The sequence below is a fragment of the Orenia marismortui DSM 5156 genome, assembly GCF_000379025.1.
Classification (GTDB): domain Bacteria; phylum Bacillota; class Halanaerobiia; order Halobacteroidales; family Halobacteroidaceae; genus Orenia; species Orenia marismortui.
Genome location: NZ_KB900617.1, coordinates 1,215,367 through 1,317,364 on the forward strand (window position 1 = coordinate 1,215,367; position 101,998 = coordinate 1,317,364).

At 32.0% G+C, this 101,998-nt stretch carries 89 protein-coding genes, 8 tRNA genes, 3 rRNA genes, 1 other RNA gene, 2 riboswitches and 3 other annotated features (1 of these 106 cut by a window edge); of the genes, 6 read left to right on the plus strand and 95 right to left on the minus strand.

Annotated features, from left to right (window positions below; translation table 11 throughout):
• The 13 genes from mfd to OREMA_RS0105515 form a co-directional block, all read right to left on the minus strand.
• On the minus strand, positions 1 to 2,205 hold the 5' portion of the coding sequence (mfd, locus tag OREMA_RS0105455) for a transcription-repair coupling factor (RefSeq protein ID WP_018248273.1). Its footprint begins 1,281 nt before the window's first position; 2,205 of the gene's 3,486 nt are visible here — the first part of the coding sequence; its start codon is at positions 2,203 to 2,205; the stop codon falls past the left edge of the window.
• Between the two features lie 150 nt (positions 2,206 to 2,355).
• On the minus strand, positions 2,356 to 2,577 hold the full coding sequence (locus OREMA_RS17210) for an anti-sigma-F factor Fin (RefSeq protein WP_018248274.1): 222 nt from the start codon (positions 2,575 to 2,577) through the stop codon (positions 2,356 to 2,358).
• Entirely contained in the window at positions 2,574 to 2,945 is a 372-nt protein-coding gene (locus OREMA_RS0105465) for a hypothetical protein (RefSeq protein WP_018248275.1), read from the minus strand. Before OREMA_RS0105465 ends, OREMA_RS17210 begins: the two co-directional genes overlap by 4 nt.
• 148 nt (positions 2,946 to 3,093) lie before the next feature.
• Complete coding sequence (pth, locus tag OREMA_RS0105470) at positions 3,094 to 3,648, minus strand: aminoacyl-tRNA hydrolase (RefSeq protein WP_018248276.1); 555 nt, start codon at positions 3,646 to 3,648, stop codon at positions 3,094 to 3,096.
• A 136-nt stretch (positions 3,649 to 3,784) separates the two neighbouring features.
• Positions 3,785 to 4,414, minus strand: coding sequence for a 50S ribosomal protein L25 (locus OREMA_RS0105475; RefSeq protein ID WP_018248277.1), 630 nt, complete (start codon positions 4,412 to 4,414; stop codon positions 3,785 to 3,787).
• 129 nt (positions 4,415 to 4,543) lie between these two features.
• Positions 4,544 to 5,488 (minus strand): ribose-phosphate diphosphokinase, encoded by a 945-nt coding sequence (locus OREMA_RS0105480; RefSeq protein ID WP_018248278.1) that lies wholly within the window; start codon positions 5,486 to 5,488, stop codon positions 4,544 to 4,546.
• Positions 5,489 to 5,543: 55 nt separating this feature from the next.
• The gene (glmU, locus tag OREMA_RS0105485) at positions 5,544 to 6,884 is read right to left on the minus strand and encodes a bifunctional UDP-N-acetylglucosamine diphosphorylase/glucosamine-1-phosphate N-acetyltransferase GlmU (RefSeq protein ID WP_018248279.1); all 1,341 of its coding nucleotides are present in this window, start codon (positions 6,882 to 6,884) and stop codon (positions 5,544 to 5,546) included.
• The gene (locus tag OREMA_RS0105490) at positions 6,877 to 7,737 is read right to left on the minus strand and encodes a hypothetical protein (protein WP_018248280.1); all 861 of its coding nucleotides are present in this window, start codon (positions 7,735 to 7,737) and stop codon (positions 6,877 to 6,879) included. The genes glmU and OREMA_RS0105490 overlap by 8 nt, the downstream gene beginning before the upstream one ends.
• A gap of 390 nt (positions 7,738 to 8,127) precedes the next feature.
• Positions 8,128 to 8,532, minus strand: coding sequence for a MerR family transcriptional regulator (locus OREMA_RS0105495; protein WP_018248281.1), 405 nt, complete (start codon positions 8,530 to 8,532; stop codon positions 8,128 to 8,130).
• 27 nt (positions 8,533 to 8,559) lie between these two features.
• Complete coding sequence (gene purR / locus OREMA_RS0105500) at positions 8,560 to 9,384, minus strand: pur operon repressor (protein WP_018248282.1); 825 nt, start codon at positions 9,382 to 9,384, stop codon at positions 8,560 to 8,562.
• 98 nt (positions 9,385 to 9,482) lie between these two features.
• Positions 9,483 to 10,241: an NTP transferase domain-containing protein gene (locus OREMA_RS0105505; protein ID WP_018248283.1), complete on the minus strand. Its 759-nt coding sequence runs from the start codon at positions 10,239 to 10,241 to the stop codon at positions 9,483 to 9,485.
• A 20-nt stretch (positions 10,242 to 10,261) separates the two neighbouring features.
• Positions 10,262 to 11,143: a 4-(cytidine 5'-diphospho)-2-C-methyl-D-erythritol kinase gene (ispE, locus tag OREMA_RS0105510; protein WP_018248284.1), complete on the minus strand. Its 882-nt coding sequence runs from the start codon at positions 11,141 to 11,143 to the stop codon at positions 10,262 to 10,264.
• An 83-nt stretch (positions 11,144 to 11,226) separates the two neighbouring features.
• Positions 11,227 to 12,459 (minus strand): hypothetical protein, encoded by a 1,233-nt coding sequence (locus OREMA_RS0105515; RefSeq protein ID WP_018248285.1) that lies wholly within the window; start codon positions 12,457 to 12,459, stop codon positions 11,227 to 11,229.
• 357 nt (positions 12,460 to 12,816) lie between these two features.
• Here OREMA_RS0105515 and OREMA_RS0105520 point away from each other — a divergent pair, with 357 nt between their 5' ends.
• Together OREMA_RS0105520 and OREMA_RS0105525 are read left to right on the plus strand one after the other, a co-directional pair.
• A complete protein-coding gene (locus OREMA_RS0105520; protein ID WP_018248286.1) occupies positions 12,817 to 13,320 on the plus strand; it encodes a L,D-transpeptidase family protein in 504 nt (167 codons plus the stop codon).
• 63 nt (positions 13,321 to 13,383) lie between these two features.
• Positions 13,384 to 15,060: a ribonuclease J gene (locus OREMA_RS0105525; RefSeq protein ID WP_026188920.1), complete on the plus strand. Its 1,677-nt coding sequence runs from the start codon at positions 13,384 to 13,386 to the stop codon at positions 15,058 to 15,060.
• A gap of 34 nt (positions 15,061 to 15,094) precedes the next feature.
• Here the strand turns inward: OREMA_RS0105525 and OREMA_RS0105530 are convergent, their stop codons facing one another.
• Complete coding sequence (locus tag OREMA_RS0105530) at positions 15,095 to 16,744, minus strand: DUF3794 and LysM peptidoglycan-binding domain-containing protein (RefSeq protein WP_018248288.1); 1,650 nt, start codon at positions 16,742 to 16,744, stop codon at positions 15,095 to 15,097.
• A gap of 143 nt (positions 16,745 to 16,887) precedes the next feature.
• On the opposite strand from OREMA_RS0105530, the gene OREMA_RS0105535 reads away from it, so the two are divergent.
• On the plus strand, positions 16,888 to 17,292 hold the full coding sequence (locus OREMA_RS0105535) for a hypothetical protein (RefSeq protein WP_018248289.1): 405 nt from the start codon (positions 16,888 to 16,890) through the stop codon (positions 17,290 to 17,292).
• A gap of 67 nt (positions 17,293 to 17,359) precedes the next feature.
• Here OREMA_RS0105535 and OREMA_RS0105540 read toward each other — a convergent pair whose 3' ends face one another.
• The 33 genes from OREMA_RS0105540 to guaB all read right to left on the minus strand — a co-directional run bounded on the left by OREMA_RS0105540 (position 17,360) and on the right by guaB (position 49,312).
• Positions 17,360 to 17,749 carry a hypothetical protein gene (locus OREMA_RS0105540; protein WP_018248290.1) on the minus strand — a complete coding sequence of 130 codons (390 nt, stop codon included), beginning with the start codon at positions 17,747 to 17,749 and terminating at the stop codon, positions 17,360 to 17,362.
• Between the two features lie 308 nt (positions 17,750 to 18,057).
• Positions 18,058 to 19,254 (minus strand): IS256 family transposase, encoded by a 1,197-nt coding sequence (locus OREMA_RS0105545; protein WP_018248291.1) that lies wholly within the window; start codon positions 19,252 to 19,254, stop codon positions 18,058 to 18,060.
• 238 nt (positions 19,255 to 19,492) lie between these two features.
• Positions 19,493 to 20,098 carry a hypothetical protein gene (locus OREMA_RS0105550; RefSeq protein WP_018248292.1) on the minus strand — a complete coding sequence of 202 codons (606 nt, stop codon included), beginning with the start codon at positions 20,096 to 20,098 and terminating at the stop codon, positions 19,493 to 19,495.
• 205 nt (positions 20,099 to 20,303) lie between these two features.
• The gene (locus OREMA_RS18235; RefSeq protein ID WP_018248293.1) at positions 20,304 to 21,140 is read right to left on the minus strand and encodes a hypothetical protein; all 837 of its coding nucleotides are present in this window, start codon (positions 21,138 to 21,140) and stop codon (positions 20,304 to 20,306) included.
• Positions 21,141 to 21,389: 249 nt separating this feature from the next.
• Positions 21,390 to 22,553, minus strand: coding sequence for a group II intron reverse transcriptase/maturase (ltrA, locus tag OREMA_RS0105560; RefSeq protein WP_018247545.1), 1,164 nt, complete (start codon positions 22,551 to 22,553; stop codon positions 21,390 to 21,392).
• A gap of 807 nt (positions 22,554 to 23,360) precedes the next feature.
• Positions 23,361 to 23,765, minus strand: coding sequence for a hypothetical protein (locus OREMA_RS19180; RefSeq protein ID WP_018248294.1), 405 nt, complete (start codon positions 23,763 to 23,765; stop codon positions 23,361 to 23,363).
• Between the two features lie 122 nt (positions 23,766 to 23,887).
• A complete protein-coding gene (locus tag OREMA_RS0105570) occupies positions 23,888 to 24,175 on the minus strand; it encodes a hypothetical protein (RefSeq protein WP_018248295.1) in 288 nt (95 codons plus the stop codon).
• 101 nt (positions 24,176 to 24,276) lie between these two features.
• Entirely contained in the window at positions 24,277 to 24,519 is a 243-nt protein-coding gene (locus tag OREMA_RS0105575; RefSeq protein ID WP_018248296.1) for a hypothetical protein, read from the minus strand.
• A gap of 104 nt (positions 24,520 to 24,623) precedes the next feature.
• Positions 24,624 to 24,899, minus strand: a complete 276-nt coding sequence (locus OREMA_RS17225; protein WP_018248297.1) for a hypothetical protein — start codon at positions 24,897 to 24,899, stop codon at positions 24,624 to 24,626.
• Between the two features lie 420 nt (positions 24,900 to 25,319).
• Positions 25,320 to 26,024 carry a CAP domain-containing protein gene (locus tag OREMA_RS19110; protein WP_018248299.1) on the minus strand — a complete coding sequence of 235 codons (705 nt, stop codon included), beginning with the start codon at positions 26,022 to 26,024 and terminating at the stop codon, positions 25,320 to 25,322.
• Between the two features lie 157 nt (positions 26,025 to 26,181).
• Positions 26,182 to 27,189: a chymotrypsin family serine protease gene (locus tag OREMA_RS0105595; RefSeq protein WP_018248300.1), complete on the minus strand. Its 1,008-nt coding sequence runs from the start codon at positions 27,187 to 27,189 to the stop codon at positions 26,182 to 26,184.
• A gap of 153 nt (positions 27,190 to 27,342) precedes the next feature.
• On the minus strand, positions 27,343 to 27,609 hold the full coding sequence (locus tag OREMA_RS0105600) for a Veg family protein (protein ID WP_018248301.1): 267 nt from the start codon (positions 27,607 to 27,609) through the stop codon (positions 27,343 to 27,345).
• Between the two features lie 179 nt (positions 27,610 to 27,788).
• Positions 27,789 to 28,649, minus strand: a complete 861-nt coding sequence (gene rsmA, locus OREMA_RS0105605) for a 16S rRNA (adenine(1518)-N(6)/adenine(1519)-N(6))-dimethyltransferase RsmA (RefSeq protein ID WP_018248302.1) — start codon at positions 28,647 to 28,649, stop codon at positions 27,789 to 27,791.
• A 10-nt stretch (positions 28,650 to 28,659) separates the two neighbouring features.
• Positions 28,660 to 29,193, minus strand: a complete 534-nt coding sequence (rnmV, locus tag OREMA_RS0105610; RefSeq protein ID WP_018248303.1) for a ribonuclease M5 — start codon at positions 29,191 to 29,193, stop codon at positions 28,660 to 28,662.
• 60 nt (positions 29,194 to 29,253) lie between these two features.
• A complete protein-coding gene (locus OREMA_RS0105615; protein ID WP_018248304.1) occupies positions 29,254 to 30,270 on the minus strand; it encodes a LacI family DNA-binding transcriptional regulator in 1,017 nt (338 codons plus the stop codon).
• A gap of 87 nt (positions 30,271 to 30,357) precedes the next feature.
• The gene (locus OREMA_RS0105620) at positions 30,358 to 31,233 is read right to left on the minus strand and encodes a sugar ABC transporter permease (RefSeq protein WP_018248305.1); all 876 of its coding nucleotides are present in this window, start codon (positions 31,231 to 31,233) and stop codon (positions 30,358 to 30,360) included.
• 3 nt (positions 31,234 to 31,236) lie between these two features.
• A complete protein-coding gene (locus tag OREMA_RS0105625) occupies positions 31,237 to 32,178 on the minus strand; it encodes a carbohydrate ABC transporter permease (RefSeq protein WP_018248306.1) in 942 nt (313 codons plus the stop codon).
• Between the two features lie 72 nt (positions 32,179 to 32,250).
• Positions 32,251 to 33,579 (minus strand): extracellular solute-binding protein, encoded by a 1,329-nt coding sequence (locus tag OREMA_RS0105630; protein WP_018248307.1) that lies wholly within the window; start codon positions 33,577 to 33,579, stop codon positions 32,251 to 32,253.
• Positions 33,580 to 33,885: 306 nt separating this feature from the next.
• Positions 33,886 to 34,467, minus strand: coding sequence for a TatD family nuclease-associated radical SAM protein (locus OREMA_RS0105635; protein ID WP_018248308.1), 582 nt, complete (start codon positions 34,465 to 34,467; stop codon positions 33,886 to 33,888).
• Positions 34,468 to 34,582: 115 nt separating this feature from the next.
• Positions 34,583 to 35,347 (minus strand): TatD family hydrolase, encoded by a 765-nt coding sequence (locus OREMA_RS0105640; protein WP_018248309.1) that lies wholly within the window; start codon positions 35,345 to 35,347, stop codon positions 34,583 to 34,585.
• 89 nt (positions 35,348 to 35,436) lie between these two features.
• Positions 35,437 to 37,380, minus strand: coding sequence for a methionine--tRNA ligase (gene metG, locus OREMA_RS0105645; RefSeq protein WP_018248310.1), 1,944 nt, complete (start codon positions 37,378 to 37,380; stop codon positions 35,437 to 35,439).
• Between the two features lie 113 nt (positions 37,381 to 37,493).
• Positions 37,494 to 37,717 (minus strand) — a binding site (T-box leader).
• Between the two features lie 189 nt (positions 37,718 to 37,906).
• A complete protein-coding gene (locus OREMA_RS0105650; protein WP_157280002.1) occupies positions 37,907 to 39,148 on the minus strand; it encodes a methyl-accepting chemotaxis protein in 1,242 nt (413 codons plus the stop codon).
• 167 nt (positions 39,149 to 39,315) lie between these two features.
• Complete coding sequence (locus OREMA_RS0105655) at positions 39,316 to 41,160, minus strand: ATP-binding protein (protein WP_018248312.1); 1,845 nt, start codon at positions 41,158 to 41,160, stop codon at positions 39,316 to 39,318.
• A 79-nt stretch (positions 41,161 to 41,239) separates the two neighbouring features.
• On the minus strand, positions 41,240 to 42,262 hold the full coding sequence (locus OREMA_RS0105660; protein WP_018248313.1) for a DNA double-strand break repair nuclease NurA: 1,023 nt from the start codon (positions 42,260 to 42,262) through the stop codon (positions 41,240 to 41,242).
• Positions 42,263 to 42,417: 155 nt separating this feature from the next.
• Positions 42,418 to 43,263: a 16S rRNA (cytidine(1402)-2'-O)-methyltransferase gene (gene rsmI, locus OREMA_RS0105665; RefSeq protein WP_018248314.1), complete on the minus strand. Its 846-nt coding sequence runs from the start codon at positions 43,261 to 43,263 to the stop codon at positions 42,418 to 42,420.
• Positions 43,256 to 43,510, minus strand: coding sequence for a GIY-YIG nuclease family protein (locus OREMA_RS0105670; protein ID WP_018248315.1), 255 nt, complete (start codon positions 43,508 to 43,510; stop codon positions 43,256 to 43,258). The genes rsmI and OREMA_RS0105670 overlap by 8 nt, the downstream gene beginning before the upstream one ends.
• Before the next feature lie 48 nt (positions 43,511 to 43,558).
• Entirely contained in the window at positions 43,559 to 44,311 is a 753-nt protein-coding gene (locus tag OREMA_RS0105675) for a tRNA1(Val) (adenine(37)-N6)-methyltransferase (protein WP_018248316.1), read from the minus strand.
• Positions 44,292 to 44,633, minus strand: a complete 342-nt coding sequence (locus OREMA_RS0105680) for an initiation-control protein YabA (protein WP_018248317.1) — start codon at positions 44,631 to 44,633, stop codon at positions 44,292 to 44,294. The genes OREMA_RS0105675 and OREMA_RS0105680 overlap by 20 nt, the downstream gene beginning before the upstream one ends.
• A gap of 56 nt (positions 44,634 to 44,689) precedes the next feature.
• Positions 44,690 to 45,490 (minus strand): PSP1 domain-containing protein, encoded by an 801-nt coding sequence (locus OREMA_RS0105685; protein WP_018248318.1) that lies wholly within the window; start codon positions 45,488 to 45,490, stop codon positions 44,690 to 44,692.
• The gene (gene holB / locus OREMA_RS0105690; RefSeq protein ID WP_018248319.1) at positions 45,465 to 46,484 is read right to left on the minus strand and encodes a DNA polymerase III subunit delta'; all 1,020 of its coding nucleotides are present in this window, start codon (positions 46,482 to 46,484) and stop codon (positions 45,465 to 45,467) included. The genes OREMA_RS0105685 and holB overlap by 26 nt, the downstream gene beginning before the upstream one ends.
• Positions 46,485 to 46,499: 15 nt before the next feature.
• Positions 46,500 to 46,940: a YaaR family protein gene (locus OREMA_RS0105695; protein ID WP_018248320.1), complete on the minus strand. Its 441-nt coding sequence runs from the start codon at positions 46,938 to 46,940 to the stop codon at positions 46,500 to 46,502.
• Positions 46,937 to 47,572 (minus strand): dTMP kinase, encoded by a 636-nt coding sequence (gene tmk / locus OREMA_RS0105700; RefSeq protein ID WP_018248321.1) that lies wholly within the window; start codon positions 47,570 to 47,572, stop codon positions 46,937 to 46,939. Before tmk ends, OREMA_RS0105695 begins: the two co-directional genes overlap by 4 nt.
• Positions 47,573 to 47,854: 282 nt before the next feature.
• Entirely contained in the window at positions 47,855 to 49,312 is a 1,458-nt protein-coding gene (gene guaB / locus OREMA_RS0105705; protein ID WP_018248322.1) for an IMP dehydrogenase, read from the minus strand.
• Positions 49,313 to 49,406: 94 nt separating this feature from the next.
• Positions 49,407 to 49,507, minus strand: a riboswitch (purine riboswitch).
• Between the two features lie 398 nt (positions 49,508 to 49,905).
• On the opposite strand from guaB, the gene OREMA_RS0105710 reads away from it, so the two are divergent.
• Together OREMA_RS0105710 and OREMA_RS0105715 are read left to right on the plus strand one after the other, a co-directional pair.
• Complete coding sequence (locus tag OREMA_RS0105710) at positions 49,906 to 50,955, plus strand: IS30 family transposase (RefSeq protein WP_018248323.1); 1,050 nt, start codon at positions 49,906 to 49,908, stop codon at positions 50,953 to 50,955.
• A gap of 64 nt (positions 50,956 to 51,019) precedes the next feature.
• Positions 51,020 to 52,969, plus strand: a complete 1,950-nt coding sequence (locus OREMA_RS0105715; protein ID WP_018248324.1) for a tetratricopeptide repeat protein — start codon at positions 51,020 to 51,022, stop codon at positions 52,967 to 52,969.
• Between the two features lie 38 nt (positions 52,970 to 53,007).
• Here OREMA_RS0105715 and OREMA_RS0105720 read toward each other — a convergent pair whose 3' ends face one another.
• The 25 genes from OREMA_RS0105720 to OREMA_RS0105835 form a co-directional block, all read right to left on the minus strand.
• A complete protein-coding gene (locus OREMA_RS0105720; protein ID WP_018248325.1) occupies positions 53,008 to 53,928 on the minus strand; it encodes a thiamine pyrophosphate-dependent enzyme in 921 nt (306 codons plus the stop codon).
• Positions 53,929 to 53,940: 12 nt separating this feature from the next.
• The gene (locus tag OREMA_RS0105725) at positions 53,941 to 55,122 is read right to left on the minus strand and encodes a transketolase C-terminal domain-containing protein (protein ID WP_018248326.1); all 1,182 of its coding nucleotides are present in this window, start codon (positions 55,120 to 55,122) and stop codon (positions 53,941 to 53,943) included.
• A gap of 26 nt (positions 55,123 to 55,148) precedes the next feature.
• On the minus strand, positions 55,149 to 55,433 hold the full coding sequence (locus tag OREMA_RS0105730) for a 4Fe-4S binding protein (RefSeq protein ID WP_018248327.1): 285 nt from the start codon (positions 55,431 to 55,433) through the stop codon (positions 55,149 to 55,151).
• The gene (locus OREMA_RS0105735; protein WP_018248328.1) at positions 55,433 to 56,005 is read right to left on the minus strand and encodes a 2-oxoacid:acceptor oxidoreductase family protein; all 573 of its coding nucleotides are present in this window, start codon (positions 56,003 to 56,005) and stop codon (positions 55,433 to 55,435) included. The genes OREMA_RS0105730 and OREMA_RS0105735 overlap by 1 nt, the downstream gene beginning before the upstream one ends.
• A gap of 151 nt (positions 56,006 to 56,156) precedes the next feature.
• Positions 56,157 to 56,390 carry a DUF2508 family protein gene (locus tag OREMA_RS0105740; protein WP_018248329.1) on the minus strand — a complete coding sequence of 78 codons (234 nt, stop codon included), beginning with the start codon at positions 56,388 to 56,390 and terminating at the stop codon, positions 56,157 to 56,159.
• 123 nt (positions 56,391 to 56,513) lie between these two features.
• A complete protein-coding gene (gene recR / locus OREMA_RS0105745) occupies positions 56,514 to 57,110 on the minus strand; it encodes a recombination mediator RecR (protein WP_018248330.1) in 597 nt (198 codons plus the stop codon).
• Between the two features lie 12 nt (positions 57,111 to 57,122).
• Positions 57,123 to 57,431, minus strand: coding sequence for a YbaB/EbfC family nucleoid-associated protein (locus OREMA_RS0105750; RefSeq protein WP_018248331.1), 309 nt, complete (start codon positions 57,429 to 57,431; stop codon positions 57,123 to 57,125).
• Between the two features lie 40 nt (positions 57,432 to 57,471).
• Positions 57,472 to 59,130, minus strand: a complete 1,659-nt coding sequence (dnaX, locus tag OREMA_RS0105755; RefSeq protein WP_018248332.1) for a DNA polymerase III subunit gamma/tau — start codon at positions 59,128 to 59,130, stop codon at positions 57,472 to 57,474.
• A 43-nt stretch (positions 59,131 to 59,173) separates the two neighbouring features.
• Positions 59,174 to 59,438, minus strand: an RNA gene (gene ffs / locus OREMA_RS18630) — signal recognition particle sRNA large type.
• A 145-nt stretch (positions 59,439 to 59,583) separates the two neighbouring features.
• A tRNA-Ser gene (locus tag OREMA_RS0105760) sits at positions 59,584 to 59,675 on the minus strand.
• Positions 59,676 to 59,694: 19 nt separating this feature from the next.
• On the minus strand, positions 59,695 to 60,150 hold the full coding sequence (gene tadA / locus OREMA_RS0105765) for a tRNA adenosine(34) deaminase TadA (RefSeq protein ID WP_018248333.1): 456 nt from the start codon (positions 60,148 to 60,150) through the stop codon (positions 59,695 to 59,697).
• A 20-nt stretch (positions 60,151 to 60,170) separates the two neighbouring features.
• A tRNA-Arg gene (locus OREMA_RS0105770) sits at positions 60,171 to 60,247 on the minus strand.
• A 124-nt stretch (positions 60,248 to 60,371) separates the two neighbouring features.
• Positions 60,372 to 60,465, minus strand: a tRNA-Ser gene (locus tag OREMA_RS0105775).
• Between the two features lie 120 nt (positions 60,466 to 60,585).
• Positions 60,586 to 60,677: transfer RNA gene (locus OREMA_RS0105780), tRNA-Ser, on the minus strand.
• Between the two features lie 230 nt (positions 60,678 to 60,907).
• Positions 60,908 to 61,981, minus strand: a complete 1,074-nt coding sequence (locus OREMA_RS0105785; RefSeq protein ID WP_018248334.1) for an IS30 family transposase — start codon at positions 61,979 to 61,981, stop codon at positions 60,908 to 60,910.
• A 178-nt stretch (positions 61,982 to 62,159) separates the two neighbouring features.
• Complete coding sequence (gene nifJ, locus OREMA_RS0105790) at positions 62,160 to 65,753, minus strand: pyruvate:ferredoxin (flavodoxin) oxidoreductase (protein WP_018248335.1); 3,594 nt, start codon at positions 65,751 to 65,753, stop codon at positions 62,160 to 62,162.
• A 194-nt stretch (positions 65,754 to 65,947) separates the two neighbouring features.
• A complete protein-coding gene (locus tag OREMA_RS0105795; RefSeq protein ID WP_018248336.1) occupies positions 65,948 to 66,595 on the minus strand; it encodes a redox-sensing transcriptional repressor Rex in 648 nt (215 codons plus the stop codon).
• 18 nt (positions 66,596 to 66,613) lie between these two features.
• Positions 66,614 to 68,119, minus strand: a complete 1,506-nt coding sequence (locus OREMA_RS0105800) for a 4Fe-4S dicluster domain-containing protein (RefSeq protein WP_018248337.1) — start codon at positions 68,117 to 68,119, stop codon at positions 66,614 to 66,616.
• A gap of 23 nt (positions 68,120 to 68,142) precedes the next feature.
• Positions 68,143 to 68,373, minus strand: a complete 231-nt coding sequence (locus OREMA_RS0105805) for an NAD(P)H-dependent oxidoreductase subunit E (protein ID WP_018248338.1) — start codon at positions 68,371 to 68,373, stop codon at positions 68,143 to 68,145.
• Positions 68,374 to 68,394: 21 nt separating this feature from the next.
• Positions 68,395 to 69,543 (minus strand): SpoIIE family protein phosphatase, encoded by a 1,149-nt coding sequence (locus tag OREMA_RS0105810; protein ID WP_018248339.1) that lies wholly within the window; start codon positions 69,541 to 69,543, stop codon positions 68,395 to 68,397.
• A 1-nt stretch (position 69,544) separates the two neighbouring features.
• Positions 69,545 to 71,242 carry a [Fe-Fe] hydrogenase large subunit C-terminal domain-containing protein gene (locus tag OREMA_RS0105815; protein WP_018248340.1) on the minus strand — a complete coding sequence of 566 codons (1,698 nt, stop codon included), beginning with the start codon at positions 71,240 to 71,242 and terminating at the stop codon, positions 69,545 to 69,547.
• Positions 71,239 to 71,490, minus strand: coding sequence for a (2Fe-2S) ferredoxin domain-containing protein (locus tag OREMA_RS0105820; RefSeq protein ID WP_018248341.1), 252 nt, complete (start codon positions 71,488 to 71,490; stop codon positions 71,239 to 71,241). Before OREMA_RS0105820 ends, OREMA_RS0105815 begins: the two co-directional genes overlap by 4 nt.
• Positions 71,491 to 71,656: 166 nt before the next feature.
• A tRNA-Ser gene (locus tag OREMA_RS0105825) sits at positions 71,657 to 71,750 on the minus strand.
• A gap of 120 nt (positions 71,751 to 71,870) precedes the next feature.
• Positions 71,871 to 71,962 (minus strand) — tRNA-Ser (locus OREMA_RS0105830).
• Between the two features lie 152 nt (positions 71,963 to 72,114).
• On the minus strand, positions 72,115 to 73,188 hold the full coding sequence (locus tag OREMA_RS0105835) for an IS30 family transposase (protein WP_018248342.1): 1,074 nt from the start codon (positions 73,186 to 73,188) through the stop codon (positions 72,115 to 72,117).
• A 242-nt stretch (positions 73,189 to 73,430) separates the two neighbouring features.
• On the opposite strand from OREMA_RS0105835, the gene OREMA_RS0105840 reads away from it, so the two are divergent.
• Positions 73,431 to 74,480 (plus strand): IS30 family transposase, encoded by a 1,050-nt coding sequence (locus tag OREMA_RS0105840; protein ID WP_018247410.1) that lies wholly within the window; start codon positions 73,431 to 73,433, stop codon positions 74,478 to 74,480.
• Positions 74,481 to 74,607: 127 nt separating this feature from the next.
• Here the strand turns inward: OREMA_RS0105840 and serS are convergent, their stop codons facing one another.
• The 23 genes from serS to ltrA (OREMA_RS0105955) form a co-directional block, all read right to left on the minus strand.
• Positions 74,608 to 75,891, minus strand: a complete 1,284-nt coding sequence (gene serS / locus OREMA_RS0105845) for a serine--tRNA ligase (RefSeq protein ID WP_018248343.1) — start codon at positions 75,889 to 75,891, stop codon at positions 74,608 to 74,610.
• Between the two features lie 31 nt (positions 75,892 to 75,922).
• Positions 75,923 to 77,506 carry a phosphoglycerate dehydrogenase gene (gene serA, locus OREMA_RS0105850; protein WP_018248344.1) on the minus strand — a complete coding sequence of 528 codons (1,584 nt, stop codon included), beginning with the start codon at positions 77,504 to 77,506 and terminating at the stop codon, positions 75,923 to 75,925.
• Positions 77,506 to 78,663: a pyridoxal-phosphate-dependent aminotransferase family protein gene (locus OREMA_RS0105855; protein WP_018248345.1), complete on the minus strand. Its 1,158-nt coding sequence runs from the start codon at positions 78,661 to 78,663 to the stop codon at positions 77,506 to 77,508. Before OREMA_RS0105855 ends, serA begins: the two co-directional genes overlap by 1 nt.
• A 131-nt stretch (positions 78,664 to 78,794) precedes the next feature.
• Positions 78,795 to 79,010 (minus strand) — a binding site (T-box leader).
• 94 nt (positions 79,011 to 79,104) lie between these two features.
• Complete coding sequence (gene sppA / locus OREMA_RS0105860) at positions 79,105 to 80,052, minus strand: signal peptide peptidase SppA (RefSeq protein WP_018248346.1); 948 nt, start codon at positions 80,050 to 80,052, stop codon at positions 79,105 to 79,107.
• A 159-nt stretch (positions 80,053 to 80,211) separates the two neighbouring features.
• Positions 80,212 to 80,328 (minus strand): 5S ribosomal RNA (gene rrf / locus OREMA_RS0105865).
• A gap of 130 nt (positions 80,329 to 80,458) precedes the next feature.
• Positions 80,459 to 83,422, minus strand: a 23S ribosomal RNA gene (locus OREMA_RS0105870).
• A 51-nt stretch (positions 83,423 to 83,473) separates the two neighbouring features.
• Positions 83,474 to 83,549 (minus strand) — tRNA-Ala (locus OREMA_RS0105875).
• Position 83,550: 1 nt separating this feature from the next.
• Positions 83,551 to 83,627 (minus strand) — tRNA-Ile (locus tag OREMA_RS0105880).
• An 82-nt stretch (positions 83,628 to 83,709) separates the two neighbouring features.
• Positions 83,710 to 85,250: ribosomal RNA gene (locus OREMA_RS0105885) — 16S ribosomal RNA — on the minus strand.
• Together the 16S, 23S and 5S rRNA genes with 2 tRNA genes alongside form the textbook arrangement of a ribosomal RNA operon.
• Before the next feature lie 418 nt (positions 85,251 to 85,668).
• Positions 85,669 to 88,071 (minus strand): phenylalanine--tRNA ligase subunit beta, encoded by a 2,403-nt coding sequence (gene pheT, locus OREMA_RS0105890; protein ID WP_018248347.1) that lies wholly within the window; start codon positions 88,069 to 88,071, stop codon positions 85,669 to 85,671.
• Positions 88,072 to 88,196: 125 nt separating this feature from the next.
• The gene (gene pheS, locus OREMA_RS0105895; protein WP_018248348.1) at positions 88,197 to 89,216 is read right to left on the minus strand and encodes a phenylalanine--tRNA ligase subunit alpha; all 1,020 of its coding nucleotides are present in this window, start codon (positions 89,214 to 89,216) and stop codon (positions 88,197 to 88,199) included.
• Between the two features lie 81 nt (positions 89,217 to 89,297).
• Positions 89,298 to 89,574, minus strand: a binding site (T-box leader).
• A 91-nt stretch (positions 89,575 to 89,665) separates the two neighbouring features.
• Positions 89,666 to 90,469: a TrmH family RNA methyltransferase gene (locus OREMA_RS0105900; RefSeq protein ID WP_018248349.1), complete on the minus strand. Its 804-nt coding sequence runs from the start codon at positions 90,467 to 90,469 to the stop codon at positions 89,666 to 89,668.
• 180 nt (positions 90,470 to 90,649) lie between these two features.
• Entirely contained in the window at positions 90,650 to 91,297 is a 648-nt protein-coding gene (locus OREMA_RS0105905) for a potassium channel family protein (protein WP_018248350.1), read from the minus strand.
• A 15-nt stretch (positions 91,298 to 91,312) separates the two neighbouring features.
• Positions 91,313 to 92,650: a TrkH family potassium uptake protein gene (locus tag OREMA_RS0105910; protein WP_018248351.1), complete on the minus strand. Its 1,338-nt coding sequence runs from the start codon at positions 92,648 to 92,650 to the stop codon at positions 91,313 to 91,315.
• Between the two features lie 295 nt (positions 92,651 to 92,945).
• The gene (locus OREMA_RS0105915) at positions 92,946 to 93,593 is read right to left on the minus strand and encodes a potassium channel family protein (protein ID WP_018248352.1); all 648 of its coding nucleotides are present in this window, start codon (positions 93,591 to 93,593) and stop codon (positions 92,946 to 92,948) included.
• A gap of 15 nt (positions 93,594 to 93,608) precedes the next feature.
• Positions 93,609 to 94,943: a TrkH family potassium uptake protein gene (locus OREMA_RS0105920; protein ID WP_018248353.1), complete on the minus strand. Its 1,335-nt coding sequence runs from the start codon at positions 94,941 to 94,943 to the stop codon at positions 93,609 to 93,611.
• 54 nt (positions 94,944 to 94,997) lie between these two features.
• Positions 94,998 to 95,140, minus strand: a riboswitch (cyclic di-AMP (ydaO/yuaA leader).
• A 192-nt stretch (positions 95,141 to 95,332) separates the two neighbouring features.
• On the minus strand, positions 95,333 to 96,820 hold the full coding sequence (locus OREMA_RS0105925) for a TrkH family potassium uptake protein (protein ID WP_018248354.1): 1,488 nt from the start codon (positions 96,818 to 96,820) through the stop codon (positions 95,333 to 95,335).
• A gap of 18 nt (positions 96,821 to 96,838) precedes the next feature.
• Entirely contained in the window at positions 96,839 to 97,498 is a 660-nt protein-coding gene (locus tag OREMA_RS0105930) for a potassium channel family protein (RefSeq protein ID WP_018248355.1), read from the minus strand.
• Positions 97,499 to 97,512: 14 nt separating this feature from the next.
• On the minus strand, positions 97,513 to 97,911 hold the full coding sequence (locus OREMA_RS0105935) for a potassium channel family protein (RefSeq protein ID WP_018248356.1): 399 nt from the start codon (positions 97,909 to 97,911) through the stop codon (positions 97,513 to 97,515).
• A gap of 3 nt (positions 97,912 to 97,914) precedes the next feature.
• The gene (locus OREMA_RS0105940; protein ID WP_018248357.1) at positions 97,915 to 98,604 is read right to left on the minus strand and encodes a sigma-54-dependent transcriptional regulator; all 690 of its coding nucleotides are present in this window, start codon (positions 98,602 to 98,604) and stop codon (positions 97,915 to 97,917) included.
• Positions 98,605 to 98,630: 26 nt separating this feature from the next.
• The gene (locus OREMA_RS0105945) at positions 98,631 to 98,990 is read right to left on the minus strand and encodes a response regulator transcription factor (protein ID WP_018248358.1); all 360 of its coding nucleotides are present in this window, start codon (positions 98,988 to 98,990) and stop codon (positions 98,631 to 98,633) included.
• A 9-nt stretch (positions 98,991 to 98,999) separates the two neighbouring features.
• Positions 99,000 to 100,844, minus strand: a complete 1,845-nt coding sequence (locus OREMA_RS0105950) for an ATP-binding protein (protein WP_018248359.1) — start codon at positions 100,842 to 100,844, stop codon at positions 99,000 to 99,002.
• A 297-nt stretch (positions 100,845 to 101,141) separates the two neighbouring features.
• Positions 101,142 to 101,998, minus strand: an 857-nt coding sequence (ltrA, locus tag OREMA_RS0105955; protein ID WP_018248360.1) for a group II intron reverse transcriptase/maturase, incomplete at its 5' end; no start/stop codon positions are given.

The window sequence follows — 101,998 nt, forward strand, 5'->3', positions numbered from 1 at the left end:
TAACAACCTATGGGTACCAATAACTAAATCAACTGTACCATTCCTCAAACCTTCAATGGTTTCTTTCTGCTCATTAGCTATCCTAAATCGACTTAATACTTCAACATTAATTGGATAATCAGAGAAACGATCTGTGAAATTATTCCAATGCTGTTGTGCTAATATAGTAGTAGGAACTAAAAATACAGCTTGCTTCCCATCCATTATTGCTTTAAAAATAGCTCTAATAGCTACTTCAGTCTTTCCGTAACCAACATCACCACACAATAGTCTATCCATAGGCTGCTTAGATTCCATATCATTTTTAACAGCTTCGATTGCTTTTAGCTGATCAGGTGTCTCTTCATATAGAAAAGCTTCTTCAAATTCCTGTTGCCAGACAGTATCTTCACCAAAAGAATAGCCTCTCTTTAACTCCCGTTTTGCATATAATTCTAATAATTCTTCTGCCATCTCTTCAACAGATTTCTTAACTCTTGCTTTAGCCTTATTCCAACTATCTCCATCCAATTTATGTAACTTAGGTTCTTTATCCTGTAACCCTACATATTTTTGAATTAAATCCACTTGATCGGTAGGAATATATAACTTATCATCATTGGCATAAAGTAGAACCAAATAATCTTTACTTTTACCTTGGACCGTTAGAGTTTTTATACCTAAATATTTTCCAATCCCATGATTTTCGTGAACTATATAGTCACCTTCATTTAAATCGGTAAAAGAGGATAGCTTAACTCCTTGATCAAAAGCTTTAGACCTTCTTCTTTTTCTTTTAGTCCTCTTTAAGATTTCATTTTCAGTATAAAAGACAAAATTAATTTCAGGTAAAATAAAGCCATTAGATAAATTAGATTTAGTTAAAAGAATATTACCTACCTTTAATTCATCTTTAATTTCAGAAATAACAACAGAAGGTAATTTCTCCTCTTTTAATCTCTCTTTTAGTTTTTCAGCTTTACTAAGATCAGATAAAGCAATAACTATTCTATACTCAGCTTTAAAGTATTCCTTTAGTTTATTTATAAATAGATTTACCTTCCCAGCGTAAGACTCTAACCTTTTACTATTAAATTCTAAATTAAATTTAAAATCTACAAAATCTATCTTTTTACTTATTGGAGACATATAAAATTTATAATTTTTGATATCATAAAAAAATTCGTTAAAATCTAAAAATAACTTATTATAACTCGATAATACTCTACCTTGTTCTAATAGATTTGAATAATTTTCACTCATACTAGATAAAAAATTAATAGCTGCTTCTTTAACCTTAGCTGGATTATCAAAGATAATGGCCCCTTTAAAATAATCTACTAATGTAGCAGAATTATAAAAGTAGCCTAAATATTGTCGGATTTCAGGAAAAATAATCCCTTCTTCCAACCTTTCTAGATCATACTTAATTTTTTCTTTTAACTTTTGAGCGCTGTCTTCAGAATGATTTTTTAGTTCTTCTTCTAGATCAGCTTTAATCTTTTCTATATTTTTATTAATAATGCTTTCCGACAATATAAATTCTGATGCTGGCCCAAATTCTATTTTTGATAATTCTTTATTAGATAACTGTGTTGCTAATTCAAACTCTCGAATAGATTCAATTTCATCACCAAAAAGTTCAAACCTAATTGGATTATCATAAGTATAAGGGAATATATCAACCACTCCACCCCTGATACTAAATTGACCTTTAGCCTCTATCATCTCTAACCTTTCATAACCTATCTCCCTTAGTTTTTGACTAAAAGCTTCCACTTCTAGTTCATCGCCTATCGAAAATTCTACTAAGAATTCCTTATAAATATCTGGAGGAATAATAGCTTCTAATAAAGTTTGTATTGATGATATGATTACTTTCTTTTCTCCACTTACTAATTTATTAAGTACATTCAACCTCTCAGTCTTAATAGTATCTTCAATTTCTAAAGATTCATAAGGTAAAATTTCTATTCCTGGAAAAATAAAAACATCATCTTCTGGCAGCAACCTAATTAAATCCTCATAAATATTATCTGCTTTCTGCATAGAAGAGGTGATAATTAACAAACCATCTTCTAATTGAGACTTTAAATTACTAATAAAGAAATTTTTACTGCTATCAGCTAATCCTAGAATCTCCCCTTCAATTTTGGAATCATAATAATTTAATAATTGCTTTAATTTTTCTGAATGATCAAAAAGAGTTAATAAGTTATCTCCCATCTAGATCTACTCCTTTAAAACACAATTACATAGCTAGTCAATATTATATTGACTAGCTATGTATAAAACTATGTGATTATTATTTATAAAAAGCCATATACAATAACACAAAAGGGTCTTAGGATTACCTAAGACCCTTTATATTAGATCTCAATGTATCTGCTGGCTATGTATTAATTGTAACCAATCATATTCCTGATTGCATTCTTCACAGGTTAAGTCAATATACATGACATTATCTTCTATTTTAATTATATCCCCTTTCTCTTCCTCAGTCAAGACATTTAGCCCTAAGCTCTCTTCATTAATACTTATATCTTCTAAAGTTTCAATTATCTTTTGGCATTTGTGACATTTATAAATTATCTTCATACTATTATCCTCCCTATCAAGTAATTCCAGATACTATGAACTAGAGCCGAGACTAAAATAGCCAATAATAACTTATCTGTTATAGTCCAAATAAACAAAGTTATATAAGCAAAGAGAAGGTGACTTAAAATTGCTGCAAATGCAGCAATTTTATTATCAACAAAATCAAATATTCCTTCTATAAACCCAAAAATCAAATGAACAGTTATTAATTTTCCGCCTAATAAATAGTAAAATCCCGTTTTTAAAAATTCCTCTAATATAGGAATAATATATACTATAACCCCGTTCCCAAACCTAGAAACTAAGTAGTGATTAAAAACAAAGGCAAAGTAAGAAGCTAAAAGTCCCGTAAATAATGTTCTCATAATCTAACTCCAAACTTAAATAATATCTTAATTAATCTTTAATAAAAGATATGCTTAATGGTTAATGTAGTAAATAACTTCTTTGATTAGTATGACCCCAAATATATCTAAATATACAAAAGCCTGAGATTAAATCTCAGGCTTTAACTCAATTATATTTATTCATTACATCATTTAAATCACTTTCTAAATAAAGTTTGATAGCTTCTACAGCTTCTTCTAAAGTTTTATTAACCTTTTTTGATTCTTCTCTACTAAATTTCCCTAAAACATAATCTGTAACAGTACCATATTCAGGGCGACCTATACCAACTCTTAATCTAGCAAATTTTTTCTGCCCAAGATGGTCTATGATAGATTTAATTCCATTATGACCTCCATGTCCACCTTTAGGTCTTACTCGAATCCTTCCTACCTCTAAGTCTAAATCATCATAGATAACCATTATATCTTGAGTATCAATATTATAATAATCAGCTAAAGCTCTTACTGATTGTCCACTATTATTCATAAAGGTTTGTGGCTTTGCTAATATGACTTTTTCCCTTCCAATATGTAACTTAGCAACTAAAGCTTGTTTTTCCTTACTATTTACATTAACTACATATTCTTTAGCCAGGCTATCTATTACCATAAATCCTGCATTATGGCGAGTTAAATTATATTTAGCTCCCGGATTACCTAAACCTACTATCAGCTTCATCTTCTCACCTCTATTAATCAAATATTATAAATTTCTACAGATCGAACTACTTATAAGAAATAATTATTTTAATTAATATATATAAAAGAAGGCGTAATCAAAATTGATTACGCCTAGAATAAGTAATGTAAATTAATTACTCTTCATCTGCCTCTTCTTCTTCTGGTTCTTCACCAATTACTTCTGGTTCAGTAACTTCTTCTTCTTCTTCTGGTTCAATAACTGCTTCTGGAGCAACTACTGTAGCAACTGTTTCACTTTCATCAGTTAAGATAGTAATATCTCCAGCATCAATCTCACTAACATTTAAAGATTGTCCTATATTTAGTTCAGTAACATCAACTTGAATGTTTTGTGGAATATTTGTAGGTAAACATTCAATTTCAATTTCTCTAAGGATTTGTTCTAAAATACCGCCTTCTCTTGTACCCATAGCAGTTCCAACTAATTCAACTGGAACTTCAATAGTAATCTTTTCATCCATATTAATTCTATATAGATCAACGTGGAATAAATCACCTTTTACTGGGTGACGTTGTACATCTTTAACCATTACAGTTTCAGTATCACCATTATCTAAAACTAAATCGATAATAGCATTTCCACCGATTACCTTACCAGTTTCTTTAGCATTTAATTTTAAATTAACCGGCTGACGGTCAAGTCCATAAACAACACCCGGAACTAAACCTTCTCTTCTTAACTGACGAGCAACACCTTTTCCTTTCTGCTCTCTAATATCAGCCTTAAGTTGTAAACGTTCCATTACTACCCTCTCCTTTTTTAAAGTTTCTCATAAATGTTATTATACCATTTTTATTTTTAACTATCAATACTATTAGTTATTTGTGATTAATCATTATTTAATCCTCTATTTATAAGTAATTAATAGCTATTAGAACAATACACTAACTGGTAAATCTTTGTGAATTCTTTCAATCCCTTCAGCTAATAATGGAGCTACTGATAATACTGTTAATTTATCCATTACTTTATCATCAACTAAAGGTATTGTATTAGTAACCACTAATTCTGTAATTGGTGAATTTGATAATCTTTCTACTGCAGGACCAGAAAATAATGGGTGACTACAAGTTGCATATATCTCTTTAGCACCTCTATCTTTTAATGCTTGAGCAGCATTAGTAATTGTCCCTGCTGTATCAATCATATCATCTACTAGAATCACAGTCTTGTCTTTAACATCACCAATTATATTCATAACTTCTGATACATTAGCCTTAGGCCTTCTTTTATCTATAATAGCAATAGAAGTATCTAATTTATCAGCAAAATCACGTGCTCTTTTAACTCCGCCAATATCAGGAGCAACTACAATTACATCCTCCAGCTTCTTTTCTAAAAAGTAATCAGCTAACCTTGGAGCACCAAAAAGATTATCTACTGGAATATCAAAAAAACCTTGAATTTGACGAGCATGCAAATCAATTGCTAACATACGATCTGCTCCAGCCTCAGTTAATAAGTTAGCAACCAACTTAGCTGTAATTGGATCTCTTGGTTTAGCCTTTCTATCTTGACGCGCATAGCCATAATAAGGAACTACTGCAGTAATTTCTTTGGCAGATGCTCTTTTTAAAGCATCAATCATAACCAATAATTCCATCAAATTGTCATTAACTGGTGGGCAAGTTGGTTGAATTACAAACACATGGTCTCCTCTAACACTATCTTCAATTTGAACACCAATTTCTCCATCGCTAAAACGACTAACTTTAGCATTTACTAATTCTGTACCTAAACAATCACAAACTTCTTTTGCTATTTGGGGATTAGCATTACCTGTAATAACTTTCAATTCATTGGTATTTGACGGCATTTAATATAGACCTCCTATTAATATTATATACTTTATATTAATTATAAATTAATAACTATTCAATTGACTTAGCCGGTACTCCAACAACAACATCTCCATCTTTTACATCTTTTGTAACTACCGCTCCAGCACCAGTAGTTGCATTATCACCTACTCTAATTGGAGCAATCAGAGTAGAATCACTTCCAATAAATGAATTATCTCCAATAACAGTACGATGCTTTTCTTTTCCATCATAATTAGCGGTAATTGTTCCAGCACCTATATTAGTATCTGTCCCAATAGTAGTATCACCAATATAACTCAAATGAGGGATCTTACTTTTAGACCCAATTTCTGAATTTTTAACTTCAACGAAATCACCTATCTTAACTTCTTTACCAACTTTACTACCTGGACGCACATATGCGTAAGGACCAACTATACTACTATCACCTATCTCACTTTCAATTATAGTCGATGATTCGATATTAACCCTTCTTCCGACATAAGAATCTACAATTCTACATTGAGGGCCAATAGTTACTTCTTCATCAATACTACTTTCTCCTTCTATAAAAACAAAAGGATATATAATTGTATCTTGACCAATCTTAACTTGACTATCTATATATGTATTTTCAGGATCAACAATTGTTACACCCTGTTCCATATGCTTTCTACAAATTCTATTTCTTAAAACTTTTTCTGCTTTAGCCAAATGATTTCTTGTATTAACACCTATAGTCTCTTGGTAATTATCTATAGATAAAGCTGTAACTAAATTACCTTCTTCAGCTAAAATACCAGCAACATCTGTTAGATAATACTCACCTTGAGAATTATCTGTATCTAGCTTATCTAAAGCATCTAGTAATAATTTATTATCAAAGCAACAAATACCTGTGTTAATTTCATTAATTTTAGCTTCAATGTCAGTAGTATCTTTATCTTCAACTATTTTCTCGACAAAACCTTCTTGATCTCGAACAATTCTACCATAACCACTTGGATCATCTAATTTAGTAGTTAAAATAGTAACTGCAGCCTCTTCTTCTTGATGATAAGTAATTAAATTTTCTAGTGTCTTCTCAGTTAATAAAGGTGTATCGCCATATAAGACTAAAACAGTGCCCGAAAAATCAACTAATTCATCTCTAGCCTGCATTACTGCATGCCCTGTACCTAGCTGCTTATCTTGTTTAATGAATTTCATCTTACCCTCTGTTTGCTTCTTAACCAATTCAGATTTATATCCTACTATTACAATATTATTGGTAGGCTCTAATGTATCAGCTGTATCTACTACATGTTGTACCATACTCTTTCCTGCTACTTTATGTAATACTTTAGGCAACTTAGATTTCATCCTTGTTCCTTTTCCTGCAGCCAGAGTAATTGTTACAAGATTATTCATTAATCTTCCTCCTTAAAGAAATAGAATCAAATTGTATTAAATCCCAGGTCTCTGGTCGAACAATATTATTTAACTTTATCTTATCCTTTACCTCTGGCACACTGCCAGTCATAAAATACTCACGAGCATAAATAGGATAAATCGCATCCTTTAATCCATACTTAATAAAAAGATCTAAGTTTTGATAAGCATTAAAGAGTCCAATTGTATTATCTGCAAATATACTTTCGATAATATTATCTAAACTTGCACCACCAATAATATTAGCCACATTACTTTTTCTTATCATATGCATTGTATCATCATAATTATGTAAAGGTTTTAATTTAGCACCATAAGCCTTTTCTAAAACAGTTATATCACAATTAAAATTATGACCTACAAAGATATCAGGCTGAACCAAAGTAATTATATCCATCAAAATATTTATACCCTCTTTTATATCAACCGATGGGGCTATCTCATCATTAGTGAAAATAATACCCGTCTTCCATCCTTTTTTACTCTTAATAGCATACTGAATTGAATCCAAGTCACTCCATAAATATTCAGTATCAATACACATTATAACTTCTGACTTAGGTTTCTTGCTTAAATTAATATCAAACTTAGGTTTGGTTAAGCGCTGATAAGTTTTATCTAACTCTTTTAATTGTGCTAAAATTTTAGAATCTTTATTCTCAATATTGATTACCTTAGCTATCCTGCTTAAAGAAGCTTTCTTAAAATCATATTCTGTAGGAAAAGTTTGTAACATCTTTTTTAACCTTTTTCCTCTACCTAAAATTACAGCTAATTTATGTTCATAAAGTTCATCTTGATATAGCTCATCTGTATCGAGATAAATCTTCATAATAACTCCTTCCCTAGATACAGGATATAAATAATAAGATAATCCCATAAAATTTACTGATATTAACTGCCGAATTTAAATATATTTGTTGAATATTAATAGCAATTAAGTCTGCTTCAAAAACATATTATATGTTAATAAAATAAACAATGGAGTACTTACCCCATTGTTATAAGCAAAATCATAAAATATATTAAGTAGATTTATTGCTAATTAATCACAGGTATTATAACAAAGAGAAATTATACTGTCAAGCTTATTATATGTATTTTAAATCTAAGTTATCCTATATATAAAAGATGCTTCTTCTAATCTAAACTATAGAAATTAATTTCTAAATTTATAATATTTAAATCTATATAATAAACCCCCTTGCCAAAAACAAGAGGTTTAATCTTTTTTATTTTCCTTTTTATCTAAAATTTGTAATAGTTGTGCACGATCAGAAACTGGATATAAAGAAGTTAATCCTTTTTTTCCTCTATTAAATTTATTTAAAGGACGACCATCATAAACTGCTTTAGCTTTTTTCTTTTTATTCTTTTTCCTGTTTTGACTAACAGTACCTAGTTTTTCTTTAATACCTGCTATATTTAAGCCCTTAGCTAACATTTCTTTAATCTCTTTTAGCTTTTCAATATCATTTTGAGAATAAATTCTTTGGTTTCCTTTCGTTCTAGCAGGCTTTATTAACTCAGACTCTTCATAATATCTAATCTGTCTTCCTGTTAATCCAGTCATTTCTTTTACTACACCAATAGAATACAAAGGTGTTTCAGCATCTAATTCAGACATCATCATTCCTCCTTCAGTATAGAAAATTTATTCTAAGTTAGTAACCCAATCACTAGGCTTTACAATAATTTTTTGATTTATTTGATCAACCTCGTCTAATACTACTAAAGAAGTATAATCTTCAACTAATTTATCTTGAGGGGTAGAAGTTTCAACTAGTACTCCTAAATCTAATACTTCTGCTTTAAACTCAGCCATTAAGTCTAACATCCCTTTAGCAGTTCCTCCAGCTTTCATAAAATCATCAATGATAATTACTTTTGAACCTTCTGGTAAAGCTCGACGAGATAATGACATAGTCTCAATTTTCTTTGAAGAACCAGTTACATAATTAATACTTACCACTGAACCTTCTGTAACACGACTGCTTTTTCTAATACTTACCAAGGGTAAATTTAAGGCTCTAGCAGCCATAAATGCAATAGGTATCCCTTTAGTCTCCATAGTAATTATATATTCAGCACCTAAATCAGAGAATTTAGTTGCAAATACTTCTCCTATCTTATCCATTAATCCAGGATTGAATATTAAATCTGTCATATATATATATCCCCCAGGCAAAATACGCTCTGGGTCAGATAAGTAAGAAGATAATTCATTAATAACATCTTTAATATCTTTAACTCCTTTATCTGGAATAAATCTAACTCCACCTGCTGCTCCAGATATAGTTTCTACTTTTCCCATTTTCTCTAATGAAAAGACCCTTTTTATTATTGATAAGTCCTCACTAATAGTAGATTTAGCTGCATCAAAACGTTCAGTAAAATAATTTAAAGAGATCAATTTATAAGGTTGATCTGTTAAGATTTTAGTGACTGCAACTATTCTTTCACTGCGTCTCATTTTCATATTAAATATCCGACACTCCTTCCGAACATTATAGCCGAATTTGATATTAAACTTTACAACATAACATATTATCATTAATTACTAGCTTTGTAAATAGGTTAATTACTTTTTATATCCGAACTTAAGTATAATTCTTCTATTAAGTTAAAATGTTCTGGCTTATCTATATCAAATCCAACTTCTGGGTAATCCAAAATAATAGCTTTGCCAGTATATCCAGTTAATTTATAGATCTCTTCTTCAATTAAGTTAATAGATAGATTCCCAGACAATAACTTAATTATAAATTTAAAACCTAATAAATATGCTAGTTTCCATGGTTTTTTACGCCAATTTAATATCTTACTTAATATATCCTCTTGTCTTAAAAGAACTTCATTATTAACTAAGAAGATATTACCACCTGTAAAGACTCCTTCCTCAAGTGTAAAATATGTTCTCTTGCTATTTGGAAAACTAATTTCCATAAACTCTTTTCTAATAACTGGATAATAAAAGGCTGCTTTATCACCATCACATTTTGCTAAAAATTGGTGAATTGCTTCAACAGTAATAAGAGGAATATCGGCAGTAAAAATTAAACTATAAGGACTTTTTGCTGTCTGCAACCCTAATTTAATATTCTCTAATAATGAGTTTTGACAAGGAATAAACTTATCAATTTTCTCTTTACTCATCTCTTCTGGACCTACTACTATAATATTATCTATTAAATCTGTATCATCTAGAGTATCTAATAAATATTTTATCATTTCTTTGCCATTAATTTCAATTAAAGCCTCATATTTTTCTTTACTAATTTTCGATAAATCACCATTATTTTTGGCCCCTGCTAAAACAATAGCGTCTATACCCATTGATATGCCTCCCTATTAGTTTAAATTTCTTCTATTCCTTTATTGTTAGTCTTGGTAACAACTATATGATGTTTATTATCTAGCTCTTGTTCTAATATATTTTTGACTTTATTTGCTTCTTTTATCCCTCTGACAAATCCTAATACTGTAGGACCACTCCCAGACATTAATGCTTTTGAAGTTAAACTATCTACCTTCTCTTTTAACCTCTTCACATCAGGATAACGTTTTAATGTTACATTTTCTAAAAGATTAGAACTCCATTTTATAATAAGATCGCTTCTTTTATCTTTTAATCCCTCTAAAACTTTATCTTTGTTTGGATAAATATTAATTTTATGCAAATCTAGATTCCCATATACTTCAGCTGTTGATACTTCAAATGGAGGATTAACAAGAACTAAATATATTTCTGGTGCTTGATCTAATATCTTAAGTTCAGTTCCTATTCCTGTTGCAAGTTGAGTTCCCCCATTAATACAAAAAGGAATATCTGCTCCCAAATCAGCTGCTCTAGTAGCCAATTCTTCTTTGCTTAAATTTAAACCCCATAATTGATTAATAGCTACTAAAGTAGCAGCGGCATTACTGCTACCACCTGCTAAACCTGCTGCAACTGGTATTCTTTTAGTTAGATTGACCCTAATTCCCTCGCATATACTAAATTCACCAAATAACATCTTAGCTGCTTTATAGATCAAATTAGAGTTATCAGTTGGAACATCAGGATGATCTGTTATGATTTCTATTCCTTTTTTTATTTTACTAAAAGAAAGTTTATCTGATAAGTCAATAGTCTGCATAATCATTTCCACTTCATGGTATCCATCTTTTCTTTTAGCTAATACATCTAATGTTAAATTTATTTTTGCATATGATTTTAAATCTATATTATCTACCATTATATTCACCTCTTAATTTATACTACATATATAGGTAGTTAGTCATTTTAATTTAAATTCCTCCTTAAATAAGAATATAGCCTTTAAGATTCAAAAATATAACTTATATTTTGAGGAATATTTTTAATTTTAGTTAAAATAGACCTAATTATATAGACAGGAATACCATAAACATAAGCTACTGCTATTGCTAAAAGAATACTCTTTAAATCTTCCTTCTTTTTAATTAATCTATAAACTGCTATAATTGGAAGTTCATCTGATCCATCAAATAAAATTATATTACCATCATTAATGTAAACTGCCTCTTGACATCTTTTAATTTGTCTTTGAATTAATGTGTTATCTTTAGAAAAACTACAATATATAGATCTTTTAATTTTAGGTTCTCTTATCAAACTACTTGCTTTAAGCTTATCTATATCTAATATTAAACACCCATCTTTTTTTAACAGCTCAAATATCTTTATTTCCATTATATTAGAAATTATATTACTCAAATCGGAAATTACCAAAATATTATTCCAATTGACCATAAATTCTTTTGACTTAATTGCCCCCTTTTGAATATTAAAAATGGCAGTTTCAATTTTTTTATCCTTCAGAATAGAACTCTCACCTAGATGCTGGTTTGGCATATCTTCTAATCCTATCCCAACACCTGACTCTGCTAAAATTTTGGCTATTATCTTAGTTGTAATATCACCCTGATCTATAATTGAAATAATTGGTATTGCTTTTGGAGTAAGTTCTTCTAAAATTTTTTGAGAAATATTCTTTATAATTTCCGAATCCAAACTATGATATCTTCTAAAATCAGGGATTGCTCTTATATCTATAATACCTTCTCCTTCTGCTAGAGGAGCAGAAATATTAAAAGATTTTAATTTTACCTCAGCAATATTTAGATCAACCATCCTCACTGCCTTAATAACAATTTTCTTAATGCTATCATTGACCTTATCAATAGATACCTTTTGATTTGAAATATTATTTTTCTCTTGATAATACTTATTAACAGTAATTAAATCATTATTTAGAACTAAAAAATTATACTCTATTCCTGTCCCCATCAAATTAAGATCACTTGCTAGAGGTAGTCCAAATTTTAATAAGATTTTCTTTAATAAAGATTTATTAGAAATAATATTAAGGGCTACAGGCGAAGTATTATCATTAATAACTCCATCACTTATCAATTTGCTATGCTTACCATAACCTAATTGAATTATATCCTTGTCTATCCTTATCACAGGAATATCTTCTTCACTGGCTATAGAAATTATTACTTCATTTAGTAAGCTATTGCTATTCATCTATTTTCCTCCCATTTTCATTTATCGCTATATTTTATCCAATTTGTGGTTTTTGATTCGATTATTCACTTAAAATAAATTTAATATATATCCAGACATGGATCAAAATTTAAATATGTCGTTATAGAAAGATAAAGCGACAGTTTCGGAGTTAGGCGTTAGGAGCTAGGACATAGAAAGATCTTACTAACTCCTATGACCTATCACCTAGCACCTAAAAGTGTCTCTTTACATCCATTAAGTCTTACTTCCAATTCAAATATCTGCATAATAATTTTTTATCTCAGATATTATTAACTCATCGATACAAATATTAATATATTATTAATAAGATCATGACATAAAGGAGGTAAATATATGGCTAAAATTTTAATTGTTCTAAATGAAAGAATGTTATATCTATATCAAAATAATAAGATTATCTCATCTTTCCCTGTAGCAATTGGAAAAGAAAGTACACCTACACCAACAGGTAATTTTTCCATTATTAATAAGACTAAAAATCCATATAATAAAGCACTAGGTAGTAGATGGATGCAATTCACCCATAAAATGCACGGAATCCATGGTACTAATAAACCTTGGTTAATTGGTCAAGCAGTTTCTCATGGTTGTGTCAGGATGTATAATAAAGATGCAGAGTTTGTTTATAAGCGAATTGACATTGGAACACCTGTTGAAATTAAATATAATCATAATAATTCTAGAGGATTTCTGTATTATACTGTCAAAAATGGAGATACTCTTTATAAGATTGCTAAAAATCATAATACAACTGTTAATAAATTACTAAAAATTAATAAACAGATTAAAAATAAAAACTCTATTTATCCTGGACAGCTAATTAAAATACCTGATTGATACTGTACTTCTGATGGATTAAAGAGTATAATTATGTATATAATAATAGTTGAGGTGATATATATGATTAAAAAACCTGAACTCTCTATTATCCCTTTGGGCGGTAGAGGGGAAATCGGAAATAATATGATGTTGATCGAATACAACAATGAAATTTTAATCTTAGATTGTGGTATTATGTTTCCAACAGAAGATATGCTTGGAATAGATCTAGTAATGCCAGATATATCTTATCTTATAAAGAACAAAGATAGAATAAAGGCAATGTTGATTAGCCATGGACATGAAGACCATATTGGAGCAATCCCTTACTTTTTACGAGAGATAAGTAATATCCCAATTTACGGCACAAAATTGACTATCGGAATGATCAAAAAGAAACTAGAAGAAAATCGTCTATTAAAAGAAGCTAAACTAAGAGAAATATCTGCCGGAGAAGAAATATCTTTAAATCCTTTCCAAATAAAATTTGTTAAAGTAAACCATAGTATTCCTGATGCAGTTGCCATGGGGATTAAAACTCCTTCAGGTACTATAGTCTATACCGGAGATTTTAAATTTGACCAAACTCCGATTAATGAAGAACCTACAGATTTTAATGGTTTAACTAAACTAGGAGAAGAAGGTGTGCTTGCCCTATTATCAGATAGTACTAATGCTGAACATAAAGGATATTCTATATCTGAAAGAGTTGTAGAAGAAAATATTAATGGGATCTTTGAGAAAGCTAAAGGGCGGATTATTGTAGCTACTTTCTCATCTCACTTAGATAGATTACAACAGATTATTAATGCAGCCTACAAAACTGGTCGTAAGATAGCAATCTCTGGCCGCAGTATGATTGCTAATACCAAAATTGCTAAAGAATTAGGTTACTTAAACTTTCCTGATGATATGTTAGTGGAAATTAGAAAAGCTAATAATCTTCCTGATCATAAAATTGTCTATATGATGACTGGTAGCCAAGGAGAAACAATGGCTTCTTTAACTAGAATTTCCCGAGGAGATCATAGACAAATTAACCTTCATAAAGGTGATACTGTTCTATTATCAGCAACTCCTATCCCAGGAAATGAAAGGTCTGTAGGCGAAACAATTAATAAACTCTTTGAAAAAGGAGCCAAAGTAATCTATGGAAGAGAGTTAGATGTACACGTATCTGGGCATGCTTATCAAGAAGAACTAAAGATGATGATTAATATGATTAAACCAAAATATTTTGTACCAGTACATGGTGAATATCGTCATCTTTATCACCATTCTACCTTAGCCCAAGAAGTAGGCATCCCAGAAGAGAATATCTTCATTGCTAAAAATGGTAGTAGATTAAATGTTAGCGAAGATAAAGCCTATTTTGCTTCTTCTATTTCAACTGGTAAAGTTTTAATTGATGGTACAGGTATTGGTGATGTAGGTAATATAGTACTAAGAGATCGTAGAATTCTATCAGAACATGGTATTATAATTGTAGTTGTTACAATTGAAAGTAAAACAGGAAAGGTATTAGCAGGTCCTGATATTATCTCTCGTGGCTTTGTTTATATGAAGGAGTCACAAGAGTTAATTGAAGAAGCTAAAAGCCGATTAACTAAAGCCTTAGATGAATGTCAAGAGAAAAATATTACAGATTGGTCTACTCTAAAAACCAAAATTAAAGATCCTTTAAGAGACTTTATCTATAATGAAACTCGTAGAAATCCAATGATTATGCCAATCATTATGGAAGTTCCAAACAAATAAAAAAAGCTGTAGGATTAATCCTACAGCTTTTTATCTATCCTCTAGGTCCATCGATTATACATCTTGGTATAATTAACTTCTGACCTATTTCTAAAACATCTGGATTAGAAATATCATTAGCTTCTACAATTGCATCTACTGTTGTTCTATAGCGGCGTGCAATTTTGTATAAAGTATCACCTGGTTGAACTACATAAATAACTCTTGAAGGACGTTCACATTCATCTTGATCAACAACAGGAGATACCACTACTATATCTGTTACAATAGTGAGCTGTCTAAAGTTGGTAACCTTAGCAAATTTACTTAAAGTAACCACTAAATCTACAGTCCTAGAACTAGTTCTAGTAGCTCTAACTTTTTTGATGATTACATCCTTGTAACAAGACATTCCTGCTTCTGCTTCAGGAATATTTACAAAGTTATCAAAGGATCTCTCATCATGGAAGTAATGAACTGGTTGATCATCATATTCTTCTGGATCTAAATCAGGAGTTGGTGCTGCTACATAAAGAATTCCACCCTTGATATTACCTGTAATTAAAACTCCACCATCTTCTACTTCGCAAGCTACATCCTCTAATTGAGCACTAGCTTCTAAAATTCCACCTTCCTCAATATTAGGTTTATTAGTTGGTACAATAAGTTCTTTAGTCACAGTTTCACCAACTGTATTCTCACCTATTACTTCTTCTACTCTAAGCAAGGCTTCTTCAACTTCAACTCTATCACTATCAATTCCAGTAACAACCATAATCTGGCGTGGCTCTAAAACTTTAACGAAAATTTCCACTACAGCTCTTACCTCTACTACTTTAGCCTCTCCTGCATCATTTTCTCTAACAGTATAATCCCATCTTTTAACATTAATATTAGTATAGGTTGTCATACCTTCTTCTGCTCCAGGAAGATCAACCACTTCACTAATATCAAAAGTTCCTTCAGCAAAATGTACTGGTTGATTATCTTCTAAAGCTACATACATAATACCAGCTTGGAATTCACCATCAACAATAACACCACCATCTGTAACAGTAGCAGTTTCATTCTCTACTAATCCTCCAGTGACCTTGAGAATCCTTTCGATTTCTGGCTTATTTGCTGGTACATCTAAAATCCCCTCTACAACAACACTATAGGTATCCTCAGCAATTACATTTTCAATCCTCAATAATTCCTTCTCAACCAACTCTTTACGTATTCCTGTGACATCACTGATAATAGTTATCTGGCGATAATCCAATACTTTGACAAACTTTTTAAGAACTACTGTAACATCTACAATTCTATTTTCATCGGGATCAAAACTATAACTAGCTCTGATAATATCTACATCGACATATGCACTCATATCTTCTTCTGCTTCTGGAATGTCAACAAAGTTAGGAATTTCTATTTGGTCATGGAAATAATGTACTGGCTGATCATCATATTCTTCTGGATCTAAATCAGGAGTTGGTGCTGCTACATACATTACCCCAACTTCAATTGTAGTAAGAATGTCTACTCCACCATCTTCTACAGTATAATCTACATTTACTACCTCAGTATTAACTTCTAATACACGCTCTATATTTGGTTTCTCACCTGGAACTTCAAGCTCTCTAGTCTGGGATTCTCTTACTGTATCTTCTCCAATTACATATTCAACTCTAACTTGTTCCTCTTTGAAATTAATTGCCATCTTATTCCTCCTTCCTTTTACTAAACTACCTTCATTTATAAATATATGCGACACAATTAAAAATGTGCATAATAGCAACTTACAATTATTGGATAATAGTATCTTGATAAATATTCATATACATATAATAAGGAGGTGATTTTATGACTTTAGGGTATCCTGATGAAATATTACCATATCCAGCAGTTGAATATATTCCCCTTGATATTGATACAAAATTATTTAAAACAAATTTAAATAATAAACATAAAACCAAACTATACATCTTTAATAACCCTAACGATGCCACCAATATATTAAATAATTTTAATATCAACTATAATCTCAATAATATATCTTTTTCTAATAATTTATTAATACTATTAATAGGTTTAAAAGCAGAAGATATTTATTATCGCGGCTATAATGTACAGATAATTGGCAATCCAATACCTAATAGTTGTCATTTATTTACTATAACCAATAAATATTTTTATAAAGATAAGTTAGTATTTAACTTTTTTACTTCTGATGGAGAAAAAATAATATCAGAGAGCTACCAATTATAATTGGTAGCTCTCTGATATTAAATCCAAATAAAATATATCTATCTAAGTTAAAAATATTATATTTTAACTACCCTATATAAATAGCAGGATTTATATCTATCTTATTTCTTCCTATTTCTTCACCTGCTAATGTAATAACCCCTTCACTTGTCTTTGGAGTGAATTGTTTATTTGCAATAAGCTTACTAATATCAAATAATAATATAAATTCTCCATCATCACTATTTCCAATATGAGAAGGGCTTACCCCTTTTCCCAAAACCTTATCTCCATGCCTTTCAACTCCAAAAAATCTAATCTCTTTGTAATCGATATCATAGTCATTAACCATAATAGATAAATAACCTGGAATCTGTTCTTGAGCAGAATTAAATAAATAAGCAATTTGAATATTAATTTCTTTTCTCATTCTTAATTCATACTTTTTAGGTAACTTAATTGGTCTTAACAATTCCATTCTATATCCTCCCTATTAATTCTTTTTAATTTAAAAAATCAGCTATATTATTATAAAAAACTTAATTTATAATTATAGAGCAATCTTAAAGGCCAACTATTTATTATATTAGTTAACCTAATATTTTGTTAATACCAGACTTACTTAACCATCATAAATTCTTTTATATTATTAATAATATGTCTATAGATAATAGAATATAATCAATTATAAAAATAAATTAATCCCCAATTATTATCATTCTAAAAACTATCTCTGTTCAAATAAATTGATGATGTCAAATGTTTTGTGTAAATAGATTTAAGAAATCATTGGTATCTCTCTTTAAAAAGTTGAATAATGTCATCCTTAGCTTGCAAAAAACCTTTCATTCGTCGTTGAGACCAACGGTCATTATAATTAATAACTGTAAGATAAACTAATTTTTCTGCTGCTGTTATATTTGGTAAACTATTGGTGGGTTTAAGTCTTTTCTTAATTTCTTTATTAGTTCTTTCAATCCAGTTTGTAGTATATATAGATTTTCTAATGGATTCTGGATATTTATAAAAAGCTAAAAGATCATATTTATCATCTAACCAACTATCAGTTACTTCTGGATAAATTGATTGCCACTTAGCTATAAACTCATTTAAAGCTTTTTCAGCTTGCTCTAGAGTCAAAGCTTTATAAATAGGCTTTAAATCATCCATAATATCTTCTAGATGCTTTTTACGAACCTTTGAAGCAGTATTGCGTAATTTATGAACTACACACCTTTGGATATCAGCTTTAGGAAATACTTTTAAAAATGCATCTCTTAAGCCTGGTAGACCATCAATAACACCAAGTAATACTTGTTGAACACCTCTAGATTTTAATTTAGATAATTGTTCTTCCCAAACACTAGCAGATTCAGTAGGTGCTATATAAAAATCAAGGATTTCTCTATATCCTTCTTCATCAATGCCTATAATAACATAGATTGATTCATTATCTACATGGTCACGACGAACTTTAACACTTGTTCCATCAATAAAAATTACACTATAACGTTCTTTCAACTTTCTATTACGCCATTTTTCAATTTCTTCAATGGCAATGTCAGTTATATTGCTAATAGTAGACGGTGAATAATGATGACCATACATTTTTTCAATAACATCAGCAATATCTCTAGTCGAAAGCCCTCTAGCGTACATCATTACAATCATCTCTTCTAAGAGTTGATCACGTGTTTGATGAGGTTGAAAAAGAGCAGTATTAAATTCACCATTACGATCTCTAGGTATATTTAAGTTTTCAATTTTACCGTATTTAGTGTGAAGACCACGATTATATGAACCATTACGACTATTTCCTGAATTATTACCTTTAGTGTTGTATTTTTGATAGCCTAGAAATTCAGTAATTTCACTTTGAAGTAATAGTTCTAAAAAGTTTTTAATTAAATTTAATAAAAGACTGTCTAAGTTGTTATCTAAATTTTCTTGACCTGATAATAGATTTTCTATTATACTATTCATAGGGAATCCTCCTTAAGGTTGAGTTTTGTTTGGGATAACAATTATTTCAACCATTTTAAAGAGGATTCCTTTTTCTGTTTTAATTCTTAATGTCCTCAGGACATTTACACACAATATTGTACACTATCAATAAATCCTTTCTTTAATCTAAGTTAACAAAATAAAATGAGTTATCTTAAAAAGATAACTCATTTCTATCAAATATTAAGAAACTTATATTATTATTTATCAATTATATCTAACAATCATCTCTAGGAACAACTATAGCAGCTATACTCTTAATTGGAATAATAATCTTATTACAAAACTCCCCTTCACAAACTACTAAAATAATAAACTTGTTATCTACTACCTTACATAAACAGCCAGTCTGTGCACAACAACAATCTACACCATCACATGCTCCTCCAGATTTAAGAATTATAGTGACTAACTGATCATCAAGTGATAATCGCTTTAATCTCCCTATCAATTTATAACCGTCTTTTTGGTCTCTACATCTATCTTCTTCTCTGTCTCTACATCTATCTTCTTCTCTGTCTCTGCATCTATCTTCTTCTCTGTCTCTGCATCTATCTTCTTCTCTGTCTCTACATCTATCTTCTTCTCTGTCTCTACATCTATCTTCTTCTCTGTCTCTACATCTATCTTCTTCTCTGTCTCTACATCTATCTTCTTCTCTGTCTCTGCATCTATCTTCTTCTCTGTCTCTACATCTCTTTTTATCCTTTTTCTTCATCTTCTTATCTCTCATTCTTTTCATCATTTCTTTCTTCTTTTCTTTTATCTTTTCCATTAAATCTTTCTTCTTTTTCTTCTTCCTTTTCTTGAATCTTCTACACATATACTTACCTCCTTTCTTGATTAACTACTACATAATATGGAAAATTATTATAAAGTGTTAAATAAATATTTAATAAAACTTTAATTTACCAAAAATGATTTATTAAACTCTTTGATTTACTTTCTTTAAATATTCAATATATGCCCTTAAACATAAAAACACCTCAGCTCTAGAGGTATAATAACAAAAACTAAATATTAAGCATTTATAGTACCTTTAAATGCTGTGATTCATCTTTATCTGAATTATCTTTTAAATCATCAGCTTGATTATCCATTTCATTTACCTTATCTAAATCATAATCTGAACTTTTAATTTTTTCAGCAGCTGGTGCATCTACCTCTTTTTCATCATTATGAACATCTTTTTCTACTTCTTCTAAATGATCATTAATGCTCTGTTCTGTTAATTCACTTTTAGTATCTATTCCCTTCTGGTCATCTTTCTTCTTTCTTTTATTATTGTCACTAGATAATTTAATAGCTGATATTTTATCAATAGGTATTTTAATTTTATCTCCTTCATCAACTATGATAATAAAATCATTGTAAACACCACATAATATTCCAGAAATCTCACAACATTCACTCCCTGATACAATAATAACATCTATGTAATCGAAGTTTTTCCAATGTATATCTAATTCTTCTTTGAAAAGCTTACTCTTTTTACTTATATTTATATTTTTAGTTTCAACTTCTCCATTTTCTAAATCAGCTAACTCATTACTAATAAATTCTTTAAGTTCACTTTTAATATTTTCTACTTCTTTTTTGCTCACCTTTTCTTTCTCCCTTCTAAATTTTCTCCTATTTGTACCTAAACTATTTTTTGAATTTGAACTATTAGTCAATTCATTTAAAGTATTTAATAAGTCTATAACTTCTTTCTCTGTAATTCTAACTTTATTATTCCTAGAAAAACTATTCAACGATGGAATAGGGGAATTAGAGCTTGATTTAGATTTATTATTTATTAAATCCATCATGATTTCTTCTAATAAACCTTCTAATTCCTCCGCTTCCTTTAAATCCAATTCCATAATTGTCACCTCTTTAAAATAAGTTAATAATTCTAAAAAATAATTTTTAACCTTGAAAACAACTCATAATATTTTATATTATGTAATGCAATTATAATCTGTTAATAAAGTAGGACCAGCCTCACGGCTGGGACCCCTTGTCAAACTGTACGTACGGTTTTCCCGTATACAGCTTTCGGTTATTGGTGCTCCTTATCAGAGAGTAAGTCTTCGACTCTATGTTACCATAGATGTATATTTTACCCTTAATTAGAGCACATCAGTAAGTAATGATTGAAGTCCTTTATCTCTTAGATAACTATTTGAAAAGCGATAATTTTGATACATTATCGCCTTTTTCTTTTCGATAAACGAACGCATTCTCATTCTAATCCATTTATCCAACCTCGTAAACAAAGTCTTCACATTTCCTATCTTGAAATAGTTACCCCAACCTCTCAAAACTGGATTTAATTTTGCAATTATTACTTCTACAGGAAAAGGTCTAGTTCTTCTAGTAATCTTTCTTACTTTGTTTTTGAATTTTGTTATTGCTTTATCTTTAGGTCTCTTGTATTCAGAATGGTGAAATTTGAATCCTAGAAATTCAAATCCATCATAAAAGTTAGTTACTACCGTCTTACGAGGATGAAGTTTCAACTTCAATTCATCCTCTATAATTTTACGGGTAACTTTTAACGCTCTCTTTGCTTTGCGCTTATTTTTAGTTAAGATTACAAAGTCGTCAGCAAAGCGGACTATTTTGTAACCTCGACGAGTCATTTTCTTATCAAAGTAATGTAAATAGATATTAGCTAATAGAGGAGAGATGACACCTCCTTGAGGTGTCCCTTCTCTAGTTTCTTCTCTACCTTCTTCAGTCATAACTCCAATTGTCAGCCATGACCTGATAATATCTAATACCCAACCATCACTTATATATTCCGCTATAAAATCCATTAATAACTCATGGTCTATAGTATCAAAATAAGATTTAATGTCTGCGTCTACCACCCAGTAGTAACCTTGTTCTTTATATTTCTCTATCTTTTCTATCGCATCGTGAGCAGACCTATTAGGTCTGAAACCAAAGGAACATTCACAAAATTCTCGCTCAAAGTATATTTCTAGTACTTGCCTCACTGCTTGTTGAGCAATTCTATCTTTGATTACTGGAATACCTAGTGGTCTCTTTTCTCCATTTCCTTTGGAAATGTACGTCCGTAACACTGGTAATGGCTCGTAAGTATTCTCTATCAGCTGTCTATGAAGTTCTCGCATATTCATCTTGTAATTATTTTTAAACTCTTCTATGCTTACATTATCAACTCCACCACAGCCACCATTATCCAGTACTTTTTGTCCTGCAATATATAAGTGAAATTTCTTTGTGATTTTATCCTTCAAACTATATAGAGTTCGAAATTTTAACACCTATCCTAACTTCACTACTTACTAGTTCTTCCTGTCTCACCTTAATATCTTAATCCCTATATTCATAGCACTCCTGAGCACGTCTCTAAGCTCTCACCAATCGCACCTCTCAGTTTACCATTACTTAGGTTATGGTGTTCTCTAGGTTATCCATACTTTACAGTTATGATTTCCTGTTTGTAATTCTACTAGAACCCACTATAGTACTAGTGTTTAAACCACTCAAAATTAAGATATCATTAGTAATCAAATCTTAAACTTCAATAACCTAGATATCCTTCGCTATAATCAACTTTCGTTGATTTTTTTTTCACTACTATGATATCTTCTGAACTCTAATATATCATCACTCTGGCTTTCCTGTTGGAGTTATACCATCACTTATCTCTATAGATTTCTATAAAGAATTATATTAGAGATTCCCTCGGTCAATTACGTAAACCCTACAATCATTCCGACCCTAATCACACCTAGTTTTCTAACATGGGCACTTCCAGTTACACGTATTTACCAGCGCTACCTGTCTCTCCTTTGTACAGAGCCCCAAGCTAACATTGGACTTCCCCGTTTTTATGGCGGGTCGCCAAAGCTAAATGCCACCTCTGGTTCACATATTGTTCCGGACTGATTGCTCATCTCAAACTCTTCAGATTCTACCTCACGGTAGACACCCTGCTACTGTTGATTTCACACACCGTACTGGCGAAAACAGCATGGATAGGATTTTCACCTACTGTTTACTAAATCTACGAGGCACACATAAAAAAAGAGGTAGTATTACCACCTCTTAAAATAAATATGTTTAAATTAATCTTCTTCAATAACCGCTGCTATAGCATCTATTGGAATAAAGATCTTTCTTCCACTAGCAATTAATAAAATCAGATCTCTTCCTAATTGGCATAAAAGTCCTTCATAAGCACAACAACATTCTACTCCATTGCATCTTCCTCCAGACTTAATTATTATGGTTACAAATTCCCCTCTTAAATCTTCTAATATTTCTTCAAAATCCATACCTTTAATACATTCCATCGACTCTAATTTTTCCATTTCTTCTCTTTTCTCTTTTTCCTTCTCCTCTTCAATCATTTCAATCTCTTCTTCTCGCTTTGAAATCACATTGGCTAATTTCTGTAAGAAATCCTTTTCATCAATATCAATGTCCAAATTATCAAAGTCAATATCAACTTCATTGGACTCTATATCCATACTATCCCTCCCTTCTATTCTAAAAGAGACTTAATAAAACACTATATAATATGTCTATTTATACTTAGATGTTAACAAATTAAAGGTAATAAAATTTTATTACCTTTAATTTGTTGCTTATGCTAACAAGCTTCAATAATTGCTGCTATTGCATCTACTGGAATAAAAATTCTCTCTCCATCATCAATTAAAAAGATAAAATCACTACCTATACTACATAAAAGACCTTCCCAAGCACAACAACACTCTACTTCCTCTTTGTTACCATTTTCACTATGACATCCACAGCCATATTCTTGATCACATGTGCCTCCAGATTTTACTATAACAGTTACAAACTCACCACTTAAATCTTCTAATATATCCTCAAATTCATTATCATTCATACATCCTTTATTAAACTCAGACATATCTTCCCCCCCTTTCATTTAAGCTAATATATACTATGAATATATGTAGCAATCTGTTAATAAAAAAAGAGGTAGATAAAAACTACCCCTTTAAACATTAATTAGCAATCTTCAATAATTGCTGCTATTGCATCTACTGGAATAAAAATTCTCTCTCCATCATCAATTAAGAAGATAAAATCTCTACCTACACTACATAAAAGACCTTCCCAAGCACAACAGCAATCAACACCATCACATGCTCCTCCTGATTTTACTATAACAACTACCTCTTCTCCTGATAAATCTTCTATTATATCAGCAAATTCAACATCATTTTTACAACCACTTTGAATTTTAGCCATCTCTTTTACCTCCTTTCAAATTTAGTTAATACATAATATGATTTTTATCTAAACTTTGTTAATAAAAAAGAGGTAGATTAAAACCTACCCCCTTTAAAAATCACTTAGCAATCCTCAATAATAGCTGCTATTGCATCTACTGGGATGTAGATCTTACCTTCTTCACCAATTAGTAAAATAAAGTCTTCTCCTATGCTACATAAAGTTCCTTCCCAAGCACAACAGCAAACAACATCATCACATGCTCCTCCTGATTTTACTATAACTACGATATTTTCACTTATTAAATCCTTAATTATATCTGCAAAATCAACATCTTTTTTACAGCCACCATGTCTACGATCATCTTCATGTCTGCGCATTCCTTCAACTTCATCCATATCTCTCACCCTCCTTTCTTTAAACTAATACATACTATGACTTAGTAAACAAATCTGTTAATAAAATTTAACTAATATATTTTTGATCAAATAATTTAATATAAGCTGCCTTAATTTCATCAATATTAAGATCTTCCATCTTGGCATATCTCTTCTTAGAAAGGCTATTAAATAGAGAATATAGATGTAAATTATAGTAAATGTATATATTAACCATAATTATATATATAAGAAATATAAACCTTATCAGATGATAAAACATTGATTAACTACCTCCTTTGGTATTTTGGTATATTCTATGAATTAGAGAAAAATATTGTTAAAAAGATAAATCTATATTCTAACCACAAGATAATATCTAATAAAAAAAGTAGTAGCTTAATATTAAGCTACTACTTCAATTTCTCCTGATATTCTATTTTAATATCCTAAGTTAGCAAATTCTTGAGAGAACATTTTTCCATAGTCTCCCCCATTAATAATTCCAATACCTATATGAGTGTAATCAGGATGTAATATATTTCTTCTATGTGCTGGACTATCCATTAAATTCTGATGTACTATATCTACCTGTGGGCCAGCCCCTAGATTTTCACCTGCCAAATAATAATCAATACCTAAATCTCTCATTACTGAAAAAGGACCTTTAGCAAAGATGCCATCTTCAGGGTAATGACTAAAATAGCCATTAACAACCATATCTTTGCTTTTAGCTCTAGCAATTTGAACTAATCTCATATCAACCTTTAAAGGATCTAGATTATGTTTTAACCTTTCTCTGTTAATCAAATCAAGCATATTTTTTTCATCTCGTGTAAGACCTGTAACATTAATATCTGATATGTCAATCTCTGTCCATCCTTGAGCTTCAACTACCTCGACGAAACCACCTTCATTATTATCCTCTGGAGGACTAGAATCCGTTACTACTTCTTGACTCTCGTCACCTTTATCTACCATCTTACCTAAGAAAAATATTGCTAATATACCTTTTAAAATATCTAAAATACTATTATTAAAACTTAATCCTTCAAATGCATAAACAGTATCTACAGTAAAGATAATTACTGTTGGTAAAATTAATGCAAAAATAAGAAAGAAACTTATTATACCTTTTAGATTCATCTACTCCCCCCTGTACTTACTATATTTAATTTTATTATAACATAGAAGAATTCTAAAAGAGAATGTAACTTCTGGTAGTAATATGATAAAAAATCATATATTTTTTATGAATTTATAAAAAATAAAAAAGCAGACAAAAGTCTGCCAATAACAAATATTAAAAGGTTATTTTTAATGCCTCCAAGACATTCTTTATCTTATTACAAATTGTACTCTTCTCTGACCCGGCAAACAATAATCCTACAGCTTCATTCTTCTCATTAAGAACTAAAGAACCACTATCTCCTGGTTTTGAAAAAGGATCAGTTATAATTTGATCTGTAAATACAGCAGATTCTGATTCCGATAGTTGTACTTTAATAGTAGCATTAACAGCCTTTATTCTAGCTGATGTTACTCCGCTTGTTCGACCACTTTTTCTTACTAACATTCTTAATTCAGGTTCAGATATGCCTTGTACTTCTCCAATCCCTAAAATTTCAGTATCAATTAAATTTGGACTTTTAGGTTTAGCAACTGCACAATCAACCTTATTTTCCACTGCTGATGGCTTTACTTCATAAGGGGCTCCAATGACTTTGCTAAATCCTTTTAATAATCTATTTAAACCAAACATTAATGGACAAGTAGGTGGTTGATCATTGTAAATAGGTATAAATCGTTCCAAGTGAGCAATTGTATCTTCTTCTTCATTACCACTATCATAACTACCAGGCTGTAAAATAGGATCACCCTTTTTAGACCTACCATCATTACCATTAGTAATATTGGCTAAAACATGATTATTAGACAAAATAAGAGGTTCACCAGTTTTGTTATCTTTAACTACAGCCCCAAAGGTTCCTGCAGTAATCTTGTAATGTCCAATACTAATACCAGGTTGAGCAGGCCTTAATTTAGTCACTCTAACCTTATCATTATTACTCAATAGTTCCACCTTACCAACTTCAATAACATCAGTTTTCTTATCACCTATAGTTTGAGGTATAAGATGTTGCTCATCTAAATCTGTAATTCCTACCTTGCTCTCAACTAAAACAACTACACATTCTTCATCAGTTCTCTTGCCACCAACTTCTTTATATCCCTGACCAACACCTACTACATTATCTAATGATAGTATATTATCTAAGTACTTATTTATTATTTCCCTAATATCTCCCATTCTTTCATATCCCCCCTTTCAACTAATACAGTATATTCACTAATAATACTTTTGTGAAAGAGAGAATAAAAATTTATTAATTAAATATTAGAAAGCTTTTGTAAAAATAAAAAAACACTGTGTACTATATAGTACACAGTGTTTTTTAAAAAATCAGACACTAATACAGCCAATTTTCATATTATTTTCTTTAATTTTCACTTCAACAGTTTCTGTTAATACATCAGCATAACTATATGATATACGCCGAGGAGTTTGATCTTCATCAACTTTTACAACAAAAACTTTAGGGTATGTTTGTTCTAAAATTCCTTCTTTTTCAATAATCTTACGTCGCCCTTGATTAGCTTTTAATCTCACCTTTTTTCCAACAAAGGAGTCTAAGTCACTCTTAATTTGCTTTAAAATGTTATCTGACATCTTGACCCACCCTTCTGGAATTACTATTACTAATTATACCAAATATTATTTGACAAGTCAAATAGATAATTATAACAAAAAACATATCAAAATTCAAATATTCTAGACATATTAAGTAATATTTTCTTAAATATCGATATTAAAACTTAAGTATAAATAAAAAATAAATTTATTCAAAATTATTCTTTACTTCTATATAATCCAAATAAAACATTACTCAATTTAGCAAATTGTTCAATACTTAATTTCTCTGCTCTTCTTCTAGAATCAATACCTACCTCTTCTAAGGCTTGATCAACTTGATCTCTACTTAAATTAATATATGGTGCTTTAGTCAAAGAATTTCTAATCGTTTTTCTTCTTTGATGAAAAGCTGATTTAACAATCTTAAAGAAGAAGTCTTCATCTATAAGATCTACAGCAGCCTTTTTATCAACCTTTAAATTAATAACTGCAGATTCAACTTTAGGCTGTGGTATGAATACAGAAGGTGGAACTATAAAGGATATTTCAGCTTTAGTATGATATTGCACACCAATAGATAAGATACCATAATCCTTACCTCCTGGGCTGGCTACCATTCTCTCTCCTACTTCTTTTTGTACCATAACAACAATCTCTTCTACGTTAAAATCTTCTTCTAACAGTCTCATAATAATTGGAGTAGTAATGTAATAAGGCAGATTAGCAACAATTCTAAAACTCCCCTCTACCAACTGAGAAAAATCAACCTCTAATGCATCACCATGAACAATCTCCACATTATTATACCCCTCAAAGATCTCATTTAATACAGGAATCAATCTATTATCTAACTCAACAGCAATGACTTTATTGGCTACTTTGGCCATCTTTTGAGTTAAAGAACCAATCCCGGGGCCAATTTCAATAACTGTATCATTTTCTGTTAAATTAGCAGTTTCAACTATTTTATCTAAGATATTATTATCAATTAAAAAATTCTGACCTAAACTCTTCTTCAAGTTTAGGTTATGTTTCCTTAAAATCTCTTTTGTATTACTCGGATTAGCAATTTCCATTATTAACACCTCAATTAAACTTTTCTAATGCTGATATGAATTCTTCTCTAGTAATTCCATAATTATTTAGTCTATTTAAAAATTGTTTACCATTAGCATACCCAATTCCTAACTCATTACCAACCTTATCTCTTAATTCTTTGGATTCACTACCACCTATTAAACCAAGAGCAACTAAATCATCCTTAATAAAAAGCTGATCTGCTTCTTGGTGATCTGCTTTAGCTTTGGCTAAGGCCTCCCTAATAGCATCTGGGCTAGCATTCTCAATTCCAATGTCTCCTGCTTTACTAGCATTATCTTGTGATAAATAAGCATCCTTACAACCAGGTACAGCTTTCTTTATTCTCCTCCTAATCATTTTACCAGCATGATCAGGATCAGTAAAGATAATAACACCTTTTCTTTTTTGAGCTAGCCTTATTCTTTTTATTACATTCGAAGACAAAGAGAAACCTTGTGTTATAATAACTTCAGCATCAACAGCCCTTTTTATTGCATCTACATCATCTCTTCCTTCAACTACAATTACCTCTTTTATCACTTTACTATCACCCTTAATTAACTCTTTTCTTTAGTTTATCCAACCATAAAAATTTATAATTTAAAACTTAATCTTATCACAAGAATTTCTAATAATAATATTTGCTTCTACTATCTTATGATAATATTCTGATATTTTATTCTCTATAACATTTATTAAGATACTAGTTGCTTCTTCACCAAGTTGGTAGGTATTAATATCTACAGTAGTTAATGATGGAGTTATCAATTGTGATAAAGGATTATTATTAAATCCAACTACTGATATATCTTCAGGAACTTTCAAACCTAACTCTTTAATCGCTAATATAGAACGATACGCCATTAAATCATCTACAGCAAAGATTGCAGTTAAGTCAGGATTTTTCTTTAATAACTTTTTAGTATTCTTAGAAATTATCTCTTCATTACCATGAATATGAATTATATATTCAGGATTATACTTTATTTTATTCTCCTTTAAGGCTAATTTATATCCATCTAATCTATCTTGGGAAACTATATACTCGCTACCACCAGTAATCAAAGCAATATCTTTATGGCCTAAATCGATTAAATGTTGGACTAAATTTTTACTAGCTTTAATGTTATCATTATTAACCCAGTAATGTTTATCAGCATCTTCAGGTCGTCCAACTATAACAAAAGGAACTTCCGCTTCCCTAAGTTTTTTTAGAAGAATATCATCTTTTTTAGCTCTTAGAATTAATATTCCATCTACTAATTTACTTTTAACTGCTCGCAGACTTGCTTCTACCTCTTCTTGTCCATCACAAGTAATCAATAATATACTATAACCTTTTTCTTGGGCTACAGCTCCAATCCCTCGTAATATTTCTGAATAAAAAGGATTAGCAAAAGCTTCCTCAGCCGAATAAGGCATAACTAATCCTATAGTATTAGTCTTCTGCTTAACTAAACTTTGAGCAATAATATTTGGATGATATCCAATCTTCTTCATTGATTTTTTAACTTTTTTCTTAGTTGCATTACTTATTCTAGGATGATCATTGATAACTCTAGAGACAGTAGAAGGTGATACTCCTGCGTCTTTTGCCACATCTTTAATAGTAGGCATTCTTATCTTCCTCTCTAAACCGATAATTTATTTCTATTTGTTTTACAAATAATTAAGCCATAGACAATTGTCTATGGCTTAATAGTTCTAACCCTTCACTCCACCTAATGTTAATCCGCCAACTAGATAACGAGACAAACCTAAAAACAGAGCCATTACTGGTATCATAATTAATACAGACGCAGCTGAGAAAGTTGACCATTCTACATTAAAATCACCAGCTAATTTTGTCAAACCTACTGGCAAAGTGTATAATTTCTCATCGGTCATTATAACTCTAGCAATCATATATTCATTCCAAGCAGTCATAAAAGTAAATAATGTAGTAATAACTAATGCCGGAGTAGCTAGAGGTAATATTATTTTATAAAAGGCCTGAAATTGATCTAAACCATCTACTAAAGCAGCCTCTTCTAAACTATCAGGAATAGTATCATAATATCCTTTCATCTGCCATACACACAACGGTAAAGCAGTTGTAGAATACATAATTATTAATCCGATATGGGCTTTTGCCATCCCCAAGATAGGTATTACAATATCATCACTAGTTAATCCCACTTTAGCTAACAATAAGAATAGTGGCAAAACTAACATTGTAGCTGGAAACATTTGAGTTACTAAAAAGAACATTAAACCTGCTCTTCTACCTGGAAATCTCTTGCGAGAAAATACATATCCAGCAGTAGAAGCCAAAGTAACTCCTAAAGCAACAGTAAAGAAAGATACTATCAAACTGTTCTTTAACCATTTTAGAAAATCTAATTCAAAAATCAATCTCTTATATGCGTTGAAAGTTGGATTTTCTGGGAAAATAGCTAAGCTAGTTGTATGCAAAGAATCATTTGGTCTTAAAGAAGTTCCAAATACTCTTAAAGCCGGATAAAGAGCAATAACTACAGAAATTAATAAGAACAAATGAATCAAAAATCTTTTCAATTTACTATCATGATTAAGTGCCATCTTCTATCTTCCCCCTTCTTCTTCATTTAATCTCATAAAGCTAACTCCCCATATAAATAATATGAAGAATATTACTACAGAAAATGCAGCAGCATATCCATATCGATAGAATTCAAAGGCGGCACGATATACATAAGTTACCAAAATATCAATTTTATCAGTTAAAGTATTGTAAGTTAATAGATAGATAACATTTAATTGATTAAAGGTCCAAACTACCCCTAACACCACTGCCGGAGCCATTACTGGTTTTAATAATGGCAAAGTAATATGTCTAATCTTTTGCCAATTATTTGCACCATCTATATCTGCAGCTTCATAAAAGTTAGGATCAATACTCTGCAATCCACCTAAAGCAATCATCATCATAAAAGGAATACCTAGCCATACATTAACTAAAATAGCAGCAGAAAAACCTGTTAATGGCTTGCTTAACCAAGAAATGGGTTCTATCCCAAACTTAGTCAAAAATAAGTTAACAGCACCATATCTATAATTAAACATTCCTTTCCAGACTAAAACTACAATATATTGCGGTATTGCCCACGGAATAACTAATAGAGTACGATAAATACCTTTAAATTTAAGGTTACGATTTAGTAAGATAGCATAGAAAATTCCAAAACCAACATGACAAATGATATTAATAGTAGTCCAAATAACTGTACGCATAAATACAACCCAAAATTTACTGTTTGATAATACCTCAATAAAATTTTGAAATCCAATATAAGTTAGCTTTCCATGCTTAATAAAAGGTCTAAATGTATACATATTCAAATCAGAAAAGGCTAATCTAAAATTATAAAAGAACGGATAAACTACGACTAAAAACACAACAATAAATGCAGGCATTAACATATAATAGGAAAATTGATTTTCCCTCAGTGTATCTTTAAATTTAGATATACCTGAGTTATTAATTACCCCTTCCTTTGATTTCATTTGAATCTCTCCTTTAGTTATAAATTTATGAGGGATGAAAATTCATCCCTCATAAGTTTTTTTAACCTATAATTACTGCATCTCTGAAATTTTCTTTTCAGCAGTTTCTTGCATCTTAGCAGGTGCTTGAGCTGGATCTAAATCTCCTGCCATAACACTTTGTAATACTGGACGAATAGCATCCCAAATAGCTCTCATTTCTGGAATAATAGGCATTGCCTTACCATTTTTCAGCTGTGCTGCAGAACCTTGCATGACTGGATCTTCTGTAATAATTGGTAAGTCATATACACTAGCGTTACTTGGTAATACTTTGTGTTTAACAACAAGTTCTTTTTGAGAATCTTTACTTGTCATAAATTTAATAAATTTCATAACAGCAATCTTCTTATTCTCTGGTAATTCAGAAATCATAATTAGACCAGTACCACTAGTCATAGGTTGAGCATATTTACCAGTTTTCTTGAATTTAGGTAAAGGAGCAACACCTAAATCAACAGTATCTGCTTCTAGATATTTACCATAAGACCAATCACCATTAATAGCAAAAGCAGCCTTACCTTCTACAAATAAACTATCAGCTAAGTTATAATCACATTCATCTGGCACAATATTATGCTTGAATTTTAAGTCTTTAACAAATTGCATAGCATCTTTTGTAGCTTCAGTATCTAAAGTTGGGTTATTATTTTCATCAAACACCCAACCTCCAAAACCTCCATGGAAAACAACCCACCAGAATGGTTCATTTAAGTTATATACTAATCCATACTGATCTGGTTTACCATCGCTGTCTTTATCTACAGTTAAGTCTTTAGCCATTGCAATTAATTCTTCCCAAGTTTGTGGAACTTCTTTAACTAAGTCTTTGTTGTAAAGTAATGTTAAATGGTTACCCATAGTATCAGGTACTCCATAAACACTTCCGTTTAAAGTCATACCTGGTAATGCATTGTCTAAGTACATATTTTTCATTTCATCGCTCATTAAATCATCTAATGGCTGAGCAATTCCCATAATTGAGAATGGACCAACATGGTCAAAAGGACTTCTTACAACATCAGGACCTTTTCCTCCCATGAAAGCAGTTTGTGTATTCTGTCTTAAATCTTCTGTTTCCATGTGAGTTCTTTCAACTGTAATATTAGGGTTTGCTTTCTCAAATTCAGCAATTAAAGAATCTAATGTCTCATCAACTTTTGGATAAGCCATTTCCCAAAACTTAATTGTTACTGGTTCTTTAACCTCTCTTAAATCTAAACCTTTAGCTTTCTCAGCAACTTCTTCAGTCTGCTTTTTCTCTTCAGTTGGCTTTTGAGCTTCCTCATTAGAAGCACACCCAACCAATAATAATGATAGTGCTAATACAATAATTAAAATACTTGAAATACTCTTTTTCACTGTAGTTCCCCCTTTAAATAATTAAATTTTAGGTAAGAGTTATTATTCTTACCATGAAATATTTTATTAATATCCTCATCCTTGTAAGCTTATAAAAGATTATAGAGGAAACCATCATAAGTTATTAAAACATAATTTAGATGAAGAATTTTTCTTGATTGTGAAATCGTTTGCACTTCTATTATAATACAATTTCGATATTAAAGCAATAACTCCTTCTTATTTTACCATTTTTTTATTTTCATAACTTGTTTATTATTTATTATATAGCCAAGATAAGCTAGTATTTGCAGCTTGAGAAACTTATTAAAATTCTCTTACTTTAAGTTTAACTCCTAATCTCTCCGCTAGCTTAAAACACTTATCCACATCTACACCAGGATAAGTTACTATAGAGGTTATAACATTAGGTATATATTCTGTAGCTTCAATTATAAAATTAATCAAATGCTTAAAAGATTCATCAAGTTGAGGTTGACAAATATCTTCATAAATAATAGCATTGTGAGCATTCAAACTAATGGATATAGAATCTATTATAGATTCTAACTCTACTAAAACATTTCTATTATGAATTAAATTAGCCTGTCCATTAGTATTAATCCTAATAGGAATCTCAGGATAATTTTCTTTCAGATAGCTAGCTACTTTTTTTAACAGATCTAACTTAATTAATGGTTCCCCATAACCACAGAATATAAATTCATCATATTTAACATCATCACCTATTGATTCTATCACTTCTTTAAAAGTAGGCTCTTTATCTAACCATAAATCATACTCACCTACCCCTTTCTTAAATCTTCTAACACAAAATCTACAATTATTAGTACATCTATTAGTTAGGTTAAGATATAAACTATTTCCTAATTGATAACTTATCGTCATAAGTATCCCTCCATAATAGTTTATAATAATCAACAAGGAATTATTACACAAAATTAACTAAATATGTTTTCGAAAAAGGGTATTAACTGCAATTGCAACTAATACCCCTTAAACTTTAATCTAATCCAAATAATCCTTTAGCATTTTCAGTTGTATACTTGGCAACTTCTGACAGATCTATCCCCTTTATCTCAGCTATCTTTTTGGCAACTTCTTTTACATAACTAGGTTCATTTCTCTTGCCTCGATATGGTACAGGAGTAAGATAAGGAGCATCAGTTTCTATTAGAATATTTTCCAAGCTAATCTCCTTAACAACCCTCCTTAGATCCTTAGCATTATTAAAAGTAATCACTCCACCAAAAGCAAGATAAAAACCCAAATCGATAACCTTTTTTGCCGTTTCTAAATCATAAGCATAACAATGTAAGACCCCAGTTAAATCCTTGGCCTCTTCTTCTAATATTTCTAAAGTATCTTCTCTGGCATCACGGCTATGAATAACTATAGGCAAATCAACTTCTTTAGCTAATTGTAATTGCCTTCTAAAAACCCTTTGTTGGGCTAAACGAGGTGAATTATCATAGTAGTAATCAAGACCAATTTCACCAATAGCTACTACCTTATCATGTTGAGCTAGCTCTTTTAACTTATTATAATCTTCTTCACTAAACCCTTCTGCTTCATGGGGATGAACTCCTACACTAGCATAAATAAAATCATTTTCTTTAGCTAACTCAACTGAATTATAACTAGATTTCATATCTGCACCAACATTAATAATCTTCTTAATCCCATTATCATAGGAACTTTGAATCACATCTTTTCTATCTTTATCAAAACGATCAAAATCTAAATGTGCATGAGTATCGATTAACATACATATCACTCCTAAATCAGTAACTAGTAACGGGTAACAAGTGACAAGCTCTTAATTATTTACTCGTTACTTGTAACTCGTCACTGAACTTACTTTACTTGTGCTCCACTATCAATATCTCTATCAACTGTTGTTACCGTTAATTCTCCTTGATCGTTAGATGCAGCTAAAATCATACCATTAGATTTAACACCAAAGATAGTAGCAGGCTTTAAGTTAGCAACCATTACTACTTTCTTACCCACCAACTCTTCTGCTTCATAATGCTTAGCAATTCCAGCAACTAATTGACGCTTCTCATCACCTAATTGAACCTGTACTTTAAGTAATTTATTACTTCCCTCAATTCTTTCTGCTTCTAATACTTCAGCTACCCTTAATTCTAATTTACCAAACTCATCAAAAGTAATATATTCTTGTTCAGACATTTTATTATCCCCTTTCTTATTAGCTTGCTCTTCCTTCTTCTCTTTATCTAATTTTTGATAATATTCATCAGCATCTATTCTTGGGAAGATTGGATCTCCATTATTTACCTTGATACCTGATTCTAATAAAGCTTTTGATTTAACATTATCCCAACTTTGATCTGCTAAACTATCTTTAATTCCTAATTGTTCCCACATCTTAGCTGGTGCTTCAGGTAAGAAGGGTACTAGAGCAATTGCAATTCTTCTTAGATTATCTAATAAATTATATAGTACTGTTCCTAATTCAGCTTTCTTATCTTCATCCTTTGCTAAGACCCATGGAGTAGTCTGATCAATGTATTTATTAGTTCTTCTAACTAAGTTCCATAACTCTTCTAAAGCTACACTAAACTGTAAATTTTCTAAATTATCTTCGACTGCTTTAAAAGTAATAGTCGCCACTTCTTCTAAGTCATCATCAAATTCAGTCTCTACCTTAGCTTCTGGAACCACTCCACCAAAGTACTTATCTACCATTGCTACTGTACGGTTTAATAAATTACCTAAATCATTTGCTAAATCAGAGTTAATTCTTTGAATAAAGTTATCAGTAGAATAAGAGCCATCAGTACCAAAAGCAATCTCTCTTAAAAGATAATATCTAACAGCATCTACACCAAAATCATCAATTAACTTAACTGGATCAATTACATTTCCTTTAGATTTAGACATCTTTCCACCATCAACTAATAAGAAACCATGTCCAAAGACCTTCTTAGGTAAAGGTAAATCTGCTGCCATTAAGATAGTTGGCCAAATAATTGTATGGAATCTTAAAATATCCTTACCTACAATATGAATATCAGCAGGCCAAAACTTATTAAATTTCTCCTCATCTCTATTCCAATCAATACCTGTTAAATAACTTGTCAAAGCATCAAACCAAACATAAATAACATGATCATCATCAACTGGAACAGGGATTCCCCAATCAAAAGTTGTTCTAGAAACACATAAATCTTCTAATCCCTCTTTGATAAAGTTAATCATCTCATTGCGACGCTTAGCTGGTTGAATAAAATCAGGATTATCATTTAAAAAATCTAATAATCTATCTTGATACTTAGACATTTTAAAGAAGTAACTCTCTTCTTCCATCCATTCTACTGCCCGGTTACAATCTGGACAATTGCCCTCTTCATCTAACTGTCTTTCAGTCCAATAAGTCTCACAAGGAGTACAATAATACCCTTCATATTTACTCTTATAAATATCACCTTTATCATAGACCTTCTTAAAGATATACTCTACATCTGCTCTATGATCATCGCTAGTAGTACGAACAAATTTAGTATAATCGACCTTTAATTTTTCCCATAAATCTTTAAAAGTTTCTACTATACCATCAACATACTCTTTAGGAGACATATCATGCTTAGCAGCACTCTTTTGAATCTTCTGACCATGCTCATCAGACCCAGTAATAAATTCTGTTTCATAACCCTGCAATTGCTTAAATCTCGTAATTGTATCAGCTGCAGTAGTTGTATAGGTATGACCAATATGCAGTTTATCATTTGGATAATAAATCGGTGTAGTTACATAAAAAGTTTTGTCACTCATTTTAATTCCTCCCCTTGTTTATGAAATTTACAACTAACATTAACATGTAATTTTTAATTATCAATTGTATATATTCCATTATCAATTAAATATAAAAAACCTCTCATCCCTACTATAGGGACGAGAGGTTAAATTTCGTCGCGGTACCACCCTAATTGCCATACAAATTTGTATGACCACTCTTTAAACTAGTAACGGTAGTTAACCGATATGACCTACTAAAGATTCAACCATATAGCTCCAGGACCATCTTCAACACCTTTACTATTCTGGTTCTCAGCTACACCAGTTCTCTGTAAATAGATTAGGTATCTACTCTTCCCTTCAATGCATTTATCATATAGATAACATTCTTATTCAATACATCTAAATACCCTTCGTGAGCGATAAGTTCTTACAAAGATTAGAACTTATCAACTCTACTCTTCCCTTCAATGCATTTATCATGTATATAATATTTTTATTAATTCTATTATGTCTACTTCATTTAAAAATATACAAGATAAAAATAACTTTGTCAAGTTTATTATTCTTTATATAGACTTATTTGCTCTACTAACTCCTGTAAATCTTCTACTATTTGATCTAAACTATCAGCTATAGCAGCAGTCTGTTGAGCCTCTGCTGACTGTTCCTCACTAATAGCAGCAACTTCTTGGGCTGCAGCTGAAATACCTTCAGTGAAATCAGCAACTCCATTCATAACCTCTGTTATATCTACTAAGGTATGGTCAAGTTTAGCTACTCTGTCTTTGATATTTACAAATGCTTCATCAGCTTGGTTAATAGCCTTTAAGCTAGAATTAGCCTTTTCTTGACCAACCTTCATTTCATCAACAGTAGTTTCTGATTTCTTTTTCATCTCTTTAATTAGACCGACAATATCCTCAGCAGCAGTATTAGATTCCACTGCTAACTCTCTAATCTCATCTGCAACTACAGCAAAACCACTTCCATGTTCACCAGCCCGAGCAGCCTCAATACTAGCATTTAAAGCCAATAAATTTGTTTGCTCCGCAATATTAGTAATTGCTCCAACAAAATTGCTAATTCTCTGAGTAAATTGATTTAACTCTTCTACTGTTATTGTAGATTTATTAATTCTTTGAGTTAACTCTGTAATAGTAGATACTGTGTTATTAATAATCCCAGTACCTTCATTAGCTGCATTAGAAATAGCCTTAATTGAGTGGCCTTGATCTGTACTTATATCTCCTGCCATCTCCTTTATGCTGGTAGTTAAACCATTAACTAAATTAACTTGAACTTGTGAATTATTAGCTATTTCCTGAATAGATGAAGAAGCCTGTTCTGCCATATTTCCAGACTCTTCAGAAGCAGTTGATAGATTACCACTAATATCATTAATATTTTCTGTAGTTAGATTAATTTTTTCCAGTATTTGATTCATATTCATAACCATTTGATTTAACTCCTGCTGTAAATAACCAATTTCATCATTACGTTTGACTTCCATTGTTTCAACATCAAGATTACCTTCAGCAAGCTCTTTAGTCAAATTAGCCATCTGCTTAATAGGTTTGATAATCATTCTATTTGTTAAAAACAAGATAACCCCCGTTACAACAACAGTATCAATCATTGTTGAAACAAATAATGAGGTCTCACTACCAGAAAACTGTCCACTAATAAAAACATTTAGCTTATCAGCAATAAAAGGTCCAACCAATAATGACCCTAGCACAGCAACTACGAATTTGATTCTTAAACTCCTAAACTTTATTAGATTAATTATTTTATTCTTCAAATTTAATACTCCTCTCTCTATATAATTAGAATTACTAGTTAATAGATAGTTAAACAATTATTTTGACCTCTATAACAAATCAATTTTTACTAGATTTTATTTCTTAATTGATTGTTAAAATATAGCTTCTACCTAATAATTATTTACAAAAGACTAAATACCTTCAATTAATTTATTTCTTCATATACCTTTCCACCTAAGATAGAATCTTTTGCTCCAATCTTGCCTTTATCAACTAAGTGGTCTAATTTACTTTCTAAAGTATTTCTATCTAAAATACTATCTGATCTCTCATTTATTTCTTCTAATTTTGAAAGAATATTGGTATTATTAATTGGCAAACTATATAAAATAGCATCATATAATCTTTGATCCTCTACTTCACTCTGTTTATTTAATTCTTCAAAAGGATTTTCTGTATGTGGACTTTCAGTTTTAGAGCATCTAATTCTTACAGCCAAAGTTCTACCAAAAATAGCTGAAGATACAAAGGTATCACCAGACCTTAAATAAGGAAGTCTTTTAGCTTCATCAGAAGTTAGGTCAGTCTCTTGCTTAATAGTTTCAATATCAGTTGCTCTTACAGTTCTAAAAACAAATTTAGTATTTAATTGAGCAGTTACTGTTTCATCTAATAAAGTTGGACGTTGAGTAGCTAATATTAGAAAAGTACCATACTTTCTACCTTCTTGAGCTATCTCTTTTATTACTTTATTAGCAGGGGCATCATATCCTTTAGGGGCAAAATTATGGGCTTCATCAGTAGCAACAACAAAAGGTGGAAAATATTCTCCTTCTTGTTGTCGATATTGTGCATCTTTGTAGTCTCTACGCTTGCGATATAATGTTCCCAATACATAAGTAGCAAATACTTGTAATAACCAAATTGGCCCTTGAATAACAACTAATTTGCGATCTTTAATACCTAATTCAATCTTATCAATACTATTGCTAAATAACCCCTCTCTTTCTAAACGTCCTAACCTCCAGACGATACCACTAACAGAACTAGCCGGCAGATTACCATAAGCATCTAATAGCTCTAAATATTTATGGTATTCCTCCTTAGTCTCACCTTGGACAGCACCATTTTTTAAATCACGATCAATTCTATTTCTTCCTAGCTCCTGAGCCCTTTGTAAATCTTCTAATCTACCTTTAAAGGTTAATAAGCTATCCTTTTTTTGATGTAAGCTCTGTACAGCATTAATCATAGAATCTGTTAGATGGCTTGCTGCAGTTAATAGATCAGATAAGTCTTTAGTACTTAAATCTGAAAAATTAACTCCTACCTCTTGTCCAATCTGAAAAGTTTCAAAAGCCTTAGCGAAATCCGTAGTATATTTCTCATCCAAATCTTTAAAAGAATCACTGAAATCCATTTCAAAATGAGGATCAAAAACTATAGTAGGAACTCTTAACTTCATTAATTCCTCCAAAATTACTCTCATTCCAAAAGATTTACCCGAACCAGAACCACCAATAATACCAATATGAGGGTATTGATGCATTGCCTTTACTTTAAAGTTGAAGGGAACTCCATTTTGAGGAGTTATATTACCATTCTCATATAGTGGTGCTATGTCTTTTAACTCTTCATCCATCTCTGCTGTCATTTCTTCAGTTCCCCTAATCACACCTAAAACAAGTCCTTCTTCTGGCCCTTCTTTAACTAATAAATCTTTAACTTCACTAAAATGAGGAATTAGTACATCTGATCCTGTTTTGATTGGGTAAGGAGCCTCTTCTAATAAACGTACTTTGGCAATATTGATCTCATCTTCTGAAATATTATAGCCTATACTCTGTAATGAATCAATTACCCCCTTATCCACAAAGCCCTTATCAATGGATAAAGGAATATACCTATTATATGCTTGAGTTTCAACTACCTCTCCTAAAGGAATATTTAAACTTTCATCTACAATCTTTAACATCTCATTAATTCTAAATTTTCGATCTTTAGAAGCAACATAAACTTCTTGCTGCGTAGTTAAACCAACTACCTGCATCTTTATCCACCTTTCTTTTTGAATTAATAATGAATAATTAAGATCTTCTTTAATTATCAATTATAAATTATACATTGCTTTAATAAACTCTATCTGAACGCTTAGAATAAAAAAGTCTCTGCTTCAAACGAGGATCTAAGTAATTGTCAATGATCATCTCCATCATTTTATTGCTAATTCTAACCTCTTCGTCAACAATATCTAACCAGATTGGTATACCTCGTCCATCTTTGGGAGTAAGTGAATATACCAGATTACTCACCAATTCTAAAGAATCTTCTTGCTCTTTAAGAAGATCAATCCCTATTACACCTGGATCATTTGAGATTCTTGCAAAAGACTTTTTTAAGCCATCTTTAACATTATCAAAAATCATCATCTCACCCAAATCTAATAATCCAAACATTAGTTCTCTATCATACATATCCTTCATATTAGTAGGAAAATCATTCTCATCACCTAAAGTCAAGCTTAAATCATGAGTACCTATCTCTTCAATTACTCCTACTATTATCACATCTCTATCTAAAGCTATTTCCACTAATTCCTCCCACTCTTTTTCAGCTTGATTTTGGTATCTAGTTAAAGACCCATCCATCATAACCAAAGTAGGATTCCATTTCAAAATACTATCTTTAGCCACCAATACTTCCAAAGAAGCCAGTAAAGAACTTTTAATCTTACCTGCTACCTCTTGAGCATAAACTCTATTATCTTCACCTTCTTGATTATTAGCAATCGAAAGCTTTTTAATAATATTTCTTTTATCATCTTCAATTAAAGGACTAAATATCTGCTGTCTTATAACACCAGATTGCTTTCTGTCAGTACTCTTAGCTAAAGCCTGTAATAAAGTAATATAGTGAGGATAGATCTTCCCCTGAGTATTAACTGAACCATCAACACCTACAATAGCCTTATCTTTACTAAAATTTTTCAATTCTAGATCATTTAGTTGAGTTAAATTGATAAACTTACCAATTTTAGAACTAATCAATTGCTTTAATTTATCGTTACTTAGGTTAGATTGACTTTCATACTTTTCTCTAAGTTTTGTGTTAGAATCTTTTAATAAAGATTTCAATTCTTCAGTAAATAACACTTTGATCACCAACCTCTATTCTTATCTTCCACACCTATTCTCCACTTCCTGCTTTAACTTTTTTACACCTTTGATCAGATTTTAAATATAACAAATCATGAATAGCTAAGATGATAAATTAGGATGCTGTTTAACAGCACCCTAATTTTTTTATTTTATCTATTAACTTTTATTTTTATTCCAATCTGATAGACCTCACTTTTAGGTAATGAGCGTAACTTGGCTACTTCTTTAATAGCTTTTTTCTTAGTTAATCCTTCCTCCATCAATGACTCTAAATGCTCTAAAATAGATAAATCTTTCCAAGCTTCACCTTCATTCTTAACTTTTCCGCCTTCTAAAACAAGAACAATCTCACCTCTTGGTTTATTATTCTTAAACAATTCAATTAATTCACTAATATTTCCATCTATTGTTTCTTCAAATTTCTTAGTCAACTCTCTACAAATAACAGCTCTTCTATCTCCTAAAACTGCTAAGATATCACCTAAAGCTTTAATTAATCTATGAGGTGCTTCATAAAAAACTAGTGTACGTTCTTCATTTTTTAAATTCTCTAAATAACTCTTTCGATCACTATTTTTTCGTGGTAAAAACCCTTCAAAAGCAAATCTATCAGTAGCTAAACCAGAAATAACCAAGGCACTCGTCATAGCTGTTGGTCCTGGAATAGGAACGACTCTCATTCCTTCTGATCTAAGAAGGCTAATTATTCTATACCCCGGATCAGAAATACCTGGCATTCCAGCATCTGAAACTAATGCTATATTTAGCCCTGCTTTTAATTTCTTCAATAACTCTTTACTTTTATGTTCAGCATTATGTTCATGATAACTAGTTAATTTTGTATCTATCTGATAATGATTTAATAATTTTTGGGTATGACGAGTATCCTCTGCTGCTATCAAATCAACTTCTTTCAAAATATTTAAAGCCCTAAGAGTAATATCATCTAAATTACCTATTGGTGTACCACATATATATAATTTCCCATCACTCATCTAACTCACCCTTTATTAGCTTCAATTTCTGTTGACGACTCATTTGCTTAATTTTGTATTCCCGTTGCATCGCTTGACTTTTATCTTTATGTTCTTCACTGTAATAAAGTTCAACTGGAGTTCTACCTCTAGTATATTTAGCTCCACTTCCATTATTGTGTTCTTTAACTCTTCTTTTAATATTAGTAGTATATCCTGTGTATAATGTATTATCATTACACTTTAGTATGTAAACATAATGTCCCATAATTCAAAACCCTTCCTATCAAAAATTAATCAGATTTGATTGTAGCATTTAACTTTCTGGGTAATAAATTTTCTTTACTTCTTCACTATAATCTCCAGCTTTATTATAAACGATTAAAGGAGATAATACATCTAAACCTACTCCGCCTCCTTTAATAGCTTCAATTAATACTAAATTAGATTTTTTATCAAGCTTTGGATAAATCAATCTCATCCTTTTAGCTGATAAATTATACTTTTCTAATAATGACAATAACTCAGCTAAACGCTGAGTTCTATAAACATATGCTGCCTTAGCTTTATATTTAAGTAACTGACTACTAACTTTGATTATATCTTCTAACTCACAAAATATCTCATGTCTTGCAATAGCAAGGCTATTTTCAGGATTAACCTTACCACTTCCTCTTTTCATATAAGGAGGGTTGCTCACAATATAATCAAAACTTTCTGTTCCAAATTCTTTCAAAGCGTCTTTTAAATCTAAATTTATAAAGGTTAATTTATTCTGAAGATTATTATAAACACTACTTCTTTTAGCCATATCAATTACTTGCTTTTGAATATCAATTCCAATAACCTCTTTAACCTTATATTTAGGCTCTATTAAATGAGGAATAATCCCATTACCAGTACCAATATCTAATACTCGGGAATTATTTCTAGGTCTAATAAAATCAGAAAGTAATACTGCATCTAAAGAAAAGCAGAAATAATTAGGATTCTGAATTAACTTTAAATTATCTATTAAGAGGTCATCTAGCCTCTCTTCAGATCTTAAATTAATCCTCATCTCTATCATCATCTTCCTCTGCTTCATCTAAGTTATTATCTAATAACCCCATACAAAATAAACAATCACTTTCACGTCCTTCACCAAAATTTAGGTGACAAATATGAAATCCTTCCTGATATAAACGGGCTAAATTATCATATCCCTCTCCAGATTTTTCTTCATTTTCTTCTTTTTCAAAAAGTAGTTTTTTCAGATTTTGATTTTCTACTTTGAGTTTTTCATTTTCTTTGTATATATTATAAATTCTATTCTTTATTTTTTGAAAATCATTAGTCAAAACCTGTAACTCTTCTTGAAAATGAGCTAAAAGACCAATAATCTCTTCCACTATTGTAACCTCCATATCCAAAAAGTATCCTTAAACTAGTTCTATACTTTCTCATATTAATCCTCTTTATTTTTGATTTGATCTGCAGAAACTTCTATTCTCTCATTATTCTTCAACTTTAAAGTAAGGGTATTCTTAACTACATTTAAAGCAGTAACTATAGCAGTTCCTTGATCTACCTCTACTTTGTCACCTACATTAGGCAAATTATTTATCCCTTCTTGATAAGATTTATCTTCATATTTTAAACAACACATCAAACGACCACAAATACCTGAAATTTTCTCAGGATTCAACGATAAATTTTGATCTTTTGCCATCTGAATAGTAATTGGTTCAAAAGTCCTTAAAAAAGTTTTACAACATAACTGCCTTCCACACTGACCAATACCACCTAGCATTTTTGTTTCATCTCTAACACCAATCTGCCTTAACTCTATCCTTGTTCTAAATATTGAAGCCAAATCCTTAACTAATTCTCTAAAATCTATCCTACCATCTGCAGTAAAGTAAAAGAGTAATTTCCCTTTATCAAAGGTATACTCAGATTCAATTAACTTCATTGGTAAATTATGTTCTTTTATCTTCTTAGCACAAATATCAAAAGCCTTATCTGCTTCCTCTTTATTTTGCTTAGCTTGCTGAATATCATTAAATGTAGCTTTACGTTTAACTGCTTTTAATTTATAATCTAAATTTTCTTGATTAACTTCCTTAGAATCTATGACTACCTCTCCTAATTCTATACCTCGAGAAGTTTCAGCAATTATTTTATCTCCAACATTTATTTCTAAATCTGAAGGATTAAAATAATAAATCTTACCAGCTTTCTTAAATGTAGCTCCTACTACTTCCATTATAATTTTTCCTCCTTAATTTATTTAACTTTAAAAGCATTACCTCTAAAGCTAATTGTAAATTAACATTAATATTCTTAATAACATTATTTGTTTCTTCTATTAACTTTATTATATCTTCTATTCCTTTTCTTTCCCATCCTTTAGCTTCCTCTGATAACTGTTGGCTATAATCTACATTAATCAGCTCTTTACTTTGATCTAATTTTAACATTAATAAGTCGCGATACCAAGTTAGGATAATATCTAAATTATCTCCCACCTTATCTCGGTCATCTAAAATTTTTTGGACTAAATCAAATGCTTTATTTCTATCTAAATCTGTAAGAGACTGCGCTAATTCTAAAACTTGATTTCTTTCCTCTAATTTACCTTCCTCATTAATTAAATCTAAGGCAAGATTATACTTTCCAGCTGATAAAGATGTCAGTAATTCTGCTTTTTCTTCTATGAGATTATACTCTTCTATTAGTTTATCCTTAATCATACTATCTGAAACAAGTCTAAACCTGACTATTTGACATCTAGAAATAATAGTCGGTAACAACTGATTTAAATTGCTAGCTATTAAAATTATTACAGCATAACTTGGAGGTTCTTCTAAGGTCTTTAAAAGACTATTAGCCGCTTGAACACTCATCTTGTCTGCTTGATGAATGATATATACTTTCTTATTACTTTCATAAGGTTTATATAAGATCTCTTGTTGTAATTTTCTAATTTGATCTATCTTAATCGATGCCCCATCAGGATGTATCTCTTTTATATCAGGATGATTATGATTATCTGCTTTTCTACAAGATATACAGCTATAACAGGAATCATCTTTATTTTCTTGACAATTAATAGCTTTAGTGAATTCAAATGCTGTTAAATATTTCCCTAAACCTTCTTCACCTATAAATAAATATGCATGACTTAACCTATCGCTATTTAAGGCATTCTTTAGAATTTTTTTAGCTAATTCTTGTCCTAATATTTGATTAAAAGGCATATCTAAGTACTCTCCTTATCTATATAAATCTAGTAACATACCGCGAACTTCATCCAATTTAGCTAAAATATCTAATTGATCTGTTTGATCCTTTAAAATCATTTTAGTCAAATCCTCTAATGAACTATCTACTGATTTCACTATAGTATGTATCTTCCCTTGTATTGGACTATAATTTTCTTCTACATTATACATTTTCTCTGTTGCTTCCCCAATAAACTTTCTTATCATCTTTTTATATCTAACTAACTCTTTAAAGGTTCGGTGCTTACTCAAACGATCACCTTGTTCATCTATTAAATCTAATAATTCATCTAACCTTCCCTTAATTTGTTGACCATGAACCTTTTCTAGCTCTTCTAAAAAGTTACTTTTATTCCCATTAACCTTTAATAATTTCTTACTAGAAGCTCTAACAGTATTTAAATTATTCTTCAATTTGTTTTCAATCTTCATCTTATCAACCTCTTTTTGAGTAAGATTTTAACCTGATCAAAAACCTCATTAATAGATTTACTTGCATCAACAATCTCTATTCTATCTTCTTTTTGAGCCAAATCCAAATAAGCCTTCCTTACTTTTTGATGAAATGATAAATTTTCAGCCTCAATTCTATCACCTTGACTATTAGATTTAGATGTTACTCTTTTAGCTCTCTGTAAAGATAAACTAGGATTAATATCAAAAATTAAAGTTAAATTAGGAATTAGTCCTTCAGTTGCAATATTATTTAACTCTTCTATTAAACTTTTATTAATACCTCTAGCATAACCTTGATAAGCCATTGTAGCATCTATGTATCTATCACTTATAACTATCTTTCCTTCTTTTAATGATGGTTTAATTAATTCTGATACATGTTGAGCTCTTTCAGCAGCATATAATAATAACTCCGCTTTAGGAATTAAATTCTCATGATTAGGGTTTAATAAGATCCTTCTAATCTCTTGTCCCACTTCTGTATCCCCTGGCTCAAAAGTATTAATAACTTCATAATTCAAACTCTCTAAATATTTTTTTATTAATTTTATTTGAGTTGATTTTCCAGACCCCTCAACACCCTCTAATGTAATAAAGTATCCCGTCATTAAATTTCCTCCAATAATTTTGATTACTATTGTTAATATTCTTTAACCATAAACAAAGTCCTTTATTATAAGTATAGATAAGAGATTCTTTAACTAATAAATCATTTTCATTATTGTTAATTATACCCAAATAATATTCTTTTCATAAGACATTTTTCTCAGGCTTATATAGTATTTTTAAAGCAATAACATTATTTTATAAGGTGAAAATTTATTATAGTAAACCTTATATCATAAAAGTTATTAAAATTAAAAAGTCCTCAAATTTGAGGACTTCTTCATTTAATCTATACTATAATTTGGAGCTTCTTTTGTAATTGTGACGTCGTGAGGATGACTTTCTCTTAATCCTGCAGATGTAATCTTTACAAACTTCCCTTTCTTAGCCATATCTACAATAGTAGCAGATCCACAATAACCCATTCCTGCTCTCAGACCACCTACCATCTGATAGATTGTATCAGCTAACTCACCTTTATAAGGGATTCGCCCTTCAATACCTTCTGGTACTAACTTCTTATCATCTTCTTGGAAATATCTATCTTTACTACCCTTTTTCATAGCTGCAATTGATCCCATCCCACGATATACTTTGTAACTTCTACCTTTATATATAACCTTTTCACCAGGAGATTCTTCAGTTCCAGCCAAAACACTACCTAACATAACTGTAGAAGCTCCAGCCACTAGTGCCTTAACTATATCTCCAGAATACTTAATTCCTCCGTCTGCAATAACTGGAACACCATACTCTTGAGCTGCTTTAGCACAATCATAAATGGCAGTTACTTGAGGTACACCTACACCTGCTACAACTCTAGTTGTACAAATAGAACCTGGACCTACTCCTACCTTTACAGCATCTGCACCTGCTTCAATTAAAGCTTTAGTGGCTTCAGCAGTTGCTACATTACCTGCAATTATTTGAAGTTCTGGATACTCCTTTTTAACTGCAGCAACCATATCAATTACTTTTTGAGAATGTCCGTGAGCAGTATCAATTATGATTACATCTACCTCTGCTTCAACTAAAGCGGATATTCTCTCTTCTGTTCCTTCTCCAATCCCTACGGCTGCACCACATAATAATCTTCCTTGCTCATCCTTAGCGGCATTAGGATATTCTTCAGCCTTTTGAATATCTTTAATTGTAATTAAACCTTTTAATATATTATCTTCGTCTACCAATGGTAACTTTTCAACTTTGTTTCTCTGTAAAATATCTTTAGCCTGCTCTAAATCAGTTCCTACTTCTGCAGTTACTAAGTTTTCAGAAGTCATTACATCCTTAATTTCCTGATTATAATTCTTTTCAAATAAAAGATCACGATTAGTTAAAATACCTACTAATTTTTTTTCTGAATCTACAATAGGTACTCCTGAAATGTGATATCTTGACATTAATTCTTCCGCTTCATAGACCTTATTATCAGGATTCAGATAAAAGGGATTGACAATAACACCATTTTCAGATCTTTTAACTTTGTCAACTTCTTCTGCCTGTTCTTCAATAGTCATATTCTTATGAATAATACCAAGACCACCTTGTCTAGCCATAGCAATAGCCATCTCTGCCTCTGTAACTGTATCCATAGCTGCACTTAAAACAGGAATGTTAATCTTAATCTTTCTTGTTAACTTAGTAGTAGTATCAACCTCTTTTGGCAATACTTTAGAATGTCCGGGAACCAATAATACATCATCAAAAGTTAGTCCTTCTTTCACAAACTTATCTTCCATTTTTTATCCCCCTTTATATTGTTATTATATATAGTTTCTTTCCATTTAATATATAAAGAAAAACCCCTAAGTATCATTTTAGATATACCTAGGGTCAGAAATATCAATATTTCGTAGTCAAGTGGTTATGGCCACTTGGTAGAAACTTTCGAGCCCTATTCCCGATAATATACGAAATTTTATTCTATAATTTTCTTAAGTTTATCAAGTTTATAACTTACTGTCAAGCTTAGATTTAGTTTTAATTAAAGTCTAAAACTAAATCATCAAAGGTACAAATATTTTATTGGTTTTAAGTTGTTACTAAAAGATTTTTTATTGAATTTATAGTATATTTAGAAGATAATTATTATATTAAATACTAAAAAATATTAATCAGGCAGGAATTATTTTATATGTATATAATTAACTTAAAAGGAATCTAAATTTAATAAATTAAAAAAAAGGAGATGATGAAATGAAATTTTTTAAATTGGTTGATTGTATAATTAAATTGAACTAATAAAAAAATTAATAAAAAAATGCCCATAGTGGACCAAACTGTAATATAATTGAATCACCACAAAACAAAAAATTACAGGAGGGTGCACACTATGGACTACTTAAATGATACACCAAAATCCCGAAAAAATAAACACCTAAATGCTTATGAGCGTGGTCAAATTGCATTGTTACATTCCGAAGGAATGTCGCCTTATGCTATTGCAAAACGTCTAGGTAGAGCTTCTAATACAATTAGAAACGAGTTAAAGCGTGGTACAGTTTCCCAAATTAAAGGCAATAAAACTGTAGAGATTTACTTCCCTGACGCTGGTCAAAAAGTTTATGAATCTAATCGTAAAAATTGCGGACCGAAATTTAAGCTTTTAGAATGTGAAACATTCATTGATTATGTTATAGAGTTATTTTGCGAGCATAAACAATCTCTTGATTCTATTTGTGGTGCAGCAAAGCTGCATAACAAATTCTCAAAGTCAGAGATGGTATGCACTAAAACTCTATATAACTATATAGATCTTGGACTACTTCAGATTAGCAATATTGATTTGCCATTGAAGCTTAAACGTTCTTCAAAATCAAAATGTCTTAAGCGTAATAAAAAGAAACTTGGCACAAGTATCGATGAACGCCCTGAAAATATTAATGATCGCAGTGAATTTGGGCATTGGGAAATTGACACTGTTATTGGTAAAAAGAATAAAAATGATGAAGTTTTACTCACTATGACAGAGCGCATGACTCGTAAAGAAATCATTCGTAAAATTCCTGGTAAAACAGCTGAATCTGTTCAAAATGCTATATTAAAACTAATCAAAGACTCTGGAGAGCTTTTTTCTANTGTATTTAAAAGCTTTACCTGCGATAATGGCTCTGAATTTTCAGAGCTAGGTGTTATAGAAGAAATAGTTGATACAAAAGTATATTTTACTCATCCCTATTCATCATGGGAAAGAGGTACCAATGAACGTCATAATGGTCTCATAAGACGTTTTATACCTAAAGGCAGAAGTATAAGTGAATTCTCTATTGAATCTATTGCTAGAGTTCAAAACTGGTGTAATACTCTACCAAGAAAAATTTTAGGATACCTAACTCCTGATGAAGCTTTTGAAGATCAACTAAGAGAAATTCTATATAACTAATTAACCAAATTATTACAGTTTGAAACTAGTTCAATTTAATATTGCAATTTAAGAATTTTTTAAATTGTTGATAGTTTTAATTTTAGTTATTTTAATAACATTGGGCTGTTCTAATCAAAATTCAACATCTACAAATTCAGAAAGTATTTCCAGTAGTCAAGAGGACAAAAGCACTCAAAAAGTTGTACAGAAGAATATCACTAAGTTAGAAAAATTTAAAGAAGAAGTCATAGAAGCTAAAGGAAATTATGACCAAATATCAGATAAGCTTATTAATACTTATTCTAAACATCCACGATGGGAAATTTCAGGAGAAATAGTCGAAAGAAATAGTGGCCAAATTAGTCTATGGGGAAAAGCAAATTCTGATGATGCAAAATCTAATCACCCTGGCTGGCTAAGAGATGATGGGAATATCTTAATAACTAATCCCAATCAAAATAAAATCTCATATAAGCAATATAAAGGTGGTGTTCACTGGTATATTAAACAAGAATATGGAACTAATGCCTTTGGTGCAAAAGTACCAGTAAATATATATGGTCCTCCTCCTAAAACCATTGTTAAACAAAGAAAAAAGCAAGAACAAGCATTGGAAAAAATACATGATAAATTAAATAATTTAGTTACATATATTGATAAAAAATATAAATCTGAAGTTAATTCCAATACTAAAGACGCTTTAATCTATGAAGAATATGGAAGATTATATCATGACCTATATAAAGATTTAAATAAATACTTGAACAATAATATTTTGGCTGAATATAACTTGATTAATGAAGCACTGAGTAATTATGAGCAGGCATTAAAACTAAATCCTAAAAATGTATCTATATTGTTAATTCTAGCTGATCTAAATAATACTTATTATTCAGATGGAAGAGACTATGCTAAAAAATATTATAGAAAGATTGTAAAGTTAAACCCAGATGCATTATTAGATGAATCATTAAACAGTTTAGTCGAAGCTTATGACGCTGGATTAATTTTAATGGAAGAAGATCTTTATAATAAAGCAGTAGTTTCTTTGAAAAAAGCCAAAAAATACAGTGATCATCCTACCATAAAAATGCAACTCATCTATGCTCTTGATAAACAAATAAAAGAACTTCCTGAAAAAGGAAGCGAAGATAAACTTATATCTTTATCTAATGACATAATAAAAGAATATAGTGCTTTAAGAAAACAAGATGCTTTATCTGATAAAGGATTTAAAAATTTAAGTGAGTTAGCAGAAGATTCCGGGAAATTGAGAATACTAGAAGTAGAAATTTACCATAACTTAGCTTCTTTATATGAAAGCAAAAATGATTTAGATACAGCAATTAATTATCGCAATAAATCAATCTCATTGTGGGATGATATGTTTGAATATGTTGCTACTGGTCTATATGATTTAAATGATAATGCTACTGAACTTTTAAGAAATTCTGTAAATGATTCTATTAAATTAGCTAATATATATAGCAAAAAAAGAAATTGGGAAAATACCATTAAACAATTGACAAGAGCTATTGATATATCACTTAATGCCAGCACTGAAAAATTAGAAATGGATTCTCAAAATCCTTATCTTCATTATTTATTTGGTCGAGTATACTATAAATATAGCCAAAATTTAAGAGGAAATTCAAAAACTGAAGCTATATTACAACAATATGCTTTTGAAGAGATAAAAAAGGCATTAAAAATAGAACCAGATAACAAAATATATAACAATACATTAGGATATATGTATTTGAGTCAGCATACTGAATATGAAAACAGAGATAAAGAACAAGCTAAACTATATCTTAAAAAAGCAATTGCTTCTGATCCAAATTATAAAAAAGCTTATGGCAATTTAGCAAGGGTTATCGATGATAGGAAGAAACAAAGAGAATACAGAAAAATATCAAAAATGACAGGTGGTATTGAAGACATAGATGAAATTTTAACTAAATATGCACCACAAAAAAATAAATTTAATTGTTCTTATACTAGTTTTAGTCCAAAAGAAACAGCAAGGTAACGTTACCTTGCTGTTTCTTTTTTATTAAAACAGATTAATTACATTTCACCACAACGCTCTAAAATTATTTGCCAACGCTGATCAGTGTGTTCTTGGATTTCTTCAATTATATGCTCATTCCCCTTTTTAAATAAGTGCTTAAATCTCCCTTGTTGCCTTAACCACTCATCAACTTCTTTCTTCTTTTTAGGATTATAATTTAATTTCCATTTACCATTCTCTATTTCAAATAATGGCCAAACACAAGTATCTGCTGCTACTTTAGTTAACTCAATAGTCTTCTCGGCTCTACTTCTCCATCCGCGAGGACAAGGAGCTAATACATTTAAAAAAGCAGGTCCATCAACTTCAAAGGCTTTTTGAGCTTTTCTCATCAAATCCTGAGGTTTAAAAGGAGAAGCTTGGGCAACATAAGGAATATTATGAGCAACCATGATATCTGTTAGCTCTTTTCTATATTCTTCTTTCCCTGGTATCACCTTTCCAGCTGGAGAAGTTGTAGTATTAGCACCTCTAGGAGTTGCACTAGAACGTTGAATACCTGTATTCATATACGCTCCATTATCATAACATACATATACCATATTATGTCCACGTTCCATAGCACCAGACAATGATTGAAATCCAATATCATAGGTTCCTCCATCACCACCAAAAGCAATAAAATCATAATCTTTTTCCAGCTTTCCTTGTTTCATCAAAGAACGGTGAGCAGCTTCAACACCACTAATAGTTGCAGCAGCATTTTCAAATGCATTATGAATAAAAGAATCCTTCCACGCACTATATGGATAGATTGAAGAAGAAACCTCTAAACATCCTGTTGCTGCACCTACAACGGCAGGTTTTTTACTTGATCTCATAATTAGATTAGTAACTGTCCCTGCACCACATCCAGAACATAATCTATGACCACCAGTAAACCTCTCACTTGTTTTAGCAGCTTCTTTTAATTTCAATTATAACACCTCCTATTCTCTTACACCATAATAGTTAACTCTATCCTTTACTTCACCAGTCTCTACTATATCTTTTAATGTATGATACATATATTCAATATCTTCTACTTTAGTATCTCTTCCACCTAAACCATAAATATAATTAATAGCTTCTACATCTGCTTTTGCATCATATAAAGCAGATCTAATATCAGCAAATAGTGGTCCTCCTGTAGTAGAAAATGTCTCTGCTCTATCTAAAACCGCAACTGCTTTAAGATCTTTTAATACTTTTGCAATCTCCCGAGCAGGAAATGGTCTAAATAATCTAATCTTTAATAAGCCAGCCTTAATCCCTTGTTCTCTTAAGTTATCAACGGCTGCTTTAGCTGTTCCAGCAGTAGAACCCAATGCTATAGTTGCTATTTCAGCATCATCTAATTTATATGCTTCAAATAAACCATATTCTCTACCAGTTAAATTTTTATATTCTTTAGCAACTCCTAATACAGTATCCTTTACATTCCTCATTGCCACAGATTGCTGTTTCTTATGCTCAAAATAGAAGTCTTGTAAGTCTAAAGGGCCTACAGCTATAGGATTTTCTGGATCTAATAAATGAGTTTTAGGCTTATAATCACCTATAAACTCTTTCACATCATTGTCAGCTAATACTTCTAAACTTTCTACTGCATGACTAATAATAAACCCATCCATATTGACCATAGTAGGCAACATCACATCTTTATGCTCAGAAATTCTAATAGCTTGAATAGTATTATCATAAGCTTCTTGAGAATTTTCTGCAAATAGTTGAATCCAGCTAGAATCACGTGCTCCCATAGCATCACTATGATCACAGTGAATATTAATCGGACCACTTAATGCTCTATTTACTACAGGCATTACAATTGGTAATCTAGTACCAGATGCTATGTATAAGACTTCCCACATTAATGCTAATCCATTAGCAGCTGTTGCTGTCATAGCTCTGGATCCAGCTGCGCTAGCACCTACAGTAGCACTCATTGCACTATGTTCACTTTCTACTGTAACATATTCTGTATCAACTTCTCCATCAGCTACAAATTGAGAAAAAGTTTGAACAATTGCAGTCTGTGGAGTAATTGGATAAGCAGCAACAACATCCGGGTTGATCTGTCGCATAGCCTGAGCAACAGCTTCATTACCAGTTAAAGCAACTTTACTAGACATCTTTCTCCTCCTTTCAAATATTAAAATTATTCTTTTTTCATCTCTATAGCATTTACTGGACACTCATTTGCACAAATTCCACAACCTTTACAATGATCATAGTCAATCTGATCTGATACAACTCCATTTTCAGAAAGAATAGAAACATCTGGACAGAAAGCCCAACATAAATGACAATTAATACATTTCTCTTTATCTAGCACTGGCCTTTTAGTCCTCCAGCCACCAGTTTTATAATTTTTAGCATTCCCAGCATCAAGAATAATCCCACCTTTAGGAATATCCTTATACCCATCACCTGCTTTAACCATTAACTCTTCACCTCCTGATAAGCCCGCTTCATTGAATTTATATTACCTTCAATTACTTCAGGCTTATGAGCAAACTTCTTCTCAAATTCATTCTTCATCTCTGATAAAAACCCCTCAAAGTCTAATAAATCAGTAGCTTTAATCAAAGCTCCTAACATAGGAGTATTAGGAAAAGGAGCTCCTATCTCTTCCGTAGAAATACCATAGGCATCTACAGTATATAATTCACCATTAAATCCTATCTTATCTCTTAATTTAGATGCAGAAATTTCGGTATTAACAATAATCACACCATTATCTGGTACCCCTTCTGTAACATCTACTACATCTAATAATGTAGGGTCTAATACTGATACAATATCAGGCTCTGTTACTTGACAATGAACAGTGATCTCTTTATCACTAATTCTATTATAGGCTAAAACTGGGGCTCCCATTCTTTCAGGTCCATATTCAGGAAAAGCCTGAATATTCTTACCTGTTTTTGCTGCAACTTTGCCCAATAAGATAGATGCTGTCTTTGAACCTTGACCACCTCTACCATGCCAACGAATTTCTATTAAATCTGACATTAATTCTCCTCCTTTCATCTAGAAAAATGAAAAGTAAAAATTTAAATTGAATAATCATTTTTATACTTACCAAATTCTAATTTATATATTAATTAATAGATAAAAATAAATTTAAAGATCTCTCTTTGGGATATAATCAAAAACTAAATCACTAACTATTAGCATGTTCCTTCTTCTTCTTAACCAAATAACTATATCTACTTTCAGCTGCTTCTAATAAATAAATTGCATGATCAATCAAATCAGGATCAGATACAGAATTGAAATATTTTCTAGCTTCTTGCCATTCTTCTCTAGCTTCTTCAATTTGGTAATTTAAATTATCCTCTAATTCTAACTCAGAAGTAGAAAAGTTAAATATTCTCCTAACAACCCCTAAATTCATGATTTTATGAAGATACCCCCTTTTGCAATAAAATATAACCGCTTTATTAGAATAACCAACTACAGCTATAAATATTATTACAAAAAATAAAAAAATCAGTTTAGGTTTTAAAACCTAAACTGACTAAATTTCTCTTCTTCCTTCTAAAGCTTTAGATAATGTTACTTCATCAGCATACTCTAAATCTCCACCCACAGGTAAACCATGTGCTATTCTGGTCACTTTAATGCCTAACGGCTTCAATAGTTTAGATATGTACATTGCTGTAGCTTCACCTTCAACATTAGGATCAGTAGCTAAAATCACTTCAGAAACTTCGTCATCTAATCGAGATAATAATTCTTTAATTTTAATATCCTCTGGACCTACCCCATCAATAGGAGATATAGCACCATGTAAAACATGATACAACCCCTTATACTCCCCAGTTTTCTCCATAGCAATAATATCTTTTACTTCTTCTATTACACAAATTAAGCTTTTATCTCTTTTTAAATCACTACAAATATAACAAGGGTCATTTTGAGTTAAATTATTACATATAGAACAATAGGTTAACTTTTCCTTTATCTCAGAAATAGATTTAGCTAAAACTTTAGCCTCATTCTGATCCATTTCTAGAATATGAAAAGCCAATCTTTGAGCAGTTTTTGGTCCTACCCCTGGTAATTTAGATAGCTGACCAATTAATTGTGATAAAGGTTGAGCATAATACCTCATAGTTCAGTCTCCTTAAAATAATCCTGGAATATTCATACCACCTGTTAATTTACCCATCTCTTTTTGAGTCATATCTTGTACTTTTCTCATAGCTTCATTACTAGCAGCTAAAATTAAATCTTCTAACATTTCTACATCTTCTGGATCTACTGCATCTGGATCAATCTTAATATCAACAATCTCTTGTTTTCCATTAGCTGTTACTGTAACCATTCCACCACCAGCAGACGCTTCCATAGTTTTCTTAGCTAATTCATCTTGCATCTTTGCCATTTGACCTTGCATTTTTTGAACCTGTTTCATCATCTTATTCATATTCATAAATACCATCCTCCTAAAGATAAAATTAATTAAATTCCTATTAATTTAATTCTTTAACTTGAACAACTTCACCATTAAAGATCTCTATAGCCTTTTTTACTAAAGGATGCTCAATAACTTCTTGCTCTTGATTCTTTTTAACTTCTTCATTTTTTATATTTCCGGGAAAAGTACATTTCACCTGCAAACTAACTCCTAAAAACTTTTTTAATACTGTTGAAACAGTGTTTCGTTCCCTTTCAACTGATTCCTTATGGAACTCATGCTTAAATGAAATTAATAATTTACTATTCTCTATTTTGATTGGTTCAGCATCTCTTAATAAAGCTTGCAACCTCATCTTCTTTTGAGATTTTAGATATTCTAATATCTCTTCCCAATTGTCTTTTATATCATTAATCGATATATTATCTGGGGAACTTACTTTCACAGATTTATTCTGTTCTACACTTGAATCACTATTGGAGTTAGTTTGGATTTTATTATTATCTTCTTTATTATTCTTTATATTATCAATTTTATTATTTGACTTTTCAACTACTATATTTCCTTCTTCAATCACTTCTTCTAATCTAACTAATCTATCTAATATATTATCTAATGATTTATCTTCATCAAGTTTAATAATTTTAATAATACCCATCTCTAAAATAATCCGAGGTTGGGTTGTATTCTTTAAATCGTAACTAACATCATTTAATATATTAATCCATTTTAACAACCTATTTATTCTAAGCTTTTCAGCTTGTTTCTTTAAATTTTCTCTAAGTTCATCTGTTACATTTATTAACTTATTAACATCAATACATTCTTTTATTAATAATAAATTTCGAAAATGATTAATCAAATCATTTACAAATTGATTACTACTCTTTCCTTGTTTTACAATATTATTAACGATTCCAAGACCAGCTTCTACATCTCTATCTAAAATAACTTCAGTTAACTCAAATAAAACATCATCACCAACTAATCCTAAAACTTCACCAATATCTGACTCACCAATTTCTTTCCCACTAAAAGAAATAGCTTGGTCTAGAATACTGATAGAGTCTCTCATTCCACCATCTGCATTACGAGCTATAGTTGCTAGAACCTCAGAAGCAGTTTTAACTCCCTCCTGCTCACAAATATATGATAGCCTACTTTTTATATCTTCAATCGATAATCTGCTAAAATCAAATCTTTGACATCTAGATAAGATAGTGGGTAATAGTTTATGAGGCTCTGTTGTAGCCAAAATAAATATCACATAACCTGGCGGCTCTTCCAAAGTTTTAAGTAAGGCATTAAAGGCTTCTGTTGTTAACATATGTACTTCATCAATAATATATACTTTATAATTCCCTTCTGTTGGGGAAAATTTAACTTTCTCTCTCAAATCTCTTATTTCATCAATTCCACGATTAGATGCTGCATCAATTTCAATAACATCAATAGAATTATTATTTGTAATTTTCTTGCAAGACTCACAATTACCACATGGATTAATGGTTGGCCCTTCCTTACAATTTAAAGCTTTAGCTAAAATTTTAGCAGTACTTGTTTTCCCAGTACCTCGTGGTCCACAAAACAGATAAGCGTGAGCTATTCTATCCATTTTGATAGCATTCTGTAAAGTCTTAATAATATTTCTTTGACCAGCAATATCAGAAAACTTCTGTGGACGCCATTTTCTATAAAGTGAGATATAGGCCATTTTATAACCTCCAATAAATTTATATCATAATAATAAGAAAGGACCGCGCATTCATGTTCATCTACCTTTCCCAAGCGTTACTTAAGCAGTTAGCTCGAATTAGGCACCCCTACGGCACACGGAAGACATTTACTTACCGCTGCTTCCTTCCGGACCTGACGGGATTCATAAAGTTCCGTTGCGTAGGACCCAATTGTCAACACCACTTACTTAAGCCAGACCTTACGAAAGATAGACTAAGATGAACTTCAATCCCGCTATAGCGGATTGCGGGTTACAGGGCACCGCTACCACCCCATTTAGCACGGTCACAATTTATATAAAGACTTTTGTCTTTATTACTTTATTTAATTAACAATTACATTTTATCAGAGATAAAATGTAAAGTCAAGATTAAGAAAAATATAGAATTAATCTCCAATAAAGAGAAAATCAACTATCTTTTTATATAAATGGCGGAGAGGGAGGGATTTGAACCCTCGGAGACCGTAAAGCCTCACTCGCTTTCCAGGCGAGCCCCTTAAGCCAGACTCGGACACCTCTCCATGTCTATTAATAAGATAATTAACTATTCCTTAATTTTCTAAAAAACTCTTTCATTATTTGGCTACAATCATTCTCCAAAATTCCCGATTGTACATTTATTTGATGATTAAGCTTATTGCTATTAACTAGATTGAATAGACTTCCAGCAGCTCCAGCTTTAGGATCAGTTGCACCATAGATTAAATTATCAATTCTAGATTGAACCAACGCTCCAGCACACATTGGACAGGGTTCAATTGTAACATATAAACTTGAACCAGTCAAACGCCATCCACCTAAAACTTTAACAGCTTTATGAATAGCTAATATTTCTGCATGAGCCGTTGGGTCTTGCAATTTTTCCTTTAAATTATGGGCTCTAGCTATAATTTTCTTATCCTTAACAATTATAGCACCTATAGGAACTTCATCTTTGGCAAATGCTTTTTTAGCCTCTTTTAAAGCTTCCTTCATATAATATTGATGAGGCTTCATATTAATCACCTAATTTTAAATGGCGCGCCCGGGAGGATTCGAACCTCCGACCTCCTGATTCGTAGTCAGTTACTCTATCCAGCTGAGCTACGGGCGCATGTTATATTAATTAACAATTTATAATGTACAATTTACAATTAAAAAAACTAACCCCTTTAATCATTTAGGTCTTGTTTTTTAATTGTCAATTATCAATTGTACATTGTTAATTGAATTTTTTATGGCGGAGAGAGAGGGATTCGAACCCTCGCTAGAGAAATATTCCCTACTACAGGTTTAGCAAACCCGCCCCTTCAGCCACTTGGGTATCTCTCCATGTTTGGCTACTAGCTTCTGGCTGTTGCCACTGGCTAATAACTCAATTTAATTATCTTAGTTTTAATTTTTTAGCCCTTGCTAATAACTAAAAGCCAATAGCCAGTAGCTAAAAAATAATGGCGGAGGGGGTGGGATTCGAACCCACGGTGCGCGCAAACGCACAACGGTTTTCAAGACCGTCACCATAAACCGGACTCGGACACCCCTCCAAAATTAACACGCTAGTTAATTATATAACAGCAAAATAATGTTGTCAAGCTTTTATTAGAAGTCGCTTGTGTAAGATCAAGCTTTAAACAACTTTTCTTGCGACATCTATTATAGTAACATAAGATATATTTAAAATCAAATTACTTTTTATTCCAATTAGCATATGAGAATTGCAATATAAAATGCACGTTTTTTTGTAAAACACTTATACCCCATATAATATAAACTTTTAAGCTACTTTTAATTTATTTTCAAAAACTTCATTCGAAGTTTTAAAATCAAACATCTTTCTTGGGTAGTTATTCATCCATTGTTGAATATTTTTAACCTCACTCGTACTAATATCTTTAAAACTGCTTCCTTTTGGCAAAAACCTTCTAATCATCTTATTTAAATTTTCATTACTACCTCTTTGCCAAGAACAATAGGCATCAGCATAGTAATGATTAGTTCTTGGTATATTACTTCCTGTAAATGAAGTCTCTATTCCTTCATAATCATAAAATTCCCGCCCGTTGTCTGTTGTTATCGTCTTAAATAACTCTCTAAACCTTCTTACGCCTATTCTTCTTTCAATTCGATCTAATCCATTTATAACTGCTTCTTGAGTCTTATTAGATATTTTTTCTATTATCTCTTTTCGACTATATCTTTCTGTTAAAACTAGTAAGAATGGCTCTCCTTTTCCTTTTTTACCTTCTACTAAGTCCATTTCCCAATGACCTAACTCTGTTCTTTTATTAGCTTCCTCAGATCTATCTGATATCCTTCTGCCATCTTTTCTCCTCTTAGTTGATTCCTTTTCTTGTCTTTTAGTACCNTTAGANTTTTTATAATTACCATAGACTAACTCATCTCTATTTACCATCAAGATACCTTTGTCTATATAATTGTATATTGTTTTCCAATGTAGCTTAATTTCAAATNTTTCATCTTCCTGTATTTGATTAGCAATTACTTCTGGAGACCATTTATCTTGTTTTATTTTTCTTTCTATAAATCTTGCTAACTCATGTTCCTTAGCTATTTTTATCTTAGTTCCTTTAGCTGTAGCATTTTTATCATAGACTTTTTGCGCTATTTCAGCATCATATTCTATTCTTGTCGTATAATCAGAATTTAATAATTTTAATTCACCTTTCTTAAGCTCTCTACTTATTGTTGTTCTATGTTTTCCTAACTCTTTTGCTATCTCCTTATCTTTCTTACCTTGAATATTATATAAATGCTCTATTATTTTCCTATCTTCCAAAGTTAGGTGTTTTCCTTTTTTACTTTTTCTGTTATAATTATTTTGACACATATTTTAATACCTCACTTTATGTTATTTGTGGTTATTTAACATTATATATGAGGCATTTCTATGTGTCACTTTTTATTTTTTGATCTACTTGTGCATTTAATTATACAATGCTCCTTCCAATTAGCATAAAAAAAGAAGCAGTAGAATACTCTACCGCTTCTTAATTTGAAGTATATATTTATTCTTTTGTAGCTGCTACTTCATCTTGAGCAACTTCAGTTTCATTAGTTACTTCATTAGAATAATCCATTGCAGCATAACGTTGATACATTGCCCAACGACGTTTAGCCGCTTCTTTATTTGCTTGTAGTAATTCTTCAGCTTCCTCAGGATTAATCTTGCTTAATTGAGAATAACGTCTCTCACTCATTAAGAAGTCATGATACTTATCCCATTCAGGATCTTTACAATCAATTTGTAATGGGTTTTTACCTTCTTCTGCTAAAGCAGGATCAAATCTATAAGTTGGCCAATATCCACATTCTGTAGCTAACTTAGCTTGACGATTAGCATTAGTTAATCCACCTTTAACACCATGGTTGATACATGGAGAATAAGCAATTACAAGTGATGGTCCTTCATGAGCCTCTGCTTCTAACATAGCTTTTAATACTTGAGCTTGGCTTGCACCATGAGATACTTGTGCCACATATACATGACCATAAGTCATAGCAATAGCACCTAAATCTTTCTTACTACCAGGCTTACCAGCAGCAGTAAACTTAGCAATAGAACCAGTTTGAGCAGCCTTTGATGACTGACCTCCTGTATTAGAATATACTTGTGTATCTACTACTAAAATATTAATATCTTCATTACTAGCTATTACATGGTCTAATCCGCCATAACCAATATCATAAGCCCATCCATCTCCACCGATCATCCAGTTAGATTGTTTTACGATGAAGTCTTTAACTCCTAAGATTTCCTTAGCAGCTTCACAAGAAGTATTATCTAAAGCCTCAACTAATTTAGCCTTTAAGTCTTTAGTTTCAACTCCACTATTACGATTTTCCATCCATTCTGTAAATAATTCTTGTAATTCAGGCTCTACTTGATCCATAGTCTCAGTCATAATATTTTGAATTCTATCACGAGTAGTTTCAGAAGCAATTCTCATCCCGAATCCAAATTCAGCATTATCCTCAAATAATGAGTTAGCCCAAGCAGGACCTCTACCATCACTATCTTTAGTAAATGGAGTTGCTGGATAAGATCCACCATAGATTGAAGAACATCCAGTTGCATTAGCAATTGTCATTCTGTCTCCAAATAATTGAGAAATTAACTTAACATATGGAGTCTCTCCACAACCAGCACAAGCCCCAGAGAATTCAAATAATGGCTTAGCAAATTGTGAACCTTTTACATTAGTTGTCTTTAATTTATCATCTTTATATGTTACTTCATTGAACATATATTCTGCATATTCTGGTTCACCAGCTGCAATAGAATCTTTAATTGGTACCATTTCAAGAGCTTTATTTCCTCTCATACCTGGACATACATTAGCACAAACTCCACATCCAGTACAATCTAAAGTAGAAACTTGTAGACGATATTGCAATCCATCTAACCCTCTGCCTAATGGCTTCTTAGTTGTCATACCTTCAGGAGCATTAGCTACCTCTTCTTCATCCATTAAGAATGGTCTAATTACTGCATGAGGACATACAAAAGCACATTGGTTACACTGAATACAGTTTTCATCTACCCATTTTGGAACAAAATTAGCAATACCACGTTTTTCATATGCAGCAGTACCATTAATCATTGTACCATCTGCATAATCTTCAAACACTGATACTGGTAATTCATATCCTTTGATAGCATTGATTGGATCTGCAATATTCTTAACAAAGTCTGGACGGCTTTCATCTACTTTAGCAGCTTCTTCTGCTTCTAAGTTAGCCCAAGCTGGATCTACAGTTACTTCTACTAAACCTTCAGCACCCTTGTCAATTGCTTTCCAGTTTAATTCAACTATTTCTTTACCTTTACGTCCATATAACTTGTCAGCATATTCTTTCATTAAATCTTGAGCTCTATCATAAGGCATGATTTGCTCATTTAATTTAAAGAATGCAGATTGCATGATAGTATTAGTACGACGTCCTAATCCAATTTCTTGAGCCAAAGTTACAGCATCAATAATATAGAATTTAGCATTCTTCTCAGCTAATTCCTTTTTAACGCTATTAGGCATCTTCTCTACTATCTCATCAGCACTAGAAACTGTATTTAATAAGAATGTTCCACCTTCTTGTAACCCACTTAACATATCATACTTATCTAAGTACGAATCTGTAGAACAGGATACAAAACTTGGATTAGATACTAAATAAGTAGATCTAACAGGATCTTTACCAAAACGTAAATTAGAACGAGTTACCCCACCTGACTTCTTAGAGTCATATGCAAAGTATCCTTGTGCATATAAGTCAGTATTATCACCAATGATTTTAATTGTGTTCTTATTAGCACCAACAGTACCATCAGAACCTAAACCATAGAATAATGCTTCCGTTACATCATCAGATAATACATTAATATCTTCTCCAACTTCTAATGATAAATTAGTTACATCATCATCAATACCAATTGTGAAATTATCTTTAGCTTCTCCAGCTAAATTATCATATACGGCAATGATTTGAGCAGGATTAGTATCTTTAGAAGATAAACCATAACGTCCACCAATAATTAATGGAGCGTCCTCTTTACCATAAAATACTGATTTAACATCCAAATATAATGGTTCTCCAACAGAACCAGACTCTTTTGTTCTATCTAATACAGCAATTCTTTCAATACTCTCTGGTAAAGCCTTAAAGAAATGTTTAGCACTGAATGGACGATATAAGTGAACAGTTAATAGACCTACTTTACGTCCTTGTGCATTTAAATAGTCAACTGTTTCCTCAATAGCTTCAGTTACTGATCCCATAGCAATAATAACATCAGTTGCATCTTCAGCACCATAATATACAAATGGAGCATATTCACGACCAGTTACTTTAGAAATTTCAGCCATATATTTCGCAGCAATATCAGGAAGTTCTTCATAATATTTATTTTGAACCTCTCTAGTTTGGAAGTATACATCATCATTTTGAGCTGAACCACGAGTTACAGGATGTTCAGGATTTAATGCATTATTACGAAATTCTTGAACAGCCTCTCTATCTAATAAACGATCATATACTTCATAGTCCATCATTTCAACTTTTTGAATTTCATGTGAAGTACGGAATCCATCGAAGAAGTGAACAAAAGGAACTTTACCTTCAATTGCAGCTAAGTGAGCTACTCCACCTAAGTCCATAACTTCTTGTACTGATCCACTTGCTAACATAGCAAAACCAGTTTGACGTGCAGCCATTACATCTTGGTGATCACCAAAAATTGATAAAGCCTGTGCAGCAATTGATCTTGCAGCTACATGTATAACACCTGGTAATAATTCACCAGCTATCTTATACATATTAGGAACCTTTAACAATAATCCCTGTGATGCAGTATATGTAGTAGTCAATGCACCAGCTTGTAAAGAACCATGTACAGTAGCAGCTGCTCCTGCTTCAGATTGCATCTCTACAACATTAACAGGCATACCAAACAAGTTCTTCTTACCTTGAGAAGCCCATAAGTCAACATACTCTGCCATCGGAGATGATGGTGTGATAGGATAAATACCAGCTACTTCAGTAAATGCATAAGATGTATATGCAGCAGCTTGATTTCCATCCATAGTTTTCATTTTCTTTGACATACTTTTTCCACCCCTTTATATATTAAAATATCGGATATATCTTACCAGTTTTAGTATATTACAATTAATAAACCAAGTCAAATATTTGAATTTTCAAAAAACTATCTCATTAGAAGTAATAATTATACAAAAAAGAAAATGACCATTAGGTCATTTTTTTGATATAGTTTGGTCAAATTTAGACATCCTTTACCTTATTTCTTATCATCTTTAACTTTAAAGGAAAGCCTCAGTAACCCTTCTGTTAAATGCTCATTTTCAACTGATACTCCTTTAGGAACCTTTAAATCTACAGGAGCAAAATTCCAAATTCCTTTTACTCCAGCATCAATCATTCTGTCAGCTAATTTTTGGGCTGCCTCTTCAGGAACGGTAATAATAGCAATATTAATGTCATTTTCTCTAATATAACTTTCTATTGTCTCAATATCTCTAACTTTAATACCATTAATCATCATTCCTACAAGTCTTGGATTGATATCAAAAGCAGCAGATAAATAAAAACCTCGCCTTTTAAAATCTGTTGAATTAATTAATGCCTGTCCTAAATTCCCTACTCCTATAAGGACCATGTTACTCTTCTTTTCTATCCCCATCACCTTAGATAATTCATTATAAAGTTTTTCTATATTATAGCCATATCCTTGTTGTCCAAAGTTACCGAAATGGTTTAAATCTTGGCGTAATTGAGGAGCTGAGACCCCTACAATTTGACCAAAATCTTTAGAAGATATCTTTTCTACACCTTTTCTTATTAATTTAGATAAATGCCGATGATATTTTGGTAACCTTTTAATTACAGCAGTAGGTATAACAATTTCTTCTCCTTCTTTGCGAATCATCTATTAAATCCCCCTTTTTTAACGGTGAAATATATGATTGCCTAATTTTTCGATAAGAGTTTGAGCATCATTATTATCTACTGACTGTCTTATATGAGCTTCCTCACCGAATTGATCTACTTGCCTAGTTATCACCTTTGTATTCATCAAAGTAGCTGGACCGCCAACACAACCACCTTTACATCCCATTCCTTCTATAAAGGAATTCTGATATTGTTTAGCTTGACTTAGTCTTAATACTTTCATACATTCTTCAAGCCCTTGAGCCTCAACAGTATTAAATTCTCTAGTCTCATCTATTTTAGCTACTGAACCTTCTACCGCTTTAATTAAACCACCACTTCTAGCAAAAGTTCTTCCTGCATCACTAACACCTTCCATTTCATTATCTTCTTCTATATTAGCTAAGTTAATTCCTGCACCAACAAACATAGATCCTAATTCTTCAAAAGTTAACACCGTATCTATAGAAGTTTCATTTAAAGCTTCATCTTTTTTGGCAATACAAGGACCAATAAATACTACTTTGGCTTCTGGATCTTCCTGATGTAATACTCTAGCTAAAGCAACCATAGGTGACACAGTACTAGAACTATTCTCTAATAACTTAGGAAACTCCTGCTTAATTAAAGTTAAAAATGATGGGCAACAAGAAGTAGTTAAGTAATCTTGCTTATCAGGCACCTTATTTAAAAACTCTTTACTCTCCTCAATAGCTACTATATCTGCACCTAATGCAACCTCTTTTACTTCTTTAAACCCAAGCTTTTTCAATCCTTTTTTAATCTGAGTAGTTTTAATCTTAGGACCAAACTGGCCTACAAAAGCTGGAGCTAAAATAGCAATGACTTCTTCTGTTTTAAGTAAATTAATAGTCTGTAAAATCTCCGACTTATATGTAATAGCTCCAAAAGGACAAGCTTGGATACATGAACCGCAAGAAACACATTTATTATAATCAATTTTAGCTTGTCTATTACTATCAGCCTTTATAGCATCTATACCACAAGCTGTTTCACAAGGTCGACTCATTTTTAAAATAGCATTATAAGAGCATGCTTTTTGGCATAGACCACATTCTATACATTTATTTTGATCAATATATGCTCTGTTCTGTACTATTACAATTGCATCTTTAGGACAAGCATTAATACAACTATGATCTACACAGTTTCGACAAGCATCACTTACTCTATATTTATCTAAAGGACAGCGATCACAAGCAATATCTAAAACACCAATAGTATGCCCCTCTACTGTCTCTAAATTTAAAGCTTCAGTCGCCAAACTTTTTAAGTCCTTGGAATTCCCTTTTGCTGACAAGCCTAAAGCAGATTTAATTCTTTGATTAACAATGGCTCTCTCTTTATGTGCACAACATCTATACCCTAAGCCTTGATCTGGAATCAATTTTTCTGGAAGTTGGTCAATCTTTTCTTCTAAATCATCTTCAAAAGCTAATTTAGATATACTACTAAATACTCTACGTCTAAGTTTAGTAACTTCTGAAACATTCTTACTCATAGTCTACCTCCTTAATTTGCAAACTATAATTTTATTTTAATTAAATCTATCAATTCTTTTGGAGTTGTTGGAGCATATATCTCACCATCAACTTGCACTGCTGGAGCCCCTTTACATTCATCTAGACAACTAACAGCTTCAATTTCTATATCAGCATTTGATTTCTTATTAAATTTATTTACTGCATCTATTAAATTTTGTGCCCCCATCAAATGACATGGAGTACCAATACAAACCTTAACTTTTATGTTCATCTTTAGCCCTCCTTAATAATATCAAAACCATTCTACTATTATTTTTTTACCTTTTTCTTCTAAAGATTTAATTAATCGCTTTATAATTTGTTTCCTAATCGCCATATCCTCAGGTAATTTCAAGCTTTGATGGGCAGAATTAATCTTTTTACCCACTAATATATTAATATTGTCATTTTCTAGTAGTAATTTCGCTAACATAGTAGCTCCATCTTTTTTAACTGGTAAATCTTCTTTACAATTTACACTATTAATCCTTGAAACTGTCTTGTTTAATGTTAATAATCCTTCAGTAACTAAATCTATGCCTTCTAATCTTGAAATAGGTGGAACAGTTGGATCATAATATTTAAGATCAACACTTAAACCTTTCTCTAACTCTCTAGCTACTATTTGAGCTGTAGTACCTCCAGCAACAACTTTGGTACCTGAATGGGATACCAATTTATCTACAACCTCTTTGTCTTTATTATTATCTTGAGGAGGACCAGTAAATAATACTAAACTACGTTCTTCTCTAAACTTAGCAATAACTGCAGTAGTATCATCACCAGGTTTCATACAATAATAGGCACTACATAAATTAATAACTCGTTCAGTAATCTTATTACTGCTCTCATATTCTTTAATAATATCTTTAAGATATTTAGCAATTCCATCCCAACCTAAACCAAAATTAAGCAACCCCCCAATTCCAGCATGAGTTACTCCATCACTTATCAACATTATCATTTCATTATTGTTTAATTGGAAATTAGCCTCTTTTATCTCTTTATCTCCAATCTTTCTTTTATTCATTTTAATTTGGGATATCTTTCCTTTATTATCAATAAAGAAAGAAGAGGGATTATCTATTTCTGCTAAATAAGTCTTTCCATCATTGAAGATTTGTAAAACTGTCAATGTTGAATAGGCTAACTGCCTTTCTTTACATACTGGTAAAGTTTGAGTAATGGTTTCTACTACTTCTTCTATAGGAATTCCTTTCTCTAATAACCTACTAGCAATCTTTGTTGTTAATGTAGATAGAATATTGGCCTTAACTCCACTTCCAAGACCATCAGATAATACTATAATTTTAGAATCTTGCCCTTCTACAATCTCTACATTATCACCACATAACTCTTCATTATATTTAGAAAGATTAGCAACACTAGTTTCTACAAACATGCTACCTTTCCTCCTCTTGCATCAATTGTCTAACTTCATACAAAATAGATTTAGTCTCCGCAGTAGATTCACCTAATAATCCTGCAATTTCCTGGGCTACTTTCATCTGTTTATTAATAACTTGACTAGCCTTATCTAAAGTAGTTTCTTTCATTTTAGCTATCTTTTCTTTATGATTTTCTTGTTCTGTAACATCTGCTATTATTCCAATTACCAGTTCGTAATCTACCAAAGGAAATATGGATTGTTCACATATCAAACTATATTGCTGATATTCTACCCTCTTTTTTGAAATAGCCTTTTTATTAATCCATGCATCTAAAAAATCTTTAGGGTCAATATAACGATACAGTTTATGACCAATTGTAATCTCATTATTTCTATTAAATAATTCATCCGCCTTTGGATTAAACTTTTGAATCTTCATATCTTTATCTACAACTATTATCGCATTAGGAGAAGACTCTACAACTATATCTGCCAAAGACTCCATTTTTCCTTTCATATAAGGAATACACATCTTTAATTCTGCTAAACCATGATAAACAGCAATTGCTTTTTGTCGACAAGTATCATAGCCACAACCACCACAATCAAGCTCATCATCTTTACTAAACTTTCCTATTTGTGATAGAATTAATTTTATTTGGCTTTCTGTTGGAGGAACCTCCTTCACTTTACGATTAGTATAATGACGGTCCGTATCTATATTGATTTGATCTATATCTATTAATCCTTCGTTTTTAATACCTTTTTGAGTGTACCTTATTACACTTTCTTTACGAGAATTTATCCCTTGATCTGAAGTAATACCTGGGCCATTTATACAACCGCCAGAACAGACCATAGCCTCAATAAATTTAGGAGTAATTTCACCCTTTAATAAACTTTCAAAAGCTGTAATACATTCATCTAATCCAGATATTGATAAAGCTTCTGTATTTAATCCCATCTTAATATCTGCTGCTTTTAAAATTCCATTTTGAACAGGAAAAGCTCTAGACCATTCAATATGGCCATTATCAAAATCTTCTTCCGCTAAACTTTTACAATCTATATCCTCAATTTTAAACAAAGCATCTAACTCATCAAAGGTAATAGCTAAGTCAACACTTCCCAAAGAACTTTCCCAATCTATTTCACTAATTTTAGCTATACAAGGTCCTATAAATACTACCTTTGAGTCTTTATATTTATCTTTTAGCATCTTAGCATGAGCTATCATTGGCGATATTGTTGGTGACAAATAAGGAATTAGATCAGGATAATGCTTTTCTATCAAGCTAACTACAGATGGACAACAGGCTGATATAAGTGTTTCATTTCTTTCTTCTAAGAGCTGGTTATATTTTCTGGCTATAATCTCTGCTCCTACACTCGTCTCTTCAACAGCCACAAAACCTAATTCTTTCAAGCCTTTTATCAATTTTCCTGCTGCAAAATCAAAGGCTGCTGGAAATGAAGGAGCTATACTTGCAACTATTTTTTCTTTTTTTAATAAGTTTTTTAATTTTTCTAAATGGTTATTAATTCCTTTAGCATTTTGTGGGCATATCTTTATACAATGTCCACAATTAATACACTTTTCTTTAACAACTTCTGCTTGCCCATTATTAATTTTAATTGCTTTAACAGAGCAATCGCGAACACAACGATAGCAGTCCTTACATTCAGATTGACTTAAAGTAATAATACTCACCTAATTCCTCCTTTTTTTAGTTTATCTTTAAATATACTTTCTATATTCTCTGGAGATATATTAGTAACAATTTCTTGATCAAATTTAACAATAACACCTTCTGTACATCTTCCTTGACAGAAAGAAGCTCCTAATTTAACTTCAGTTTCTAATTCTTCTTCTTTTATTATTCTTTTCAATGTTTGTACAATTTGATAAGCTCCTTTGATATGACAACTACTCCCAACACAAATTGTGATCTCTTCCATCTAAACCTCCTTTTTGTTATTTTTTTAACAATTCTATTTAAAAAAATTTACTTTATATTTTAATATTAACATATTAAATAATTTTCTACAAGCAGTTGATAAATTTATTCTAAAATAAAAAAACATCCTACTATAGGATGATTATTATCAATGTATTTAGTTATAATGGCGGAGAGAGAGGGATTCGAACCCTCGCTAGAGAAATATTCCCTACTACAGGTTTAGCAAACCCGCCCCTTCAGCCACTTGGGTATCTCTCCATGTTTGGCTACTAGCTTCTGGCTCCTTGTCACTAGCTAATAACTTAATTTAATTATCTTAGTTTTAATTTTTTAGCTCTTGCTAATAACTAAAAGCCAATAGCCAGTAGCTAAAAAATATGGCGGAGGGGGTGGGATTCGAACCCACGGTGCGCGCAAACGCACAACGGTTTTCAAGACCGTCACCATAAACCGGACTCGGACACCCCTCCAAAATTTTATGATTCTTTTCTCAACACAAAATTAATTATAAAATATTTTTCATCCTTTGTCAAGAAAGAATTATTAAAAAAGCAAAATGAGAATTGCAATATAAAATGCACGTTTTTTTCTAAAACACTTATACCCCATATAATATAAACTTTTAAGCTACTTTTAATTTATTTTCAAAAACTTCATTCGAAGTTTTAAAATCAAACATCTTTCTTGGGTAGTTATTCATCCATTGTTGAATATTTTTAATCTCACTCGTACTAATATCTTTAAAACTGCTTCCTTTTGGCAAAAACCTTCTAATCATCTTATTTAAATTTTCATTACTACCTCTTTGCCAAGAACAATAGGCATCAGCATAGTAATGATTAGTTCTTGGTATATTACTTCCTGTAAATGAAGTCTCTATTCCTTCATAATCATAAAATTCCCGCCCGTTGTCTGTTGTTATCGTCTTAAATAACTCTCTAAACCTTCTTACACCTATTCTTCTTTCAATTCGATCTAATCCATTTATAACTGCTTCTTGAGTCTTATTAGATATTTTTTCTATTATCTCTTTTCGACTATATCTTTCTGTTAAAACTAGTAAGAATGGCTCTCCTTTTCCTTTTTTACCTTCTACTAAGTCCATTTCCCAATGACCTAACTCTGTTCTTTTATTAGCTTCCTCAGATCTATCTGATATCCTTCTGCCATCTTTTCTCCTCTTAGTTGATTCCTTTTCTTGTCTTTTAGTACCTTTAGACTTTTTATAATTACCATAGACTAACTCATCTCTATTTACCATCAAGATACCTTTGTCTATATAATTGTATATTGTTTTCCAATGTAGCTTAATTTCAAATTTTTCATCTTCCTGTATTTGATTAGCAATTACTTCTGGAGACCATTTATCTTGTTTTATTTTTCTTTCTATAAATCTTGCTAACTCATGTTCCTTAGCTATTTTTATCTTAGTTCCTTTAGCTGTAGCATTTTTATCATAGACTTTTTGCGCTATTTCAGCATCATATTCTATTCTTGTCGTATAATCAGAATTTAATAATTTTAATTCACCTTTCTTAAGCTCTCTACTTATTGTTGTTCTATGTTTTCCTAACTCTTTTGCTATCTCCTTATCTTTCTTACCTTGAATATTATATAAATGCTCTATTATTTTCCTATCTTCCAAAGTTAGGTGTTTTCCTTTTTTACTTTTTCTGTTATAATTATTTTGACACATATTTTAATACCTCACTTTATGTTATTTGTGGTTATTTAACATTATATATGAGGTATTTCTATGTGTCACTTTTTATTTTTTGATCTACTTGTGCATTTAATTATACAATGCTCCTAAAAAAGCAAAAATTAATAAAGCTTCATTGTAAAATCAAATTGAACAAAATAAAAATAGCCATAGGGCACCAAACTGTAATATAATTAAATCACCACAAAGTAACCAATTACAGGAGGGTGCACACTATGACTTACTTAAATGATACACCAAAATCCCGAAAAAATAAACACTTAAATGCTTATGAACGTGGTCAAATTGCATTATTACATTCCGAAGGAATGAATCCAAATGCTATTGCAAAACGTTTAGGTAGAGCTTCTAATACGATTAGAAACGAGCTAAAACGTGGTACAGTTTCTCAAATTAAAGCTAATAAAAAGGTTATGGCTTATTATCCTGACACTGGTCAAAGAGTTTATGAATCTAATCGCAAAAATTGTGGTCCTAAGTTTAAGCTTTTACAATGTGAATACTTTATTGACTATGTTGTGGAACAATTCTACCAAAAAGGACATTCTCTTGATGCTATATGTGGTGCAGCAAAACTTCATAATAAATTTTCAAAGTCAGAAATGGTGTCTACTAAGACGCTGTATAACTATGTTAACGCTGGATTATTGACAATCAAAAACATTGATTTACCCTTAAAGCTTAAACGCTCTTCAAAAACAAATCGTACTAAAAATAATAAAAAGAAGCTTGGTATAAGTATAGATCAACGCCCTGAAAGTATTAATAATCGTAGTGAGTTTGGTCACTGGGAAATTGACACTATGATAGGCAAAAAGACTAAAAATGAATCAGTTTTACTTACTATGACAGAACGTATGACTCGTAAAGAAATTATTCGTAAAATACCTGCCAAGACTGCTCAAGCAGTTCAAGATGCTATTTTAAAGCTCGTTAATGAAGCAGGAGATTGTTTTCCAAAAGTATTTAAAAGCTTCACTTGTGATAATGGCTCTGAGTTTGCTCAAATGTCATTTTTAGAGCAAATTAGTGATACTAAAGTATACTTTGCACATCCATATTCATCATGGGAAAGAGGAACTAATGAGCGTCATAATGGTCTTATAAGACGCTTTATCCCTAAAGGTAATAGTCTAAACCAATTCTCTATTGAATCTATTGCTAGAGTCCAAAACTGGTGCAATACTTTACCAAGAAAAATCTTAGATTACCTAACCCCTGATGAAATATTTGAAGATAAATTAAAACAAATTCTTTATGACTAAATAACCAAATTATTACAGTTTGAAAATGTTCAATTTATTATTGCAATTTAAGAAAAATTAATAAAATATATTTGCTTTTTATTCTTAAAATATAAAGAAAGGGGGCTAGCCCCCTTTCTTTATATTTTTATTTAACTTCAATAAGCTCCATCCCACCCATATATGGTCTTAAAGCTTCAGGTATAACTATATTTCCATCTTCATTTTGATAATTTTCTAAAATAGCAGCTACAGTTCTCCCAATTGCTAATCCAGAACCATTTAGTGTATGAATATATTCAAGGCTAGAATCTGTTTCTGGACGATATCTAATCCCAGCTCTTCGTGCTTGATAATCTTCAAAATTACTACAAGAAGATATTTCACGATAAGTATCATAACTTGGTAGCCATACTTCTATATCATAGGTTTTGGCTGAAGAAAAGGTCAAATCTCCTGTACATAATGTCACTATCCGGTAAGGTAATTCTAACTTTTGTAAAATAGTCTCTGCATTTGATAATAACTTCTCTAATTCATTATAAGATTCATCAGGCTTAACAAACTTAACCATTTCTACTTTATTAAATTGATGCTGTCTAATAATCCCTCTAGTATCACGACCATGAGAACCAGCTTCAGACCTAAAACACGCACTATAAGCTACATGATACTTTGGTAAATCATCAACAGATAATATCTCCCCACTATACATGTTTGTCACTGGTACTTCAGCAGTTGGTATTAAATAATAATCCGTTCCTTCTAATTTGAAAGCATCTTCTTCAAATTTAGGAAGTTGGCCTGTTCCTGTCATACTTTGACTATTAACAATAAAAGGAGGAAATACTTCTTCATAACCATGTTCTTGAGTATGAATATCTAACATGAAATTAATTAAAGCTCGTTCTAGCCTTGCACCAAGACCTTTTAAGAAAGTAAATCTAGAACCAGTTACTTTTGCTCCTCTTTCAAAGTCTAAGATATCTAATTCTCTTCCTAAGTCCCAATGAGCTTTAGCTTCAAAATCAAAGTTTCTTGGTTCACCCCATTTTTTAACACAAACATTATCATCTTCATCTTTCCCTAATGGAATATCTTTATTAGGGATGTTAGGAATCTGCAACATTATACTTTCTAAACTTTGATTATAATCTTTAACCTGTTCATCCAACTCTTTAATTTGATCTGCTACTTCTCCCATTCTATCAATAATTTCTTGAGCCTCTTCATCTTTACCTTCTCGCTTTAATAGACCGATTTTGGAAGATTCTTCATTACGAAGTTGTTTTAACTTTTCTACCTCTTGAATATATTCCCGCCTTTTTTTATCAATTTCAGCAAATTCATCAATCGGTGCTTCAGTTCCTCGATTATTCAAAGATTCTTTGACTAAATCAATATTTTCTCTTACAAATCCTAAGTCTAACATTCTTATCCTCCTTTTAAAGTTAACTATATTACTATAGCTTTACTAAATTTATATCTACCATTCCATCAATCTCCAATAATTCTTCTTTTACTTGCTTATTCAGCTCTTGATCAATAGTCAGTACCATTATTGCTTCTCCACCAAATTTATCTCTACCTAGCTGCATACTTGCTATGTTAATTCCATTATCACCTAGTAAAGATCCTACTTTACCAACTACACCTGGTTGATCTGTATGATTTGTCACTAATAAGATACCTTCTGGTTTAATGTCAATTTCGTAATCACCTATCTCTACAATCCTCATCTTATTATCATGGAATACTGTTCCTGATAACTGATTAACATTAGCTTTACTTTTAACTTTTAATGTAATCAGACTAGAGTATGTTTCACTATTATCTCCTTTGCTTTCAACAATATTAATTCCTCTTTCATCAGCAATTAACCTAGCATTTACTAAATTAACATTATCATCAAGAATAGGATTTAATAGCCCTTTTAATAAAGAGGTAGTTACTGGTTTTAAATCGTAATCTGTTATCTCACCTTTATATATAACTTCAATCTCTTCTAATCTATTATCAGCTAAACCAGCATAAAAAGTTCCTAACTTCTCTGCTAAAGTGAAATATGGCCTAATATGTTCCATATCTTCTGGTTCTAAAGTAGGAATATTTAGAGGTGTTTTAGGAAATCCTCTTTCAAATACCATTAACATCTGGCGAGCTGCATCAATAGATACATTATCCATTGCCTCTACTGTAGTTCCTCCTAAATGCGGGGCAACTATTACTTTCTCATCTAATTTTAATAAAGGATATTCTTTACTAAGAGGTTCCTCTTCATGAACATCTATTCCAGCTCCTGCTACCTTACCATCTTTGATAGCTTGATATAAAGCCTTGTGGTCAACATTTTTTCCACGTGCAACATTTATTACTATAACTCCTTCTTTCATTTTAGTAAATTCTTCTGTACTTAAAATGTGATGTGTCTCATCTGTTAATGGAGTATGCAAAGTAATATAATCTGATCTTTCTAAAAGTTCATCTAAATCAACTAAGTCTACACCAAATTCCTCACCTCTACTATTTGGAATATATGGGTCACTTGCAATAACATCCATATTAAAAGCTTGTGCTCTTTTTGTTACTAACCCACCAATCCTACCTAATCCTATTACTCCTAAAGTTTTGCCATTAAGTTCAACACCCATATATTTTTTTCTATCCCAAACACCTTCATGTAAAGCTTGGTTAGCTTGAGCTACATTTCTAGATACACCTAACATTAATGCCATTGTCTGTTCAGCAGCAGAAACACTATTCTGACCTGGAGTATTTAAAACTATAATTCCCATCTTAGATGCTGCTTCCACATCAATATTATCATAACCAGATCCAGCTCTAGCAATTACCTTAAGGTTTTTAGCATGACTTAAAACTTCTTCATTTAATGGAGTCATACTTCTTAAAATAATTCCATCATATTTACCTATCTCTTCTAATAGCTCTTCATAAGATAAATTAGTATTATATGTAACCTCTATACCATTTTCCTCTAAAATATCAATACCTGCTTGTGAAACTGCATCACTAACTAAAACTTTCATTATCTTCTCTCCTCCTCATAAAATACTTTTTGTGCAGCCTGTAAACCTATACCTAATTCTACTTCAAAACCTAATTTTAATAAAGCTAATTCTAATGCAGATATAGTCGATAATATATCTATTCTACTCACATTACCTAAATGACCAATTCTAAAGACCTTTCCTTTTAATTGACCTTTACTACCAGTAATATAAACATTATAATCATCAATTAACTTTTGGCGTAAAATATCATATTCTATACCTTTTGGCAGTTTAACAGCTGTTACTGTCTTAGAAGCAATTTTATCTGAAACTAATAATTCTAATCCTATAGCTTTCATAGATTCTCTAATAGCTTTAGTAACTATCTTATGGCGTCTAAATACATTTTCTAAACCTTCTTCTTTAATCTCTCTTAAAACTTCTCTTAACATATAAAGTGTAGATATAGCTGGTGTTGATGGAGTTTGTCTTTTAGAGTCATAACGATCTTTTGCCCTCTTAAAACTCCAATAAAACTTAGGCAAATCTGTACTTTCTCCAGCCTTTATTGCTTTAGGACTAACACTGACCAAACATAATCCTGGAGATGTCATTAAGGCTTTTTGGGAAGAAGTAACTACAACATCTGCTCCCCATTCGTCAGTCTTTAGCTCAATACCTGCTAAAGAACTAACTGCATCAATTAATAAAAGACAGTCATATTTTTGTGCTAATTTCCCAATAGGCTTTGGATGATTAATTACACCTGTTGAAGTCTCGTTATGAGTCATTAAAATTGCTTTAATATTATTATCTTCTTTTAACCTTTCTTCTACTAGCTCTATATCTATACTTTCTCCCCAATTAAAATCCAATCTCTCTACATTAACCCCATAATTGTCTGCAATAGCTGCATATCTTTCACCAAAAGCACCTGTACATAAAGATAATACTTTATCTCCTTTAGAAAGGGTATTAGCAATAGAAGCCTCTAACCCTCCTGTACCTGAGCAAGTTAATACCAATACATCATTCTTAGTTTGAAAAACATACTTTAAACCCTCCACCACTTCTTCTAATAATTCTTCACATTCCAATTCACGATGACCAATAATTTCTTCTGCACTAGCCAACCTAGCCTTATTAGGAATAGGTGTAGGACCAGGTAACATTAATGTTCTTTTCTCCTTCATACTTATCATCTCCCTTCTCAATACTCATACTTTCTTTAAAGAATATTATACATTAATACAAAATATTAAACTTCTAAAAAGATTATAAAACAAAAAGCCTCTCATCCCAAACAGGCCCAATAATTGGACTTGTTAGGGACGAGAGACTAATAATTTCTCGCGTTGCCACCCTATTTGGTCATAAAAGCAACCCACTCTATAGTCTGATAACGGTATGCCAACCGGATTAGCTTATATTCACTAATCACTCCTAGGTGGATTCAATCTTTCTTTATATCAACTTACAGCAACCGTTGACTCTCTAAAAAATAAAGAAATGATTTACTATTCCTATTCATCGTTTTTAATATATATGCAATTTATTTTGTTCTTTGTTTATGAAATATTATACAATATGATAAATTAAAATGCAAGTCTTTTGGTATTAAATTAAATATAAAATTATCTATAATAGAAACCTAATTTATTATTTTTAAAGTTATTTTCCATTCCCAAAAATGTATTTAATAATTTATTGCTTAAGCCCTCATTGAAAGAACTTAATAAACGCTCTATTGGAGATAATTGATTATAATAAACTAAATTAGGCTCTCCTTCTATTCCAACTAATTCAGCTAAATAATCTACTGCATCATAAAAGTTTCCTAATTCATCTACTAAGCCCAAACTTTTAGCTTGTTCACCACTATAGACCCTGCCATCAGCCAATTTTTTAACTATTTTTTCCTCCATATCTCTACCTTCGATAACTACATTGACAAATTGTTGATATACACCTTCTACCATGGTCTGCAAAATTTCCCTCTCTTCTTCATTCATCTCCCTATCTGGATTGCCTAAATCTTTATATTTTCTACTCTTTATAGTTATATAATCAATTCCAACCTTATTATATAGCTCCTCTAGATTAGTAAATTGCATTATTACACCAATACTACCTGTCATGGTAGCAGGATTGGCATAGATTTTATCAGAAGCCATAGAAACATAATAACCACCAGAAGCAGCCATATCCCCCATTGATACTACAACAGCTTTTCCAGTTGCCTTAAACTTTTTCAATTCACGATAAATTGCATCTGAAGCAGCAGAACTGCCTCCAGGACTATTAACTCTTAACAATAAGCCTTTAATTGTATCATCTTTTTTAGCTTTATTTATTTGAGCCATAATACGTCCAGAACTAGAAACAGGGCTAGAAAACATTCCACCATTATCTCCCCCAACTATAGGACCTGAAATATTTATAACAGCTATATTATCTACACCTTTAGTATCTGGATTAATAATATTAGAAACAAATAGATAAATAGCACCAACTACAATCATTAAAAAAACTATACTAGCTATTAAAAAAAATAATATAATTTTTTTTACACTTATATTCATATTCTCCCCCTTTTTATACATATTATTTAACTATTAAACTAACCAAATTATCTTTTATTTATTAAAGTTAGATATTTAATATAAAAATACCTTTTTATTTATTAAATAATAAAAAATAAAGGAAGATCTTATTTAAATAAGATCTTCCTTTATTTAAGTTTCTGGCAGTGACCTACGCTCCCACAGGGCTGCCCCTGCAGTACCATCGGCGCTGGAGGACTTAACTGCTGTGTTCGAAATGGGAACAGGTGTGACCCCTCCGCAATTACCACCAGAAATTTATTTAGTTTTTAGCTGTTGGCTTCTGGCCGCCGGCTAGATCTTTAAAAGATTTTGCCAGTAGCTAGAGGCTAGTTGCTAGTAACTAATATATACTTTCAAAATTGCACAATAATAATTTCAGATCTAGATTAAGTCCTCGATCTATTAGTATCGGTCAGCTAAAGATATTACTATCCTTACACCTCCGACCTATCAACCTGATAGTCTATCAGGGATCTTACTAGATTGACTCTATGGGATATCTCATCTTAAGGTCAGTTTCACGCTTAGATGCTTTCAGCGTTTATCTGATCCGTACGTAGCTACCCAGCAATGCCTTTGGAAGACAACTGGTACACCAGAGGTACGTCCATCCCGGTCCTCTCGTACTAGGGATAGATCCCTTCAAATATCCTACGCCCACGACGGATAGGGACCGAACTGTCTCACGACGTTCTGAACCCAGCTCGCGTACCGCTTTAATGGGCGAACAGCCCAACCCTTGGAACCTGCTTCAGCTCCAGGATGCGACGAGCCGACATCGAGGTGCCAAACCTCCCCGTCGATGTGAACTCTTGGGGGAGATAAGCCTGTTATCCCCGGGGTAACTTTTATCCGTTGAGCGACGGCAATTCCATTCTCTACCGTCGGATCACTAAGCCCGACTTTCGTCCCTGCTCGACCTGTATGTCTCGCAGTCAAGCTCCCTTCTGCCTTTACACTCTTCGTGCGATTTCCGACCGCACTGAGGGAACCTTTGGGCGACTCCGTTACTCTTTAGGAGTCGACCGCCCCAGTCAAACTGCCCATCTGAAACTGTCCCAGCACTGGATAACAGCACATGGTTAGAATTCCAGCACAATAAGAGTGGTATCCCACCTTTGGCTCCACCGATACTAGCGTACCGACTTCAAAGCCTCCCACTTATGCTGTACATATTGGACCAAAATTCAATATCAGACTACAGTAAAGCTCCACGGGGTCTTTCCGTCCTGTCGCGGGTAACCTGCATCTTCACAGGTACTACAATTTCACCGAGTCCTTCGTTGAGACAGTGCCCAAGTCGTTGCGCCATTCGTGCAGGTCGGAACTTACCCGACAAGGAATTTCGCTACCTTAGGACCGTTATAGTTACGGCCGCCGTTTACTGGGGCTTAAGTTCAATGCTTTGGAATAATCCTAACATTTCCCCTTGACCTTCCAGCACCGGGCAGGCGTCAGCCCCTATACATCGACTTACGTCTTAGCAGAGACCTGTGTTTTTGGTAAACAGTCGCTTGGGCCTATTCACTGCAACCTCTTTGGGCATACACCCTAATGAGGCACCCCTTCTCCCGAAGTTACGGGGCAATTTTGCCGAGTTCCTTAACGAAGGTTCTCTCGCGCGCCTTAGAATTCTCATCTCGTCTACTTGTGTCAGTTTACGGTACGGGCACCACTTACCTGGCTAGAGGATTTTCTTGGCAGTGTGGAATCAATTACTTCGCTTCCTTAGAAGCTCCCGATCACACTTTAGAGTTAAGATAGTTCGGATTTACCTAAACTATCCTCCTAGGTGCTTCGACCTGACAAACCGTTGTCAGGCTAACATATCCTCCTGCGTCCCCCCATCACTCATAATGGTAAGGAGGTGGCATTGGAATTTTAACCAATTATCCATCGCCTACGCCTTTCGGCCTCGGCTTAGGTCCCGGCTTACCCTGAGCGGACGAGCCTTCCTCAGGAAACCTTAGACTTTCGGCGGATAGGATTCTCACCTATCTTATCGTTACTCATACCGGCATTATCACTTCTATACAGTCCACAGCTCCTTACGGTACTGCTTCAATCCAAATAGAAAGCTCCCCTACCACTGTAAAAACAATCCGTAGTTTCGGTGATGGACTTAAGCCCCGGACATTTTCGGCGCAAGACCACTCGACCAGTGAGCTATTACGCACTCTTTAAATGAATGGCTGCTTCTAAGCCAACATCCTGGTTGTCTATGCAATCTCACATCCTTTGCCACTTAGTCCATACTTTGGGACCTTAACTGACGATCTGGGTTGTTTCCCTCTCGACTATGAAGCTTATCCCACATAGTCTGACTCCTAAGATAAACCACTTCAGCGTTCGGAGTTTGACTGGATTCGGTAACTTAATAAAGCCCCTAGTCCAATCAGTGCTCTACCGCCAAAGGGCATTCACTTAAGGCTAGCCCTAAAGCTATTTCGGGGAGAACCAGCTATCTCCGAGTTCGATTGGCCTTTCACCCCTATCCACAGTTCATCCCATGACTTTTCAACGTCAATGTAGTTCGGGCCTCCACACGTTCTTACACGTGCTTCACCCTGACCATGGATAGATCACTCGGTTTCGGGTCTATGACATATAACTAACGCCTTTTAAGACTCGCTTTCGCTACGGCTTCACATTCAAAGCTTAACCTAAACGCTACATATCATAACTCGCCGGTTCGTTATGCAAAAAGCACGCCATCAGACTGATAATATACGTCCTCTGACTGCTTGTAGGCACATGGTTTCAGATTCTATTTCACTCCCCTTCCGGGGTTCTTTTCACCTTTCCCTCACGGTACTAGTTCACTATCGGTCGTTAGAAAGTATTTAGCCTTAGGAGATGGTCCTCCTTGCTTCCCACGAGGTTTCTCGTGACTCATGGTACTCAGGATACTATCTAGTCTACTTTTATTTTTCATTTACAGGACTATTACCTTCTGTGGTGTAGCTTTCCAGCTACTTCAATTAAATAAAAGCAATACTATGATGTCGTTATGGCGACATCTAATAGTCCTACAACCCTGTAATAGCAAGATCCATAAATTTGACACTATTACAGTTTGGGCTGTTCCCTGTTCGCTCGCCGCTACTTAGAGAATCGCTTTTGCTTTCCTTTCCTTGGGTTACTAAGATGTTTCAGTTCACCCAGTTCCCTTCTTAGAGCTATGAATTAACTCTAAGATGATAGGTTATTAACCTACCAGATTATCCATTCGGAAATCCTTGAATCAAAGTTTGCGTGCAACTCATCAAGGCTTATCGCAGCTTACCACGTCCTTCATCGGCTTCTAACACCAAGGCATCCACCATGCGCCCTTATTAACTTAATCTAGACGCTTGTAAAATTATTTATTGTGCAATTTTCAAAGTACAATAAAAAATGGTGGAGACAGCCGGGTTCGAACCGGCGACCTCCGCCTTGCAAGGGCGGCGCTCTCCCAACTGAGCTATGTCCCCATGGTGGGTCTAAGTGGATTTGAACCACTGACCTCACGCTTATCAGGCGTGCGCTCTGACCAACTGAGCTATAGACCCATTCTATATTATAAGAGAATTTAGTCTCTCAAAACTAAACAATGCAGTTTTCAACTCGTTTGGAGTATAAATAACTCCTTAGAAAGGAGGTGATCCAGCCGCACCTTCCGGTACGGCTACCTTGTTACGACTTCACCCCCCTTACCAGGCACACCTTCGGCATCTCCCTCACTAAGTTGGGCCGATGACTTCTGGTGCCCCCGACTCGGGTGGTGTGACGGGCGGTGTGTACAAGGCCCGGGAACGTATTCACCGCGGCATTCTGATCCGCGATTACTAGCGATTCCAGCTTCATGCAGGCGAGTTTCAGCCTGCAATCCGAACTGAGATCTACTTTAGAGATTAGCATCACCTCGCGGTGTAGCCACCCTCTGTATAGACCATTGTAGCACGTGTGTAGCCCAGAACATAAGGGGCATGATGACTTGACGTCATCCCCACCTTCCTCCGCGTTTTTCCGCGGCAGTCTCCTTAGAGTCCCCACCATTACGTGCTGGCAACTAAGGATAGGGGTTGCGCTCGTTACGGGACTTAACCCAACATCTCACGACACGAGCTGACGACAGCCATGCACCACCTGTCTTCTGTGTCCTCAAAGAGGAGACTTTCGGTTAAGAAATAGTCACAGGGATGTCAAGTTCTGGTAAGGTTCTTCGCGTTGCATCGAATTAAACCACATGCTCCACCGCTTGTGCGGGCCCCCGTCAATTCCTTTGAGTTTCAACCTTGCGGTCGTAATCCCCAGGCGGGATACTTAATGCGTTAACTGCGGCGCCGAAGGAATCGAACCTCCAACACCTAGTATCCATCGTTTACGGCTAGGACTACCGGGGTATCTAATCCCGTTTGCTACCCTAGCTTTCGTACCTGAGCGTCAGGAGTAAGTTAGAAAGCTGCTTTCGCCATTGGTATTCTTCCTAATATCTACGTATTTCACCACTACACTAGGAATTCCGCTTTCTTCTCTTATCCTCAAGTCTAGCAGTATCAAAGGCAGTTCACCGGTTGAGCCGGTGGATTTCACCTCTGACTTACTAGACCGCCTGCGTACCCTTTACGCCCAATGATTCCGGACAACGCTTGCCCTCTACGTATTACCGCGGCTGCTGGCACGTAGTTAGCCAGGGCTTCCTCCAAAGGTACCGTCAACTTCAGCTGTTATTAACAACCAAAATATTCTTCCCTAAGGACAGAATTTTACGACCCGAAGGCCTTCATCATTCACGCGGCGTTGCTCCGTCAGACTTTCGTCCATTGCGGAAGATTCCCCACTGCAGCCTCCCGTAGGAGTCTGGGCCGTGTCTCAGTCCCAGTGTGGCCGATCACCCTCTCAGGTCGGCTACCCATTGTCGCCTTGGTGAGCTCTTACCTCACCAACTAGCTAATGGGACGCAGGCTCATCTTTAAGCGATAGCTAAGAAGAAGCCATCTTTGCTCGTAAGAGATTATCAGGTATTAGCCCCTCTTTCGAGAGGTTATCCCTAACTTAAAGGTAGATAACCCACGCGTTACTCACCCGTCCGCTACTCTACTCATTACCCGAAGGTAACTTTCGCGTTCAACTTGCATGTGTTAAGCACGCCGCCAGCGTTCGTCCTGAGCCAGGATCAAACTCTCCAATAAAAGATTTATTTAAATGTGAAAAACACATTTAATTACAAGTTTGATTAGCTCATTTTGTTACGACTAGTTGAAAACTTACATTGTTTAGTTTTCAAAGACCAAATGTCTTTTTGTCATGCGACAAGAAATATTGTATCAATTTCAAACAATGTTGTCAATAATTTTTTAAAATTATTTTTCAATAACTTTTAAAAACAAAAGATTTATTAGCGACAACATCAATAAGTTTAACATTTGAATCAAGACTTGTCAATAAAAACTTTAAAAAGTAAATTTAAAGCTTTTTTGCAAGCGACAAGAATTAGTATAGCAAAATAACAAAGTATAGTCAAGAAAAAACAAAAATATTAATAATAAGTCATATAACATTTAAAGAATAATAAAAGAGTAGGAATTCCTACTCTTTTATTATTCAAAGCTACTCTCTAATTTTAGCACCTAATTTATTATCCAATTCTTTCTCAATCTTTTCTTGAACACTGTTAACCTCATCATCAGTCAAAGTTCTATCTGAAACTCTATAAATTAATGAATAAGCTAAGCTTTTATAACCATCTTCTACTTGTTCACCTTGATATAAATCAAAAAGTTCAACCGATTCTAAAATTTTACTACCTATACTTAAAATAATATCTTCAATCTGTTTAGTGTTAATATCCTCGCTAACAACTAATGCAATATCTCGAGTTGAAGCAGGATATTTTGGTAAAGGATTATAATTCCTTTGAGCTGTTGCATTATCTACAATTAGATTAAAATCAAGTTCAAATATAGTAACTCTATTTTCAAATTTATAATTCTCCTGAACATCTGGGTGCACTTCTCCTAAATATCCTAATACATCACCATTAACTTTAATTTTAGTCGTTCTGCCTGGATGCATAGTAGGATGTTTTCCAATTTCGAACTCAACACCTCTTATTCCTAAAGAATCGAAATAATTTTCTAATATCCCTTTTAAGTAGAAAAATCCAGATGCATTTACATTCCATATATCTTCTAGATCATCTTTCATAATCGCAGCAGCTAATTTTAACTCTTCTATTGGAAGTTCTTTACCCTCACTTGGAATAAATACTTTACCCAGTTCAAAAAGCTCAATGTTTTCTATTTTTCTATTATCATTTAGAAGAACATTATTTAATAAACCAGGTATCAAAGTTGTTCTTAAGATACTATATTCTTTCCCAAGAGGATTACTTAGTTCAATTCGATCTCTTATAAAACTATCTTTTGGCAAATTAATTTTATCAAAAAAATCAGGATTTATAAAAGAATAATTTTGAACCTCAAATAAACCTAATTTAGATAATAAAATCCTAGTCTGATCTTTTACTTGCTGCTTCCAGCTTTTCTTACCTTGAATAATATCTCCAGAAGGCTCAACAGCAGGTAACTTGTCATAACCATATAATCTAGCTACTTCTTCTACTAAATCAATTTCTTCTTCTACATCTACTCGGTAAGCCGGAATAGTAACTGCCAATTTATCTCCTTTGTCTTCAACGCTAAAGTGTAATCTCTCCAATAATTTTTTAATCTTTATCTTAGCAAATTCTTCTCCTAATAAATTACTCACTCTTTTAGGTCTTAGCTCAATTATCTTATCTTCAACTTTATTGGGATAAATATCTTTAATTCCTTTTACTATTTTACCTCCACTTAACTCAGCAATTAATTGAGCTGCTCTATCTAAAGCATACTCTACTATATTAATATCAACTCCACGTTCAAAGCGATGTGAAGCATCACTATGTATACTTAACTTACGAGAAGTCTTTCGTACAGATCCAGGATTAAAGTTGGCACTTTCTAAGAAAATTCTCTTTGTTCCACTATCAACCTCACTATTAGTTCCTCCCATGACTCCTGCTACACAAATAGCTTTCTCTCCATCTGCAATGACTAACATCTCTTCATTTAAATCTCTCTCTTCTTCATCTAAAGTTACTACTCTTTCATCTGCTTTCGCTCTTCTTACTATAACTTTATTATCTGCTAACTTATCATAATCAAAAGCATGTAACGGTTGACCAAGCTCCATCAATATAAAGTTAGTTATATCTACTATATTGTTAATAGGTCTAATTCCAACAGCCTCTAGCTTCTTCTTTAACCACAATGGGGAATCACTTACTTCTACTCCTGTAATCACTCTCCCAGTATATCGAGGACATAAATCAAGAGCTTCTACTTTAACATCAATCCAATCTTCAATACTCTCTTCTATCTCCTCAACTTTAACCTCAGGATATTTTATATCTTTGTCTATAATTGCTGATATTTCTCTAGCGACTCCTATCATACTTAAACAATGAGCAAAATTAGGAGTTAAATCAAGTTCAATAACAATATCATCTATCTCTAATTCATCAACTAATTTATTACCTACTTTAATATCGCCTTCTAATATAAATAATCCATCTACTCCATCATCTGGAAGATTTAGTTCATTTGTAGAACACATCATACCATAAGAAGTTACTCCTCTTAACTTGGCTTTTTTAATTTCCATACCATTTGGCATAGTTGTTCCTACAAGAGCTACGGGAACCTTATCACCTACAGACATATTCTTAGCACCACATACTATCTGTAAATCTTCACTTTTACCGACATCTACTTTACAAACAGATAATTTATCAGCATTTTCATGCTCTTTCTTTTCTGTAATTTTTCCTATTACTATATCTTGAATATCTCTACCTTTATATTCAACTCCATCTACCTCCAAACCAGCTAAAGTTAGCTTTTCTGCCAATTCTTCTGGTGTATAATCAAAATCAATATATTCTTTTAACCATTTATATGAAACTTTCATAGTTGTCCTCCTTTATATTAGTTACTAGTAATTAGTGATTAATAGAAAGTCTTTAGATATTTTTAAAATAATTCACACTAATTACTCACCTAAAAACCTTTAAACATTTACTAATTCTATCAAAATTAAAATTGTTTTAAAAATCTAATATCATTCTCATATAATAATCTAATATCATCAATACCATATTTCAACATAGCAATACGCTCTACTCCCATACCAAATGCAAAACCACTATATTCCTCTGGATCTACACCTGACATCTTAAGAACATTGGGGTGCACCATTCCAGAACCTAATATTTCAAGCCAACCTGTACCAGAGCATACATTACACCCTTCCCCTTCACAATTAGCACAAGAAACATCTACTTCTGCGCTTGGTTCAGTAAAAGGAAAATAACTTGGTCTAAATCTAACCTTTCTACCTTCTCCAAATAACTCATGTACCACTTTAATTAAGATACTCTTCAAATTAGCAAAAGATATATCTTTATCTATCATTAATCCTTCTACCTGATGAAAAACTGGCGTATGTGTAGCATCAATTTCATCAGATCGATAAACTCTACCTGGGGCAATAACTCTAATTGGAGCTTCTTCTTTCTCCATAGTTCTTACCTGCACAGAAGAGGTATGTGTTCTTAATAAAGTATTACCTTCAATATAAAAAGTATCTTGCATATCCCTAGCTGGATGATTTTCAGGAAAATTTAATGCCTCAAAATTATAATAATCAGTTTCAACTTCCGGACCTTCAGCAATTTTAAAGCCTAAACCTAAAAATATATCTTTTATTTCATTAAAAATTAGAGTTAATGGGTGCTGTTTGCCTAAATTATTCCTATCACCTGGCAAAGTAACATCTATACTCTCATCTTTTAACCTAGCTTGTTTTGCAGCCTCTTTTAAATTATTCTCTTTACCAGTAATTAAATTATTCAATTTTGACTTAACCTGATTAACTAGTTTTCCAACAACAGGTCTTTCTTCAGGAGATAAACTTCCCATACCTCTTAATATCTGTGTTAACTCACCTTTTTTTCCTAAATACTTAATCCTCAAATTTTCTAACTGTTCCAAATTATCAACTCTTTCAATTTGGTCAACAGCTTCAGCTTGTATCCCTTTAATCTTTTCCTCCATCTTTAAATCCTCCTTATATTTTTAAAATATTAACTTAAAATTTACAAAGCTATATTGACATAAAAAAACTCTTCCATCCCTATTAAGGACGAAAGAGTAATATACTTCCGCGTTACCACCTTAGTTAATCTATAGTTATTATTGGCTTATAGCCATTAGCTACTAAATTAATAGCTTTAACCTATAAATCATCTCTGACTTCTTATAACGGCAGAAAACCGGCTTAGCCTACTATAAGTTCAACTAGCAGCTCCAGAGTGAACTTCATTTAGATTCATTTTAAGAATACTTTCAGTCTATGATATCCTTTCCCTTAGAAAATGATATTCTAAATTACTCTCTCTTTCATCACTTTTTATATAATTCAATTTATTTAAAATTATATCATAGCAATCTAATAATAACAAGGTTGAAGCAAAGACTAATTAGAAACTTTTATGTAATTACAACTAACCCATATCAATTCTTTGCCTTACCGCTTCATATATAATTATACCTGAAGCCATAGCAACATTAAGTGATTCTGCATCACCAATTAAAGGAATTTTTATCATCTCATCAGCTAAATCAATTAGCTCTTTTCTAGGGCCATTACCTTCATTTCCTACAACAAATGCAGTTGAAGCCAAATAATTAACTTCAAAATGATACTTATTAGCATTAATATCTCCAACAACAAGATTTATATTCTTAGCAATTAGCCTATCCTTTAATTTCAATAGATCATTTTCTCTATAAATTGGAACTCTAAATAATGACCCCATAGTAGCCCTAATCGTTTTTTGATTATATAAACTCACTGTTCCTTTGGTTGTAATTACTCCATCTATACCAGCTGCATCTGCTGTCCTAATAATAGTTCCTAAATTACCTGGATCCTGAACTTGATCTGCAATTAATATTAGATTATTATCATCATCTAGAATTTCTGATAAACTGTACTCAACTTTATCTATTATAGCTAAGATACCTTGAGGAGATTCAGTGTCAGCTACCTTTTGTATAATATCATCACTAACTTTGACCACTTCTATATTAAGAGTTTTCAAATCTTTTACTAAATCTTCTCCTCGCTGATTTCTTAACAAATAGTTTGAATAAAAGACTTGATGAATATTAGCCTTCTCTTTAATAGCCTCTTCTATAATTCTAACACCTTCTAAAACAAATCTATTTTCTTGCCTTCTATATTTCTTGCGATATAAAGAACGCAAATATTTAATTCGATCATTTGTAAAACTAGATATCTCCATTATATAATAACCCCTCTCTTAATATCATATGCCCCAATTTAATAACACGAGTTATTATATCATACATCTCAATCTTTTAACAAATCGCTAATAATTTTCTCTTGATATCATTAAATATCGATTTATGATAACCTTTTTATCTTCACTTCATCTAAATTTTTTCAACTTCAGTCTACCAAACTAAATTTTTTTCAATTTATCAAGACTATTATTATCTCCCATTACAATTAAAGTATCACCAGGATTAATCTTTACTTCTGCTCCTGGAGAAATATTTATCTCCCCATTGCTTTTTATTGCCATCACATTAACACCAAAACGACTTCTTAACTTTAACTCGATTAAGGTTTTATGATACATATTTTCATCAGCTGCAATTTCCACAATACTATAATTAGGCGCCAGCTCTATATACTCCAAAACATTTGATGAAGTGAGATTATTAGCAATTCTTATTCCCATATCCCTTTCTGGATATACAATTCTGTCTGCACCAACCTTGCTTAATACCTTACCATGCAATCTATCTTGTGCCTTTACAACAACTGTTTTCACTCCTAATTCTTTTAACATTAAAGTAGTTAATATATTAGCATGAATATTCTCACCAATACTGACTATCCCAACATCAAAGTTACTTACTCCCAAAGTTTTTAGAGCTTCTTCATCAGTAGCATCAGCTTCTACAGCGTGAGTTACTATACTACTAATTTCTTGTACCTTCTCCTCATCATTATCAATAGCTAAAACATCATAATGTTTGTCTGCCAAAGTTTTAGCCAAACTATAACCAAAACGCCCCAAACCTACTACTATAAATTGTTTCAAAACACTCCCTCCCAATTATCCAATCAATATCTTCTCTTCAGGATATCTAACTTTATTACTTCGTTCTCTTTCTCCAAGAGCCATAGCTAAAGTTAAAGGACCTACGCGACCAGTAAACATTATAATTGTTATTAAAATTCTACCTATAGTACTTAAGTCTCCAGTAATTCCTGTGGATAAACCTACAGTAGCATAGGCTGATACTGTTTCAAAAAATATTTCTATAAATTTAAAATTTTCAGTTATTGTCAAAATTAATGTAGCCAATATAATAACCAATAAAGAAACTATCGTTACTGCTAAAGCCTTATAAACAGTAATCTGAGATAGCCTTCTTCTAAATAATTCTGCATCATCTTTTCCTCTCACTAAAGAATAAGTAGCAACAATTAATACTCCAATGGTAGTAGTCTTCAGCCCACCACCAGTAGATCCTGGTGAAGCACCAATAAACATCAAAATGATAATTAAAAATAAACTCCCTTGCGTTAAGTCACCAATTGCTATTGTATTAAAACCGGCTGTTCTTGGTGTAACTCCTTGAAAATAAGCAGATATAAATCTATCCTCTAAAGCCAATTGACCAAAAGTATTTTGATTAGGAGATTCTAATAAAAAAATACCAATGCTTCCAATGAGAATCAAAATTATAGTAGTTAGCAAAACCAATTTACTGTTTAAAGATAGAGTAACAAACCTTCTTTTCTCATAAAGGTCAGCTATAACAGCAAAACCAAGACCTCCGAGAATAAACAAAGTGGTGATTATTATATTTACATAATAGTTTCCAACAAAATTCTCTAAGCTATTACTAAAGAGAGCAAAACCTGCATTACAAAAAGCAGAAATAGCATGAAAAACAGAAAAATAAATTGCTTTAGAAATAGGTAATGTATTTTTAAATTTTAAAAAAAGTAACAAAGCCCCTGTGAACTCAATTCCCAAAGTTAGAGCAATAACATATCTAGCCAGTTTAATAACACCAGATAGAGTAAAATGATTAAGTTCTTCTCTAATAATTATTCTTTCTCTAAAACTAATTTTTCTTCCTAATAATAAGGCAAATAAAGTAGATGTAGTCATAAATCCAAACCCACCAATTTGAATTAAAACTAAAACTACTATTTGACCAAAAATAGTTAAATAAGTAGCTGTATCAACTACAATTAAACCAGTTACTGCTGTTGCTGATGTAGCAGTAAATAAAGCATCTACTACACTTAATCCTCTACCATCTACAGTAGTAATTGGTAAAGTTAATAAAAAAGTTCCTACACTAATAACTAATACATAGCCTATAGTCAAAAATCGTGCTGGAGTTAATGATTTTATATTAGAAAGAATAGTATTCACCTCCAGATAATATATAAACCTACATAACTTAATATTACCCGGATATAAATACATTATAACTTTATTATAAAATTATTTTCGAGATAAAAGTGTCTAATAGAAAAATATTGCGACAGTTTCGGAGTTAGGCGTTAGGAGATAGGATATAGAAAGATCTTACTAACTCCTATGACCTAGCACCTAAAAGTGTCGCATTATACTCATATTACAATACTCCTATTTCACCTTATAAAAAAATAACCTTGTTTATTTGATAATATGAAAAAACTGACCAACAAATGTTGGTCAGTTTTTTCTAATATTCTTTTAACCGTCTTAAACCATCTTCATGACCCATTACAACTAAAATATCTCCTGAGTTAATCTTATCAGTTGCTTCTGGAGATACGTTTACTTCCTCTTCATTCTTAATTGCTATAACATTGATTCCAAATTTTCCTCTTAAATTTGATTCATTCAAGGTCTTGCCAGCAAATTTTTCAGATGCTGCCACCTCAGCAATACTATATCCTGGAGATAATTCAATATAATCTAAAACTTTAGCAGAGACTAAGTTATTAGCAACCCTAACCCCCATATCTCTTTCAGGGTAAACAACTTTATCAGCTCCAACTTTACTTAATAACTTGCCATGCAATTTATCTTGTGCCTTAACAACAACATACTTAACTCCTAATTCTTTTAAGATTAAGGTAGTTAATATATTAGCATGAATATTTTCTCCAATACTAACAATAGCTATATCAAAGTTACTTACTCCTAAAGTCTTCATAGTATCTTCATCTGTTGCATCAGCCTTAACAGCATGAGTAACTTCAGTACTAATCTCCTGCACTTTTTCTTCAGCAGAATCAATAGCTAATACATCATAACCTTTACTGGCTAATGTAGTAGCTACACTTGAACCAAAACGCCCTAAGCCTACAACTATAAACTGTTTCATCTCTATATTTCCTCCCTATCCAACCAATATCTTCTCTTTTGGATATCTAATATTTGCTTTATTTTTACGCTCCCCAATAGCCACAGCAATAGTAAGAGGTCCTACCCTACCAGCAAACATAGTAAGAATAATTAAAATTCTACCTACAACTGATAAACCACCTGTTACCCCAGTAGATAAACCTACTGTACCAAAGGCAGAAACTGCTTCAAAGAATAAATCTAAAAATTCAGCATCTTCAGTTATAGTTAAGACCATAGTTACTGTTACAACTAATAATAATGCAATCAAAACTATTGATAGAGCATTATAGATGATATCCTTACCCAATCTTCTCTTATAAATCTCAATATCTTCTCTCCCTGTTGCTCTAGCATATAAAACAGCACCCAAAGCACCAAAAGTAGTTGTTTTAACCCCACCACCTGTTGATCCCGGTGAAGCACCAATAAACATCAGAATAATTGTAAAGAATATTGTAGAACTATTTAATGCACCTGTAGGCACTGTATTAAATCCAGCAGTACGTGGAGTAATAGCTAAGAAATAAGAAGCAATAGTCTTCTCTCCTAATGATAAATTACCTATAGTAGCTGGATTAGAATATTCTAAAACAAAAGAAACAATTGTCCCTACTATAATTAAAATTAATGTTACACTTAACACAAGTTTTGTATGCAATGAAAAGTTTTTAAAGCTTCTTTTAGAGTAAACTTCAGCAATTACAGCAAATCCAATACCACCCAAAATAATTAGAGTTGTAATTACAAAGTTAACTGTAATATCACCAGTAAAGTTTTCTAAACTGTTACCAAAAATATCAAACCCAGCATTATTAAAGGCAGATACCGAGTGAAAAATACCAAAATATAATGCTTTTCCTAAAGGCATATCTTTTAAAAATCGTAAGAATAAAATAAAAGCCCCTGTTCCTTCAATAGCAAAAGTAACACCTAAGACATACTTTACGATTCTAATAACCCCTGATAATTGAAATTGATCTAAATCTTGTTGAATAATTAATCTTTCTCTAAGAGTTATCTTCTTTCCTAATAATAAAGCAAATAGGGTAGACATAGTCATAATACCTAAGCCACCTATTTGAATTAAGCACAAGATAACAATTTGTCCAAACACAGTAAAGAAAGTACTAGTGTTCTCTACTATTAATCCTGTTACTGCTGTAGCAGATGTAGATGTAAAGATAGCATCTAATAAATTCATCCCTTGACCATCAGTTGTGGCTATAGGCAAAGTTAATAAAATTGCCCCTAATAAAATCACAACTAAATAACCTATTGATAGTATCTGTGCTGGAGTTAAATTGTGAATATTAAACTTATTTTTCATCTTCGCACCTCACTTTCCAATAAAAAAGACACAGGATACCTATATACCTGTGACTGGTCTCCTTTTTAACGCTGACGAAGTTAGCTGTCGGATTCGGATCAAAAAAGTTAACCCTATTAACATAAATGCTAGTTTATATTAAATTCACCCCAAAAAAATGGTTCCTCCGCTCTTTATAGATTAAGCGATTACATAATTAAATTATGTTGTTTATTATACTACAATTTAAAATTCTTGTAAAGCAATCATTCCTGAAATAACCTCTCTAATATCTATTTAACTATTACTTAAAACTTTTATCTATTGAACTAATACTCTAAGGTTAAAGACCTTAATTTTTTCTTCCAACTCGTTATTAATTTTATAATCTACCCTTTAATCAGTAAAATTTAATTCACTCTTTTACTATTAACCATATATCTGGCATCTTTTAGCATCTTAGCTATAGCAAAGAAAATCACTAAAAATTCTAACCTTCCTAAGAACATTCCTATTGTCTGCGTCCATAAGATTAATACTGGAGCATCAGGACTAGTAATCCCTATAGATAAACCAACAGTTCCTAAAGAAGAAGCAAATTCAAACATAGATTCTGCTAAACCATATCCATGAGCTAAATAAACTAGGATTCCAATAAAATAAGTAACCATATATAAATATATATAATTTGCTGTCTCACGAATATATTCTGCTTTAATATATAATTTCTGTTCTCCTCTCCAAATATAGTTCTCTACAACAGAATTTGGAGGCAAGAAATATCCTTTTAACTCCCACCAAACTGACTTTATCATTAAATAAATTCTATATAACTTAATACCACCTGCCGTAGACCCTGTACCTCCACCAATCCACATCAATAAAATCATAGCTAAGATACCAAATTGATTCCAATTGCTGAATACATCTAAAGAAAATCCTGTAGTAGAAATAGCAGAAACCACTTCAAAGAATCCCCGTCTAACTGTAGCAGGCAAACTTGTATATAAGCTACCTAAAGAAAAATAACTGATAATTGGAGTAAAGATAGCAATAATAAATAACAGCAATCTAATCTCACCATTTTTGAAAAAGACTTTGAACTTTCCTTTTAACAATGCAAAGTGAGTAGCAAAGTTAATTGTTCCCAAAATCATCAATAACCAAGTTACCATCTCTATAGGAAGACTATTCCAATGGCCAATACTGTCAACTTTTGTAGAAAAACCTCCTGTCGATAATGCTGGAATAGCATGATTAATAGCATCAAAGACTCCCATTCCTGCTATAATATATAGAATAGTCCCTCCAATAATATATCCAAAATAAATATACATAATAGCCTTAGTTGACTTCTTAACGTGAGGTAATAATTGATCACTTCTACCTTCTGCATTATATAAGCCAAAACCATAAGGATGCAATACAGAAGATAACATAACAACTATTAGTCCTACCCCTCCAAAGAATTGCATAATACTTCTCCACATCAAAAAAACATGGGAAGCTTTTGTTACATCAACCACTGATAAACCTGTTGTTGTCCAGCCACTGGTAGCTTCAAAGATGGCTTGAGTAAAGTTCAACTCCCCTGTTATCATAAAAGGTAAAGCAGAAGCTACAATAGCTATAACCCAAGATATTAATACTATAATCCCCCCCTCTTTCAAAGAAAGAGTAACCTCATCTTCAACAGAGGTTAATTTCCACAGTAGAAATCCAATGCCAAAGAATATAGCAGCTGGAATCAAAAATGCCTTTATATAAACTATCTCTTCGGGGTAGAATGGTAGTACTAACAACGGCAATAATAAAAAACCACTAACTGCCATTGTTAATATCCCAATATATTTTGTTATTAACTTATACCGTTCTTTAATGATGCTTTTATATCTCATCTTAAATTCCTCCGATTCTTACTCACCAGATAATGCAGCAAAAGCTTCTCCTTGCTTTTCTGGTAAAGTAATAATTAATACCTTATCTCCCTCTAATAATTTTGTATCACCTTTAGGAATTACTACATCCTCTCCTCTAATAATACAACCAAAAACTATATCTCTTGGAAGATTAACCTCCTTTAAAGTCTTACCTAATACTGGTGAGCTTTCTTGTAAAATAACCTGAGAAATATTAATTCTACCCTCTTCAATTGATAATAAGTTGTTGACATCTGCTACCTCAACTCTCTGCTCAATCAATAATGAAATTAATTTTGTTGTATTAAAGATAGTCTCTACTCCTAATTCTTTAAATATCTTTTCATTATCCGGGTTATTAACAACAGAGAAAGTCCTAGGTACACCAAACTCCTTTTGGGCTAATTGACAGATAAATAAATTATTTGGATCATTTCCTGTTAATGATAAAATAGCATCAGCTTTATTAGCTTCTGCCTCTTCTAAGGAACTTGGCTTAGAAGCATCACCATTAATCACCAAACAATTCAGCTCTCTTGCTAGAGTTTTACAATAATCTTTATCTTTATTTATTACAGAAATTTGATAGCCCTTAGCTAAAAAGTTTTTAGCTAAGTAATAAATTACCTTTCCCCCACCAACCATTATAATCCGCATAGAAATTTCACCTCTTATCCAATAATCTCTTTCTTAAATTTATCTACTAATAAATTTGTAGGACTCATTGTAATTACATTTAGATCTTTATAGATTACCTCTTTTTCTGGATCTAATAACCTAACCATTACTTTTGGAACTTTATATAGTTCGCTAGCAATTTGAGCAATCATAGCATTGACATTATCGTCATTAGTAGTAATTACAACTACATCAGCTTTATCAATTTTAGCCGACTTTAATATCTCTATTTCAGTAGCATCCCCATTAATTGTAAAACCAGTAAATTCGGCTGATAGTCTTTTAAAAGATGTAGAACTTTTATCTATTACTACAACATCCTCACCTGATTTTGATAACTGATTAGCTAAATAAGAACCACTTCTACCACAACCCATAACTAAAACATACATATTCTACTCTCCTTCCACTTCTTTCTCTCCTAAATTAATATCTTCTTTTTGATAATCAAATTGAGTACTTCTTTCAAGATTATCTTGAGCAGGTTGATAAGAAGGATCTAAAGCTAAAGCTGCCCGATATTTCTTCTGGGCTTCTAAAAGTTTATCTTGCAATTCCAAAATCCCCCCCATTAGATTAAAGGCTTCAGGTTTATCTGCATCTAAACTCACTGCTTTTTGAAGATAGTCATAACCCTTCTTAAAATCACGCTTGGTAATAGCTGATTTCGCATAACTTAAATATTCTTCATAACTACTTAACTCCTCTTTAGATGCTTCTAAGTTTGTTCTGTTTATTACCTCCTTAACTATCTCTCTAATTTCATCAGGAGCAAAGGGTTTTCTTAAATAATCTATAGCTCCCAATTTCATAGTTTCTACAGCAGTTTCTATCGTTCCAAAACCTGTAATCATAATAGTATTGATATTATTATCTAATTCCTTAAGCTGTTTTAAAACTTCAATACCATTAATTCCTGGCAATTTCATATCTAATAACACTAAGTCAAAGTTATCTGCTTGAAATTTATCTAAACCATCTTCTCCATTTACAGCTGTTACTACTTCATAGTCCTGATTTAAACATTGTTTTAAAGTAATCCTAATATTCTTTTCATCATCGATAATTAAAATCTTCTTATTCATTTAAACCTCTCCTTTATAATTCTAATTTATAAATAACCCTTAATCTTATCTAATAATTTACTTGGTTCAATAGGCTTGATAATATAATCATCAGCTCCTAAATCATAAGCCTTTTTAATATTTTCTTCTTCTGCAATAGCACTTAACATTAAGATTGGTATATTACTTGTGGACTCATCTTTTTTTAACGTTTCACAAACTAAAAAACCATTCATTTTAGGAATCTTTATATCTAATAAAATTAAATCTGGATTCCAATCAAAAGTTAAATCTACTGCATCAACTCCATTAGATACTACTTTAACTTCATATCCTGCATTACTTAAACAAATCTTAAGAACAGTTATAATATTCTTACTATCTTCAACAACTAATATTTTATTCAATCTATTCACCTACTTTGGTAATTTAAGAGTAAAAGTAAAACTTGTTCCTTTACCAAGCTCACTTTCAACCCAGATTCTTCCTCCATGAGCCTCTATCATTTCTTTAGAAATTGCTAATCCTAATCCAGATCCAGTATCTTTATCTTTATCCCCACCAACTCTTACAAATTTATCAAAAATTTTATGTTGATATTCCTTAGGAATTCCTGCTCCTGTATCACTTACAGAAAGATGAACCTTATGACCTTTCTTTTCTGCAGAAAGTTTTATTTGGTCACCTTTTTTAGTATAACGCAATGCATTACCAATCAAATTAGTAATAACCCAAGTTATTTTGTTAAAATCAGCATAAACTGCCATTCCCTTGGTCTCTTCCGCTATCAAATCTACCCCTTTATTTTTAGATTGCTCAATAAATGGCTTTATTGAGGCTGTGAATACTTTTTCCACTTGAATATTTGCAAACTCTAGATTTATCTCACCTGACTCTATCTTTGATAAATCTAACAGGTCATCTACCAAATTATTTAAACGCTCACAATCTTCTTTAGCCACTTCCAATAATTCTTTCTGATTATCATTTATATCACCAATATTCTCTTCCAATAACATTCCAATTCCCATATTCATCGAAGTTAAAGGGGTTCTAAATTCATGAGATACCATAGAAACAAATTCAGACTTCATTTCATCAACTTCTTTAAGATGGGTAATATCATCAAGTAAGGTTACTACTAATTTACTTTCTCCTTCTTTATTTTTAACAGGAGTACTAGTAACTCTAAAGAAAATCTCTTTATTGTCTTTTTCAAAGTTAATTACTTTGCTATCTTTACCAGTCTGCTCTGAACCTGAACTTAAAGTTTCACGAATCACAGAAAAAATTCGTTCATCTTTAATAGTTTCTAAAAAGTGATTATTTGATACTCTGCTCTCATCTAATGAAAATAACTTTTCTGCTCTAGGATTAATTAGTAGCACCCTATTCTCATCATCAGTAACTAATAAAGGATTAGAGATACTCTTTACAATAGCTTCAGACTTATTCTTCTCTGCAATTAATTTAGAAACATTCATCTCTTCATATTCTCTTAATCGCTGCGTCATACTATTAAACTCTTGAGCTAACTTCCCAATTTCATCTTTAGTCTCAATTTCAATAATCTGTTCTAAATCTCCATCTGCAACCTCTTGAACTATTTCTGTTAACCTTTTAGTAGGTCTAATAATCAAATTAGAAATATAAATTCCTAATATTATCGCTAATATGACAGCCATTATAGAAAAAACTATCGTAGAATAGATTGCCTGACTTGCATTATTATTAGCTCTCTGCTGCGATTCTTTCATATGTTCTTGGTTGACCAATAGTAACCTTCTAGTTTCTTTTTTAACTTTGTTAAATTGGGGCATAATCTCCTCTAAATAGTAGTTTTGAACTTCTTTAAAATTATTTCGGCTAGAAAATTGCCGTAATTTCCAAAAATTTTCTAAATAAAGCTGATAATCTTGATTAATATTTTGGATTATCTCTTCTTCTTGAGGAATTGTAATATTATCTTCAGCTCTTGATAAAGACTTCATAAATTCCATTTGATTATCTTGGAAAATATCTAAAGCCTTATCCTCTTGCCCAAATATGAAGATCAATTCTGCACTATCTTGTCTTTCAAGAGACTCTACCATCTTTTCAGCAGCAATAACACTTTGATAATTTTCTACCATAATATCATGTATTGCTTGATTTAGAGTTATGAAATTGCTAATAGACCATAATGCTACCCCAATAGTAATTAAAATTATGACTATGTATCCCAATAGTATTTTAGTCTTTAAACTTAGATTTCGAATCATTTCATCCCCCCATTTCTTTATTCTTTACTAGTCTAAATAAATTTATTGCTAAAGAACAACTTGAGCCATGACCCACTTTAGTAACTGGCAATTAGTAAGTAATAGTAAACTCAAAAGCTATAACTTATCCTTAATCTCAATTCCTTAATAATAAAGTAGGACCACAGCCTCACGGCTGGGACCCCTTGTCAAACTGTACGTACGGTTTTCCCGTATACAGCTTTCGGTTATTGGTGCTCCTTATCAGAGAGTAAGTCTTCGACTCTATGTTACCATAGATGTATATTTTACCCTTAATTAGAGCACATCAGTAAGTAATGATTGAAGTCCTTTATCTCTTAGATAACTATTTGAAAAGCGATAATTTTGATACATTATCGCCTTTTTCTTTTCGATAAACGAACGCATTCTCATTCTAATCCATTTATCCAACCTCGTAAACAAAGTCTTCACATTTCCTATCTTGAAATAGTTACCCCAACCTCTCAAAACTGGATTTAATTTTGCAATTATTACTTCTACAGGAAAAGGTCTAGTTCTTCTAGTAATCTTTCTTACTTTGTTTTTGAATTTTGTTATTGCTTTATCTTTAGGTCTCTTGTATTCAGAATGGTGAAATTTGAATCCTAGAAATTCAAATCCATCATAAAAGTTAGTTACTACCGTCTTACGAGGATGAAGTTTCAACTTCAATTCATCCTCTATAATTTTACGGGTAACTTTTAACGCTCTCTTTGCTTTGCGCTTATTTTTAGTTAAGATTACAAAGTCGTCAGCAAAGCGGACTATTTTGTAACCTCGACGAGTCATTTTCTTATCAAAGTAATGTAAATAGATATTAGCTAATAGAGGAGAGATGACACCTCCTTGAGGTGTCCCTTCTCTAGTTTCTTCTCTACCTTCTTCAGTCATAACTCCAATTGTCAGCCATGACCTGATAATATCTAATACCCAACCATCACTTATATATTCCGCTATAAAATCCATTAATAACTCATGGTCTATAGTATCAAAATAAGATTTAATGTCTGCGTCTACCACCCAGTAGTAACCTTGTTCTTTATATTTCTCTATCTTTTCTATCGCATCGTGAGCAGACCTATTAGGTCTGAAACCAAAGGAACATTCACAAAATTCTCGCTCAAAGTATATTT

Excerpts from the sequence above, each read along its gene's own strand:
- OREMA_RS0105940 (WP_018248357.1), bottom strand. The coding sequence starts at position 98,604 with ATGAATAAGAAGATTTTAATTATCGATGATGAAAAGAATATTAGGATT.
- OREMA_RS0105490 (WP_018248280.1), bottom strand. The coding sequence starts at position 7,737 with ATGAAGATTTATCTCGATACAGATGAGCTATATCAAGATGAACTTTAT.
- OREMA_RS0105615 (WP_018248304.1), bottom strand. The coding sequence starts at position 30,270 with ATGCCTACTATTAAAGATGTGGCAAAAGACGCAGGAGTATCACCTTCT.
- OREMA_RS0105640 (WP_018248309.1), bottom strand. The coding sequence starts at position 35,347 with ATGTTAATCGATACTCATGCACATTTAGATTTTGATCGTTTTGATAAA.
- OREMA_RS0105840 (WP_018247410.1), top strand. The coding sequence starts at position 73,431 with ATGACTTACTTAAATGATACACCAAAATCCCGAAAAAATAAACACTTA.
- OREMA_RS0105495 (WP_018248281.1), bottom strand. The coding sequence starts at position 8,532 with ATGTCTGAATTAGATGCTGAAACACCTTTGTATTCTATTGGTGTAGTA.
- pheS (WP_018248348.1), bottom strand. The coding sequence starts at position 89,216 with ATGGAGGAAAAGATTAAAGGGATACAAGCTGAAGCTGTTGACCAAATT.
- OREMA_RS0105520 (WP_018248286.1), top strand. The coding sequence starts at position 12,817 with ATGGCTAAAATTTTAATTGTTCTAAATGAAAGAATGTTATATCTATAT.
- OREMA_RS0105465 (WP_018248275.1), bottom strand. The coding sequence starts at position 2,945 with ATGAGAACATTATTTACGGGACTTTTAGCTTCTTACTTTGCCTTTGTT.
- OREMA_RS0105475 (WP_018248277.1), bottom strand. The coding sequence starts at position 4,414 with ATGGAACGTTTACAACTTAAGGCTGATATTAGAGAGCAGAAAGGAAAA.
- OREMA_RS0105740 (WP_018248329.1), bottom strand. The coding sequence starts at position 56,390 with ATGAATTTAGGGGTTGTTAGGAGAATATTTAACTTTTCTACTTCTGAG.
- OREMA_RS17210 (WP_018248274.1), bottom strand. The coding sequence starts at position 2,577 with ATGAAGATAATTTATAAATGTCACAAATGCCAAAAGATAATTGAAACT.
- purR (WP_018248282.1), bottom strand. The coding sequence starts at position 9,384 with ATGAAAATGAGACGCAGTGAAAGAATAGTTGCAGTCACTAAAATCTTA.
- OREMA_RS19110 (WP_018248299.1), bottom strand. The coding sequence starts at position 26,024 with ATGAATCTAAAAGGTATAATAAGTTTCTTTCTTATTTTTGCATTAATT.
- OREMA_RS0105595 (WP_018248300.1), bottom strand. The coding sequence starts at position 27,189 with ATGGGAGATATTAGGGAAATAATAAATAAGTACTTAGATAATATACTA.
- OREMA_RS0105575 (WP_018248296.1), bottom strand. The coding sequence starts at position 24,519 with ATGGCTAAAATTCAAAGTGGTTGTAAAAATGATGTTGAATTTGCTGAT.
- OREMA_RS0105930 (WP_018248355.1), bottom strand. The coding sequence starts at position 97,498 with ATGCGGATTATAATGGTTGGTGGGGGAAAGGTAATTTATTACTTAGCT.
- pheT (WP_018248347.1), bottom strand. The coding sequence starts at position 88,071 with ATGAAAGTTTCATATAAATGGTTAAAAGAATATATTGATTTTGATTAT.
- rsmI (WP_018248314.1), bottom strand. The coding sequence starts at position 43,263 with ATGAGTGATGGGAAATTATATATATGTGGTACACCAATAGGTAATTTA.
- serS (WP_018248343.1), bottom strand. The coding sequence starts at position 75,891 with ATGTTAGACTTAGGATTTGTAAGAGAAAATATTGATTTAGTCAAAGAA.
- OREMA_RS0105925 (WP_018248354.1), bottom strand. The coding sequence starts at position 96,820 with ATGAGATATAAAAGCATCATTAAAGAACGGTATAAGTTAATAACAAAA.
- OREMA_RS0105655 (WP_018248312.1), bottom strand. The coding sequence starts at position 41,160 with ATGCAGGTAGTTGGTTTAACTACGCAGCAAGAAGTTTATGTTGCTTCT.
- OREMA_RS0105900 (WP_018248349.1), bottom strand. The coding sequence starts at position 90,469 with ATGGAGATATCTAGTTTTACAAATGATCGAATTAAATATTTGCGTTCT.
- OREMA_RS0105805 (WP_018248338.1), bottom strand. The coding sequence starts at position 68,373 with ATGAACATAAAAGTTAAGGTTTGTATTGGTACTCCATGTCATTTGATG.
- OREMA_RS0105820 (WP_018248341.1), bottom strand. The coding sequence starts at position 71,490 with ATGGAAGAGATCACAATTTGTGTTGGGAGTAGTTGTCATATCAAAGGA.
- recR (WP_018248330.1), bottom strand. The coding sequence starts at position 57,110 with ATGAGGTATTATGCTCAACCTTTATCACAATTAATTGGTCAGCTATCT.
- ispE (WP_018248284.1), bottom strand. The coding sequence starts at position 11,143 with ATGGTAGATAATATAGATTTAAAATCATATGCAAAAATAAATTTAACA.
- dnaX (WP_018248332.1), bottom strand. The coding sequence starts at position 59,130 with ATGGCCTATATCTCACTTTATAGAAAATGGCGTCCACAGAAGTTTTCT.
- OREMA_RS0105835 (WP_018248342.1), bottom strand. The coding sequence starts at position 73,188 with ATGTGTCAAAATAATTATAACAGAAAAAGTAAAAAAGGAAAACACCTA.
- OREMA_RS0105855 (WP_018248345.1), bottom strand. The coding sequence starts at position 78,663 with ATGAAGGAGAAAAGAACATTAATGTTACCTGGTCCTACACCTATTCCT.
- OREMA_RS0105570 (WP_018248295.1), bottom strand. The coding sequence starts at position 24,175 with ATGTCTGAGTTTAATAAAGGATGTATGAATGATAATGAATTTGAGGAT.
- OREMA_RS0105515 (WP_018248285.1), bottom strand. The coding sequence starts at position 12,459 with ATGAATAGCAATAGCTTACTAAATGAAGTAATAATTTCTATAGCCAGT.
- OREMA_RS0105750 (WP_018248331.1), bottom strand. The coding sequence starts at position 57,431 with ATGAATATGAATAAGATGATGAAACAGGTTCAAAAAATGCAAGGTCAA.
- OREMA_RS0105920 (WP_018248353.1), bottom strand. The coding sequence starts at position 94,943 with ATGAAAAATAAGTTTAATATTCACAATTTAACTCCAGCACAGATACTA.
- OREMA_RS0105695 (WP_018248320.1), bottom strand. The coding sequence starts at position 46,940 with ATGAAGATTGAAAACAAATTGAAGAATAATTTAAATACTGTTAGAGCT.
- serA (WP_018248344.1), bottom strand. The coding sequence starts at position 77,506 with ATGAAAGTTTTAGTTAGTGATGCAGTTTCACAAGCAGGTATTGATATT.
- OREMA_RS0105800 (WP_018248337.1), bottom strand. The coding sequence starts at position 68,119 with ATGAGTAAGAATGTTTCAGAAGTTACTAAACTTAGACGTAGAGTATTT.
- OREMA_RS0105620 (WP_018248305.1), bottom strand. The coding sequence starts at position 31,233 with ATGGCACTTAATCATGATAGTAAATTGAAAAGATTTTTGATTCATTTG.
- OREMA_RS0105675 (WP_018248316.1), bottom strand. The coding sequence starts at position 44,311 with ATGATAGAGATGAGGATTAATTTAAGATCTGAAGAGAGGCTAGATGAC.
- OREMA_RS0105540 (WP_018248290.1), bottom strand. The coding sequence starts at position 17,749 with ATGGAATTGTTAAGACCAATTAAGTTACCTAAAAAGTATGAATTAAGA.
- OREMA_RS18235 (WP_018248293.1), bottom strand. The coding sequence starts at position 21,140 with ATGGAATTGGATTTAAAGGAAGCGGAGGAATTAGAAGGTTTATTAGAA.
- pth (WP_018248276.1), bottom strand. The coding sequence starts at position 3,648 with ATGAAGCTGATAGTAGGTTTAGGTAATCCGGGAGCTAAATATAATTTA.
- OREMA_RS0105550 (WP_018248292.1), bottom strand. The coding sequence starts at position 20,098 with ATGTGTAGAAGATTCAAGAAAAGGAAGAAGAAAAAGAAGAAAGATTTA.
- OREMA_RS0105535 (WP_018248289.1), top strand. The coding sequence starts at position 16,888 with ATGACTTTAGGGTATCCTGATGAAATATTACCATATCCAGCAGTTGAA.
- OREMA_RS0105525 (WP_026188920.1), top strand. The coding sequence starts at position 13,384 with ATGATTAAAAAACCTGAACTCTCTATTATCCCTTTGGGCGGTAGAGGG.
- holB (WP_018248319.1), bottom strand. The coding sequence starts at position 46,484 with ATGCCTTTTAATCAAATATTAGGACAAGAATTAGCTAAAAAAATTCTA.
- OREMA_RS0105685 (WP_018248318.1), bottom strand. The coding sequence starts at position 45,490 with ATGGAAGTAGTAGGAGCTACATTTAAGAAAGCTGGTAAGATTTATTAT.
- tmk (WP_018248321.1), bottom strand. The coding sequence starts at position 47,572 with ATGACGGGATACTTTATTACATTAGAGGGTGTTGAGGGGTCTGGAAAA.
- OREMA_RS0105935 (WP_018248356.1), bottom strand. The coding sequence starts at position 97,911 with ATGTATGTTTTAGTTATGGGTTGTGGTAGAAGTGGTTCTTATTTAGCT.
- OREMA_RS0105625 (WP_018248306.1), bottom strand. The coding sequence starts at position 32,178 with ATGAAATCAAAGGAAGGGGTAATTAATAACTCAGGTATATCTAAATTT.
- OREMA_RS0105795 (WP_018248336.1), bottom strand. The coding sequence starts at position 66,595 with ATGATTCGCAAAGAAGGAGAAGAAATTGTTATACCTACTGCTGTAATT.
- OREMA_RS0105810 (WP_018248339.1), bottom strand. The coding sequence starts at position 69,543 with ATGTTTGTAGAAACTAGTGTTGCTAATCTTTCTAAATATAATGAAGAG.
- OREMA_RS0105545 (WP_018248291.1), bottom strand. The coding sequence starts at position 19,254 with ATGAATAGTATAATAGAAAATCTATTATCAGGTCAAGAAAATTTAGAT.
- guaB (WP_018248322.1), bottom strand. The coding sequence starts at position 49,312 with ATGGAAGATAAGTTTGTGAAAGAAGGACTAACTTTTGATGATGTATTA.
- OREMA_RS0105725 (WP_018248326.1), bottom strand. The coding sequence starts at position 55,122 with ATGTCTAGTAAAGTTGCTTTAACTGGTAATGAAGCTGTTGCTCAGGCT.
- nifJ (WP_018248335.1), bottom strand. The coding sequence starts at position 65,753 with ATGTCAAAGAAAATGAAAACTATGGATGGAAATCAAGCTGCTGCATAT.
- OREMA_RS0105600 (WP_018248301.1), bottom strand. The coding sequence starts at position 27,609 with ATGTCAGATAACATTTTAAAGCAAATTAAGAGTGACTTAGACTCCTTT.
- OREMA_RS0105950 (WP_018248359.1), bottom strand. The coding sequence starts at position 100,844 with ATGATTCGAAATCTAAGTTTAAAGACTAAAATACTATTGGGATACATA.
- OREMA_RS0105670 (WP_018248315.1), bottom strand. The coding sequence starts at position 43,510 with ATGGGACATTATGTTTACATACTAAAGTGTAATGATAATACATTATAC.
- OREMA_RS0105530 (WP_018248288.1), bottom strand. The coding sequence starts at position 16,744 with ATGGCAATTAATTTCAAAGAGGAACAAGTTAGAGTTGAATATGTAATT.
- OREMA_RS0105505 (WP_018248283.1), bottom strand. The coding sequence starts at position 10,241 with ATGGGTATAGACGCTATTGTTTTAGCAGGGGCCAAAAATAATGGTGAT.
- OREMA_RS19180 (WP_018248294.1), bottom strand. The coding sequence starts at position 23,765 with ATGGATATAGAGTCCAATGAAGTTGATATTGACTTTGATAATTTGGAC.
- metG (WP_018248310.1), bottom strand. The coding sequence starts at position 37,380 with ATGAGTGACAAAACTTTTTATGTAACTACACCGATTTATTATCCAAAT.
- sppA (WP_018248346.1), bottom strand. The coding sequence starts at position 80,052 with ATGAATATAAGTGTAAAAAAAATTATATTATTTTTTTTAATAGCTAGT.
- glmU (WP_018248279.1), bottom strand. The coding sequence starts at position 6,884 with ATGAATAATCTTGTAACAATTACTCTGGCTGCAGGAAAAGGAACAAGG.
- OREMA_RS0105480 (WP_018248278.1), bottom strand. The coding sequence starts at position 5,488 with ATGCCGTCAAATACCAATGAATTGAAAGTTATTACAGGTAATGCTAAT.
- OREMA_RS0105915 (WP_018248352.1), bottom strand. The coding sequence starts at position 93,593 with ATGAAACAGTTTATAGTTGTAGGCTTAGGGCGTTTTGGTTCAAGTGTA.
- OREMA_RS17225 (WP_018248297.1), bottom strand. The coding sequence starts at position 24,899 with ATGGATGAAGTTGAAGGAATGCGCAGACATGAAGATGATCGTAGACAT.
- OREMA_RS0105635 (WP_018248308.1), bottom strand. The coding sequence starts at position 34,467 with ATGACGATAAGTTATCAATTAGGAAATAGTTTATATCTTAACCTAACT.
- rsmA (WP_018248302.1), bottom strand. The coding sequence starts at position 28,649 with ATGGAAATTGCTAATCCGAGTAATACAAAAGAGATTTTAAGGAAACAT.
- OREMA_RS0105735 (WP_018248328.1), bottom strand. The coding sequence starts at position 56,005 with ATGTCAGATTTAATAGAAATTCGTTGGCATGGTAGAGGTGGTCAAGGT.
- tadA (WP_018248333.1), bottom strand. The coding sequence starts at position 60,150 with ATGAAGCCTCATCAATATTATATGAAGGAAGCTTTAAAAGAGGCTAAA.
- OREMA_RS0105730 (WP_018248327.1), bottom strand. The coding sequence starts at position 55,433 with ATGGTTAAAGCAGGTGATGGGTATAAGGATATTCCTAAAGGTGGGATT.